We start from the raw sequence: 115,343 nt of genomic DNA, 5'->3' as shown, positions 1-115,343 counted from the left end.
GCACGCAGCCAAATATCACAAAAGATGGCGAAGAATTTTCGCTGATGATGAATGCTGGCCTGATGGTCGACATGCCTCAACTGGAAGAATCAGGTGCCAGCGGCATAGGCCTATTTAGAACCGAACTTCAATTTATGGTTGCCTCGACTTTCCCCAAAGCCGATGCGCAGGAAAAACTGTACCGCGCCGTCATTTCTGAAAGCGGTGGCAGGCCCGTTACATTCCGCACACTCGATATTGGCGGCGACAAGGTTCTTCCATATTTCCGCAATGCACCTGATGAAGAAAACCCTGCCCTTGGCTGGCGCGCCATTCGTTTGGCGCTTGATCGGCCTGGCCTCTTCCGAACTCAATTGCGTGCGCTTTTGCGTGCATCCGCAGGCAGTGAACTGCGCTTAATGGTGCCGATGGTCTCTGAAATTTTGGAGCTCAGACAATCGCGCGAGCTTATTCAAAACGAAGTACGTCATCTTTCAAAATTTGGTCATGGCCTACCCAACAAAGTGCGCCTTGGCGCCATGTTAGAAGTGCCAAGCCTTTTGTTTGACCTCGACAATTTGATGAAAGAAGCCGACTTCATTTCCATTGGCTCAAACGATCTCTTCCAGTTCTTTATGGCAACAGATCGCGGTAACAGCCATGTCGCAGGCCGGTTTGACACTTTAGGCATTCCGTTTCTGCGCGCGCTTAAATCAATCGCTGACAAAGCCAAAGAGCATGGCACATCGCTCACATTATGCGGTGAAATTGCATCAAGGCCTATAACAGCACTCGCGCTCCTAGCCCTTGGCATTAACAAGACATCGATGTCACCTGCGGGCATTGGCCCTGTTAAAGATGCGCTGCTAAAAACCGATATCGGAGCGCTGCGCAATGAATTATTGCCGTGTTTGGAAAATGGCATTCCAGACCGCTGCGCCCGAACACTTATTGAAGATTTCGCTGAAAAGCATGATATACCGCTTTAGAGCGGTTTCCGCAAAAGTAGATGCCTCTTTTACATTTGAAATTGCGGCCCACAAAGACATTGAGCTTAAACGAGATTTATTTCACGCATGATAGAATTGCCTGACGACAAGATGGACCAAATGGTCAAGCGTTTTGAAATGCTTGAATCACAAATGGCTGAAGGGCCTGACGCCGAAACCTATGTAAAATTGGCTGGTGAATATTCCGATCTGGAAGATCTTGTAAAAAACATCCGCCAATACCGCGCCAAGACATCTGAAAAAGCTGAACTTGATACGATGCTTGCTGACCGTACGACAGATGCGGAAATGCGTGAGCTGGCAGAGATTGAGCTTGAAGAAGTAGAAGAAGCGATTGAAGGCCTGCAGCAAGACATCCAAGTCTTGCTGCTGCCCAAAGATGCTGCTGACAGTAAAAGTGCAATTTTAGAGATTAGAGCCGGAACAGGCGGGCTAGAAGCTGCGCTTTTTGCTGGCAATTTGTTTCGTATGTATGAGCGTTTTGCTTCTGAAAATGGCTGGAAAGTTGAAGTCATTTCACAAAGTGAAGGTGACGCAGGCGGCTTTAAAGAAATCATCGCAACGGTTACTGGCCGCGGCGTGTTTGCGAAATTCAAATTCGAATCCGGCGTTCACCGCGTTCAGCGTGTACCTGAAACAGAATCAGGCGGACGTGTTCACACATCAGCCGCAACTGTCGCCGTTTTACCGCAAGCCGAAGAAGTCGACATTGCTATTCGCACCGAAGATATTCGCATCGACACAATGCGCGCATCAGGTGCTGGTGGCCAGCACGTTAACACGACCGACAGTGCCGTTCGCATCACGCATATTCCAACTGGCGTCGTTGTTGTGCAGGCAGAAAAATCTCAGCACCAAAACCGTGCGCGGGCAATGGAAGTATTGCGTGCCAGATTATATGATATGGAGCGCCAAAAGGCCGCTGATGAACGTTCTGAAAACCGCCGTCTGCAAGTTGGCTCCGGCGACCGCTCAGAGCGCATTCGCACATATAATTTCCCGCAAGGGCGCGTGACCGATCACCGTATCAATTTAACGCTTTATAAGCTTGATCGGGTGATGGAAGGTGATCTCAATGATGTCATTAATCCTCTTATCGCCGATTATCAGGCGACTTTGCTGACCGAAAATCTGGAAGGTTGATCGGTTGACAACGCGCATTGAAGGTCTAAGCATCGAACAAGCGTATCGCGATGCGCGCAAAAAGTTTCGCGAAGCGGGTTTAGAAACGCCCGACATGGATGCAGCGCTTCTTCTCGAACATGTTTGCGGCGCCACGACAATTGACCGCATGACCGCGCCTGATAAACGGTTGACGCTAAGCCAAAGCGATACCTTTGCTGCTTTCGTTGAACGCCGCCTGCTGCGGGAGCCCGTTCACCGCATTATGGGCGAACGGGAATTTTACGGCCTAACGCTTGGCCTTAATGAAGCCACCCTCATCCCGCGTCCCGACACAGAAATCCTCGTGGAAATGGCACTGCCATTCGTCCATGAACGCATTGCTCTAAGCGGCACATGCTCCATTTTGGATTTGGGCACTGGCACTGGCGCGATCGCGCTCGCAATTTTAAGCCAAGCACCTTTGGCTACAGCGACGGCAACTGATCTGGAACCAAAAGCACTTGAAATGGCGGTACAAAATGCCGAGCGCCATCAGCTCCAAAACCGTTTCTCAACGATACAATCGGACTGGTTTGAAAATGTGACTGAGCGCTATGATCTCATCATCTCAAATCCGCCTTATATAGTCAGTAAAGTCATAAATGATCTTGCTGTTGATGTGCGCAATTACGATCCGATGCTTGCATTGGACGGCGGCGATGATGGCCTAAACGCCTACCGCATTATTGCATCGCAGGCCGCAGCTTACCTCAAGTCGGGTGGACGAATCGCCGTTGAAATCGGGTTTGATCAAAAAACGAGCGTTTCAGCTCTGTTCAATCAGGCCGATTTTACGACATTGGAGGCAAAAAATGACCTCAGCGGAAATAATAGAGCACTTTTTTTCACATAAATTTCATGAATTTAGTTAAAAAATAAAAAAATCGCTTGGCAAGCAGCAAAAGCAACGTTACCAAAGATAGCAAGTGAAGCCGAGTGACTTTCAGTCCGGCATAACACCGTAATCTAATTCACTAACGGGCGGCGATAGGTTTGCTAAGAAGCAAATGACGTCACGGGAAGCCTCGTTTGAAAGTGACACGAGATCAAAAATGATAATCATCCGTAGCGATCATATGGTCCAAACCGGATTCAAGCTTCTGAAAAGTAAGACGAGATTTAGATGAGACCACAACAGCAGGGTCGCCGCCGTAATAATAATCGTGGTGGCAATAATAACAGAAACCGAAATCAAAATCCGCTCCAGCGCAGCTATGAAAGCAATGGACCGGATGTAAAAATTCGAGGCAATCCGCAAGTCATTGCCGACAAATACAACCAACTTGCACGCGATGCGAGTTCTGCCGGTGATACTGTGATGGCAGAAAACTATTTCCAGCACGCAGAACATTACACACGCATCATCATGGCTGCACAGCCAGTACAGCAACCGCGCGATGAGAATGATCAAAACGAAAATGATCAGAACGAAAACGCGCAGGGCGACAACACGCAAAACGATAATGCGGATAACGAAAACAATGATACGCAAGCAAATGCTGGCGATCAGGACAACCGCAACAATAATCGTGGCCGCCAGCGTAACAACAATCGTGGCCGTGGGCGTGATCGCGACAATGATCAAAATGATAATGATCAAAGTTCGAATGACAGCAAGCCTGAAGTGACGGCTGAAGCCGCACCAGAAAAACAGCCTGAAGTAAAAGCTGAAACTTCTAGTGTATCCGCAGAGCCAGTTGCTATCGCACAAGAAACGGCAGAGCCAGCGCCAGCACCGGTGAAAAAACCGCGTGCACCACGCAAGCCCCGTGCACCTAAAGTGCCTAAGGCAGAAGCTCCAGTCGAAGCTGCGGCTGAACCTGCTCCTGCAGAAACAGTCAGCGAACCAAAGCCGGAAGCTGCTGAATAGTTTTATTCAACTTTAAATCATTTAACCCGTCTTGAGCATCTCAAGGCGGGTTTATTTTTATCTAATGGGAACCTCCTTCTCAATACGGCGTTGTTAGAACATAGCAACCAATCAGAAGGATACAGTCATGAATTGGGATATAGTTGAAGGTAACTGGGAACAATGGAAAGGCAAAGCTCGCGAGCAGTGGGGCAAGCTTACCGATGATGACATCGACATTGTTGAAGGCAAGCGCGAACAGCTTGTTGGAAAAATCCAAGAGAATTACGGAAAAACCCGAGACGAAGCTGAAAAAGAAGTCGACGACTGGCTCAGCAAATAAATAATGCACATTAAAGCCCCTGCATTGTCAGGGGCTTTTTTGTACAATGCGTTAGGAATTTAAGCGCTGCACGGCGTAAAACCTTTTATTCTCAAACGACCGTTCCCATATATTGTTTGACGATAGGGCTTGCCTCATTGATTGTCTGTAATGGGCAATTTGGGAGTCCGTCATCGATAAATCTTTGTCCATTGCCTTTTAAGGGATGGTCATTAATCGGAGACAAAAATGAATATTGAACAATACTCGGAACGCGTGCGCGGTTTCATTCAAAGCGCACAAACTTACGCATTAGGTGAAAGCCACCAACAGTTTACGCCTGAACATCTACTAAAAGTTTTGGTTGATGACACCGATGGCATGGCTTCTTCTCTCATTGACCGCGCTGGCGGCGACAGCAAACAAGTTCGCTTGGGCGTTGAAACTGCGCTTGGCGCATTACCAAAAGTCGAAGGTGGCAATGGTCAACTTTACATGGCTGCCCCGTTGGCAAAGGTTTTCAAAACCGCCGAAGAAGTTGCGAAAAAATCTGGCGATAGCTTTGTTACTGTCGAGCGCCTTTTGCTTGCATTGGCGATGGAAAAATCTGCCAAATCAGCCGACATACTTAAAAAATCGGGCGTAACCCCCAACGGGCTAAATTCAGCAATTAACGACATTCGCAAAGGCCGCACCGCTGATAGCGCAAGTGCTGAAAGTGGTTATGATGCGTTGAAAAAATATGCCCGCGATCTAACCGCTGATGCGCGTGACGGCAAACTAGACCCTGTTATTGGCCGCGACGATGAAATCCGCCGCACTATGCAGGTCTTATCTCGCCGCACAAAAAACAACCCTGTGCTTATCGGTGAACCTGGCGTTGGTAAAACAGCGATTGCGGAAGGCTTAGCGCTGCGTATCGTTGATGGCGACGTGCCTGAAAGCCTACGCAATAAGAAATTGATGGCGCTTGATATGGGTTCATTGATTGCTGGCGCTAAATATCGCGGTGAATTTGAAGAACGCTTAAAAGCAGTCCTCAATGAAGTGCAGTCAGAAGCTGGCGAAATAATTCTATTCATTGATGAAATGCACACCCTTGTGGGTGCTGGTAAGGCAGATGGCGCAATGGATGCGTCGAACCTGCTTAAACCTGCATTGGCGCGCGGAGAGCTTCACTGCGTTGGTGCAACTACACTTGATGAATACCGCAAACATGTCGAAAAAGACGCTGCGCTTGCACGTCGCTTCCAGCCGGTTTTTGTTAATGAGCCTGCTGTGGAAGACACCATTTCCATCCTGCGCGGTTTGAAAGAAAAATACGAGCAGCACCACAAGGTGCGCGTTTCAGACTCAGCACTGGTCGCAGCAGCAACATTGTCAAACCGCTATATTGCAGATCGCTTTTTGCCAGATAAAGCCATCGATCTGGTCGATGAGGCAGCATCGCGCTTGCGTATGCAGGTTGATTCCAAACCTGAAGCGCTCGATGAAATTGATCGCCGCATCATGCAGCTTAAAATCGAGCGTGAAGCGTTGCGCGTTGAAAAAGATGCCGCCTCAAAGGACCGTCTTGAAAAGCTGGAAGAAGAACTTGCTGATCTTGAAGACAGATCAGCTGAGATCACCACAACATGGCAGTCTGAAAAAGCAAAGCTTGGCGCTGCCGCTGATTTAAAGCGACAGCTTGAAGAAGCACGCAATGAGCTTGCGATAGCACAGCGTACAGGTGAATTTCAGCGTGCTGGTGAGCTGACCTATGGCAAAATCCCTGACCTAGAAGCCAAGCTTGCGGAAGCAGAAAAGCAAGGGGAAAATGCAGAAGGCGGTTCCTTGATGGAAGAAACCGTTACGCCAGACCATATCGCGCATATTGTATCGCGGTGGACCGGTGTTCCTGTTGATAAAATGCTTGAGGGCGAGCGCGACAAACTACTGCGCATGGAAGACGAGATAGCCAAACGCGTCGTCGGCCAAGGTGAAGCGGTGCAAGCGGTTTCCAAGGCGGTGCGCCGTGCGCGTGCCGGTCTGCAAGATCCAAACCGCCCGATCGGCTCATTCATCTTTCTTGGACCAACAGGCGTTGGTAAAACAGAGCTAACAAAAGCGCTGGCAAACTTCTTGTTTGATGATGAGCAGGCAATGGTGCGCATCGACATGTCCGAATTTATGGAGAAACATGCCGTATCACGCTTGATCGGCGCGCCTCCTGGCTATGTCGGCTATGATGAAGGCGGACTTTTAACGGAAGCGGTTCGCCGCAGACCTTATCAAGTTGTGCTTTTTGACGAGATTGAAAAAGCCCACCCCGATGTCTTCAACGTGTTGTTGCAAGTTCTGGATGACGGCCGTCTTACCGATGGTCAAGGCCGTACCGTTGACTTCAAGAACACGCTGATTATCATGACATCCAATCTGGGGTCTGAATTCCTTGTCAATCTGACAGAAGATCAGGATGTGGATTTGGTCAGGGACGATGTGATGAATGTGCTACGCGGTGCGTTCAGACCTGAGTTCTTGAACCGTGTGGACGAAACAATCCTATTCCACCGCCTCAAACGGGAAAATATGGGCCAGATCGTCAACATTCAGTTGAAGCGTTTGGAAGCACTTTTGGCAGATCGCAAGATCACCTTGAACTTGGATCAAAAAGCCCGCGATTGGCTTGCCGCCAAAGGATATGATCCGGCCTATGGTGCACGTCCGCTTAAGCGCGTGATTCAAAAATACGTACAAGATCCACTTGCCGAGAAAATTCTAGGTGGGGAGATTTTGGATGGGTCTACCGTCAATGTGCTTGAGGGGTCAGACCGATTAAATTTTAAAGCAATTAAATCGGTAAGCGATCAAGCTGCTTAAAATTAAGATATTGATGGCTGCTGCTTAAACTTGAGCGGCGGCCATTTTATCGTCGTAATCCAGTGCCTTAAAGCGCCCTAGGGGACACAGGTGGAACCGGACCGTAAATCAAACATTATCGGTTAGGGACAAAATAACTAGGGGTTATCAAACGTGTCTGCACGCCATTATAAAGTTTCAACGCGCTCCATTTTGATCGCTTCAGCAGCAGCTTTTGTCGCCAGTGCTGCGTTGGCTCAGCAATCAACGCGCTTTCCAAACGGACAGGCTATTCCGCTTGCAGGCATTGGCATTGCCATTGACGAGGCAGGACGCAAGATAACCTATGATCTCGACACAGAAGAAATCATCAGTATCGAAATTCCGCGCAGCGGCCAAATAATCACAAATATTCCAGAAGATTCTTCCCGAAGGATCGCTGCACCGCAGCGTGTCGAACGTGCACCGCTTGGCCAGCCAGAATCATCTGATTTTGCAACGGCAACACCCGAGTTCGATGAGCAGGTACCTGAAGACCCTAATTTCGGCCGTGAGCAACTGCCTGAAGACGGCACCATGCAAAGCGTCGTGCCACCAATGGAAAATGATCCATTTGCACAGCCGCAAAGAGTTGAGCCCGAACCAACCGACGAAACACAGACGGCGGCCATTGTAAAACCAGACAACCCAAATCTTAATACGAAGCCTGAGTTTACAGCCAAGCTTCAAATTCTGCTTGATCGTCTTGGGCTATCTCCAGGTGTTATTGATGGGCGAAATGGGTCGAACGTGCGAAAGGCGATGACCGCTCTTTCGATAAAATATAACCGCGACCTATCATCATTATCGCCCGAAGAATTAGATGCGGAATTAGAATCCACAGGCGGTCCAGCATTCTTGACCTATACAATCACACCGGAAGACACGAACGGACCTTTCGTCAGTGCAATTCCGGTTGATTATGCAGAAAAAGCCAAACTACCAGAAATGTCATACACATCGGCATTGGAAGCATTGGCTGAAAAATTTCATATGGATGAAAACTATATGAAGAAACTCAATCCGGGCGTGGATTTCTCACGCGCGGGAACAACCATCCAAGTGGCCAATACTGGCGAAAAAATTAAAATAAAAATATTCCGTATCGAAGCTGATAAGGGCGCGGAACAAGTGCGCGCTTATGATGAGCAAGGCAATCTGGTGGTCGCTTACCCTGCAACGATTGGCTCCACAGCAACACCATCTCCCTCAGGAACCGTGACAATTGAACGGATCGCGCTTGATCCAAATTACACCTACAATCCGAAGATCAACTTCACCCAAGGCGAGAATAAAAGCGTGCTGACCATTCCGCCTGGCCCTAACGGCCCCGTGGGCAATGTCTGGCTTGCACTTTCTAAGCCAACCTACGGCATTCACGGAACGCCAGATCCTTCAAAGATTGGTAAATCCAACTCACATGGCTGCGTGCGCCTAACAAATTGGGATGCTCAGGAATTAGCAGGCATGGTTTCCAGAGGCGTGACCGTTGAATTCCTCGATTAATCAGACATTGTTTGCCAATGACACGCGATCAATCTAACCAAAAAACTGCAGCGCGAATTCGGCCTCAATCAAGATTGAATTGACTTAGCCGAGCACACATTCCAAATCACAAACCACACCTTTATTGATATCGGGGCAATCTTGCGTTTCATACTATTTGCATTCATTTTACTGGCTCAAGCAGCACAGGCAGCAGCTCAAAACCTGCCTGCGACAAGTGAAGAATTTGACCAGATTAAAATCGGCGGCGCGCAGCTTTATAAACCGGCAAAGCCCTTCCGCGATCAACGCATCATAACGCTGCAAATCATAATGGACCGCGCAGGCTTTTCGCCCGGTGTGATCGACGGTTTAGACACCAAGCGTTTTCACATGCAATTAAGAGCGTTTAAAACAGCGCATAATTATGATTTCAAATTGAACGACCAGCAAGCCGTAGCGCAACTTTTAGCGCAAAGCGGCGGTGACGCATTTGTTGATTATGAAATTACAGCCAAAGATTTGAGCTATAAATTCACACCCGATATTCCAGAGCGTTATGTCGATCAGGCCTCTATGCACCGTATTGATTTCACATCTGCACAAGAGATGTTTGCTGAACGCTTTCATATGGATGAACAATATCTCATCGAGTTAAATGAAGCCAAAGATTTCTCAAAAGCTGGAGAAACGATCAAGACCGCTGCCTTTGGCAAATATTTGCAAAAGCGCATCGCGCGTATTGAGGCTGACAAGAAGAACCTTCAAGTGCGGGGTTATGATTCAAAAGGCAACATCGTTGCAACCTACCCCGCTTCAATCGGCTCCACAGTAACGCCCTCGCCAACAGGAACCCACACGGTACGTAACAAGGCTCAAAACCCTGCATACACCTATGATCCAAACGGTTCGGCGCAGCCTGGCCAATCAAAAGGTTTAGTATTGTTGCCGCCAGGACCAAACGGTCCGGTGGGTGATGCTTGGATTGGCTTGTCGAAAAAAACATATGGCATTCACGGAACACCTGATCCGTCCAATATTGGCGTAACAGCCAGTGTGGGCTGTGTGCGCCTGACAAATTGGGATGCGCTGGAACTTGCGCGCCTTGTAAACCGCGGCGTGCAAGTAACCTTTATTGAATGAAGGTAAGGTTCGCATTTGCATTGCATCGTCGTCGCGATTACATTGCACTGCACAATTAAAAATAGGCGGGGGAAAAATGACTGTAATTAAGAAAATTGGTGTTATCGGCGCAGGTCAGATGGGCGCAGGCATTGCGCAGGTTTCTGCTGCTGCAGGCTATAGCGTCGTGCTCAGCGATATTTCCTTGGACAATGCAAAAGCTGCAATCGAAAAGATTGATGCAGCAACGGCCAAGCTTGTTGCAAACGACAAAATAAATGCCGCAAGCCGTCAAACAATCCTTGCAAACATGACAGCTGCTGGCGATCTTTCAGCGCTTGGCGATTGCGATCTGGTCATTGAAGCAGCAAGTGAAGTCGAAGCTGTAAAAAAAGCTATTTTTAAAGAGCTTTGCCCGCTGCTAAAGCCTGAGGCATTGCTGGCTTCCAATACATCATCCATCTCTATTACCCGTCTTGCTTCTTCGACAGACAGACCAGAGCAGTTCATGGGCATACATTTCATGAACCCAGTGCCACGCATGAAACTTGTGGAGCTTATTCGCGGTATTGCAACTGCTGAAACAACATTTAAAGCTGCCAATGCATACGCCATCGACCTCGGCAAAACGGTAACAACATCCGAAGATTTTCCCGGCTTCATCGTCAATCGTATTTTGATGCCAATGATCAACGAAGCGATTTATACGCTTTATGAAGGTGTCGGCACAGTCGAATCGATTGATACCGGTCTGAAGCTCGGTGCGAACCATCCGATGGGTCCATTAGAGCTCGCCGATTTCATTGGCCTCGATACATGCCTGTCGATCATGCAGGTGCTGTATGAAGGACTTTCAGATTCTAAATACCGCCCATGCCCGCTTCTCGTGAAATATGTCGAAGCTGGGTGGTTAGGCCGTAAAACAAAACGCGGATTTTACGATTATCGCGGCGAAACACCGGTTCCAACACGCTAGGTCAGAACCGGTATCATCTGATAGATCAATAAAGCGGAGAGATTGAGCGCGGCGATACATCGCCGCGAACAGGCATATTAGGTCCGAGTGTTCTGATTTGCTGGGCTATGCGCTTGCGCAATGGTAGCTGACCAGCTGTCCGTTGTTCAAACGACGAATGTATCATGTCCAGTGAGTCGACTGTAAGTGGGCTTGCCATGGTTTTTCCTTTGCAGTGCAAACACCTCCCAGAATCAAGATACCCAAAGATTGTGTTCTTTCAATGAAAAATTGTGCGCTGCAGCATTATTCTATCGTATAGGCCTGCGGCGATTGATTTGACTGGATGAATTTTGCGGATTAAATAGAATTCGTGGTGATTTGGCCGGTCGGCTTGCAGCCACGTAAAATAATTCGCTAAAGGGCCGTTGCTGAGAAGCCGGTTTCAAGCGTTTTCAAATCGGTTTTAATCAGCGAGAACACCATGCCAATTCGTATTCCAAATGCCCTTCCAGCCAAAGAAGTTCTGGTTAAAGAAGGCGTCATGGTGATGGATGAGACAACGGCATCGCGCCAGGATATTCGTCCGCTTCAAATCGCGCTCCTCAACCTGATGCCAAACAAAATTAAAACAGAGACGCAGATTGCACGTTTGATTGGTTCAAGCCCGTTGCAAGTGGATTTGACATTGGTGCGCATCGGCAATCATGTGGCAAAAAACACCTCTGAAGATCATTTGCTTTCATTTTACAACACTTGGGAAGAGATCAAGGACCGTAAATTTGACGGGTTTATCATCACGGGTGCACCGATTGAAAAGCTCCCCTTCGAGGATGTTAGTTATTGGTCTGAATTACAGCAAATTCTGGATTGGACGACCACCCATGTGCATTCCAGCTTTTTCATTTGCTGGGGCGCAATGGCTGCTATCAACCATTACCATGATATTCCAAAACATACGCTCGATAAAAAGGCGTTCGGTGTATATCGCCACAAAAACCTAAATCCAGCTTCGCCTTATCTGTCTGGTTTTTCCGATGATTTTTCGATTTCAGTGTCACGCTGGACAGAAGTTAGGCGCGGCGATGTGCCAGCAGATAGCGGTCTCGAAATACTCATGGAATCGCCGGATACTGGTCTGTGTCTCCTACATGAGCAATTTGCAAACCGGCTCTATATTTTCAATCATATCGAATATGATTCAACGTCCTTGTCCGATGAGTATTTCCGCGATCAGGAAAATGGAACACCCGTTGATTTGCCCGCAAATTACTTTCCAAACGATGACCCTAAGAACACGCCGCAAAACCGCTGGCGCAGTCATGCCTTCTTATTGTTTGGCAACTGGATAAACCAAGTTTATCAGACAACTCAATTCGACCTCAATGATATTGGGAAAGATCGAACATGAGCAGCGAAATTATAATCCGCAGCATACAAAGCGCAGACTTTGACGCTTGGAAAGCCATGTGGACCAAATATCTTGAGTTCTATAAATCGAGCGTTCAGCCGGAAGTCTATCAATCAACATTCAGCCGCTTTTTTGAGCAAGGTGAATTTGAACCCAATTGTTTTGTCGCCCTACAGGACGGCCAGATGGTTGGCCTCGTTCATTTCATGTATCATCGGCACAATTGGCATGTTGCCAACACCTGTTACTTGCAAGATCTATATGCAGATGAAAATCGGCGCGGCACAGGCATCGGTCGCAAACTCATTGAGGCTGTCTATGAACAAGCCGACAAAGATGGCGCCGTGTCAGTTTATTGGAACACACAGGATTTCAACACTGAAGCACGCAAACTTTACGACCGAATTGCTAAGTTGACGCCATTCGTCAAGTATCAACGCTGATACAGGGCTTTACCCTTGGCGCGCAACGTCATAATCACTATGTGACGTTGAAACGGCGAGGAAAATATGACGAACGCACCGACCAAAGACGATGTGCAAAGCGCATTGGCAAAGATTAAGCTTCCCGATGGTACAGCACTGGGCGGATCAACGAACCTTTCGGACATTTTTATCGCTGATGGAAAAGTGTTTTTTTCCATCTCATGCGATGCAGCAGAGGCGCAAAAGTTTGAAGCTGTCCGCATTGCCGCCGAAGAGGCAGTAAAAGCGCTGCCTGGAGCTACTGGCGCAATGGTTGCGCTGACAGCGGAAAAGAAAGCCGGATCACCAAATCCTGCGCCCAAGCCAGCTCCAACGACCGCACCACAGCCAAAACCGCAAGCAGGCCCACAAAATTCCCCTAAAGCAGGTGTCGAAGGCGTCAAGCAAATCATTGCCGTTGCTTCCGGCAAAGGCGGCGTGGGTAAATCGACCACCGCGATCAATATTGCCCTTGGCCTTCAATCTCTCGGGCTGAAAGTCGGCGTATTGGACGCTGATATTTACGGCCCGTCGCTTCCGCGTTTGCTTGGCATTACGCACAAGCCAGAAACAATTGATGGGCGCATATTAAAGCCGATTGAAAAATTTGGTCTACAAGTCATGTCGATTGGCTTTTTGGTCGAAGAAGATACACCGATGATTTGGCGTGGGCCAATGGTGATGTCAGCGCTCACACAAATGCTGCGTGAAGTTGCATGGACTGACCTTGACGTGCTTGTTGTGGACATGCCGCCCGGCACAGGCGACGCTCAACTCACAATGGCGCAGCAAGTACCGCTTGCTGGCGCCGTGATCGTTTCCACACCGCAAGACTTGTCGCTTATCGATGCGCGCAAGGGCCTAAACATGTTCCGTAAGGTTGATGTTCCTGTGCTCGGTATCGTTGAAAATATGAGCTACTTCATCGCACCGGATACGCAGGCGCGCTACGATATTTTTGGCCATGGCGGCGCAAAGGCAGAAGCGATCAAACTCGGCTTGCCGTTCCTTGGCGAAGTTCCCCTCGTCATGAAAATCCGCGAGCTATCAGATGCCGGAACACCGATTACAGTAGAAGAGCCAGATGGCCCGCACGCTGCGGTTTATAAGGACATCGCTAAAGCGGTCTATGCGCAGATGAGTGATGGTGCAGGAAAACGCGCAGCGCCCAATATAGTGTTCGAATAAATCTACATATAAAAACGGCGACCCATCGGTCGCCGTTTTTAGTTTCAGTGTTATCGTCGCCGTTCAGGTATTAAACCTTGCGGTGCAAAGCGCAGCACCAGCAACATAATAACCCCCATCGCCATAAGACGAATATGAGCGGCACTATCCAGCAGATGCAGGCGCAGTGGATTGCTCTCATCCATTGAAGAGGTGATCAAATCCATAAACCACAGCCCGATTGGCTCGGCTTCAACCCAGAAGAACCAGATAATAAAACCACCCAGCACAGCGCCCCAATTATTACCGGAGCCGCCGACAATAACCATTGCCCAGATTAGAAACGTAAAGCGCAGCGGCTGATAGGCGCCCGGCGTAAACTGCCCGTCAATCGTCGTCAGCATAGCGCCGGCAATCCCGACGACCGCAGAACCAAGAATAAACACTTGAAGGTGGCGTCCCTTCACGTCTTTACCCATTGCCTCTGCCGCTGTTTCATTATCGCGGATAGCACGCATCATGCGGCCCCATGGAGAGCGCAGAGCAGTCTCTGAGAGATAGAGTACAATCAGCAGCACAATGGCGAAAAGACCAGCATAGCTAAGCTTCACAACCATTGATGATAATTCAATAATTGACATGCCCCAGTCGGCCGCCAAATCCTGAAAATAGACAGATTGCTGAATATCAACTTCATAAGGCACAGGACGCGGCAAACCGACAACGTTTTTCACACCGCGTGTGAGCCAGTCTTCGTTCTTCAACATCGCAATGATGATCTCGGAAATACCAAGCGTCGCAATCGCCAAATAGTCAGAGCGAAGACCAAGTGAAATCTTGCCAACAATCCACGCAGCACCAGCAGCAAACACACCGCCAATGAGCCATGCAAAAACAATAGGCATGCCCGCACCACCAAGAAATCCGGTAGCAGCAGGATCAACCGCTTCAATCGCATCGGCAGCAGGGTCTAAAAATGCGCGCGTCGCAAAGTAGCCAGCAACGGCAACTAGCGCGATCAACACACGGCGTTTCGTGCCGCGCATATCATAGTAACACCAAACAATGATGCCGATAGTAAGCGCAGCAATGAGCAAGCCAACAAGCAGATTGCCGCCGCCAGCAGACCAAGCTGCAGCAACAGGCGGCGATGAAACCAGTACAGCTGCCAAACCGCCCAATGCGGCAAAACCCATCACACCCACATTGAGAAGGCCAGCATATCCCCATTGAATATTCACGCCCAGCGACATGATTGCAGAGATAATACATAGGTTAAGAATAGCGAGCGATAGCGACCAGCTTTGCATCTGACCGACAACCACAAACAACATTGCTGTAGCGGCAAACAAACCGATATTACGATAGTTGATGCTCATATTGTTTGCCCCTTAAATATGCCTGTTGGCCGAACAAGCAGAACAACGACAAGAATGGCAAATGACACAGCAAACTTGTAATCGGTCGATAGTAGCTGAATCAAACCATCCGGCACCCAATCACCCGGCGTTAAATAGCCAATGACTTTCTTATAGGCGAATGTCACAGCGATTTCTGAAAACGCGATAATAAAACCACCAACAACAGCACCAATGGGGCTGCCCAAACCGCCAACAATAGCGGAGGCGAAAATTGGCAGTAGCAATTGCAAATAGATGAACGGTTTGAAGGTCTTATCCATGCCATACATCGTACCGGCAATCGTCGCCAAACTAGCCGCAAGAACCCAAGCAATGACAACGACCTTCTCAGGGTTCACACCCGATAGAAGCGCAAGATTTTCATTGTCAGAATAAGCGCGCATCGATTTGCCGGTCTTGGTTTTATTTAAAAACCAGAACAAGGCCGCCACACATAGGATCGCCACCACAATGGAAATGCCCTGCGTTGTGCGAAAAGCAATGCCTTCAGCAAGACCTGACCACTTTTTAAAATCGCCAGCCGTAAAGATGAACCGTGCGCCATCAGCAACATTTTGGTCATCAGGGCCAATCACAAAACGGATCAGACCATTATAGAAAAACATCACAGCCAATGAGCCGATTAGAAAAATAACTGGCGGTGATTTTTGTTTGCGGTAGAACTTATAAACAAGCCTGTCTGTTCCGAGCGCCAACAATACAGCAACGAGAATACCGACCGGCATAGCAATAAGGGCTGTCGGCAAAAATCCGCCCGAAATACCTGCACTTTGTAACAACCACATAACCAAGATTGTTGTCATTGTGCCAAAGGCCATCAATTCACCATGGGCAAAATTTGAAAACCGTAACACGCCATAAATGAGCGTCACACCAAGCGCACCAAGCGCGAGTTGAGAGCCATAAGCCAGAGCTGGAATGACAAGAAAATTTAAGAGAACCGCAAGTGCGTTTAGAATATCCATATTACCCACCCAAAAACGCTTTGCGCACGTCAGGATCTGCAAGCAGCGCTTCACCTGTATCCGTGTAGAGATTTTTACCTTGAGCCAAAACATAACCCTTATCGGCAATGTTGAGCGCCTGTTTTGCATTCTGTTCAACCATCAAAATTGCAATGCCAGTACGGGCAATTTCAATAATGCGGTCAAACAACTCGTCCATAACAATGGGAGAAACACCCGCTGTTGGCTCATCCAACATCAGCACTTTGGGCTGCGTCATCAAAGCACGGCCCACGGCCACCTGTTGACGCTGACCACCGGATAATTCGCCAGCAGGTTGGTTTCGCTTTTCTTTTAAAATTGGAAAGAGATCGAAAACCTGTGCCAGCGTACCGGAAAAATCATCGTTGCGAATAAACGCGCCCATTTCCAAATTTTCTTCAACCGACATGGACGTGAAAACATTATGGGTCTGCGGCACAAAGCCCATACCTTTTTGAACACGGGCTTGCGGCGTAAGCGCTGTAATGTCTTCGCCGTCCATCGTCACTTGGCCTTCGCGAATGTTCAACATACCGAACACTGCTTTCATTGCCGTGGATTTACCTGCGCCATTCGGCCCAACCACAACAGCAATCTCACCCTGTTCAACACCGATTGTGCAATCATGCAAAATATCAGTGCTGCCATAACCACCGGTCATGTTTTTTCCGAGAAGAAAACTCATGCGCTCACCTCTTTGGCTGGCTTGTTTTTAAGACCAGTGCCCAAATAAGCTTCGATGACTTCTTCATTGTTTTTGATTTCTTCTGCTGTTCCTTCAGCAAGAACGCTGCCTTCCGCCATACAGATTACAGGGTCGCAAAGGCGCGAAATAAACTCCATATCGTGCTCAATCATGCAGAACGTATAACCACGCTCTTTATTAAGGCGCAAAATAGCATCGCCTATTGTCGCCAATAATGTGCGGTTCACACCGGCGCCAACCTCATCCAAAAAGACGATTTTTGCATCAACCATCATGGTTCGGCCAAGCTCTAAAAGCTTCTTTTGACCGCCAGAAAGATTGCCCGCCAACTCATCAGCCACATGGCTGATTTCCAAAAACTCGATAACATCATTGGCTTTGTTGCGAATTTCTTCTTCTTCGCGTTTTACAATGCCGGGCTTTGTCCAAGCCTTGATGAGGCTTTCGCCTGATTGGCGCGGTGGCACCATCATCAGGTTTTCGCGCACTGTCAGTGTTGAAAACTCATGCGCTATCTGGAAAGTGCGCAATAAACCTTGAGCAAAAAGTTCATGCGGGCTGAGACCGGTAATGTCCTGCCCATCAAGCAATACGCGACCAGAGGTGGGCTTGAGCGCACCGGCAATCACATTAAAAAGAGTTGTTTTGCCAGCACCATTGGGACCAATGAGCCCCGTAATTGAACCGGTCTTGATGGTCAGTGACGCGCCGTTTACCGCGCGAATACCGCCAAAATGCTTATGAATATTCTCTACAACGATCACGAAAGCGCTCCCCACAACAATGCGCTAGATATAAGAAATGCCCAGGCTTTCACCCGGGCAATCCAATGTATTCAAAATACGCTTAACGGTATTTTTCAGTTGTGATTTTTTCGCCATCAACAAGGATCTGACGGAAGCTACCGCCGCTTTCACCGTTGCCGATAAACTCAACCGCTGTTGCGCCAACATAATCAACTTCGCCGCCTGCAGCTAGAATTTCAAGCGCCTTACCAATTTCACCTGGAAGAATTTTTTCGCCCGGTGCGTTAGCAACATCCATGACCTTGTCTTTGAAATCTGCAGAATTAGCAGATTTTGCAGCCTGCATTGCAAGCAAGATCAAAGCAGCAGCATCATAAGATTCAGCTGCGTAGGTATCAGTTTTAACGCCGGCATCTGTTGCAAGCTTCTGGAACAAATCTGCGCCTTCGCTCTCAGAACCTGCGATTGTACCGTAAGAGCCGTTCAAAGGTGCGCCGATTGCTGCTGGCAAAGAATCGCCAACCATACCGTCTGGCAATACGAATGTTTCAAATGCACCAGCATCCAAAGCACCCTGAATGACGCCTTTACCACCTTGGTCAAGATAACCAGCAACGATCAAAACATCGCCGCCGGCCTGTGCCAAAGCACCAACTTCAGCAGAGTAGTCGCCTTTACCGTCTTCATGGGCAGCTGAGATAGTAATTGTGCCGCCTTTTGCTTCAAAAGCAGCCTGAATGCTATCAGAAAGGCCTTTGCCGTAATCGTTGTTTGTGTATGTCAACGCAGCAGATTTAACGCCTTTTTCGATCAAAACATCCGCCAAAACATCACCCTGACGGGCGTCAGATGGCGATGTACGGAAGAAAAGGCCATCATCTTCAGCATCCGAAAGCGCTGGAGATGTTGCAGATGGTGAAATCATAACGATACCGTTTGCACGTGCAACGTTTTGAAGGATAGCACCAGTAACGCCTGAACAGTCAGCGCCCATAATCGCCGTCACGCCTTCGGCAGTAATCAAGCGCTCTGCAGCCGCAGAAGCAGCAGCTGAATCGATACATGTTGAGTCAGCGCGAACAGACATAACTTCAGCGCCGTCGAGGAACTTGCCGCTGTCTGTTGCTTCTTTCATTGCAAGCTCTGCGCTTGCAGCCATTGTTGGTGTTAGCGATTCAATCGGACCAGTAAAGCCGAGGATAACGCCGATTTTAATCGGTGAATGCGATGCTGAAATCGCAGCAGATGTCATTAGAGTTGTTGCAGCAAGTGCCGCCAAAATCTTTTTCATAAATAGTCTCCCAATATACAAGCGTTTAACAACAAAGAGCGGCTTGCTCGCCCAAATCCTTCCAACCAAGTTGCCACTTTTTTCTCATACGCTCCATTTCAATCGAAACGCATTTCGTGTGGCAGCTAGAATTAGTATACAATATTTTTATTACATTTAATCAACACAGAAAAATGCAATTGCATAAAAATCTAAACCATAGTCCGACATATGCAAAGTGCTACTACGGGATTCGGTAAACGGCAAGAGCGCAATAAGAGCGCCCATTTCAAAACAACAAACCCCGCTTAGGTTAAAAAGCAGGGTTTATTATTGATGCCAAAAATGTATTTTAAAGCTTAAGTAGAAACGGGCTGACCTGCTTGTATAGCAAGGTTTTGCTGGGCTCTCTTACTCAATATAAGAACAGTAACAACAAGCACAGCACCGACAATATTAGCCGCCCAATTAAGCGGCCAATAGCTGCCGATCGCACCTAAAATTATAAGCCCATATAACATTGGATTAAGCGGGCCCTCCGCATAGCGCTGTATAAGTACATTCGTCGCATAAATGCCAAATAGTGCAAAAAAGCCTATTTGCAAAATTTCAGGCAAGGTGCCAGAAATGAGCGGCGTGTATGCAAACATCAACGGAACGATGTAGAGACCTTTTGCTATTTTCCAGCTTTCAAAACCTGTTGCCATCGGTTTCGAGCCCGCAATTCCCGCGGCTGTAAACGCAGCCAGACATACCGGCGGCGTGACATTACTATCCTGACTAAGCCAGAAGATAATCAGGTGTGCAGTCAATAAAAATGATGCTTGAACAGTTGGATCAACCAATAATGGCCGAACAGTAATCGCCAGTTCAAACGGCATCGCTGCCATCAGTGCAACAGCTTCTTCGCGCAGCATACCGCCAGCAACTTTTGCAACATGTGGACTATCGACCAACATGAACATGGCTGACTTTGCAGGATCAGAAATGCCTTGCGTAAGCTGGTCAATGATAATGCTGTCAGCAAGAATACCAGCCAGCGCAGGCGCTGTCAGAATGGCCAAGATGATATAGGCGGCTGTAACTGGCAAACCCATACCTAAAACCAGTGAAGCAAGACCAATGAGCAAAATGGCAATCACCAAGGAGCCGCCAGACCACTGCGCGATCATCAAAGAAAAGCCGTTGCCGATACCGCTCGTTACAATCGCATTATTCATAATGCCGATGGAGACAAGAAGAATACCTGTCATGATCGATGAGCGGATACCGATCAACAGCGCTTCTGAAATTTTAGCAGGCCCCATATGAACCGGCTCAAAATTAGAACGGCCGAATAAGCGTGATGCCAAAGATGTAAACCAAGACACGACTACCAGTGATGCGATTGCCCAGCAGGCAGCATAGCTCGGCGTAACGCCAGTCATCAGCATGAAAATCATAACGCCAAGCGGCAAGATGAATGCTAACCCACCGGACAATAATTTTGCGCGGTTCACAACAAGATCAACACCATCGCCAATCTGATGCTTTACCGCTTCAATACGCACGATAAAGGCAACAGACAGAAAGTATAAAAACGCTGGGATGATCGAGACAGAAACAATCGTCGCATAAGGAATGGACGTATAACTTGCCATAACGAAAGCCCCTGCCCCCATGATAGGCGGCATAAGCTGTCCGCCCGTCGATGCTGCCGCCTCAACTCCGGCTGCAAATTGCGGACGAAACCCATTGGACTTCATAAGCGGAATAGTGATCACGCCCGTTGAAGCTGTATTGGCAATAGCAGAACCAGAGATCGTTCCCGTCAGTGCCGATGAAAGCACCGCAACAAATGCCGCGCCGCCGCGAATGCGTCCGGCAACAACTTTCGATAATTCGATCACAAAATCGCTTGCGCCAGATGCAACCAAGAAACCGCCAAAGATCATAAACAGAGTAATGTTAGTTGATGAAATATCAGCCAAAATGCCGAACATGCCTTCATCATTATACATGGTTCTGAAAAGCACATCGTTCATCGGAAGGCTTGCCGCACGAAATACGCCCGGCAAATAGCCTCCAAGAAATAGAATGTAGCTCAACGAGACAATGATCAAAATGGGAATGACCCAGCCAGATACGCGGCGCGAAAGGTCAAGCGCTGCAAATATCAATAATAATCCAGCGGCCCAATCAACAATGTTGAATTGCCATGACTGCCCCGTCACAGCCAATGTGCGCTCGTAAATACCATTTTCGGCGCCAGCCACCCAAAGCGCGGCACAAGCGACCAGAAGCCCGTATGTGAAATCTAAAAGAACCGCCCATTTTTTTTCGGCATATTTGCCAAATGGACTAAGTGTAACAGATGCCAAAAACGCAAAACCTGCAAAGTGAATGGCGTTTTGCCATTTTCCAGGCTCGTTGAGATAAATATTGGTCGCGATGTGCCAAAGTGCGAACAATACCGCAAAACCAACGACAGCATAACGCAATATGTTTTTATCGTTGTTCTCGACCGTCAGCCAGCTTTCGCGGCCATGAAGAGCGACAATAGGCTCTTGAACATCAGTTGGAATTGTTTGGCTCATCACCGCCACCACTTTCTAGATTGCAAGTGCTTTTAAAAAGGCGGAGTAAGATACCCCGCCTTTAGCTCTTCAATTTGATTTATTGAGCAATCAAGCGCTCTGGAATATCCAGACCGGCTTCTTTGTAATAACGCGCAGCGCCCGGGTGCAGCGGCAATGGCAAGCCAGCCAAAGCTTTTTCCAACGCCATATCCTTCGTCGCTGGATGGATCGCAGTCAGAAAACCAAGGTTCTCATACAATGTCTTCGTAAGCTGATAGACGTGCTCTTCATCAACACTATCATTCACCGCTAAGAAGTTCGGCTGAGCGATTGTATTGATATCTTCTTCCTGACCTGGATAAGCACCTGCAGGAATTGTAAATGGCACCCAAAGCTCGCGCCCACCGTCCATTTTCGCAAGCTCTTCTTCTGTCACATCAAGAACAGTAAACTTACCTTCATTCGACGCCATCAGTTTTGTAATCGCACCCGTCGGCGTTCCTGATGGAATACCGGCAACAACAACCTGACCATTGGACATTGCGTCCGCAGTCGGACCGTACCCTGCATAAACAAGCTCAAAGTCTTTTTCGACATCAATACCAAGGCCAGAAAGAAGCACAGCATTTGATTCAAGCGTGCCGGAGTTCTGACTGCCCATACCAGCGCTCATACCCTTAAGCGCAACAATATCACTCACTGTGCCAGTAGGTGCCTTATCGACGGGAACAACGAATTGTTCAACATTTTGCCAAAGCATTGATACAGAGCGAAGGCCTGTTTGTGGTTCCGTAATCGGACCTGTTCCCTGCGCGGCATAAGAGCCATAAAGACCCTGCAAAATAGCAAAATCAGCCGTACCTGAACCCATCGCCTGAATATTTGCGCCTGAACCAGCTGAATTGACGGCGGTCAAACTAAACTTTTCTGTCGGCAATAGTTTGATTTTAGTCAGTGTTGAAATGGCTGTTCCAACCGGATGGTAGGTACCGCCCGTTGAAGCAGTGTTTAATACATAATCTTTAGTATCTTGGGCCATTGCAACACCAGCAGAAACGGCAATTGCAACACCAGCAAGAATTGCTGTGATCGATTTCATGAATTTTCCTCCAAAAGAAAGCTTATCCCAAAGCTTAACCACTGATAGCGGTCGCATCAGGCTACAGCTATGAAGAAAAATGCGCAAATGCTTGATAAAGCCTGCGGAAATCCGCAGGGCTACATTTTCTCTAAAATATCGTTTTTGTTGAGCCCAAGCTTCACAATCTTCTCATTGAGCGTTCGCCGCCCAATACCAAGAATATGTGCTGCTTCATCCATTTTACCATCACATGACTTAATCGCTCTGGCGATCAATTGAGATTCAAATGCCGCCACAGCTTCGCGCAAAGTATCCGGATAGGTTTCGCCGCCTTCAACAACGCCGGACAAAGCAGATGCAAAAGAACCGCCGCCGCGCCGTGCCATCAAGACACGCCGCTCGCACGCATTGCGCAATTCGCGCACATTGCCCGGCCAATCATGGCTCATCAGTGCTGAAAAATCTTCCGCCGTGCTCACGGGCACGTCGATTTCATAACTATTGGCGAAATGATTGAGGAAGTGCGTATAGAGCAACGAGATATCATCGCCGCGCGTGCGCAGCGGCGGCAAATTGATCATCACCGTGTTTAATCTGAAAAACAAATCTTGGCGAAATTCCCCGTTAGCAACAGCGCTTTCCAGTTTTTCATTTGCAGCAGAAATAATTCTGAAGTCAGATTTTTTAGCTTCGGTTGAGCCAACAGGCGTGAACTCTTTCGTCTCAATAACACGCAGCAATTTGGGTTGAAGCGATAGAGGAATTGCGCCCAGCTCATCAAAAAACAATGTGCCGCCATTGGCACGGTCAAGATAGCCCGGTGTGCCGTCAGCCAACCCAAAAAACGCCTCTTCAAACTGCGCTGGCGCCAAAGCCACACAGTTCAGCGTAATAAAAGGCTCGGATGCCCGCCCGCCCAAATCGTGCAGGCCGTGCGCAACAAGCTCCTTTCCCGTACCTGTTTCACCAGTAATCAGCACGTTGCTGTCTAAATGGCTAAGATCAAAAACATCATTGCGAAGCCGCTGTATCGGTTCAGACTCTCCAATAAGTATTTTATCAAGGCCAGAGAGCTTAGACAGCCGATCCTTAAGGCGGTCATTATTCAGCGTCAGATGGTTCAGTTTAGCAGCATTACTCAACACACCCAGCAAGCGCCGCGGATCAAATGGCTTTTCTAAAAACGTGTAAGCACCATCTTGCACGGCAGACACAGCCATCGAAATATCGCCATGCGCTGACATGAGAACGATGGGAACTTTTGAAATCGGCTGGAGAGCTTTCTGCAATTCCAAGCCGCTCATATTCGGCATGCGCACATCACATAAAATGACATCAAATTGTTGTTGGCGAAGTTTTTCCAAAGCCTGCTGCGCGCTAGAAATTACCTCAACTTGAAATCCGCCAGAGGTAAGTAAATCCTTCAGGGAGTTACGCATCTCACGGTCATCATCAATAACCAGAATATTACTTTTAAGTATCATGGATTATCGCTCGCAATAATTTGAGGCAGATAGATAGAAAAGATAGAGCCGCCATCGGGCAAGTTTTCTGCGGTCATGTGGCCATTATGGTCTTTGACAATCTCTGCGGATATAGAAAGCCCAAGCCCCATTCCTGTGCCAGATGCCCGCGTAGTGTGGAACGGTTCCTGCAACTCATCAATCTTCTTTATACCAATCCCATGACCGGTATCACTCACTGAAACAACCACTTCTTGCTCGCTGATTTGCGCTCGTATTTTCAAAGTCTTTCTATCGGCATCATCCATAGCCGCAATACTGTTCTGAATGAGGTTCACAACAACCTGTTCCAACCGCAACCTATTGCCAAAGACCAAAGCTTGGCGGGCATCTAATGCGCTATCAATATCAATTCCAGCGGCAATAATATCGTGCTCGACCAGCGCCATAGCGCCGTCAATAACATCGCTGATTTCAAATTGTTCAAATTTTTCCATTCCAGGCTTGATGAAAAGCCGCAGCTGCTTGGTCAAATTATCCATCCGGTCAATAACACCGGAAAAATTTTGAAGCGTCGCCTTGGACGTAATGTGACCGCTAATTTCCGCCGCAGCAAGATAGTTTCTAAGCGCTGAAATCGGTTGCCCTAACTCATGTGTAACCGATGCGGATAGTTGGCCAAGCGCTGCCAATTTACTGGATTGCGACAACTCCTTTTGCGCATTACGCAACTCTTTGTTGGCGATAATCAGCTTGTTCCGGTCCGATTGAGAAACAGCAAATGCCTGACGAATACGTTCAGAGCGAAGAAACACCGCGAACACCAAGAGCAACACAACAAAAATACTAAAGACCCCTGCGGCAAGTGCTGCGCGTTCATATATGCGCCGCTCATCTTGGAAGAAATGTACTTCCCACCCAAGCCGATCAGCAGGACTTTTTACATGGATAAAACGCTCGTCGCCAATATAGGCGGCGTAAGGATCCGTCTTTTTCCAATCCAGCAAATCAAGCGGTTGGTTGCCAAATTGGCGCTTGTTCATAATGTTAATGCGCTGCTCTGGCGTAAGCGCCACCAAAGTTTTGTAAAGCCATTCTGAATGCGAGGTCAAAACGATAATACCGGAATCGTTTGCTACAAAAATCTTCTCGCCTGCATCAACCCACGCGCGCTCCAAACCACTCATATCCAGCTTAATCACAATAGCGGCGAACGGCCGACCATTCGCGTCGACAATCGGCTCTGAGATGAAATAACCCGGCCTGCCGGTTGTTGTGCCAACGCCAAAAAACTCACCCGTCTGGCCCCGCATTGCGTTCATATAATAGGGACGAAACGCATAATTTTGCCCAACGAAGGAGCTTGCCGTTCCAAAATTTGATGCCGCAATCGCTGTGCCAAAACTATCGAGCAAATAGACCGCCTCTAACTTTGCCTTTTTTGCAAAGCCGCGCAGTCTTACATTGAGTTGATCAAGCGCGAACCCTTTTGCGCCAGCAATCACTTGCGCATCACGCGCCAACACATATGGCAAATGCTGGAACCGCTCCAAGCCATCACTCAATGACTTTTCATACAGAGACAGTCGGTTGCGCGCCTCCTGTATTTCGATGGAACGAAAATAGGAAACAGCCGCTAAAAAAAGAAGCGTCGTGGCAGCAATGACCGCCACAATTAAAGTGTAATAAACACTCCTCCGCGCTCTTTGCGCAATCTGTATATCTGGCCCAAGAGGCTCGCTCACATCTCACCTATTACTGATCTTCGTGAAAGACAGTAAGTGAGTATTTTGATGGCCATGTAAACACAGGCGCTCTTATCTGCGATAACAATCCCTGCGGTTTTCCGCAGACTAAAGGCGAGATAGCAGACGTCACGGACTGTTTTAACAATCAAAAAAATCATTGAACATGGTTGGACATTTTACCCGCCGTTCCTATCTATTACGGGTAATTGCAACACATAAAACAACAACAATAATAAGCAAAATCCCATCCCCTGCGCTGTATTGCAAAAATCCAGAAATACAGCCAGTAAAAGAAAGATACTTTAAGTGACCCAATCCAACACCATCAACCGCCGTTATGTTTTAGCAAACAGACCCAAAGGTGAGCCTAACGAAGACACATTACGCCTTGAGACGTCTGAGATCCCTACCCCTGCAAAAAATCAGATGTTGCTACGTAACGTATTTTTATCGCTCGACCCTTATATGCGCGGACGCATGAGCGATGCACCATCCTATGCAGCACCGGTAGAGATTGGCGGCGTCATGGTCGGCGGCACAGTCGCACAAGTCGTCAGCTCTAACATTGAAGCTTATTCTGAAGGTGACTGGGTCGTCGCTTTCGGCGGCTGGCAAGACTATGCGCTTTCCGATGGCACTGGCGTGATCAACATGGGAAAAGACCCACAAAACCCATCTTGGGCACTTGGCGTATTGGGCATGCCAGGCATCACCGCTTGGGCTGGATTAACACAGATCGGCACGCCTAAAGCTGGTGAAACACTCGTTGTCGCTGGCGCAAGCGGCCCTGTGGGGGCGACCGTTGGTCAGATCGGAAAAATTCTCGGCTTGCGCGTTGTGGGCATTGCCGGCGGTTCTGAAAAGTGCAGCTATGTAACAGACACGCTCGGCTTTGATGCTTGTATTGATTACAAAGCATCAAGCTTTGCCGATGATCTAAAGCAGGCCGTACCAGACGGCATCGACATCTATTTTGAGAATGTTGGCGGTGACGTTTTCGACGCCGTGCTGCCACTACTCAACACACGTGCACGTATTCCACTTTGCGGTCTAATTTCCCAATATAATGCGACTTCACTGCCTGATGGTCCAGATCGTATGAACTATCTCATGGGCCAAATTTTGCGCAAACGCATTACAATGCGCGGCTTTATTGTCTTTGATGATTTTGGACACCTATATCCAGAATTCTCAAAACAGATGACGGGCTGGGTTAAAGAAGGAAAAATCAAATACCGCGAAGAAATGATCGATGGTTTGGAGCAGGCACCATCCGCATTTATTGGTCTTTTGCGCGGTGAGGCTTTCGGCAAACGCGTCATTAAGATTGCTAATTAAATTTAGCCATTCAAACTCATGCTGGGGCATCCCTCCAGCATGAGAGCAACGTACCAAAGCCCCTCACTCCGCCTCAATAGATTGACTTTGAAGCGAAAAATGAAGTTATTTGTAAAGACTAACACTGCACACTCGGAGATATCATCGCCGAAAGGATGTTAGAAATGGCTGATTGGACATTGCAGGACGTCGCGCGGATCGTGGGCGATTGTGCTTGGATACAGCATGGCGAAAAAGATCTGTTTGTGTCAGGCGCGTCCAAATATCTTCCGACTTACCGCCCAGGAGATATTGTTTTTGTAAGGCCCGAAAACTCTGAATTTGGCATTCCCACAGCCACTTTAACGCGCAACGATATAAAACCGCGCTTGGCGATTATTCAGGGCGACGCACCTTCAAATTTAAATGCAGATGCGATCCTTAAGGTCACGGACCAGACAGAAGCCTTGTTCAGCCTCGCGCACGAAGCACGGCGCATGATTAAATCACCCGTTATCGCGATTACAGGCAGCGTGGGAAAAACCTCGACCACGGCAATGACGCAGCATGCGCTTAGTGCGATTGGCCCCGTTTATGGAACACGCGAAGGGGCGAATATGGCACCCGGCATTGCGTGGAATTTAGCTTGCGTTTCGTCAAAAGACCAATTTGTCATTCTTGAATTGGCTATCGGGAAAATGAGACTAAACACCGCTCTAGCAAAACCGGACATTGCTGTTTTCACCAATATTCACCTTGCGCATTTAATGTACCATTCAAACTTAAGCACGATTGCGCAGCGAAAGGCGAGAATTTTCGAAGGAATGGCAGCGGGCAAATGCGTTGTATTGAACAGTGACATGAATGAGCGGGCTTATTTAGAAAAGTCGGCGCGTGATCGCGGCCTAGAAATCTTATATTACGGTCGCCGAGCAGAAGATCACGTCCGCTTACTTAGCCTTGATACAAGCAAAGCCGTTGCTGAAATTGCAATTGGCGATCATGTTTTACGGCTGGAAAACTGCCTTCAACATGGCCTCCATATGCTTGAGAACTTTCTTGCGATATGTGCCGTTCATCTTTCGCTTGGTGTAACCATGGAAAATCTGGCTGATAAATTTGCGGATTTTGATGTGGCCAGAGGGCGCGGATCAGTACATCAAGTTCCAACGCAAGGGGGACATTTTACGCTTTTAGATCATTCCTATAATGCCAATCCAGCCTCCATGCGCGCCTCATTAGTCCATCTGCAAAGCCTGCCAGCACAGGGACGCCGCATAGCCGTTCTTGGCAATATGGCGGAGCTCGGAGATATGGCCGTATCAGAACATGACAGTTTGATCGAGCACGTTAAAAGCCTTGGCTTGGACCATGTCTATACGCTTGGCGAAGGCTTCGACCAAGTATGTGGATTAGCAAGCCACACACATCTTGATGGTCCTCAGGACTTACTAACGGTCTTGCGCGATGAAACACGGGCGGGCGATGCCGTCTTGGTGAAAGGGTCAAACAGTACAGGACTATACCAAATGGTGAAAAAATTCCTGAGCACTTAGTGAGTGAGCTCACAAACATTCTTTCGGTTAAAAACGGGCTTGGTGATCCCGGCTGGAATTGAACCAGCGACCCTCAGATTAGGAATCTGATGCTCTATCCAACTGAGCTACGGGACCACACGGTGCTAATATGCGAAAATCAGCTGCCGATCAACGTACTGGATTTTGCTCTGCAATCTGCGCCCAATAGCTGATGCCATAAGGTATGACTTCGTCATTAAAGTCATATTTGGGATGATGCAAACCTGCGCTTTCACCATTGCCAATCAAAATCATCGCCCCTGGCCGCGCTTCCAACATATAGGAGAAATCTTCGCCGCCCATCAACGGAGGCGTGTCGGTATCAATGTTACTCGCACCAACAACAGCACTTGCAGCTTGTGTCGCAATCTCAGTTTCAACGTCATGATTAACCGTTACCGGATAGCCGCGGCGGAATTCTAGGTGGACTTCACAGCCATAGGTATCGGCAACAGATTTCGTAATTTCCCGCAAACGCTTTTCACCAAACGCACGTATGTCGCTGTTAAGTGTCCTGATCGTGCCGCCAAGTTTTGTTTCATTCGGAATAACATTATGGGCGTCCCCAGCATGAAACTTGGTGACTGAAACCACGATAGATTCAAGCGGATCTACATTGCGCGATGCAATGCTCTGCAAAGACTGAACCAGCGCTGCACCCGTAACAATCGGGTCAATCGTACCATGCGGCATAGCAGCATGACCGCCCTTGCCTTTTAATGTGATGTTAAATTCATCTGTCGCGGCGAAAAAACCGCCTTTGCGTATAGTGAATTCGCCAACAGGTACATTAGGCATATTATGCATGCCGTATACGCGGTCGATGCCAAACCGCTCCATCATGCCGTCTTTGACCATTTCATTACCGCCGCCACCGCCTTCTTCAGCCGGTTGGAAAATGACGACAATTGTTCCAGAAAAATTACGCGTTTCACTCAAATATTTTGCAGCGCCAAGCAGCATTGCCGTGTGCCCATCATGGCCACATGCATGCATTTTGCCATCTGTTTTAGAAGCATAAGCTTTGCCAGTTGCCTCTTTGATGGGCAGCGCATCCATATCCGAGCGCAGGCCAAGCGTTTCGCCGTCACCCCGATTGCCTTTGATAACAGCACACACACCCGTGCGGCCAAGCCCTGTGACAACTTCATCGCAGCCAAACTCGCGCAGTTTTTCTTCAACGAAAGCTGCGGTCTGGTGCACATCAAACATCAATTCTGGGTTTTGGTGCAAATGCTTGCGCCACCCAGCAACTTCTGCCTGCATTTCCGCTGCCCTATTTAAAACTGCCATGATGTCGCCTCAACTTGAGTGGATTTGGTCCTCCATAGATGGCGCGGCAAAGCTGCCACATCAAGCAATTAATCGACAAAATCGGCCTTAATTGTTTGAAACCGGATGCAGCCTCTACTAAACAAGCACGACAAAGGAGATTTCATGGCCCGCACGATTAAATCAGTATGGCTTACTCTATCGCTCATTGCTGCGATCATTGTTCCCACACACATCGCACTTGCCGGACCATCGATTTTAATCGAGATGAAATCAGGCCGTGTACTGGAAGCCAACCGCGCTTTTGAACGCTGGAACCCAGCATCCCTTACCAAGCTGATGACTGCCTATGTCACTTTCAAAGAGATTGAAGCTGGCCGCCTAACAACATCAGCGCCAGTGCGTATATCGACGAATGCTGCGAACAATCCGCCAAGCCGCATGGGCTATAAAGTTGGCTCTGTGATGACCGTCGAGAACGCTCTTGAAATGCTCATCGTCAAATCAGCCAATGATGTTGCTGTAGCACTTGGCGAAGCGGTTTCTGGCACTGAGCCTGAATTTGTTGCGCGCATGAATGCAGAGGCAAAACGCCTTGGTATGATCGACACCCATTTCGCCAATCCAAACGGCTTGCATGATGACAGCCAATACACAACAGCGCGTGACTTGGGCATTTTAGCAACAGCCATACGCCGTGATTTTCCAGCCTACGATCCCATCTTCGCAGCAGAAGCAATCAGCACGGGCGGAAAAGTGACCTCGACTTACAATTTGCTGATTGGCCGCTATGCGGGTGCAGACGGCATGAAAACAGGCTTTGTTTGTGCATCCGGCTTTAATCTTGTCGCATCAGCAACCCGTAACGGCCAAACTATGATCGCTGTGGTTTTAGGTGCAGTCTCACAAAAAGAGCGCGCAGAAGAAGCTGTAAGACTTATGGAAAAAGGCTTTGCCAACCCTAATCTTGCAGCGCCAACACTGCTTGAATTGCCACGCCCTGCAAATGTTTCAGATCAAGTCGCCAATATGCGCTCTACGGTTTGCACAGATGAAGCACGGGCCTCGCGCTGGGATGGCCGGCAAATTGAAGGATATATCACCTTTAATACGCCAGCAATAAAACCACTGACACGCGCACCAAAAGCGTTAAAAACAGGCCTTGGCGGCGCAGATGGTGTTTCCAAATCGGCTGTCATGCTCAATGGTCAATTTGTTCAAGCCTATCCGGTACCGTCTGAAAAACCAGTACGGCCAACACTTTTAGAAGATGGCGATAAAGAACAATTCGGTCTGCGGCCCGGCTTTACAGTTCCTGTTCCGAACCAGCGTCCTTCTTAAGAAGAAAGCGATGCCCACCACCTTCAACGGCTTCTGATTTAATCAGAGCGTGGCCGCGTTCGCGCACAAAATTGGGAATATCGATAACGGCAAGCGGATCAGAGGTTTCAATCCAAAGCTCTTCACCAGCAAGCATATCGCGCATACGCTTCTGTGTTTTTAAAACCGGTAACGGACAGTTCAAACCACGCAGATCGTATATTTCAGCCATATTAATTGGATACTTCTTGCACTGAGCTTTCGACAAGCGTCGTTTCAGCTGTCGTCGCAGCAGCCCCAGATGATGACGCTGTCGCAATAACATTGGCAGGCGCTACGGCCGCTTCTTCAGGCAGCTTTTCCACGGGCATGGCAACAGGTGCAGGAGGAGTTGGAAGCGGTTTTAAAGAAACGGGACCAGGCTTGCGCCCTTCATGCTTTGCCAACAGCTTTTCAAACTCAACCGCGTAATTGTTTTCAAATTTGGTATAGGCCACTTCTAACTTGTATGGCATTTCCATTTTCGGGCACGCTGCACTAGCGTTAAAACTACCCTCAACTGCTGATTGGTTGAAGACATAGCGACGGTTACACACGTCCACCTTTGGCGGCAATTGTGTTAGTTCAAAATGGTCATAGCCTTTTTTGAGCATCGACCAATATTCAAAATGCTCGCTATCACGGTGCTTCACCATGTTTTCAGCTGTCATACGAAACGGAAAGGCTTGAACCTGAAAAGCCTCTTGCCCGCCAGCCAATGCGTCACGTGCAAAACCATAAATTTCAGCAACATTTTCGTCCGTCATTGCATAGCAACCAGCAGACGAGCAATCGCCGTGCACCATCAAGTTTGAGCCTGTTCGACCAAGCGAACGGTCAAATCGGTTTGGATAGCCTAAATTGAAAGAGAGATAATAATCGGAATTTGGGTTCATTAGGCCGCGATTGACCATGTAAAACCCTTCAGGAGCCTGCCGGTCTCCTTCTTTTATTTTAGGGCCTTTAACACCGGAATATTTGCAAATCTCATAAGATTTAACCAGGCCGTAGCGACCGGTATCTTTCTGTTTCCAAACCTCAAGAACACCTTCTTCTTTGAAGATACGCATCATGACAGGTGATGATTTCGTCATCCCTTGCGCTTTCATCTTGCGCACTACATCCTGAGGCAATGGCTGGTTAGCTTTACGGGCAACATCCAGCACATCGCTGGAATTACATCCAGCAAGGGCAAGAGCGCTCGCCAATCCCAAAGCTATAGAAAAACGTCGTAAGTTCATCAGAGAAATCCAAAAATTCGCACCTAACCATTATAGTTGACGAATTATTACCGCAAGGTTTCCACTATCACTTCACGATGATGTGAAATGATAGTGTTCTTGCTATCTTCGCATTAAGGCCGACAAATGACGTAAGCAATTGCTGTAATTTAAAGATTACGTCCAATGGCTAGAAATTTTTCGCGGCGTTGTTGCTTGATTTCAGCGCCTTCTTTGCCTTCAAACTCTTTTAGAGCATCGGCAATGCATTTTTCTGCATCAACCATGACGGCATCAATATCGCGGTGCGCTCCGCCCAAAGGTTCAGGAATAATACCGTCAATAACTTTGAACTGCAGCAAATCCTGCGCGGTTATTTTCATAGCCGTTGCAACATCTTTTGCCCGCGCAGAATCACGCCAAAGAATTGATGCCCCCGCTTCAGGCGAAATAACCGAATAAATCGCATGTTCCAGCATGAAAACCTTATTGGCAGTTGCAATAGCAATCGCACCACCAGAACCGCCTTCACCGATAATAACGGAGATAATAGGCACGTCGAGGTTCAAACATTTTTCAGTCGAACGGGCAATAGCTTCTGCTTGGCCGCGCTCTTCTGCGCCAATTCCTGGATATGCACCGGATGTATCAACCAGTGTGATAACAGGAATTCCAAATCGGTTCGCCAAATCCATGATCCGGACCGCTTTGCGATAGCCTTCAGGCCGCGCCATACCAAAATTATGTTTGAGGCGCGTTTTCGTATCAGAACCTTTTTCCTGCACGATCACAGCAACTGATTCGCCTTGAAAACGTGCAAAACCAGCCAGAATCGCATGGTCTTCTGCAAAATTCCGGTCACCTGCAAGTGGCGTAAAATCAGTAAACAGCGCATCAATATAGTGAACGCCGTGCGGGCGGGAAGGATGGCGCGCAACTTGTGCTTTTTGCCAAGGCGTCAGCTTACGGTAAATATCGACAAGAGCATCTTGTGAACGCTTTTCTAGTCGTGCGATTTCATCGGCGGTATCAACGGCGCCTTCTTCTTTTGCGGATATCTTTTTGAGCTCGAGGATTTGACCCTCAAGGTCCGCGATAGGTTTCTCAAATTCCAGATAGCTGGTCATAGAACTCTGCCATTTTCACGCTTACTCTTGTAGCGTGAGGTGGCGGTTTCAAACACCAATGTCAAGCTTTGCAAACTTGATGCACCCAAAAACATACTAAATTTGCGCCAAAGGGTGATGCTCGCTCACCAAAGCATGCAAACGTTCATCCAGCACATGCGTATAAATTTGCGTCGTGGAAATATCCGAATGCCCCAGCAATTGCTGCACCACTCGCAAATCTGCACCATTTTGCAAAAGATGCGTTGCAAAAGCATGGCGCAGAACATGGGGCGACAATTGGCTAGGAACCAAGCCGCAGCGCGCGCCTATTGCTTTTAAATCACGTGCAAAAACCTGCCGCGCAAGCGCTTGCTCATAATTATCGGCTGGAAAAAGCCATTTACACTGTTTTGATTTGTCATTCAGGTCTCGAATTTCCAAATGATAATCAACGGCATCCATCGCTTTTTGAGACATCGGAACCATGCGCTCCTTATTGCCTTTACCTTTGACAATAAAAAACGGCTCATGACGGCGCATTAAAGAGACAGGCAAACTGACAAGCTCGCTTACGCGCAAACCTGTTGCGTATAACATTTCCAGCAGCGCGTGATTGCGAACAGCCCGCGCCTTAGCCTTTTTTGATCGTTGCGGCGCTTGAGCCTCTAATTCCGCCTGACCAAGCAAGCGTGAAACATCATCTTCGCTCATCGTTTTTGGCAGTGTACGTGCTTTTTTAGGCGCTGTGATCGTTGCCGTTGGATCGTCTTCGCGCACACCTTCTGAATATAAGAACAGATAATATTGTTTTAGCGCAGAAAGCCGCCTTGCCTGACTGGAGGCGGCAAACCCCGCAGCTTCCATCGAGCCTATATAGTCCGCGATTTGGCTTTGTGATGCTTGAGCAAGTTTAACATTATTGTTGATGCGTAAAAAACCAGACGCATCATCTAAATCACGCCTATAAGATGATAAGGTATTGGCAGCAGCGCCGCGTTCAGCGCTCATCATTTCTAAAAATGCATCGATCATATGGTAATTATAGCTTCAAAGTCTTACTGATCTGCGAAGAATATTATTGTATGCCGTTATCGGCATCAGAACCAGTTGTAATAGTTCCAGTTTCCTGCCGAACAGGATTTATCTTGTCGGTTGGCACACGTTCGCTCATTTCCCGCTTGGTGGGCTCCACATACAAGACGAGCGCAAACATCGCGCCATAAATGGCACCAGCGATCAGCCCGATTGTCATTAAAAACCGAATTAAACTCGGCATATCATATCACCCAAGAATTCATCCTGCTTCATAAGCGGCTTTTCCTACACAAATCAACCGCCAAATGGCCTCAACAGCACTGACATTCTTGACATTGACGACAAGTTTATGCGCTAAGCAGTCCAGAGCGAAAGACAGTTTCATGGATATGGCAACCAAAAAGCGCGCGGCCAATGTGCGTAACCTGATCGGCGATCAAACCATTGCGCTTGTTGGCCTAATGGGGGCAGGAAAGTCTGCTATTGGCAGGAAGCTAGCACTTGCGCTGGACCTACCCTTCATTGATGCCGACACAGAAATCGAAGCGGCGGCAAAAATGCCGGTTGCTGAAATTTTTGAGGCATATGGTGAACCCGAATTCCGCCGCCTGGAAGCAAGCGTGATAAAGCGTGTTTTAGAAAGCGGCCCGCAAGTTCTGGCAACCGGCGGCGGGGCTTTTATCAATGAAGCAACGCGCGACATCATTCATCAAAACGGTGTATCCTTGTGGTTATCAGCCGAGATTGATCTGCTCATGACTCGCGTGAGCAAAAAAGCCACGCGCCCGCTTTTAAAGAACCCGAACCCACGCGCGATCATGCTCGATCTCATAGACAAGCGTTATCCAATATACGCGAAAGCCAACATCGAAGTTCTTTCGGAAGATCTTACAAAAGACGAGATGGCCTGCATCGTCATCAAAGCACTGGATGATCATTTATCCGCGCAAAGCAATCAGAACGGAAAGTCCAGCCGCCATGCCTGATAGTAATCTCATTGAAACAGTACGAGTCGAACTTGCTGACCGTTCTTACGATATTTTAATCGGCGACAATCTGCTTATGCAGGCGGGCGAGAAAATTAAATCCGTTCTTCCAAATGCCAAATGCGCGATCGTGACCGACGAAAATGTTGCCGCAATCCATTTAGAAGCCCTACAAGAAAATCTAAAAGCCGCAGGCGTTGAAGCCAAACCGATCATCCTTCCTGCAGGTGAAGCAACAAAAAGCTACGAGCACCTTCAAACCGTAATCGAGGCCATTATCGAAATGCGCCTTGAGCGCGGTGATGCAGTCGTTGCTTTTGGCGGCGGCGTTATCGGTGATCTGGCAGGCTATGCGGCGGCCTCTGTGCGCCGCGGCATGAATTTCATACAAATACCCACATCGCTTCTTTCGCAGGTTGATAGTTCCGTTGGCGGCAAAACCGGCATCAACTCACCGCAGGGCAAAAATCTTGTCGGTGCATTTTACCAACCAAAACTCGTGCTCGCCGATACCGCTATTCTTGATACGCTTTCTGCACGTGAGTTTCGTGCGGGCTTTGCCGAAGTGATTAAATACGGCCTCATCAATGATGCTGATTTCTACGGTTGGCTTGAGCAAAACTGGGATGGCATTCAAGAAGGCGGCGAAAAACGCATTCACGCAGTCGCAACATCCTGCCGCGCAAAAGCGGCCATCGTTGCCCGTGATGAGTTTGAAGCTGGAGAACGTGCTTTGCTCAATCTTGGCCACACATTTGGTCATGCGCTGGAAGGCATTACAAAATACCAATCGGACGTATTGGTTCATGGTGAAGGCGTGGCAATCGGCATGGTTTTAGCGCATGCTTTTTCAGCCCGTATGAACCAATCATCGCCTGATGATACGGTGAGAGTGACGAATTATCTTAAAAAAGTCGGATTGCCGACAGATATGTCTGGTTTGCGCAATCACGTAAAAACAGCAGACCAGATGATGGATTTCATCGCACAGGACAAAAAAGTCTCACGCGGTAATCTCACCTTTATTCTGACACATGGTATAGGCCAATCCTATATTGCCAATGATGTGCCGGCAGCAGAAGTGCATGCCTTTTTGACAGAGATTTTGGAGAGCTAAATGGAAATTTGGATAACAACACTTGCGATCATCGTTTTGATTGCTTTGTCCGCCTTTTTCTCTGGTTCCGAAACAGCCCTCACAGCCGTCTCGCGCGGCCGCATGAAACAATTGGCCAACCAAGGCGACGTGCGCGGCGAAGGCGTCAATAAATTGACCGAGAACAAGGAGCGTCTTATCGGCGCTCTTCTTATCGGCAACAATATGATCAATGTTCTGTCCTCTGCGATTGCAACGACATTGTTCTTGAATCTTTTTGGCGAAACCGGCGTTGTCTATGCAACAATCGTGATGACAGTATTGCTGGTGATTTTTGCCGAAGTCATGCCGAAATATCTGGCGATTTCTAAAACTGATAAGTTCGCATTGGCTGTTCAGCCCATTATCCGCGTTTTTGTTATGATCGTCTCACCGCTCGCCTATGCGGTAGATCAAATCGTCCGTTCTATTCTGGCTGCCTTTGGCGTGCGTTTTGATGAAAATGAATCAATCCTTTCTGGCCATGATGAACTGCGCGGCGCAGTAGAAGTGCTGCATGAAGAAGGCTCTGTGGACAAGGAAGACCGTGCGCGCCTTGGTGGATTGCTTGATTTAAACGAGCTTGATGTTTCCGATGTGATGATCCACCGCACAAATATCGAGATGGTCAATGCTGACGATTCATCCGAAATAATCGTCAAGCAAATATTGGAAAGCCAATATACTCGTCTACCAGTTTGGCGCGGTGAAACTGATAATATTGTCGGCATCGTTCATGCTAAAGACATGCTGCGCGCTTTGCACACGGTCGACAATGACCCGGCCAAAATCGACATTTTAAAAATCGCAAACAAACCTTGGTTTGTGCCAGACACCACAATGTTGCACGATCAGCTTAACGCCTTTTTGCGCCGGAAAGCCCATGTCGCCATCGTTGTTGATGAATATGGCGAGCTTGAAGGTCTGGTCACGCTAGAGGATATCATCGAAGAGATCGTCGGCGAGATTGCCGATGAGCACGATATCGAAGTTACTGGCGTTAAAAATGAAGCTGACGGTTCTGTGCTGGTTGATGGCTCCGTGCCGATTCGCGACCTAAACCGCGCATTGGGCTGGGACTTGCCTGATGAAGAAGCAACCACCATTGCTGGTCTTGTTATCCATGAGGCGAAACTTATCCCGATGGAAAAACAAGCTTTCACGTTTTATGGCAAACGGTTTCTTGTTCTCAAGCGTGTCAAAAACCGCATCGAAAAACTGCGCATCAAATAAGCTTAAGCCGAACAAATACTACCAGCGCACATTATCGGTTGTTGCCGCTGGCTCTAAAGCCAGCGCATGCAAACCTTCATCAAGAACTGGCTTGAGCAAATCATTGATCAAGCGGTGCCGCTGAACACGTCCTACACCATCAAACTTTGCTGAAATGACGCGCACACGCATATGCGTTTCGCCCGAACCATCGGCCGATCCACCCGCATGACCTGCATGCATATGGCTCTCATTAATGACCTCCATACGCACTGGATTTAGCGCTTGAGACAAGATGTCTCTTATCTGTTTTTCAATTGGACCCATTTCATCGCCTTTCCAGCCTTGCAACACTGCTCATGTCCAGCTAAACCAGAGCGTCGCCAAATGCACGTTAATTTGTGCCTATTGTGACGGTGACAATGCTGTCAATCCTTGTTTAGCGGGTTTCACATCCCACATCGGTAATATGACCAAACGATCAAAATACTTCGATAGCATCCGTATCAATCCGGGTGGTAAAAAAAAGAAAGCCGAAGAAGAGGCTCGCAACAAATGCCAATGGGCAGGTTGCGAGAACGCTGGCGCGCATAAAGCGCCTGCAGGCAGGGACAGAGAGGGAGAGTATCTCTGGTTCTGCACGGATCACGTTCGCGAGTACAACAAGAACTACAATTATTTCTCTGGCTTGTCGGATGACGACATTGCCAAGTTCCAGAAAAATTCACAAGTTGGCGACCGCCCAACGTGGAAAATGGGCACGGCCAACGCCGAATCGAATCGCTCTGCGCCAATTTTTGCTGACATGAAATCTGGCTCTGCCAAAGCGATGCGCATGCGCAATCCAACCGCATGGGACAGCGTAGTCAACGCCAAACCAGTGCGCCGCCGCTTAAAGCCGCTGGAAGCAAAAGCCATTCGCACGCTCGGTCTTGAGCAAACAGCAAGCTCTGATGAAATCAAAGCGAAGTATAAAGAGCTTGTAAAAAAGCACCATCCAGATGCCAATGGCGGTGACCGCACATCGGAAGAAATTTTCCGTGAGGTCATTCAGGCGCATAAAATTTTGAAATCAGCAGGCATGGCTTAAAGCCAGCACATTTAAGGACGATGATGGCGCATAGCGCATCAAGGAGACACTATGAATAAGATCGATCTCGATATCGCGAATATGCCAGACACAATGGTTGATGTACGCAAAACTTTCGGCATTGATGTCGATCTTGAAGTGCCCGCCTACACCACGGCCAATAGCTATGTGCCGGAAGTTGATGAAGGCTATGTTTTCGACAAGCCAACAACGCTCGCTATTTTGGCAGGCTTTGCTCATAACCGCCGCGTCATGGTTTCAGGATATCACGGCACGGGTAAATCAACCCACATTGAGCAGGTTGCAGCGCGCCTTAACTGGCCTTGTGTGCGTATTAACTTGGACAGCCACGTCTCTCGTATCGACCTTGTCGGTAAAGACGCCATCGTTTTGCAAGACGGCAAGCAAGTCACCGAATTCAAAGACGGCATCCTGCCTTGGGCATACCAAAACAATGTCGCGCTTGTTTTTGATGAATATGATGCAGGTCGCCCCGATGTGATGTTTGTTATCCAGCGTGTTCTCGAATCTTCTGGCCGTTTGACATTGCTCGACCAGAGCCGTGTGATCCAGCCGCACCCAGCGTTCCGCCTATTTGCGACAGCCAACACTGTCGGCCTTGGCGATACAACGGGCCTTTACCACGGCACACAGCAGATCAACCAAGCACAGATGGACCGCTGGTCTATCGTGACAACACTCAACTACCTGCCCCATGATCAGGAAGTTGAAATCATCCTGTCCAAAGCGCCGCAATATCGAAACGAAAAAGGCCGCGAGACCGTAAGCTCAATGGTGCGCCTTGCCGATTTAACACGTAACGCTTTCATTGCTGGCGATCTTTCAACCGTCATGTCGCCGCGTACCGTTATTACTTGGTCTGAAAACACCGCAATCTTCAATGATATCGGCATGGCCTTCCGTCTGACATTCTTAAACAAATGTGATGATCTGGAACGCACGCTTGTTGCTGAATTCTATCAGCGTTGTTTTGGCGAAGAGCTTGCTGAATCAGCTGCCAATGTTGTGCTAAGTTAACGGAGACAACGTGGCAGGCCCCGGCGATAATTATAAGAGAAAACCCAACCAGAAGGTTGATACGGAACCGTTCAAAAAAGCGGTGACAGCTTGCATGCGCGCCATTTCAGGTGAGCAAGAGCTGGAAGTTGTTTTCTCAAATGATAAACCTGCTTTCGCTGGTAACCACGCCCGTATTCCAGACCTGCCAAAGCGCGTTACTAAAAACGACGTGATGATTACACGCGGCGTTGGCGACTCTATGGCCCTGCGTGCTGCATGTCATGACGCATCGGTGCATCGCACCATGTTGCCCGAAGGCGATCAGGCACGCGCTGTCTATGAAGCCGTCGAGCAAGCACGCGTTGAATCAATTGGCGCAAAGCGCATGTCCGGCGTTGGCGATAATCTTGCCGCTATGGTCGAAGACAAATTCATTCGCTCCAACCTTGCTGGTGTGACCGAAAAAGAAAACGCACCGATTGAAGAGGCGATTGCCCTTGTTGTACGCGAGCGCCTAACAGGCCGCAAAACACCTGAAAGTGCAGCCTCTGTTGTCAATCTATGGCGTGATTGGATTGACGATAAAGCGGGCGCTGAGATTGAGCGCCTTGCCGATGATATGGAAAATCAGGCAGCCTTTGCCAAAACTGTGCGCGACATACTTTTCCGCATGGAAATGGCCGAAGACTATGAAGGTGATGGCCAAGACCAGAATGAAGACGAGTCCGATGATGAGTCATCGCCGGAACCAGAAGACGATGACGATGATGGCGGCCTAGACGATCAGGAGTCTGGCGACGAGACAACTGAGCAAGACGACACGCCCATTGAAAGCGAAGAATCGCAAGCTGGCGAGATGGATGAATCCGACGCCACTGGCGACGAGATGGATGAGGATTTTGATCAAGAGGCCGAAGAGCCTGGCGAAGCACAACGCCCCGATCCTGGCATTCACGACATTCTCTCCGACATCGATTACAAAGTTTATTCAACCGAGTTTGATGAAACCATCGGTGCAGAAGATTTATGCGACGCTGCTGAACTTGAACGCTTGCGGATATTCCTCGACAAACAGCTTGCTAATCTTCAAGGCGTTGTCGGGCGTCTAGCCAACCGTTTGCAACGCCGCTTAATGGCACAGCAAAACCGCTCATGGGACTTTGACCAAGAAGAAGGTTATCTTGACCCTGCGCGCCTTCCCCGCATTGTTATCGAGGAACAAGCTGGCGGCTTTGGCGCTCTATCGTTCAAGCGCGAACAAGACACCAATTTCCGCGATACTGTTGTCACGCTTTTGATCGATAATTCCGGCTCTATGCGTGGCCGTCCAATCACGGTGGCTGCGACATGTGCCGACATTCTGGCACGTACACTTGAGCGCTGCGGCGTGAAGGTGGAAGTTCTTGGCTTTACCACCCGTGCGTGGAAAGGCGGACAAGCGCGTGAAGCTTGGCTGAAAAACGGCAAGCCTACGGAACCGGGCCGCCTCAATGATCTTCGCCACATAATTTACAAGTCAGCAGATGCGCCTTGGCGCCGTGCCAACAAGAATCTTGGCCTTATGATGCGCGAAGGCTTGCTGAAAGAAAACATCGATGGCGAAGCGCTGACATGGGCATATCGCCGTTTGGCTGCGCGCTCAGAACAACGCAAAATTTTGATGATGATTTCAGACGGTGCGCCTGTTGACGATTCAACATTGTCGGTCAATCCGGGCAATTATCTTGAACGTCACTTGCGTGCTGTCATTGAGGAAATCGAAACCCGCTCAAATGTCGAAATGCTCGCAATTGGTATCGGCCATGATGTAACGCGCTATTATAAGCGCGCCGTCACAATTGTTGATGCCGAGGAGCTTGCTGGTGCGATGACAGAACAACTCGCCTCATTGTTCGAAGAAAAAACTGGTCGCAAGCGCCGTGATTAAATTCAATGGCGCCACCGCTTGTTTTCTAGCTCTGATGATTGCGCCAGCAATGGCCCAGAGCGTTCAAAGCTTTGAGGTTAAAGCAAGATCGATTGAGCAATTTAAAATTGGCTCAGATCAAAAGACTTTCGGCCCCCTAGAATTTGTTGGCGGCCTCGAGATGACTGGCGGATCGCGCGATTTCGGCGCATGGTCTGGCATCAGCGTTTCAGCTAATCAAATAGACTTTATCGGTGTTCTCGACACCGGCTTTTGGATCGACGGAAAAATCCTGCGCGATGATGGAGGTAAGCCGACCGGCCTTTCAGCAAATTTGCAAGAAATTACGAACGCAGCCGGCATACCCATCACACGCAAATGGCAGGCTGATGCAGAAAGCATCACCCGCAAAGGTGATCTTATTGTCATCGGTTTTGAACGTGCACACCGCATAGACACCTATAAAATTGAACCAGATGGTTCTTATTCTTTCCAAAGCACCAGCGCGCCCAATGTCCCGCTTTATGAGCTTCGTGATAATCGCGGTTTTGAAGCCATCGGTTTTGCGCCGCTACAAACCGCGCTCAATGGTGCGCTTGTTGGCATCAGTGAAAAAAGCCTCGACAAAGATAAAAACATTATGGGCTTTGTGCGCAATGTTGATGGCAGGAGCTTCGAATTCTCTGTCGTCAGAAGCGATGAGTTTGATATCACCGACCTTGGTTTTTTACCCGATGGCGATCTGATCATTCTCGAACGGCGGTTTAACATAGAGTCCGGCATTGCGATGCGCCTTCGCCGCCTCAATGCAAGTGAAATTAAACCAAACTCTACCGTTGATGGCGACGTCTTGTTGGAAGCCGACATGCTTTACCAGATCGATAATATGGAAGGCTTGTCGATCACGACGGACCAAGACGGCACGCCGCGCCTAACAATCATCTCCGATGACAATCATTCACTGATTCAAAGAAATCTTCTTTTAGAATTTAAACTCAACGAAACCGTGAATTAAAAATTTCGCCGCACGCCGATAACATGCGCGTTATGCCCACCGCTCATATTAGACAATGCACCATTGGCACCAGAACGGTGATGCGTGCGATAGAAAAATTCCGTTTTTGGTAGCTGTTCAAAGCTAAAGGCAATTTCAGGGCCTAGATAAAACAGCAATGCCGCATCTGTTCCTGCCGCATGAGCACGCTTAGTTTCTATACCGATTGTGTCGGTGACGGCACTTAAACCAAAAGTAAAGCGTGGCGCGACGTTAACAAAGCCAATATCAAGCCCTTGATGACGAATGGTTGCTCCTGCCCAAATTTCAGCGCTTGTTGGCTGATTATCACCAAGGCGAATTGCACCGCCAACTTCACCGCCCCAAAAGAAACCATGACCAAGTTCAACTAAGTCACGATTATAGATCATGCCGAAATTGTAATTACTCTCAAGGTCGCCAGCAAACGGGATGTTAGCATCACCTGGAAAGGATGAAGCCGAAAATTGCCCAACAAAAAAAGACACGCTTTCAGAAAGAGAGTTTTCTCCAGCATGAGCCCCATTTGAAAAAAACAATGCACTCAATATCAAAGTAATTTTCTTGAACATAGCCCCACCCCAGCAATCGAAATACTTATACAGACGCAGAAAGCATTGTAAATATTTCGATTTAAACTTTTGTTAGATGGTCGCAGGCGTTTTAATAACCAGTCTGTAGGGAAATAGCATTGCTAAGCCGACAAGTATTTTCACTGTAAAGTCACCCACGGCAAGTGATAACCACAACGGCGCATCTGCCCCTATGCCTAAAAACGGAACGGCAAAGCCGAGCGATCCATCCTGACCACCAAAGTCCAAGAAACCAAACATCGGTGCAAAAGCGATCCCGAAGAATAAAACAGTATCGAGGATTGAGCCCAAAAGCGTCGATATAAACGGCGCTTTCCACCACGCAGAAGCGCGCAAACGATCAAATATGGAAACATCCAACATTTGAGCGAATAGGAACGCACAACCAGATGCAATCGCTATACGGGGCGTTGCTAACCAGATCGACAATGCAACAGCGATAATAAATCCAGAAAATACAACGATTCTGGCTTGTGACTTACCAAACCGGCGGTTCGTAAGGTCCGTAACCAAAAAGGCGAGCGGATAGGTAAAGGCGCCCCACGTCAAAATATCCGCGAGGTTAATCCCGCCAATTTTCGCTTGAACAGGAAACTGGACAAGAAAATTGGAGGCAAGCACAACGGCGCACATAGCGATAATGAAAAGGGGGGTGTTTTTTAACATAAGCATTTTTTTACCCTGGGTGATGCCACCAGCTGGAGAGAAAAAAGAGCGGACAATTGCCCGCTCACACTAAAATATAAATACGACTTGAAAAGGCTTAAGCCGCTTCAGTTTGCTTCTGTGCAATACGGCGCTTGATCAAACGAGCGCGCTGTGAAAGCTCAGCAGTTTTAGCCTTTGCCAAATAAGCATCAAGGCCACCACGGTGCTCAACAGAGCGAAGTGTGGACGCAGCAACGCGTAGGCGGAATTTTTCGCCCAACACGTCAGACATCAATGTAACTTGGCAAAGGTTTGGCAAGAAACGACGACGTGTTCTGTTGTTTGCATGGCTAACATTGTTGCCAGTCATAACGGCTTTAGTTGTCAGTTCGCATACGCGGGACATAGTTAGTACCTCAAATTTTTATGGCCTCTCGTCCATTAAAGATCAAAGCGAAACCGCATACGGCCCGCCGACGCTGTCAATAGACTTTGCGAGGAGTCGGGTTTCTATAATGTTGAGTTTCGGAAAGGTCAATGCCTTACATGGACAGAATTGATCATATAAAAGGCCAAATTACACACTAGGCGTAGCCACAAGGGACTTATTACATAGGATTAGCAGGCAATGAAGCGCCTTTTAAAATTTATGGCATTTGCAGCTTTAGGTGCAGGGGCAACGACAAATTCAAGTTTTGCAGCTGATTTCGCAAGCGAATATTCAATATCCATTATCGGAATAAACATTGGCAAAAGCGAATTCAAAACATCTATTAATGACAATCAATACAAAATATCAGGATCATTAAATGCTTCTGGCATAGCCACTGTTTTTACCTCAACAAGTGGCAGCCTAACAGCCAGCGGTAAGTTAAATAATAACAAAGTGCTCGCCACTGCATTTGACGTGAAATATAAAGATGGCGATAAAAACAAAAGAACAACGCTTGGATTTTCCGGCGGCAACGTGACGAAAATTTCAAACACGCCAAAGCCAAAGAAAAAAGGCAAATGGGTTGAGGTACAAAAAAGCCATCTAAACGATGTTCTGGACCCGATGGCGGCGATTCTTGTGCCAGCAAAATCATTCAAATCTGTGTGTAACAATACGCTAAAGATTTTCGACGGTGAGATGCGTGCTGATTTTCCAATGCGCTATTTACGTACAATCCCGTTTTCGGCCCAAGGCTATAAGGGCGACGCTGTAACGTGCCGCGCCTCTTTCAAACCAATTTCCGGTTATGACGCAAACAAAAAAGACATAAACTGGATGCGTGACAGTGGCCGCATTGAAATCAGTTTTGCCCCCGTTGGTAACACGGGTTATTTTGCGCCAGTTGCGGCGAAAATTAAAACACGCATCGGCATGGCAAATATTAGAGCGAGCCGTTTTGAAGCATTGACAAATTAAACCGCGCCATCAACACGTCTAGCATGGATAAAGATAGCGGCGACACACACAAAAATAGCGCAACCATCATCGGCTTCACAGCGGTATTGATGTGGGCGCTACTGGCTCTTTTCACGGATGCGACAGGCAACATTCCGCCATTTCAGCTAGCGTTCATGACGTTTTTCATAGGCACGCTGATTGGTATCATTTGGAATATCGGTCGCAAAAAACCAACAAACGAAGAACCAATCCCGCTGCGTGTCGCTTTAGCGGGCGGCATCGCACTCTTTGCCTATCACGCGCTTTATTTTGGCGCTGTGAAAAACGCGCCTGCGGTGGAGGCAAGCCTAATTGCCTATCTTTGGCCACTACTCATTGTTGTGTGCAGCGCTTTATTGCCCGGCGAAAAGCTGGACTGGCATCATGTATTGGGCGCATTTGCAGGTTTTGCTGGTACAATTCTCATTGTGACAGGCGGCAAAGGTTTCACCATAGACCCAGCAGCAGCATTTGGTTATGGGCTCGCCTTCGCAGCTGCCTTCACATGGACCGCCTACTCTTTGGTCTCGCGAAAATTTGCGGATGTCCCGACAAAAAGCGTCATAGCCTATTGTGCTGTGACGACCGTTCTCGCCCTAGCTGCTCATTTGATGTTTGAAGAAACAACTTTGCCTAGCACCACATTACAATGGCTGGCCATTATTGGTCTTGGCCTTTTGCCCGTCGGGGCAGCGTTTTACACGTGGGATTACGGCATGAAGCGCGGCGATGTCCAAGTCATTGGCGCTTCAAGCTATGCAGCGCCCCTGCTTTCAACCATCATTTTAATTGCCTTTGGCCGCGCAATCTTTTCATGGTCAATTGTGTTTGCCTGCTTGCTGATAACATTTGGCGCAATGCTGGCGGCTAAAAATATTATTCGCCGCCGCAAGCCTGACCAGCTTTAAGCCTGCAGAGTACAAATGTTTGGGGACATTTCCCTCACTTCATGACCATTTAGCCCTTGTCGAACGGGCCAGCACATCGCACATTCTCTTTATGGTGCAACCCCATGTAACACAGCAGAGTAAATGCTCATGAACGCCGACATCGTGGAAATGCGCGCGTTTTATCATTCCGCGCTCGGAGAACGCAGCAACAATGCGATTGCAATGGCGTTAACGCGGATATGGGAGCCGGTTGCAAAAGAACGGCTCGTTGGCATTGGCTATACCCGCCCTTGGCTGGAGCGATTTGAAAATGATACTCAGATCACATTAGCATTCATGCTTGCGGCACACGGCGCAGCTAAGTGGCCACGCACCGGCCCTTCACGGTCTGCGCTTGTGTTTGATGAAGAACTGCCCCTTGCCGATAGTTCAGTCGACAGAATACTTGCCGTTCACGCTTTAGAATATGCCGAAAGCCCACGCGAAACATTAATGGAATTTTGGCGCGTTCTCGCACCCAACGGCAAATTGATTTTGGTTGTGCCAAACAGGCGCGGTGTATGGGCGCGAATAGACACAACGCCTTTTGGCAATGGCCGCCCGTTTTCCTCAGGGCAATTAAGAAATCTGCTCCGCGAAACAAATTTCACGCCTGCCCGCGAAACAGAAGCGCTTTTCTTTCCGCCAAGTCGGCGCTTTTTAGCGCTCAAGCTTTCCAACCAATTTGAAGCGGTCGGCCTGCGCATCGGCCGTCTGTTTGGCGGCGTAATTGTGATCGAAGCTCAAAAACAACTTTATCAAGGCTTGCCTGTCGCAGAACGTCAATCGAGACGTGTTTTCGTTCCAGCCCTTTCTCCGCAAGGCGCGACTAGAAACCAAGTGGATTGACGGCTTTGCATTTGCAACAAACTCAACGTACACAAAGTGCTCAAGCACTTGGACACCCAGACATTCAATAAGCCAGAGAATAAAATGACTGCAAATAATCTTCAGCGACTGACAGAACTTCGCGCTAAAATTGATGCTGTGGATGAATCAGTCCATAATCTTTTGATGCAGCGCGCCAGCGTTATTGACGAGCTTATCAAGGTTAAAGGTGCCGCGACGCAAAAAGGCGCAGCATTTCACCCGGGCCGTGAAGCCAGCATGATGGTCCAATTTGCTAAGCGCCACGCAGGTAGCTTGCCGCTTGAAATGATCATCCATATCTGGCGCGATATCATTTCAACATTTACTTTTCTGCAAGCCAATTACACGGTGCACCTATCCAATGTGGGCGACACCAATTTACTGCGCGATATGGCACGCTTTCAATTCGGCTTCACCGTTCCATTTGAAAATCATGCCACAGCAAAAGAAGCACTGAACGTTATGGCCGAGACCGGCAACGCTTTGGCCGTTATCGCGCTGAATGGCGAAAAATGCTGGTGGCAATATCTTGGCGGCGAAAACGGCCTTGGCTTGATGGCCCGCCTGCCGGTTCTGGTTGAATCTAAACTGCCGTCAGTGGATGCATTTGTGGTTGCACCGCCAACGTCTGAGTCAATCCCTTTTGATTGGCGCACTTATGCTGGGCATGTATCAAGTGCCGACGCCTTAAAAGATTGGACAGGCGGCAAAGTGATCGCAATTGATACAGACGAACAAGGCAAGCATCAGGCGCTCATCGCGATTGCCGATGGCGGCACCGCACCAAAGAGCATGCTCGACATTCGCGCTGTAGGCGGCTATTTCGATCAAGTAGAATCGGCCGCGTAAAGCGCGTTTATAATCTGGATATTAAGATGACATCACAATCACCAAAAGCCACTCGCCCAGAGCCTAACAAAGGCGTGCTTGATATTGCGGCCTATGTACCTGGCAGCGACAAGGCCAATCCAAATGTTAAATTGCACAAGCTCTCTTCAAATGAGACGCCGCTAGGCCCAAGCCCCGCTGCAATAGATGCTTATAATAACATTGCAAATAAGCTTGAAATTTATCCAGACGGTTCAGCCACCGAACTGCGCGATGCCATTGCAAAGACACATGGCCTAAACCCTGAGAACATCTTGTGTTCAAACGGTTCGGACGAACTTTTGGGCTTGCTTGCAGGCACTTATATAGGTCCTGGCGATGAAGGCATCTTTACCGAGCACGGCTTCCTTGTTTATAAGATCCAGATCAAAGCTGCTGGCGGTGTACCGATTGTGGTGCGCGAAACTGATTTGCACGCAAATGTCGACGCTATTTTAGAAGCGGTGACAGAGCGCACAAAGATCGTGTTTCTTGCCAATCCAAACAACCCAACCGGCACATATATGAGTGACTCTGAAGTGCGCCGCTTGCAAGAAAACTTGCCGCCGCACGTTATGTTGGTGCTTGATGCTGCCTATGCAGAATATGTACGCCGCAATGATTATGCCTCCGGCATCGAATTGGTTTCAGCAAACCAAAACGTGGTTATGACGCGCACATTCTCAAAAATTTATGGCCTTGCAGCGCTGCGCATCGGCTGGATGTATGCACCCGCTCACATTGTTGATGCGATTAATCGCGTACGCGGCCCTTTTAATGTCAACACAGCGGCAATTGCAGCTGGTGCAGCAGCGATGAAAGATCGCGCTCATATTGATAAGGCAATTGCTTATAATGAGGAATGGCTGCCGAAGCTCACCGAGGCGTTTACCAATATTGGTCTGAAAGTCACTCCAAGTGTTGGCAATTTCGTGCTGATCCATTTTCCTGATGGTGATGCCGTTCATACATCGCAAGGCGCTAATGACTATCTGATTGAACGCGGTTTTGTTCTACGTGCTGTTGCAGCTTACGGTCTGCCAAACGCTTTACGCATGACAATTGGCTCTGAAGAAGCCAATCTCGGTGTCATCAACGCACTAACCGAATTTATGAAAACGGCCTGATATGCCACTGGATAATCCTATGTTTGATCGCATTGCTTTAATTGGCATTGGCTTGATCGGCTCGTCTTTGGCGCGCGTGATTGAGCGGGAGAAGATTGCGGCCAACGTCGCTGTCTCAACCCGCAGTGAAAAAACGCTAAAGCGCGCAGAAGAATTGCGCCTTGGTACGCATTACACAATGGATGCAGCCGAAGCGGTAAAAGATGCAGATCTTGTGATTATATCTGTGCCCGTTGGCGCATCGGGTGCGGTCGCCGCACAAATTGCCTCGTCGCTAAAACCGGGTGCAATAGTCACGGATGTCGGATCAACAAAAGCCTCTGTTATTCGCCAGATGAAACCTGAATTGCCAAGCAATGTGCATTTCATTGCAGGCCATCCCGTCGCAGGTACGGAATATTCAGGTCCCGACGCTGGCTTTGCGAGCTTGTTTGAAGGCCGCTGGTGTATTTTAACGCCTGACGAAGACACGAACCCAGAAGCATTGCAAAAGCTTAGCGCCTTTTGGACGGCATGCGGTTCTGATGTTCAAACAATGGACGCTGTTCATCACGATCAGGTATTGGCGCTTGTCTCGCACCTGCCCCAGCTCATCAGTTACAATATTGTTGGCACAGCATCTGATTTTGAAACGGTCTCACAAGCCGATGTCATCAAATATTCAGCATCTGGCTTTCGTGATTTTACCCGCCTTGCGGCATCCGACCCAACAATGTGGCGCGATGTCTGCCTGCACAATAAAGACGCTATCTTGGAAATGCTTGCCCGTTTTTCAGAGGATCTATCCTCCATGCGCGCAAGTATTCGCCGCGGTGACGGGGATGCTCTGTTTGAGCTATTCACCAAAACGCGCTCCATCCGCCGCTCTATTATTGAAGCAGGTCAGGATGTCGATACACCAAACTTTGGCCGCACACCGCACAAGGATTAACAAAGAGGCGTTAAAGCGGCTTGAGCTTGCCAAGTGGAATAAAGCCAAGCCTGATCTGGCTCTTTGTAATTGAAAGAGTCATCTCAACCTCATCGTTTTTTTCGCCGCTGCGCGGCTGTCCCGCAGCAAAAGCCGAAAGCATAGGCGCGATATTTGGCAGCGCCTTACCAATCAGGCTGGAAACTGCATCCACATCAATAATGCGTAACGTAAGCTCACCATCGATCAGCCCTTGATTATCGACCTTCAAAGGGCCGCTGAGTAATATGCCTTGATCATCGCTGAGCAGAACACCAATCCGCCGCACATCCAAGTCCGTGCCGCGCAACTGCAAAGCATTTGACGCCAAAAGCGTTGCCCCGTCTTTTACCGTTGCATCAAAATCCAGTCCAAGCGGTGGTAGATTTTCTATTTGAGCAATTGTGTTTTTAATCGACAATTCCTGCGCGCGGCCAGCAAGATCCAGATCATTGCCATTAATCCGCATATGGCTTTCAAGACCGATTGCAGCAATGCGCGGTGCATCATCGCTCTGTTCGATGCGCACATCTTTGCCAACAATCGAAACATGCTGCGGCAAAGGGTTTGTCGCCACAAAAGAACTGCGCATCGATGACCAGCTCACCTTAATATCTTGCGCCATGGAAGGTTGCTCAATGACAAGCGGCCCATCCAACTCACCGATTATCTTGCGTGGATCATAGAACTGCGCAGCAGAACGAAAGGCACCAGCCTTAATGATGAGGGCGTTATTCTTCTCATCATTGTACGAAACTGAATCGCAAAAAACGCCAAACCGAAATGGATATCCGCGCACAATCCGGTTGTCGCACTCAACAACATTGCCCTTGGCAGCCTGCACACTGATCAGCTTTCCGGTAGCTTCGTCAATTTTACCCGCAACAAAATACCACCCAGCCGTTGCAGCCACGATCAAAAAGACCGAAAAGGCAGACAAGAACTGAATACGCCGCTTTGCATTATAGGGCTTTTTTGCGTTATCGCTGGACATGACTTCTCCATTTGCAGTTACGCATAAATACGATTGAAAGTTGGATGAATTATGAACGATCTATGGGTGTTCGGCTATGCCTCTTTAATGTGGAAGCCCGGTTTTAAATTTACCGAAAAACGCCGCGCCAGATTATCAGGCTACCACCGCTCGCTATGCATCACGTCTTGGGAACATCGTGGCACGCGTGAACGCCCTGGCCTTGTGATGGGGCTCGACAATGGCGGCGCCTGTGTTGGCTTAGCATTCAAAGTTGCGCCAAATGACAAAGATAACGTCATAGCCTATTTACGCGAACGCGAGCTTGTCACGAATGTTTATCTCGAACGAATGGGCAAACTCACATTAGATGACGGTGAGCGTGTAGACGGCCTCATCTATGTCGCCGACCATCGCCACGAACAATATGCAGGACGGCTATCGGTTGAAGATGCCGTTGAGCGCGTTTGTGGTGCAGCCGGCGGCATGGGGCCAAACGAAGACTATGTGCTAAACACCGCTGACCATGTAAAAAGCTTGGGCATTAAAGACCATTGGTTGCAAGCTGTTGCCGATAATATCAGGAAGCGCTCTTCTTAAGTTCAACAATGCGCGCCTCCGCGATAGGGGGGAATGGCGGTGGATTTGGCCCATCATAAACCTCCAGCAACAAACGGTCACAAGCCTCTTCCGTAGACGATATCAATGCAGCCATAAATTCACGGCGCGATAGGCCAGGCGGTATCGGTTTTAGGATTTCAACTTTGATTGTGCCCGGGAACCGTAAAAACTTACGGCGCGGCCAAAACAGGCCTGCAACATGGGCAATCGGCACCACTGGCACATTTAAATTTTCATAAAGATGGAAAATGCCGGCCTTATAGGCTGGCTCTGCACCTGGCGGGCGACGCGTACCTTCAGGATAAATGACAATCTGGCGACCATCTTTAATCGCCTCTCCAGCCCCCTTGTTGATCGATTTAATCGCAGTCTCGCGGCTTCCACGATCAATACCGATCATTTTCATGCGCATTAGAAACCACCCGAACAGTGGTATCCATTTTAGTTCACGTTTTAGAATATAAACTGGGTCCGGCCACCAAGGCACAAATGCAAATGTATCCCATGCGGACTGGTGTTTAGGCGCAAGAATATAGCCACCTTCCGGCATATTCTCAAATCCTGTCACCTCATGTTTTGTGCCGCAGATAACTTTCAAAAACCACAGATTCGAGCGTGCCCAAAAGCGCGGCACCCACCATGCATTTTTGCGTTCTCCAATAGAGAAAAACGGCAACAGCACAATCATATAGATCAGCGTGGAAAAGTAAAAAACGAAATTATATAATGCGGAACGAAGTGCAGTCACAAATAAGCCCAGACAGTTTTGCGATCAATATAGCTGTAAGTTACAGCTATTTGAATGTTAAGGTTGCGTCACTCTAGTACAAATGCAGTCATTATTTCAAAGCCGGAATTCGGCCATCCTGCAAGGCTGCCCGTAAAAAAGTTGCAACCAGCTTGCCATATTCAAGCAGCAAAACACGGTATTGGCCAATCCGCTCACCCATCGTAAACGGTCCCGAAGATCGGTTGCGTATCGCATAGGGCAATAATTCGACATCGCCTATCTCACGGCGAAGTTCCATTAAACTGCGCGGCATATGATAGTCATTTGTGACAACAAGCAGAGATTTATAATCTTTTGAAGCCGCCCAATGGGCCGTGCCCAATGCATTGCCAATGGTATCCAATGCATCTTGATCAATATCGATACAGCAGTTGAAAAGCTTGTCTTCGATATCAAGAGCATGCTTTAGCAATTGATCGTCGGTTTTGCGGTTAACACCAGAAATCAGCAGACGCTCACCGCGTTTTTCACGGAGCAATTGTATGGCTGGTTCCAACCGAGCAAAACCGCCCGTCAGCACAACAATTCCGTCGGCTGTCTCAACGCTTTGATTACGGGCATGCCGATCAACGCTTGTCAGAAAAACGCCAAAGCCTACGGTCAATAAAAGCACAGACAGCAGCAACAAAAAAGCGAACAGCCGTAGCAGTCGCCCCGTTACGCTGCGTTTCCTCGCCTCTACCATAATGTTTCGACTTGCACGGACATGCAATCATCCCACGCTGTTTCAACTTATTTTAATAAAGCTGAAATCAAGTATAGAACAGGTCAATTTTGGCCTTTATCCGATCAATCCAATGAAAACGGATGTTTTATATCAATAAGATTGACGCGACGGGTCTGCGCGTTGCTCATCGATCTCATAAATCGTGCGCACAACGGTTAATCTTGCCGTTATTGTCGTGAGAGCCGCAACCAACGCAATGACAAAAAACGTGCCTATGAAAATGCCCATCCCGATGGAAAAATCACCGAACAGAACAGCGACCTGCACGCCCTCAGCAGTGGTTAAATTGCGCTGTGCCCAAAATTGAAAAATAAGGAACATTGCGATCGCAGCGCCGCCGCCAATCAACGCACCGCGAAGGCCAATCCAGAAGAACCGGCGTTGAAATTGACCCGCGATAAAATTGGCGCGTGCGCCAACAAAATGCAGCACTTCAATAATAATATGATTGCTCGCTAATGCGCCGCGCGTGGCAAAAACAACGGTCAGAACCAACGCGGTTAAAACGAGCAAAAGAATAGCAACGCCCACATAGGTTGTTGTGTTTGCCATCGACACAAGCCTGTCTACCCATGCCCTATGGTCATCCAATGTAGCATTCGGAATAGCCTCATTAATCGCTGTACCAATTGCTTTAAAGTCTGGCGGGTTACGTTCATCAATCCGAATGACCACCAGCCGCGGGACCGGCAACTCGCTTAAATTTATATCCTTGCCAAGCCATGGCTCTAGTAAAGTGGCCGTTTGTGACAGCCCAATGATACGCGCATCGGTAACACCGTCAAAACTTGCTGCAATCGCCTGCGCTTCCACCAATGCCGTTTCTATATCGAAATCACGTGCTGGGCGTATTTGAACTGTGGCCTCACGGGAAATTTGGCTTTGCCATGACGACGCGCTTTTATCGATCATCAAAACAGCACCAACCGTTAGGCATGCCAAAAATGACATAATCGCAATAACAAGCGACAATGCCTGCCCTGCAATATTGGAGGGCGGTACAATCGGGGTAGGTTTCACAGAATGTTCTGCTTCCGCATTCACAGGAGTATCAGCCATAAATATCCAAATGCGAATTGTTGAGGATCATTCTTCGCGCATCAACCTGTTCCATCAAGCCAAGATCATGCGTGGCAACAACAACCGCTGTGCCAGAACGATTAAGTTCAAGGAAAAGACGCAGCAGACGCCGTGCCATATGCGGATCAACATTGCCCGTTGGTTCATCGGCCAAAAGAACTTCCGGTTGATCAATCAGCGCACGCGCAATGGCAACACGCTGTTTTTCACCGCCGGATAAAACTGGCGGCAATGCATGTAATTTATCGCCCAGCCCAACCCAGTTCAACAAATCGCTAACATCGCTGCGAAAACCACTTTCGTCCTTGCCCCGCACCCGCAAAGGCAGCGCGACATTTTCATATGTTGTCATATGGTCGAGCAGTCTAAAATCTTGGAACACAACACCTATACGGCGACGCATAATTGGCAATTCGTGACGTTCAATCGTCGCAATATCACGGCCAAACATGCTTATCGAACCGCGTGTCGGGCGCAACGACATGAACAAAAGCCGAAGCAAGCTTGTTTTGCCAGCCCCCGAAGGGCCGGTTAAAAACTGGAACGAACGCTCTGGAATTTCAAAAGAAACATCCCTTAGGACTTCCGTTTCCATGCCATAGCGCAATCCAACATTTTCAAACTTGATCACGCTGCCCACTGCCCCGAATCATCGAAAATCTGCATCTTTTCACTAACACAGCTTGCCTTCACCTCAACATGTAAAACCGATAAACTGCCATTCAGCACGTCAAACGGAAACCAACAATTAACCATGTTTGCTCCATAAGATTGGGCTTGGACGTCAGGAAACACTTTAATGACCAATAAAGAAGATGCAATTGATGTCGAATTTGAGACCGTTCAAAAAGATGGCGCTCAGCCGGAAAAAAAGCCAACATCAGCGAACATAAAAGAAGATAATGCTGACAATGACGAGCAGCTTGCGGTGTTTGGCAAAATGCCGAACAAGAAAAAGCAAAGCGGCATGTCGCTGCCGATGTTCACGCTTGTCGCTGCGGTTTGTTCTGTCACCGCCTTTTATCTTGCCGGTGGTCATGTTCTATTTGAAAACGCGCAACCCACTATCGTTCAGCCAGAAATCCAGCCCCTTTTGCAATTTCAAAATATCAGCACAAACCGCCTCGCACGCGATGGCAGTGATGTTTTGACCATCGAAGCAACCATTATAAACAACGATAAAGTCGCTCGTGTTTTACCGCCTGTTATCGTTCATATCGGCGATGATCCCACAAAGCGGCGCATGTTTCGCATTAATCGCGGTGAAACCCTTAACCCTGGCGAGCGGTTGATGTTTACAAACAGCCTCCCCGTTGGCAAAGGTAACTCAGATAAAGCTGAACTTACATTTGCGGAATAGATAATGCCGATTGTGCGCAACAAGAATATCGACGTCCTTTTTCCTGCCTCTGCAATTGCAGTGCGGCACCTTGAGCTTGCGCGCGAAATCGCCGCCCACAATTATAAAGACCTGCTGGTGATTTCGATTCTCAAAGGATCATTCATTTTCGCAGCTGATCTTGTGCGCGCGATGCATGATGTTGGCCTTGAACCCGAAGTAGAGTTCATGATGCTCTCAACCTATGGCAAAGGCACTGAGGCGGGCGAAACCAAATTGGTGCGCGATATCGAAAGCTCCGTTGAGGGCCGCGATGTTCTGCTGGTTGATGATATTCTTGAATCAGGCACAACTCTAACTTTCGCGCGTGATTTAATGATGAGCCGCGGAGCAAATTCCGTGTCCTTTGCGGTACTTCTCGACAAACGCGTTAAACGTAAAGCCGCAACACCGCTCAACGCTGATTTTATCGGCTTTGAGTGTCCCGATCATTTTGTTGTCGGATACGGCATGGATGTTGCCCATGCATTTCGCGAATTACCATTTGTAGGCATTGTCACAGGAGATGCCTGAATGAGCACAGTGCTGGTAGTTGATGATGACGCCTCTGTTCGCACATTCACAGCGCGTGCGCTGATGCTTGACGGACATGATGTTGATCAAGCCGATGACGGCGATGTCGCGCTGGAGATGATCATCGAAAAAAACGGTGCATATGATCTGGTTCTGTCTGACATTCGCATGCCCGCAATGGACGGCATCGAAATGGCCAAAACCGCGGTTAAAGATTTTCCCGATCTGAAAATATTGCTCATGACCGGATTTGCCGAACAGCGTGAACGTGCGTCCGATCTTTCCAAGATCATCATTGATGTCGTGCCAAAGCCGTTTTCACTTGCCGATATTCGCCAAGCGGTCAAAGCGGCGCTGGAAACGGATCGACCTTAATTCAGGTCGAGCAACCGTTCCAGATAATCTTTTTCAAGCTGCTGCAAAGCACCGTTACCAAGGCGCTTCCTAATCGCCTCTAAGATTTCGCGTGCACGGCGCACATCAATTTCATCAGGCACTTTGACATCATCACCAAAATCAGGGCCGGATGAACGTTGCGGGCGGCCAAGCGGATCACGACCTTGCGCCTTGCTCTGACCGCCAGGCTCGCTAGATGAACCTTGGCCTTGTTGCGCTTGCTGTTCCATTTGCTCCATCATGGATTGCGCACCACGGCGCAGCGAATCCATCGCTTCGCCTTGATCGCTAAGCGCTTGATCGCCAGAACCTTCACCAAGCGCATCGCCAGCCTCACCCATAGAACGTTCGGCATCAGAAAATTCTTCGCCCGGATTAATGCCCATGCCTTCCAATCCTTCCATGAATTGGTTGAGCCTGTTCTGCAGCGCCTGCTGTCCGGGCTCCAAGCCCTCTATTCCCGCGCCGCCTTGCGCGCGCTGTTGGCCTTGCTGGCCTTGCTGTCCTTGTTCGCCTTCTTGCCTAGGTTGTTGCCCTTGCCCTGGCTGTTGCTGGCCTTCTTGAGAATTGCCAGGCTGCTGACCATCTGGTTGATCGCCTTGGCGTTGCTCACCTTCTTGTGCGCCATCCTCAGGCCGCTGGCTGCGCTGAAACGTGTCGTTCATCAGCTCTTGCTGTTTGCGCAAAATCTCGCCCAACTCATTCATTTGCTGCTGCGCTTGGTTCTGCTGGCCCTGTTGCCCTTGCTGTGGCTGCGCCATCTGAAGATTATTCATCATGTCGTTCAGCTGCGACAGCATATCCATTGCCTTATCGCGCGCGCCGGATTTGGCCATTTCTTCGAGGCGATCAAGCATTTCATCCAGACTTTGTTGGTCTAGTTGCTGCGCATTTTGTTGGCTTTGCTGATTTTGCGGATTGTTTTGGTTTTGGCGTGCAAACTCCTGCAAATATTCTTGCATCGCCTCACGTAGCTCATTCATTGCCTGTTCGATTTCTTCATCCGAAGCACCGCTTTCAAGCGCATCACGCAAAGCCTGCTGCGCATCTTTCAAACGCTTTTCGGCATCCGACAAACCACCATCTTCAATATTGCGTGCAACTTCCCACAAATAATCAACGACACCGCGCAAATCATCATCATTATTGGCATAGCGCAATCTTGATTTTGCCGTCGTAATTCCGAGAAAATGCACCGTATTATTGATCGTTTCTTCAGGGTAAAGCGTAAACAGATCGAGCATTTCATAAACCGCAACAGCACTATTGGCATTCAGCGCTAAAATGCGCCGTTGCTCGATAAGTGCACGTGCAAGCTTATTGGAAAAAGGCCTGCCCGGAAGGATCGCTTCGACCGTTTCACTATGGCCAGCTTGGCCCAGATCATCTTCGACCCGCAATTGAACATTTACCCGCGCCCCTGCCCAAGGATGCTCGGTTAAATCAACCGATGTTTTGGCTTTACCTTCATCGTTGCGGCGTGGCAGGCGCAGCGCAATATCAGGCGCTTCATAGAGCGGGCGTGCATCTTCGCTTTGCTCATCAAGCAATGTCACCAAAGCTTCGCCGCTCGCGATACGATAATCATCATGGGCAATATATTTTAGCGTCATCGCACCGTTCACAGCGCGTTCAACATCGCCGTCAAAAGCAACCTCTGGCGCCTTATCGTCGCTAATGGTCAGCGTCCATTGCTGCAAAACTTGCTCGCCGAGCGTTGGGCTTGCGTCAGCTTGCGGCAAAATGCTGAGCTGGCCGCTTTCCATTGCAACAACTTCAAACTGCCGTGCTTGCGCAGATTTGAGGCTCGAATCATCATCAAGAACATCGAGAACTGAACCCACACTAGGAAACGTCACTTGCTCGGCGCCCGTGCCGCCAGAAACCCGCACGACAATCTTGCTGCCTTCTGGTGCTGTAAATTCTTTGCGTTCCGCATTGATATCAGACGTCATGAAAATAGGTGCAACACCAGTATAAGATGGCGGCGTTACCCACGCATCAATGCGTGCCGCGATCACTTCTCCATTATTATGAGAGAAAAACACATCGCTAATGCGCCCGCCCTTCGCGCCAAAAGAATAGGCAAAGGCAATAACAAGCAGAAGAGGCACCATTGCACGCAAAGCCCACGGGTCGCGCTCAGGAATATCCGTGCGCGCTTTTACGCCCTGAACATCACTAATTTGGCCAGCGAGTTTCCTCTGATGCAATGCCCAAAGCGTTCTAGCAAAATCATCCGTACCAATCGCCAGAGGATCGCCTTGCACCGTAATCGGCTGGTGCAATAGCCTATTGTCGCGCTCAAGCCGACGATCAATTTCATCCCCTGTCGGCATTTTGAATTTTCGAAGTGCCGAAAGACTTGCCAATGCGGCTAGGGTAAAGACAAGGCCGATAAAAATACGGGTTAAGTCGCCCACCGAACGAAACAGGCCGAACCACGAAACAATCAGAAAAAGACCGACAACCAAAACAAGCGGCAATGCCGCTGGTGCTAATTGTTCAAACGCAAGCGAAAAACGGCTCCACAGCCGCGCACCGCGCAGCTTTTGAGCTGCTTCGCCCCAGTTTTGCTGACTTGGAGATTGCTTCGCCATGCGTCCTCTCGCTCGATTTTTAACAAAGATAGCAGAGAAAGCGGCAAAGACGAGGCTACTCGTTCATTTAGACAATAAAAACCGGTAACTCTTTTGTCACCAGCAGGTAAATGGCCTTAAATCCAGTCTGGCATACTATCCAGCGCAATCAATTCTTCATATGTTTTGCGTGGCCGCACGACATGGAACTGATCATCATTGACCATAACTTCCGGCACCAAAAGCCGTGAATTATACGTTCCTGCTTGCACCGCGCCATAAGCACCAGCCGAGCCAACAGCGATCAGATCGCCTGCTTCAAACATTGGCAAATTACGCTCCTGCGCGATAAAATCGCCAGATTCGCAAACAGGGCCAACAATATCAGCGATGAAATGTTTGGCATCATCGGCAGGCCGTTTGACCGGAATAATCTCATGATAAGCTTCATAAAGCGTCGGGCGAATAAGATCGTTCATCGCCGCATCAACAATCACAAAATTCTTGTCTTCAGCCTGCTTCACATAGATCACTTCGCTTACGAGAATACCCGCATTGCCCGCGATCAGTCGGCCCGGCTCAAAAATCACCTGCACGCCCAAAGGTTTTACATGGCCTTTGACGATATTGGCATAAGCATCGGGCAGCGGCGGCGGTGCATTGTCGTTTTTATACGGAATGCCAAGGCCCCCGCCCAAATCAACATGCTCGATATCATGTCCATCACTGCGCAATTGCTCGACAAGCTCTGTCAAAAGGCCAAAAGCCTCATCAAACGGTTTCAAATCCGTGATTTGGCTACCGATATGCATATCGATACCAGCGACCTTCAAGCCCGGCAGCGCCCCTGCACGTTTGTAAACATCACGTGCCCGCGCAAAGGAAATGCCGAATTTATCGCCTTTTTTGCCCGTTGAAATCTTGTGATGCGTTTTGGCATCCACATCTGGATTAATCCGCAGCGATATCGGTGCAATTTTGCCAAGCGCGACAGCGCGCGCGGAAATCATCTCAAGTTCAGGCTCTGATTCCACATTGAAACAATGAATGCCTGCTTCAAGGGCAAAATCAATCTCGCGCGCCGTTTTGCCAACGCCGGAGAATAATATTTTAGAAGGCGGAATGCCGGCCGCGAGTGCACGGCGTAATTCGCCTTCCGATACAACATCAGCGCCAGAACCAAGCTTGGCCAATGTGGCAAGCACCGCCTGATTGGAGTTGGCTTTCATTGCATAGCAAACAAGCGCATCCACATCTTCAAACGCTTTAGTAAAGACGTTATAATGACGGCTTAGGGTCGCCGTTGAATAGCAATAAAATGGCGTGCCAACCTGCGCAGCAATATCTGTCACGGCTACGTTTTCGGCATATAAAACACCGTCTCTATATTCAAAATGGTTCACGGGTCTGCCTGATAGTTAGTTGAGAAGCGCGTCGAGCACGAAAGGCTTTTCTTCAACGCTCGGTTCTTGTGTTTCTTGGCCCGCAGGCTGCGAAACACTTGATGGCGGCGGCTCTAACGGCCCTGCACGCCCACAAGCCGCCAATACTGCCAGAAGCGACACCATTGTCATTGCATTTATAAGCTTTGACGCTTTCATTTCAGATCACCCAATCCAAACCGCTAAAGTCACTTTTTCCGCTTCTTTCATAAAGCGGAACGTTGTCATTTGCACCCTGCAAATATCACTTATTTAGAGCGCTTTTCCATGCGCTTAATCCAATAGCGAATTTGCTTTTTAACTTGCGCAGGTGCCGTGCCGCCGAAACTTGTGCGGCTGGCAACAGATTTTTTTACTGTCAGCACGGAAAACACATCTTCGGTGATGGATGGGTTGATACTTTGCAACTCTTCCAAGGTGAGCTTTTCAAGCGGCACATTTTTCTTCACCGCAAGCGCTACCGCTGTGCCTGTCACATGGTGCGCATCGCGGAACGGCATATTGATTTCGCGCACGCACCAATCGGCAAGATCGGTTGCAATCGAATAGCCAGAACCTGCAGCTTTGCGCATCGCAGCTTCATTAACAGTTAGATCAGAGATCATGCCCGTCATGGCAGCCAGCGCCAATTCCAATGATTCGGCAGCATCAAAGACCTGCTCTTTATCTTCTTGCATGTCTTTAGAATAAGACAGCGGAAGACCCTTCATCACCGTCAAAAGGCTAACAAGCGCACCATTGATACGGCCAACTTTTGCGCGAACCAGTTCGGCAGCATCAGGGTTTTTCTTTTGCGGCATAATAGATGAGCCGGTCGAAAAGCTGTCAGACAAGGTTACAAAGCCAAATTGCGGCGTTGACCAAATGACGATTTCTTCTGCAAGCCGCGATAGATGCGTTGCGCAGATAGATGAAAGCGACAGCATTTCTAATGCAAAATCACGGTCAGATACGGTGTCGAGCGAGTTACGTGTCGGCTCGCGAAAACCAAGCGCCTTGCTTGTCATATGGCGGTCAATCGGAAAGCCTGTTCCAGCAAGCGCCGCAGCGCCAAGCGGGTTTTCATCAAGACGCTCTAGCGCATCATCAACACGGCTAAGATCGCGGCCAAACATTTCCACATAGGCCATGCAATGATGACCAAATGTTACCGGTTGCGCTGTCTGCAAATGCGTAAAGCCGGGCATCACTGTGCTTGCATGTTCTTCCGCACGAACCAAAAAAGCACCAATAAGGTTTTCTAAAAGCCCTGCGGTCTTTTGCAATTCAGCTTTGACCCATAGTCTAAAATCTAGCGCAACTTGGTCATTGCGTGAGCGCGCAGTGTGCAAGCGACCTGCCGCATCACCGATCAAATCACGCAAGCGCGATTCAACATTCATATGAATATCTTCAAGCGCACGGGAAAATTCGAATTTGCCCGCTTCGATCTCTGACAAGATCGTGTTCAATCCGTGAATAATCTTGTCGCGATCTTCCACCGTGATTATGTCACATTCCGCCAGCATGGTCGCATGTGCGATTGAACCGGCAATATCCTGCGCGTAGAGCTTTTTATCAAAACCAATGGAAGCATTGATCTCTTCCATAATCGCAGCAGGGCCAGACGCAAAACGGCCGCCCCACATCGAGTTTGATTTATCAAGCTTGGTTTTGTCGGATTTGGAATTGGAAGATTGAGACATGAAACGGACTAACCCTGACAGCAAATTGATTACAAGACGCGGTGCTTTGTCGCTTGGCGTTTCCGCGCTGACAATCGGCACGCTTGGCATATACGGGTGTAGTGACACATCTGGCAATGCCTCTAGCGGCTTGTCTGACGCACTAAAGGCCAAAATTGCGCCCCTTTTGGTCGGTGATATCGCCGCAATGGCCATTCGCGACAACGCTGACGACCTGTCTGAGCTCACATTTAATGGACCAGGCGGCAAGCCTATGAAAATGTCAGATGCCAATGGCAAGTACCGATTGGTCAATCTTTGGGCAACATGGTGCGCACCTTGTCGGCACGAAATGCCGGCCCTAGACGCCCTTCAAAAAGCCAAAGGCGGCGATAAATTCGAAGTCATCGCCATTTCAGTTGATGGCGGCGGTGAAGAAAAACCCCGCGCTTTTTTTGATGAAATCGGGCTCACGAATCTCGGCTTCTATCATGACCCTTCAATCAACGTGTTCAATGCGCTCAAGAAGAAGTCGTTGGCACTTGGTTTGCCCGTAACACTTCTTTTGGATGAGAACAGCCGCGTTGTCGCCAATATGAACGGTCCAGCCGAATGGGCGAGCCCCGATGCTTTCAAGCTAATTGATGCGGTATCTGCGCTTTAAAAGCGCGAAAAGTTAACAAAAACGGCCAAATCAGTCTCCACTTCTGGCTTTCAGCACTCTCAATAGTGCCTCGCGCACTGCGCTTGGCACTATATGTCGTGAGAACAAAACAGGAATATCGCTCAAGGGCTGATTCGACCCCGATTCGTTCTACCCACGTTCTGAAAGTTAACAAAAATCGAGGTAAATCAACGATTTATGGTTAACAAAACCTTTATAAAATATTTCAAATTTAAGACCTTAACGCGCCGTAAATAAGCCATTGAGGTTTTGTTTACTTTCCTTAACGGGACAATGTCATTTTTAGCGATAAGACGATTCCAGCGATCAACATATAGAGGCCTGATCTAAAAATCCGCACTATATAGCCATGAACAAAACAAGAATTATGATTCCTTGCCGATTCGTCAGCGATTCGTTCCACAATGGTTCCAAAACTTAACAAAAGTCGATTTTCATTCGCAATTTGAGCATCTTTATCGCGCAACAACCTTTTATCGCGCCAAAACCATGCTAATGAAGCAGTTGCTTTAATCGTGCCTACCCACGGATTTCCCATGTATCGCCCTCAAGAATCGGTCGTTTTTTCTGGACATAGCGTCCAGGCCGTTTTGGGGCCAACCAATACCGGCAAAACCCACCTCGCTATCGAGCGCATGTGCGCACACAGAACAGGCATTATCGGCCTGCCTTTGCGCTTGCTTGCGCGTGAAGTTTACGGCCGCGTTTGCGAAAAGGTCGGCATTGATAATGTAGCTCTGGTAACAGGCGAAGAAAAAATCGTTCCAAAAGGCGCGCGCTATTCCGTTTGTACCGTTGAAGCGATGCCGCGCGATGCAAAAGTCGAATTTGTTGCCATTGATGAAGTGCAACTTGCCGGAGACTTCGAGCGCGGCCATATTTTTACCGACCGCATATTAAATATTCGCGGCATTGAAGAAACATTGCTGCTAGGGGCAGCAACCGCAGCGCCCATCTTGCAAAAATTATTGCCGGGCCTTTCCATCATTACCCGCCCGCGCATGTCACATTTGGCCTATGCAGGCTCTAAAAAGATCACGCGGCTACCGCGCCGATCAGCCATTGTGGCATTTTCAGCCGACGAAGTTTACGCCATTGCAGAGTTGATTCGCAGACAACGCGGCGGTGCCGCCGTTGTGATGGGTTCATTATCACCGCGTACACGCAATGCGCAGGTTGAACTCTACCAAAACGGCGATGTTGATTACCTTGTCGCAACCGATGCGATTGGCATGGGCCTTAATTTAGATGTCGATCATGTTGCCTTTGCCCAAACGCGCAAATTTGACGGCCACCAGTTTCGCGATCTCAATCCAGCGGAAATGGGACAGATCGCCGGACGTGCCGGACGTCATCTGCGCGATGGCACCTTCGGTGTTTCCGGGCAGGTTGCACCTCTTGATGAGGAATTGGTCGAGCGTATTGAAACCCATCAATTTGCAGCGCTGAGCGTATTACAATGGCGCACCCGCAATTTTGACTTTTCTTCAATTGATGCGCTCAAAGCGTCGCTTGATACATTGCCGAAAGTACAAGGCCTCACACGGGCACTACCGGCGGTCGATCAGCGCGCCCTTGAATTTCTATCACGCGACGTATCGGTGGTTGATATTTGCAAATCAGCAAAAGATGTCGAAACGCTGTGGGAAACCTGTTCACTGCCGGATTATCGCAAAATTGCACCCGCACAACATGCCGACATCATTTCCTCAATTTATGAGGATTTAATCAAAACAGGTCATGTGAACGAAGATTATATGGCCCAGCAGGTCAAGCGAGCCGACCGTACAGATGGTGAAATTGACACAATATCCCACCGGATCGCACAGATCCGAACATGGACATATGTGTCAAACAGGCCTAAATGGCTTGCCGATCCGCTACACTGGCAAGAAAAAACACGCGAAATCGAAGACAAACTCTCCGATGCGCTCCACGAAAGGTTGACGAAACGGTTTGTTGATCGCAGGACAAGCGTGCTCATGAAGCGACTAAGAGAGAACAACGAGATGGATGCTGAAATCAGCGCAGCCGGTGACGTCACTGTAGAAGGTCACCACGTAGGTCAATTGGATGGATTTCGGTTTACAGCCGATACCACGGCAGAAGGCGAGGATGCAAAAGCAATCCGCGCAGCTTCTGCAAAAGCATTGGCCAGTGAGTTTGAAACGCGCGCAGAGCGCTTTGGTGCAGCGCCCAATGGCGATCTGGCAATTTCCTCTGATGGAACATTGCGCTGGCTTGGCACGACCGTCGGCACATTAACATCCGGCGATGATTGGCTAAAGCCTCGGCTTATCCTTCTTGCCGACGAACAATTGACAGGTCCAGCACAAGACAAAGTGCGTGCACGCGCAGAGCGTTTTGTCGCCTTTCATATTGAAACACACCTCAAGCCACTCACAGACCTTCAAAAGGCTGACGAGCTATCTGGCATCGCACGTGGCATTGCATTCCGCTTGATCGAAGATCACGGCATTGTTGCGCGCCGCGAAATTGCTGATGAGATGAAAACGCTCGATCAGGATGGCCGTGCTGCACTACGCCGTTATGGCGTGCGTTTTGGCTTCTATCATGTTTTTGTGCCTGCCTTGCTTAAACCAGCACCAGCAGGACTGCTCACGCTTCTTTGGGCCTTAAGCAATGATGGCAAAGACAAAGATGGTTATGGCGAAATCATAACGCTACTGGCAAGCGGACGCACATCACTCGTCACAGACCCATCTTTTGATAAAGAATTCTACAAACTTTCAGGCTACCGTCTGCTCGGCCCCCGCGCCGTGCGCGTGGATATTTTGGAACGTTTGGCTGATCTTATTCGCCCAACGGTCTATTGGAAGCCGGGAACAGAATTGCCGGAAGGTGCTTACGGCGATGGCCGTTTTGTAATCACGCCTGCAATGTTGTCAATTCTTGGTGCGACCGCAGAAGACATGGAAGAAGTGCTAAAAGGACTTGGCTATCGCCATGAGCCAATCGATGCGCTTACAGCCAACCAGACGCTTGAGGCGCTTAAAACCCAGCACGGTCCAAAACAAGCCGAAGAAATGGCAGCTGAAGAGCCTAAGGCGGCTGAGTCTGCATCTCAAAGCGCTGAACCTGAACCAAAAACAGAGCCAAAAGCTGAACCTGAAGAGGCACCTAAGCCAGTTCTCGTTTGGCGTCAGGCACGCTTTGAACGTGCGCCAAATCGCGGCAAACCGGGTGAGCAACGCAAAGGCGGCAAGCCAAGCGGTGATCAAAAACCACGCCGTAAAGGCAAGCCAGGCGGCAAGAACAACCAACCTCAAAATGCAAAAGCATCGCCGCCGCGCAAAGAAAAGCCGATTGATCCAGATAGCCCCTTCGCTAAGCTTCAAGCATTGAAGCAACAGCTCGGCAAATAATGCGCGATAATGACGCCAAGACTGATGCGGGTACAAATAAAACAAGCCCTACCCGCATCCGTCTAGACAAATGGTTATTTTTCGCGCGCGTCATAAAATCACGCACTCTCGCTGCAAAATTTGTGAGTTCTGGCCATGTGCGAATTAATGGCGAAAAAACCACTCAACCAAGCCAGAATGTAAAGCCAGATGATGTGCTGACAATTTCATTGGAGCACAATATCAAAATTTACCGCATTATTGATTGCGGCACGCGGCGCGGCCCTGCGCCTGAGGCACAGCAGCTTTATGAAGATAATTCACCGCCGCCCCTTAAAAAACCTGATACTAAATTTGATGGGCTGGCAGCAAGAAGAGACCCCGGTGCAGGGCGTCCAACGAAAAAAGAACGTCGCGAATTGGACCGGCTGCGCAAAAACTAACTTATAATCTGTAAGCCTGCCACAAATCGCCGCGACGACACCTCTTGCACCGCAACAAGATTCCGCATAATCAGAGCGCGACTACGCTAATCCGGAGTGATAAATTGACCTATATCGTCATCGATAACTGCATCAAATGTAAATATATGGATTGCGTGGAAGTGTGTCCGGTCGATTGCTTTTACGAAGGCGACAATATGCTTGTCATCCATCCGGATGAATGCATTGACTGCGGTGTTTGCGAACCTGAATGTCCTGCAGAAGCAATCAAGCCGGATACAGAGCCGGGCCTTGATAGCTGGCTTAAGATAAATACCGAATATGCGGATAAATGGCCGAACATTACCATCAAGCGTGATGCGCCTGATGATGCAAAAGAGTTTGACGGCAAACCAAACAAGTTCGAGCAATACTTTTCGCCTGAACCTGGCCAAGGCGATTAAGCCTGTTTGATAGCTTACCCTAAGCCAGCTTGTTAACTATAGAATCGCCCTACTTTTCATGCTGCGGTGCACGATGTTGCAAGCCATTGAAAAACGCCAATTTTTGTGTTATACCTGTTGATAATGTCATTCTGCACAAAAATTTGTTGGTCCCAATTTTCACAAATCCAAGAATAAATATTCTTTGATTGGCTTTAGCGCGTTTAGCGTTGCCTGAGCCAACAAATATATTTTGTCGAATGACGTATGACAATAGCTTCGGCTGCAACCAATGGTCCGGTCACAATACCGGACGGGAGTACTGATTACATGGCAACTGCGCCCAAAAAAACATCTCAGCGTCAAGGTTTTAAAACAGGCGAATTTATTGTTTATCCAGCCCATGGTGTTGGACAAATCACAGTTATTGAAGAGCAAGAAGTTGCTGGCCTAACAATGGAACTCTTTGTCATCGAGTTTCATAAAGACAAAATGCGTTTGAAAGTGCCTGTGGCAAAAGCACTCACAATCGGCATGCGTAAACTTTCTGAGTCTGGTTTTGTTGATCGCGCTCTTAAAGTCACACAAGGCCGTGCCCGTGTAAAACGCACAATGTGGTCACGCCGCGCTCAAGAATATGATGCGAAAATCAACTCAGGTGACATTATTTCAATTGCTGAAGTTGTGCGCGATCTTTACCGTGCAGAAAACCAGCCTGAACAATCATATTCCGAGCGCCAGCTTTATGAACAAGCTTTGGACCGCATGGCACGTGAAATCATGGTCGTGAAGAAAATTTCTGACACAGAAGCCGTGCGTTTGATTGAAACAAACCTCAACAAAGGCCCGCGCCGTGGTGCAAAGGCTGAAGGCGAAGATGGGGAAGCTGAGGCTGCAACCCCAGCTGAAGGTTCTGAAAAAGCTGCATAAGCCATCTTTTTTCTGACATTTTTGAACGCCCGAAAACACCCAGTTTTCGGGCGTTTTTATTTTGGGTGGTGCTCAAAACCAGAAAAACAAGGCTTTTCTTCAATTAGAAATGAACCATTTTGCGTCTCACGCGTAATCCCTTTGTAACAAACGTTATTAAAGGAGTGCATCATGGAACCAGCCCGACGCGATATGGTTCGCACCGCAATGAATGCCCCCTATTTGGAACGCGGCGAAGAGCATGATCTGGCCGTTGCTTGGAAAGATAGCCAAGACCAAGAAGCACTCCACAAAATAACAACCGCCCATATGCGCCTTGTTATTTCCATGGCGTCAAAATTCAAAAATTTTGGCCTGCCGATGAGCGACCTCATTCAAGAAGGTTATGTCGGCTTGCTCGAAGCCGCAGCACGGTTTGAGCCAGAGCGCGAAGTGCGCTTTTCAACATACGCCACATGGTGGATCCGCGCTTCGATGCAAGATTACATTTTGCGCAATTGGTCAATCGTGCGCGGCGGCACAAGCTCAGCCCAAAAGTCATTATTCTTCAATTTAAGACGTCTGCGCGCAAAGCTAAGCCAAGGCGGTGATCTTCTCTCACAGCCTAGTCTATACGGCGAAATCAGCCAAGCACTTGGCGTTTCTGAAAAGGATGTCGCGCTGATGGATTCGCGCCTGTCTGGCCCTGATACATCCCTTCATGCGCCTGTAAGCGACGATGAAACAGGTTCAGCAACCCGCATGGATTTTCTGGTCGATGACCGTCCATTACAGGATGAGTTGGCAGAAGAAAGCATTGATACAGAGCGCCGCACATTATGGCTTCATGATGCCATGCATGTCCTCAATAAGCGTGAACGCAGGATCATCAGCAAAAGACGCTTGAGCGAAAAGGGCGCAACCCTTGAGGCATTAGGCGTTGAACTTGGCATTTCCAAAGAGCGTGTGCGTCAAATCGAAAATCGCGCACTAGAAAAAATGCGTTTTGAGCTTGAGAGTGATCGCCGCGCAATTCTAGCCAAATAATTAAAGCACCCTACTGTGTGACGACTTTATATAAAGTGCCAGGCTCTAATGCTTGGCCTTCAGACACGCCATTGAGTACGCGAAACAATGTTTGAGCACTGGTAACATCACGCATTTTGGCAGCCATGGTAGCAACACTATCGCCAGCTTCAGCTTTTAAAATACGAATACGCAGCGGTTTTAAATCCGCCTTTTCTGATGCCGATAGCAATCGGAAGGACGAGCGCACCTTACCGGCCAACACCGATAATTCAGGCGAACCTGCCGGTGCAGCTGTCAAAATGCGGTAGACAGCGCCATTGGCTCGCACCACCGTGACATCAAAATCCCAGCGTCCAACAGATGCTTTTGCCGTTGCAGCTTCCAAACCATTGATTGATGCTGCACGCACCGATGAAACGTCCAAACCTTCAACCCAGCCACTGGCAATATATTCGGTCAGGCTTGTCGTTTTGGCGACCTCATCACCATCAAAGCGGATCGCGGCTCCATCGGCCGAGCGTCCGCCCAAAACAGCTTCAGGGCGGTTTTCAATATCAAAGCCTTCTGGAAACTCGAATGTAATGCCAAGCTTCACATGACTATAACGCTGCGCACGCACATAGCCCTCATCGGCATTATCGCCAAACATCATGCCATTGAGACCGCGCATATAGCTTTCGCGGTCCCGCGCGCCCGTGCCGCGCCCACCAAATTTACGCGCATGGCCAACAGCCAACGCAACACGCTGCGGTGTTGAAGGGTGCGTCGATAAAAAATCAATGCCCTTATCGTTCGCGCCAGATGCGCTGCGATAAGCATTAAATGCCGCCATACGTTGCTGAAAAGCGGCCGCTGCATAAGGATCATATCCAGCTTCGCCAATCGCCGAAATGCCAACAGCATCTGCTTCAAGCTCTTGGTTGCGCGAGAATTGTGCAAGGTCAAGTTTGCCGCGCACAAGGGCACGTCGGCCTGCTTCCTTGTCACGCAGAACATCAGAAACGATCCGTTCGGCCAGAACAGCTTCTTTTTCTCGCTCTTGGCGCAATATGCCGTGATTTGAAGTTACGTGTGCCATTTCATGCGCGATAACAGCAGCTAGCTCAGCGCTATCACTCGCCAATGCCAGCAATCCGCGCGACACATAAAGATAACCGCCCGGCAACGCAAAAGCGTTGACCACCGGAGAATCCAAAATCGAAATTTGATAAACTTGGCTTGGGTTGTCAGAGACAGTCACAAGCTTGCCCACAATACCGGCAACCATGCGCTCCAAAGCAACATTGGAATATTCACCGCCATAGGTTTCCAATATGCGTGGATGCTGCAAAGCGCCTAATCGGGCCAATCGGCCTGAGCGCACATTTTCTGCAATGATGGGCGACTTTGATGGTGAAAGCGACGGGTCCGATGCAAGGTCAGCAAAGCTCTGGCATGCGCTGAGCGCAATTGGCGACACTAAAGCCAAAACCCGCAACCATTTTGATGCGGGCATTGGGAACAATCGCTTTTCTAATTTATGCTGAACTAGGACCATATTGAAAATGCGCCGCTTGGCAAAATCCGATTCTATTAATGTGTCATATCCAATAGCGGGATAGATGCCGCTCGCAAAGCAAAAGATTTATCTATCACATCGCTAAACCTGAAATCAGGCAAAACCACGTCAAATTTATCACGTTCTGCGCCCAATTAAATAATCACGCACCGCTTCATTCTGATTTTGCGTTTTAGCAAGCTCACTTGATGGCCCATGATAGACAACACCTTTGGGGCCTAGAAATACAAGATCTTCACTAATATGAAGCGCATCTTCTGGTGAATGCGTCACCATCAGCGTTGTCATAGCATTTTTATTGGCAAGCGTTCCGACAAGATCGAGCATTTCGCGGCGAAGGCCCGGCCCAAGAGAAGCAAAAGCCTCATCCAGCAACAATATTGGCTTATGCCGCACCATGACACGGGCAAGCGCAACACGTTGCCGCTCACCACCTGAAAGCTGGGCGGGTAGCCGTTCTCCATAATTTTCCAAACCAACGCTTTGAAGAGCAATATTGATCTGCTCTTTATCGTCAGCGGACAGTTTAAGCGAAGGCGAAATACCAAGGCCCACATTCTTAAAAACACTCATATGGGCGAAAAGATTATTCTCTTGAAACACCATCGAAAGTGGGCGGTCTCCCGCGGCGCGCTGGGTATTATCTTCTCCCGCGAGCCAAATTTCACCTTTCTGGGGAATTTCAAAACCTGCCAGCAAGGACAACATTGTTGATTTGCCCGAACCACTGGCCCCCATGATTGCGGTGATAACCCCTTGGCGAAATTGTGCATTAAAATGCATGGCAGGCGTGCCAGCATCATAAGCAAATGTGACATCACGCAACGCAACACTGATTTTATCAGTCATCATCACTTTTTATCCTTTAAGGAGACGCTACTGCGATCTGCAAACATCAAAATTGCCAAAGTAAACACGCACAATATAAGCGCCAAACCCGCTGCGTCATTGGTGCGGTAGCTGCCCATACGCTGCAAGATTAAATACGGCAAAGTTTGCACTTTTTCTGATCCAAAAAGCGCAATGACACCCAGATCACCGAGCGATAATGCAAAGGCAAAAGCAAAACCAACAGATAAAGGTTTGATCATTACTGGCAACAAAACCAGACGCCATTTATCAAAACCTTGAATACCAAGCTGCGCGCATAAACGGTCATGGCGCTGCGCTGCAGTTTGCCGCGCAGGCAGCACGAACCGCATCGCAAATGGAAGCGCCATAGCCGCATTAACGCTGACAACCAGATAGGGCGCAGCTTCGTATATGCTCACGAATGGCCGCAATAAAATGAACCATCCAGCGGCGATCACAATCGGCGGCACAACAAGCACCAGCGATGCTGCATGACTATAGGCGCCTTGCATAAAGCCAGCGCGAACAGCTCCCTCGCATAAGGCTAGCGTAACGGCAATACATAGGCACGCCGCAAGAGCGCCCAGCACAAAGCTCGTCATAATAGCTTTTTGAACCGCTGACTGGCCAAACAATTTAATAAGGTCGGCAGCAATGCCTTTTGCAAAGATCGCAACAAATGGCGAAGCCACAAACAGTGCCGCCACACCAAGCACAACCACCGCCAAGATGATTTGGCTTGCCTTATGTTTAATCAGCAAGGGGCGCGTGCGTTCAAGCGTCATGCCAGCATCAATATTGCCGCCAGCGCGGGCAAACATATAGACAGCAAAGGCGGTCAATGCGAGTTGCATGACGGTTAAAACCACAGCGCGCGGAATATCAAAATCAAATGTCAGCGCCTGATAAATGCCAACTTCCAGCGTTGTGGCACGCGGGCCCCCGCCCAGCGTTAGCACCACGGTGAAAGAGGTAACGCACAGCATGAAGACCAACGCCGACGCGTTAAACAATGCAGGGCGCATATAAGGCCAACAAATATGGCGAAGGCGCTGTAGCGGCCCCATATTAAGTTGATGCGACAAGCGTTCATACTCCGCAGGCATGGCATTAAGAGCGCCAAGAATAACACGCGCGACAAGCGGCATATTGAAATACACATGCGCGATTAAAATGCCGGACAGCCCATAGATCGTGCCGATAGGCAATCCTGCTTGTTTGAGTGCCTGCGTGACAAAACCTTGATTTCCATAAAGCGATACGATTGCTAAAACCGCAACGATTTGCGGCAAAACAAGCGGTATCGCAAACAGGCGCAGCAGCAATTCACGGCCATAAAAATGCTTATACTCAAACAGCAAAAACCCGACAGGAATGGCAAACAGTGCCGACAACAAGGTCGATAGTGCAGCCTGCCAAAGTGTAAAGCGAATGATGCGCCAAACAACAGTGTCTGTTGCAATATCAATAACATCAACCTGTGAGCCGCCAAGAACAGCAAAAACAACCAGCGCAATAATGGCGCCTAGCGCCAAACCTGCCAACAGAAAAAGGGCCAGCGGCGGAAGCGCAAGCCCTAATCCTTGATATGGTTTTGTATGTTTCAAACCTTGTTACCGGCTCATAACTTCAAGCCATTCAGCAACCCAGTCTTTACGGTTCAAGGCAACGTCATCTGATGAATAAAGCAGCGCATTGTCTGGCTGAACGAGCTTATCAAAAACCGGATTAAGCGGCTTTGATGTCGCAGCAGCAGGAAGCATCCAGTTGGTTTCAGGGATAATATCTTGGAATTCTGGGCTAACGACGAAGGATAAAAACTCTTTCGCCTTCGGGTTTTCAGCACCTTTTTTCGTCAAGCCTGCCACTTCGATTTGCATGTAATGGCCTTCGGAAAAGGCCGCCGCCTGATATCGATCATTGTCTTCGGCAATCATATGATAGGCCGGCGATGTCGTATAAGACAGAACCATTGGCACTTCGCCATCTGTGAACAGCCCATAAGCTTCTGACCAACCCGGTGTGATCGTCAAAATGCGATCGTTTAATTTGGCATAGGCCTCCGGCGCATCATCGCCATATAATTTCTTAATCCATAACATCAAACCAAGGCCCGGTGTTGATGTGCGCGGATCTTGAATTGCAATCTTGTTGGAAACATCGCCGTTTAAAAGCTCTTCCATGCTAGAAGGCGGCGTATCAATCTTTTGCGTGTCATAAACAATGGCGAAATAACCATAATCATAAGGCACGAAAACATCATCGCTCCAACCGCCAGGAACCGCCGCCGCCTCAATGTCCATACCGTGCGGTGCAAAAAAGCCTTCGGCTTTGGCTTCCGCAATCAGGTTTTGGTCAATACCCAGCACCAAATCCGCATCAGTGTTTCCACCTTCCAGCCGCAATCGGTTGAGCAATGCAACACCATCGGCAGCAGAAACAAATGTTACGTCACAGTCGCACTTTGCCTCAAACGCTTTTTCAACTTGTGGGCCCGGACCCCATTCAGCTGTAAAACTCTCATAGGTATAGATAGTGACGTCCTGCGCCTGCGCTGCTGCAACACTGCTCAGCAAAGTGCCCAATAGGATGGATTTTCTCAAAGCTTCTCTCCTTGTTTTAAACAAGGGACAAACACAACGTTTAAGGGGAATTCCATAACCGTGCGCCTAATCCCTCCGCCGGTGTTAACCGGATCAGGTTCTACGGGTCGGATTACCTCTCAGCCATTATGGCACCCCGTTAGACAAGTTCCGCAATAGCATTTGTATAAAAACGCGGCAAGAGCGCCAAGCTTCGCTATTGCGCTGTAATTTGCCAATGCTTATGACTGGGCAATGTGTAATTCCAGCTCAATTACGATCCTTTTAGGCGGCACCTTACAGGTCGATAACGACCTAAAAGAGCGCGTCAAAAACAGCTATGTCGTGGCTGCCGATAGCGGCATTGCCCACGCAAAACATCTTGGCTTAATGCCAGATATCTGGATCGGCGATTTTGATTCCAGCACTTCTGAATTTTTCGATGAGTATCAATCCGTTGAAAAAGTGCCTCACTCTTCCAATAAGAACCAATCCGATGGCGAACTTGCTCTTGATCTAGCGATTGCCCGCAAACCGCAAACGATCACCATTTGCGGCGCACTTGGCGGCAAACGAACAGACCATGTGCTTTTTATATTATTGGGCGCATTGAAATACGCTCTGGATAATCCAGATATCGCATTTTATCTAACCAGCGGTGCTGAAACGGCTTTTCCGCTGCTTCCAAACCGTGAACTCGCGCTACATTGTGCGCCGGACACGACATTTTCAGTCATCCCCTTTAGTGCGCTAACCGGCCTCACCGTTTCAGGTGTAAAGTGGCCGCTTCAAGATGAGAATATTGCGCTGGGTTCAACCCATACGCTGTCAAACTTGTCAAACGGCAAGACAAGAATTAAGTTGGATGACGGCTATGCTCTTGCCTTAGTTCAAAATAAGCATAGTTTGGGACAGTAGTGGAAGGGAATATCTACAACCTGTCAGAAAAATGAGACATAGTTCTGCTTTTCTGATCAAATTAACTTGGGAGCATATCCATGAAGAAAATTACAGCAACAATCGCAGCACTCGCAATGGCAGGAGCCGTAGCAACAGGTTGCACAGACTCTGATCTACGCGCAGGCGGTGCAGGTGCTATTGTCGGCACTGGTGCAGCCCTTATTGCTGGTGGTAACACTGAAGCAGTATTGCTTTCTGCAGCAGCAGGCGCAGCAGCTGGCGTCGTTATCGGCCGCGTAGCACAAGGCTCAAGCCAGTGCTATTATTCAAACGGCCGTGGCGGTTACTACAAAGCACGCTGCTGATCTAAAAATAATTGAATTTGAAAGCCCGTCTTTTGGCGGGCTTTTTATTGGCCTTGATTTCATCGCTTGAAACCGCCAAAGCCTGATCGAAGAAACGACAAAGGTTATTATGGCAATCTCTCCGCCCCTACTGCGCTTAGAAAATATATCACTGACTTTCGGTGGCAAACCGCTCATCGAAGAGGCAAGTTTTTCCGTGCATACAGGAGACCGAATAGCGCTTATCGGGCGCAATGGCTCCGGCAAATCAACTCTTTTAAAAATCGCCGCAGGTATTACTGATGCAAGCGATGGTGATGTCACATCAGATCGCAACGCCACTGTGCGTTATTTGGCGCAAGCCCCTGATATGGCGGATTATGCAACGGTTGGTGAGTATATCTCAAAAGGCCTTGGCCCTATGGATGATCCACACCGCGCCAGCTATTTAGCGGCCGAGCTTGGGTTGGACGAGACCAGATCGCCCCAAGGGCTTTCCGGCGGCGAAGCGCGGCGCGCAGCGCTTGCGCGCACTTTAGCCCCTTCGCCTGATATTCTGCTTTTAGATGAGCCGACCAACCACCTTGACCTGCCCGTTATTGAATGGCTTGAATCCGAGCTGCAACGCTCAAAATCTGCCATTGTTCTAATTTCACACGATAGGCGTTTTTTACAAAACATTACCCGCAAAACTCTGTGGCTAGACCGCGGACGCTTACGGGAAAACAGCGCCAGCTTTTCACAATTTGAAGATTGGCGCGACAAACTTTTAGAAGAAGAAGAACAAGAGCTTCACAAGCTTGGCCGCAAAATTGTGCGCGAAGAACATTGGGTAACGCACGGCGTCTCAGGTCGCCGCAAACGCAATATGCGCCGTTTAGGTGAATTATCAGAACTCAAGTCAGCTTTCAGAAATCATCAGCGTGCTGAAGGCAATGCCAAGCTAGAAACAAGCGATGTACGCACCAGCGGCAAGCTGGTTATTGAAGCCGATAACATCGCCAAATCCTATGGCAGCCGCACGCTGGTTAAAGACTTCTCATTGCGGGTCCATCGCGGCGATTGTATCGGCCTTGTTGGCCCCAATGGTGCAGGCAAAACAACACTAATCAAAATGTTGATTGGTGAGCTAGAACCCGATAGCGGCAGCGTTCGCCACGGCACCAATCTTGATATCGCAATGCTCGATCAGCGCCGTGATGCGCTCAAGCCGGATGAAACACTCGAAAACTTTCTAACCGATGGACGCGGACAAACGCTCGTCGTAAATGGCGAAGAAAAACATGTATCGTCGTACATGAAAGATTTTCTTTTCAAGCCTGAGCAAGCCCGCACACCGGTCAGAGAGTTGTCGGGCGGTGAAAAAGCACGGTTAATTTTAGCCAAATTGCTCGCACGCTCAAACAATTTGCTGGTTCTCGACGAACCAACCAACGATCTTGATATGGAAACATTGGACCTGCTGCAGGAAATGATTGCCGACTTCAAAGGCACCGTTCTGCTCGTCAGCCACGACCGTGATTTCCTCGATAAAACCGTTAATGCGATTATTGCACCCGATGCAGAAAATACAGGCCGCTGGATCGCTTATGCTGGCGGTTACACCGACATGCAGGCGCAAATTAAAGAAATAAAAGCAGCAAACGCGCCAGCCAAAAAAGACGCCAAATCTGAAAAGTCGGCGCAATCAAAGCCAACGACGGCCAATGCAAAAGGCAAGCTTTCCTATAAACAGAAATACGCGCTGGAAACACTGCCTGCCAAAATGGACGAGATCACGAAAAAAGTGGCTCAGCTTGAAACCAAGATGGCTGACCCTGCCTTTTTCGCCAAAGACGCAGAAGGGTTCAGCAAGGCAGCCAAGGAACTTGAGGCTTTGCAAAACAGCCACACAGCCATGGAAGAAGAGTGGCTGGAACTGGAAATGTTACGCGAAGAACTCGAAGGTTAAAGCGCAACCGGCAGCGCACCAGCAACCTTGCTTTGACGCAAGATAAAGTTGGTTGTTGTCGTGCGCACCACGCCAAGCCGGTTAATGCGCTTCATGATAAAGCGCTCAAGGTCTTCCGGGTCTGTCGCGGCCACTTTGAGCACGAAATCAAACTCGCCCGTGATCGAGGCGCATTCGATAATTTCTTCTGCACCATCAATGAAATTATTAAATAAATCGATGGATGCCTCACTGTGATCCATGAGCGACACATGCACATAAGCCAGCGCATGCAGGCCTAATTTTTTGCCGTCCACAATGGCAGCATAGCGCGTAATATAGCCCTCATCTTCCAGCTTCTTCATCCGCCGCCAACAGGGCGATGGTGATAGTCCCACCGCATCTGAAAGTTCTTGCGTGCTGGCGCGTCCATTTTGTTGCAAGAACTTCAGGATTAGCCTCTCAAAATTATCAAGCATAATTCACCCGCTTTCGCGCATATCAGAAAAAATTTACCCAGATTATGATCTACAGCATCAAAATAGAACATAATTTATTGCAATGCCATGCAATTCTAACCTCAATCATGGGAGGTGAGACATGCCTAAATCAACAAAATATGTTGCTAAAATCGCTGATGCGGAAGGCCGGATAGATTACACGAGTCAAGACGATGCTGTGTGGCGCGATCTTGTTGCCCAGCAAGAGCAAAACATCAAAAAATACTCCGCGAAAGAATATTTGGCAGGTCAAGAAAAGCTAAACCTGCCTAAAGACCGCGTGCCGCAATGTGTTGATGTTTCCAAGCAGCTTCAAGCGCTAACAGGATGGAGCGTGGAGCCCGTTCCAGCGCTGATTGGCTTTTCTCAATTCTTTTCAATGCTCGCCAATCGAACATTTCCCGCAGCGTCATTTATCCGCAGCCGAGAAGACTTTAACTACATCGAAGAGCCCGACATTTTTCATGAAATATATGGCCATACGCCGCTACTTACCGATGAGCGCTTTGCAAAGTTTTCCGAAGCCATTGGTAAAACAGGGCTGCAATGTGACAAGTCCGATTATTCTTGGCTGATACGCCTTTATTGGTTCACCATCGAATTTGGCTTAATCCGCCAAGACGATCAGATCAAAGCATTGGGCTCTGGCCTTGCATCGTCGCCAACAGAATTGATTTATTCTGTCAGCGATGAGACCGCTATTCGCAAGCCCTTCGATGTTATCGACATTTTGCGAACACCGTACCGAATTGATATCCACCAGCCGATCTATTTTGTGCTCGATAATCCCGATCAGCTTTTCCAAGCTGCAGACCGCGATCTCTTAAGTGACATTCGTGAAGCACGCCAACTGGGCCTGCATGAACCCGCATATCCGCTCAAAGAAGCAGTCGCTTAATCGGTAACAAAAAACGGCCCGTATATTAAAGGGCCGTTTTCATAAATAAGCATACGGGCTTTATTAAACGAAAAACTGCGCACCGTTCGCCGAGATGGTCGAACCATTGATAAAGCCTGAATCATCAGAAGCTAGAAACGCAACGCAGCGTGCAATTTCCTCTGGCTCACCCAAGCGGCCAGCTGGAATTTGCGGAATAATCTTGGAATTCAGCACTTCTTCAGGGATGGCACGAACCATCTCTGTGCCGATATAGCCTGGGCAAACCGCATTGGCTGTAATGCCAGCGCGAGCACCTTCTTGCGCCAATGACTTCACGATACCCAGATCACCTGCTTTTGTTGCAGCATAATTGACCTGACCAAATTGTCCTTTTTGACCATTGATCGAAGAAATAACGATAACGCGGCCAAATTTGCGCTCGCGCATACCCGGCCAAACCGGATGAACAGTGTTGAAAACACCGGTCAGATTGGTGTCGATCACTTCTTTCCACTGGTCAGGAGACATTTTATGGAAAGGTGCATCGCGTGTGATGCCAGCATTGGCAACAACGATGTCAATCGGGCCGATTTCGGCCTCAACCTTTTCTATGCCTGCTTTGGATTCCGCATAATCAGCGACATTCCATTTATAGGTTTTAATCCCAGTTTCTTTGGTAAATGCCGCCGCCTTCTCATCATTACCAGCATAAGTTGCCGCAACATTATAACCTTCAGCCTTCAGTGCTTTCGAAATTGCCTCTCCAATTCCGCGGGTGCCACCCGTTACCAGTGCTACTCGTGCCATAGTCTGCTCCTCCAGCGTTATTATCCTCAAAAAAGGCGGCCCGTAAGCCGCCTTACAAATATGAGGTTAGTCACGCTCTACGCAGAGAGCAACACCCATTCCGCCGCCAATGCATAAAGTTGCAAGGCCTTTTTTGGCATCGCGTCGCTGCATTTCAAAAAGCAAAGTGTTGAGAACACGTGCACCAGAAGCACCCACCGGATGTCCAATAGCAATCGCACCGCCATTGACGTTTACGATATCTTCGCTCCAGCCCATGTCCTTATTAACGGCACAAGCCTGCGCCGCAAAAGCTTCATTGGCTTCAACAAGATCAAGATCAGCAACAGTCCAACCCGCTTTTTCAAGCGCTTTGCGTGATGCAGGAATTGGACCCGTACCCATGATTGCAGGATCAACACCAGCTGTTGCCCATGAAACAATACGCGCAAGCGGTTTGATGCCGCGCTTTTCTGCTTCTGCTTGGCTCATCAATACGGTCACCGCAGCGCCGTCATTAATGCCTGATGCGTTCGCAGCTGTTACCGTGCCATCCTTATCAAAGGCAGGGCGTAGCTTGGAAATACCTTCAACCGTCACACCTTCTTTGATGTACTCGTCTTCCTCAACAATTGTTTCGCCCTTGCGGGTTTTCACGGTGAACGGCACGATCTCATCTTTGAACTTGCCAGCATTGCGTGCAGCTTCCGCTTTATTTTGTGACGCAGCAGCAAAAGTATCTTGATCAAGGCGCGAGAGTTGCCATTTCTTAGCAACATTTTCAGCTGTATTACCCATATGGTAGCCGTTGAAAGCATCGGTCAAACCGTCTTTCAACATCGTATCAACCATTTTGAAATCGCCCATTTTCACGCCGCCGCGCAAATGCTGACAATGCGGCGCCATAGACATGCTTTCCTGACCACCGGCCACGATAATGTTTGCGTCGCCTGTTGCGATCTGCTGCATACCAATTGCAACGGCACGAAGACCAGAACCACACAATTGGTTCAAACCCCATGCTGTAGCTTCTTGCGGAATGCCCGCAGCCATAGCCGCGATTCGCGCTGGGTTTTGGCCAGCGCCTGCTGTCAAAATCTGACCCATAATGACTTCGTCAACATCTTTAGGGTCAACGCCGGCACGCTCAAGCGCACCTTTAATGGCCGCTGCGCCCAGTTCATGGGCAGGAACATTGGCAAAAGCACCAAGAAATGATCCGACAGGTGTGCGCGCTGCGCTTGCGATAACGATAGGTTGCATATTTTTCCCTTTCACACTCCATAACAGGCCTGCCGCTTGGCAGTTCTACCGGAGCTATTTTAAGTCCAATCGGCGATGGAACATTATTCTTTCAAGCAAGCTTGATTATCTAAGTCAAACCCCTTTCAGATCAAGTTACACCCTTGCGCCAATGTTTGCGCGTTCTTTTTGAAAATTTGACAATAAGAAAAGACTTGGAAAACTGCCAAATACCGCGTTAGTTTGTCAGTGTTACATTCATGCGCAGCTGATTGTCTTATGTACTGCGTAAAAGGAGGTCTAATGGCCAAGAAAAGCGACGCAACGATCATTAAAAAATATGCCAATAGACGGCTCTATAATACAGGCACAAGTTCCTATGTAACGCTTGAAGACCTAGCAACAATGGTCAAGAACGACGAACAATTTACCGTTCAAGATGCAAAATCAGGCGAAGACATTACCCATTCGGTTTTAACGCAAATCATTTTCGAGCAAGAAGCCAAAACAGGCCAAACCATGTTGCCTGTCTCCGTTTTACGCCAGCTCATCTCGTTTTATGGCGATCAAATGCAAATGGTGGTCCCAAGCTATTTGGAACATTCCATGGCAGCCTTTGCAAACGAACAAGCGCAGATGCGCGAGCAAATTACATCCATGGTCGGCAAGTCACCTATCGATGTGATTGCCTCAAGCCAAGAGATGATGAAAGAACAAACACAGCGCAATATGGAAATTTACCAAAAAGCCATGCGCATGTTTAACCCGTTTATCCCAGGCGGCGATCAGCCGGAAAGCGCGCCCGAAGCAAAAGCTGAAAACAGCGACGACTTAAAGAGCATGAAAGACCAGATTGCAGAAATGCAGCGCAAGCTCGACCAAATGGGCAATTAACAATACCGCTCACTTTGGATAAACAGTTTCGCCAATAAAGCCCGTGACGTAGCTTTCATATTAGCCTTTACCAAGGGCTGATCATTTGCACATAACATATAGATGGGGCCACAATGGCAAAACTGACACTTTCAAACGCAAACAAAATCATCACTGATGCGCTTGCAAAAGGCAAAGAGCTTGGCCTGAAGCCACTCACCGTGGTGGTTCTGGATGCTGGCGGCGCAACCATTGCCATGCAGCGTGAAGACGGCTCATCGCATCTGCGTCCTGAAATCGCAGCAGGCAAAGCCTTTGGCTGTATTGCAACTGGAGTTGGCTCACGCTGGCTGAACGCACAGGCCGAAACCCGCCCGCATTTTCTTGAAGGACTTTCCAATGTTTCTGGCGGCCGCATCGTTGCCGTTCCAGGCGGCGTGTTGGTCAAAACAGAATCAGGTGAAATCATCGGTGCTGTTGGCATTACCGGCGACACATCAGACAATGATGAAGCTGCCGCAGTAGCAGGCATTGAAGGCGCAGGGTTTACACCAGATACAGGCGCTTAAAGCTAGCTATCATTGTGATATAAAAAAGGCATCTACGCGGATGCCTTTTGTTTTTGCGGCTGTAAAAGCGCTTAATTGTAAGACACGTCTCTTCCAGCAGACCTAATCGAAACAGAAAACCCAGCCATAACGTCAATAAGAGCCATCATCATCAACAAGAAGAAAACTGACGTCGATGCACCTGCGACGATTAAAAACTCTACCAAAAACGCAATAAAGACGACAGTTGAAAACAAATGGTCAAGCACCGAGGTGTTTGATGTGCGGGTCGATTTCAAAATTTCAAAGAATAAAAACAGCAAGCCAATGGCCAGCAACATGGCGCCCAAACTCATAGTCCATTGCCCACCAGAAATCAGATTGACCGAGAACACTGTTCCGTTCCAAGGATCAACAGATGCGCCTGTCGCCAGAATAACATTATAGGCGATGAATGGGATGATCATCAGCGGGATTACACTAAACATATATATCGTCTCCTAATGAAATCGATCAAAAATCGTCACAGCGTTCTGCGATCGTTTCCTGAACAGATTTCGTGATACGCATATCAGCAATATCAAAAATTTCTCGCGTCATCAGCGCATTACCACCAAAGTCATAGCAGGCAACAGCTGTAACGCTTTCCATCGTGGAATCGGCGTCTATTTTGTGCGCGATATAGCCATCTTTAATGGCAGAGGACCAGCCCTCAAGACTTTCCACAAACTCCGCCTTCGTCTGCATCGTATCGAGGTCTTTGAGTTCAATGATTGCTTTGTCAGAAAGCAAAGCTGTAATTTCGGTCTGCATCTTAGGCAAATCATTGGCGGGTGATAAAGCTGCATACCACGCATTGACTAGTCCAACGGACATCGCTTTGTTTTCAGCATGTGCAGCAGATGCTACAAAGACAGCCAAACCTACCAAGATTAGTCTATTCATTTTCAACATTTCTCCACCCCATCTTACATGCAACAAAATATCTTCCGCTCATTCTCAGAGCAAGCCATCATCAGGAACGCTTAGGCACAACCGAAGGCCCAATTGCCCGCATTTGCACCATGGATCGCGGCTGCCGCAAACTATGCATATCCTGCTCAAGGGTGAGTTCATCTGCACCCCGCTTAGCCGTGTTGCTCAAAACTTCGAACACCGACTGCGTGGAAATATGCAAAGCATCGCTCGCACTCATGCCAGAAAGATAACGCGCTAAAAGGAGTGCGGCGGTTAGATCGCCTGTGCCGCTTGGCACATTTGTCAGTTTCCGGTGCTCGGCAAGCCAAGCACTATTATCATCGATGAAAAGATTACCAATGCCGCCTTTCAGCAAACCAAATGCAGATGTGATGATAGCACGCGGAATATCTGATTTGCGAACCTGCTCGACAATCGCGTTATTGTCCTCAAATTTAGAATCAGTCAGCCATTCAAATTCAAATCGGTTTGGCGTTATGAGATCGGCCTGCGGAATTAGCGCATCACGGATAGTGCTTGCCGTATCCTCAGGAATATACAGCCCGCCTTCATCGCCAATAACCGGATCGCAAACATAAACCAGATCAGGAACCTTCTTGCGCAAGCTTGCAATGAACTTCCCAATTGATTCGGCCTGTCCAGCAGACCCCAGATAGCCGGTTAAGACAGCGCCAACCTCATCGATAAATTTTGAGTTCAACAAATCATCAAGCAAGGCAGTAAAGTCGGCATCATCAGGCACAATACGCGTTGCCTTGCCATGCCCTGGGTGCCAAGGCAAAGTCACGGTCGACACCGCCCATACAGGAAAGCCAAGAGTTTCTAGCGCGAACACCGCCGCCCGATTGCCAACGGACCCACGAACAACATGGCTGGAAATAACAATAACAGATGGCTTGCGCATAAAATTACTCATGCGGCACCGCGTGAAAGAAAGTTAAGCAGCCAAATCGCTAATGCAATAAAGACAACAATTGATAGCCCTCGCCCAATGCGTTTGCCCCAAACTTCGATCTTATCTTCCTGATCGGCATCAGCGCCCAACAAGTGATCTCGCGTTTTATTGGCCGTGCGCACTAAAGATGAAGTGCCCACAACCTCAGAATTCGTATTGACCGAATTGAGGATACGATCCGATTCACGGCGGCGCTCTTTATCTGAATTCTTGTTAGCCATAGCGATCAACCTCTCAGTCACTTATGCAGTTACTTGTGTGACATATTTTTGAAAACAGACAATGGCAATTTTATACTGCAAGTAAAATATGCTCTGCTATGGTAACGCCAGATTGCCGCTAAGTGCAACGAACGGGAGACTAAAATGGGAAAAACGCTTACCGCATCCGCAAAACGCATTCTGCAAGAAGTCAGCGCTAAATTGAGCGCAATGGAAACGGCTCTTGCTGAACCACTTTTGGGTGCAGCTTATGCTGAAGATCTAGCGATCATCGAAATCGATACGCTAGCAGCAGCAATTAAACTTTCTTCTGAAACTTTAAGCACTCACAAAAAAGGCGAATCAATCGTCGAAGTGCAAAGCATCACGGATGAGTTAGGTAAGTCAGCGACAATTGTTTCGATCATCAATGAGAACATGCCGTTTCTTTTTGATAGCGTCTTGGGCGAAATCAACGAAAGAGCCTCTGATGTTCATATGGTGGTCCATCCCGTTCTGGATGTAAAACACAACGCCAAGGGCTTCGAAATTATCGACAAGTCCCGCCCTGGCCTTGCCCGTGAGAAAACCCTGCGCACCAGTGTCATTGTCGCAATTCTTCCTCAGATGAGCGACGAAGCGCGCGAAACTTTGAAGAACAGCGTTGTCTCAACACTTGTGCAAGTGAAGGCCGCTGTTCGTGACTGGCAACCTATGCAGAGTAAGATGAGCGAAATCGTTCAAGCGCTGACAGAAGGCGTAACCCCTGCACGCAAGAAAGACATTCAACAGGCTGTCGAGTTTTTGTCTTGGCTGCGTGATGATAACTTCACATTCCTTGGCATACGCGAATATAATTATGTCGGCGGCGAAAAAACTGGCAAATTGGTACGCGCCGACCAACCTTCGCTTGGCATTTTGAATAACCCAGATATTCATGTCTTGCGCCGCGGCGATGAAGCCGTAACGACAACACCCGAAATTCGCGCCTTTTTGACCGGTCGCGATGTGTTGATTGTCACAAAAGCCAACTTCAAATCGGTCGTCCACCGCCGTACCTATATGGATTACATCGGCATCAAGAAATACAATGAAAAAGGAAAATTGTCGGGCGAGATTCGCATCGTCGGCTTGTTCACATCCGCAGCCTATACGCGGTCTGTAAAACGTGTTCCTTACATCAAATCTAAAATTGAAACGGTTATCGCGCGTTCTGATTATGAAGCCGATAGTCATTCCGGCAAGGCACTCCTCAATATCCTTGAAGATTATCCCCGTGATGAACTATTTCAGGTCGATGCACCTACGCTATTACGAAATGCTGAGGCAATACTTGCGCTGACCGACCGCCCAAGAGTGCGGGTTTTAAGCCGCATCGACCCATTTGATCGCTTTGTCTCTTCCATCGTCTATGTGCCCCGCGACCGTTACTCTTCTGAAAATCGCGAGAAAATATGTGCGGCCTTGGCCGATGCCTATGACGGCCATGTCTCGGCTTATTATCCAGCCATTCCAGAAGGCATGCTGGCACGCGTCCATGTTATTATTGGTCGCCGCTCCGGCGAAACACCAAAGCCAACACAGGCTTCATTAGAGCGCACCGTCAACAACATCATCCGCACATGGGAAGATGCACTGCGCGAAGAACCGGACCTTGATGCAGCAGCCTTTAATCGCTTCTCATTCAGTGATGTTTACCGCGACACGGTAAGCGCCGCCCAAGCGGTTCGCGACGTTGATTATCTTGAAAAATTGTCAATCGAAAATCCCATTGCAGCAGACTTCCACGCCGTGTCTGATGACACCGAAAACAAGTCTTCAGCAGCCTTGCGCATCTATCATCTTGGAGCACCGGTGCCGCTTTCAGAGCGTGTGCCTATCCTTGAAAATATGGGCTTCCGTGTCATTGATGAACTCAGCTACGAGGTCACGCTCAAACCAACAGAAGCCAATGGCCCCATCTCGGTTTTCTTGCATGAAATGCGCCTTGAAAACGCATCCGGTGAAATCGTGCCAATGGAAGATTGCGGCGCTCTTTACGAAGAGAGCTTTGTCTCTGTTTGGTCAGGTGCCAATGAGAACGACCGTTACAACGGTCTTGTTCTTTCAACAGGCTTCAATGCGCGGCAGGTAACTGCTCTACGCGCTTATGGTCGTTACCTCAAACAAGCAGGCATCGCATTTAGCCAAGATTATTTGGCATCGACGCTCATAAAACACAGCCATATCGCACGCCAACTCTTCGATTTGTTTGACGCTAGATTCAATCCTGATCGTGCGGCCGATCCTGAAGAAGACACAAACGTTACGCAAAAACATATCAAAGCTGCGATCAGCGATAGCCTTTCCGAAGTGCCAAACATTGATGAGGACCGGGTTATTCGGCGCTTCCTCAACCTTATTGAAGCAACATTGCGAACGAGTTATTTTCAACACGATGAAAATGGCCAGCCAAAGCGAAACATTGCTTATAAATTTGATCCACACCAGATCGATGGCATTCCAGCACCAAAGCCTTACCGCGAAATATATGTGTTTGCGCCAGATGTTGAAGGTCTGCATTTACGCTTTGGACCAATCGCACGCGGTGGCCTTCGTTGGTCTGATCGCTCGGAAGATTATCGAACAGAAGTGCTCGGCTTGGTCAAAGCACAGCAAGTTAAAAACGCTGTGATTGTTCCGGTCGGCTCAAAAGGCGCGTTTTATCCAATGCGCTTGCCAAAGAACGGATCACGCGATGAGATTTATGAGGCAGGTCGTTCTGCCTATATGACATTTATTTCGTCGCTATTGTCACTTACAGACAATCTCGACGGCGACACTGTAATTCCACCATTGCGCACCGTGCGCCATGATGGCGATGACCCTTATCTTGTTGTTGCGGCCGATAAGGGAACTGCTTCATTCTCCGATACAGCAAACGGCATTTCTCAAGGCCATGATTTCTGGCTGGATGATGCTTTTGCATCTGGCGGTTCTGCTGGCTATGACCATAAAAAAATGGGCATTACAGCACGCGGTGCATGGGAGGCGGTTAAACGTCACTTCCGCGAAATGGATAAAGACATCCAAGAAGAGCCGTTCACTGTTGCCGGTGTTGGCGACATGTCAGGCGATGTTTTTGGCAATGGCATGCTCTTGTCAAAACAGATCAAACTGATCGCTGCGTTCGATCACCGCGATATCTTTATTGATCCAGATCCAGACCCTGCATCATCGTTCAAGGAACGTGAGCGTATCTTTAATTTGGGCCGCAGCAGCTGGCAGGATTATGATACAAAAAAACTATCCAAAGGCGGCGGCATATTCCCGCGCAGCCAAAAAATCATCACACTGTCTAAGGCGGCAGCTGATGCCATTGGCCTTGATAAAACCAAAGCATCACCAACAGAGATTTTGACAGCCATATTGAAGGCAGAAGTTGAACTCTTCTGGTTCGGCGGCATCGGCACCTATATTCGCGCAAGCCATGAAAGCAATTCAGAAGTTGGCGATAAAGCAAACGATCCTATCCGCGTAGCAGCAAAAGATGTACGTGCAAAAGTCCTTGGCGAAGGCGCAAACCTTGGCGTCACACAGCCAGCGCGTATCGAATACGGCTTGCTGGGTGGGCGCTGTAACTCAGACGCCATCGACAACTCGGCCGGCGTGAACTCTTCTGACGTCGAAGTGAACATCAAAATTGCATTTGCGCCTTCCATGCGTGATGGCAGCTTGCCGCGTGAAAAGCGCAACAAGCTACTGGAATCAATGACCGAGAATGTTGCTGATTTGGTGCTGGAGAATAACTACGAACAAACGCTAACGATTAGCCGAACACATGAACGCGGCGCATCGATGCTTTCCGTTCAAAAACGCCTCATGGAATCGCTGGAAGATCGCGACCTTCTTGACCGCGAAGTTGAAGACCTGCCCAATGATGAAGAACTGGCACAACGCCTGATCGATGGAACGGGCCTTACACGCTCAGAAATCGGCGTTCTTCTGTCTTATGCAAAGATTGTGCTTCTTGATGATCTTGTTGCTTCAGATGTTCCAGATGATCCATATCTTGAAAAATATCTGATGAGTTATTTCCCAAAGAAAATGCAAAAGGATTTTGCAGATAACATCAGAACACACCGCCTGCGGCGTGAGATCATCGGCACAGTTTTGGCCAATGAAGTTGTCAACAAAGGAGGCCCGTCAGTTATTAGCCGCTTTGAAGATGCAACCGGCGTTCTGCCATCGACGATTGTGCGGGCACATGTCATCACCCGCGATGCCTATAATTTACCGCAGTTAAACGCGGCAATTGATGCACTTGATGGCAAGGTGAGCGGCAGTGAACAGCTCTCGCTTTATAAAGACCTGTCAGACTCGCAGCGCACAGCGATTAGCGGTTTCATTAAAACCGTCAATGATGATCTTGCGATTGCAGATCATGTGGCACGGCTTTCCGCCATTCGCGATGTGCTTGAAGGTAAGCTCATGTCTATCATACCGCAATATTTGAACGATTGGGCAAAAGAGCGTCATCAAACATTCAAAGGCTGCGGCCTCAGCGACACACATGCCAAACGCCTTGCTCTTCTGCCGATTTTGACAATGGCACCAGACATGGCTGCAATCATGGATGCAACGAACCGCGATGTACTGGATGTTGCACAGGCTCTCTTTGCTGTCTCCAACACCTTTAAAATTGGCAGGTTGGAGCATCTTGCAAATCTTTTGGAAACGGGAGACTACTTTGATGGGCTAGCCCAGCAACGTGCGCTCGACACAATTCATACAGCACGCAACGCTATTACAATCTCTGCTCTTTCGAACAATACGCTCGAAGCGACAGCAGCTGTTGAAGCTTGGCATGCTGCCAATGAAGTGCGTATATTGCGCGTGCAAGAGCGAATTTCTGACCTAACAGACAAATCAGATTTGACAGTCTCGCGGCTAACAGTAGCAGCGGGCTTATTGACTGATCTTGTCAGCTAACGGATAAAAAATGACCGATACCAATCTGGATGCCTCAGAAAAACCCGCAACGCAAAAAAGAGGCATCTGGGGATGGATGTTTTTTGATTGGGCAGCACAGCCGTTTTTCACAGTTGTCACAACCTTCATTTTTGGGCCTTACTTCGTCTCAAAAATGGCTGCAGACCCAGCGGCAGGACAAGCCGCATGGGGATATGGCATAGCAGCAGGCGGTTTTATCATTGCGATATTATCGCCCATTCTTGGATCTATCGCGGATCAAACCGGCCCACGAAAACCTTGGATTGCTGCCTTTGCTGCGGTAAAAATAGCCATGCTCTTCACCCTGTGGTGGGCAGCACCCGGCTCCAGCCTTGTATGGGTGGTTGCGGCCTTCACATTGGCATCGGTGGCAGCCGAATTTTCAACGGTGTTCAACGATTCAATGATGCCGCGCCTTATCCCGTCCAAAGATGTGGGCAAAGTCTCCAACATTGCGTGGGGGCTGGGATATGCTGGCGGCATGATCGTTTTGATCTTCATCATTCTAGGTCTTGCAGGCGATGATATAACGGGCAAAACGCTTATCGGTATGACGCCGCTATTTGGCATTGATCCAGCACTTGGCGAAGACGCCCGTGCAGCAGGGCCAATCTCCGCGATCTGGTATTTTATCTTCATTTTGCCAATGTTTTTCTTCACGCCCGATTCAGCAAAAACTGCCGGAAAACCGATGGCCCAAGCCGTGCGGCTTGGCCTTAAAGATTTAAAAGCAACGCTTAAAGAAGTGCGTCAAAAGGCTGGCCTCTTGCGCTTTTTGATCGCACGTATGATTTATCAAGACGGTGTAAACGCTTTACTTGCACTGGGCGGCGCTTTTGCTGCTGCAATGTTTCAATGGTCGATTACCGAGATTGGTATCTTCGGCATTATCTTAAACATCGTTGCAATTGCCGGCTGCCTTGTTGCTGGCCGTATGGACAGCCGCTTTGGCTCGAAAGCGATCGTGCAACTGTCAATCATCTGCCTCATCATTGCGACCATCGGCATTGTATCCACCGGGCCAGGCTTCACCCTGTTTGGTTTGCTACAATTTTCTACCGATGATCCAGGCGGCCTATTCGCGACAGCAGCGGAAAAAGCCTATCTTGTATTCGGCCTTTTGATCGGCGTTGCCTTTGGGCCAGTACAAGCATCATCGCGTTCCTATATGGCACGCAGTGTGGAGCCAGAAGATGCAGGGCGTTATTTCGGAATTTATGCGCTTGCAGGACGAGCCACCAGCTTTGCTGCACCGCTTGCTGTTGCCATTGTAACCGACATCACAAATTCGCCGCGCATTGGCATGGCAATGATTATCATCTTTTTGGTGGCCGGAAGTGCAGTCCTTTATAGCACGCCATATCCTGCCAATAAACCGAACTATGTCGCGCGCCGTATGCGCTAAAAAAAAGAAGCGCCCTGAACCTGCAACGCGCAGACAAAGGGCGCTTCAAAAATAAAAGCTTAGTGCCTGAAGTGACGGTTGCCTGTCATGATCATTGCAATATTGTGCTCATCGGCAGCTGCAATAACGTCATCATCACGCATTGAACCGCCCGGCTGAATGACGCAAGTTGCCCCCGCAGAAGCAGCAGCAAGAAGACCATCAGCAAACGGGAAGAACGCATCAGAAGCAACCGCAGAGCCCTTCGTCATTGGCTCATCAATGCCCATTGCTTCGGCCGCATCAACAGCTTTGCGTGCAGCGATACGGCTGGAGTCAACACGGCTCATCTGCCCTGCCCCAATACCAACCGTTGCCCCATCACGCGCATAAACAATGGCGTTGGATTTCACATGTTTGGCAACGCGGAATGCGAAAATAAGGTCTGCCATTTCCTGCGGTGTTGGTTCGCGCTTGGTCACACAGCGCAAATCCATATCATCAACCACAGCTGCATCGCGGTTCTGCTTAAGGTAGCCGCCAGCAATTGTTTTAAGCGTAAACCCAGCCGCTCTTGGGTCGGCCAACATACCTGTTTCGAGCAAGCGGATATTCGGCTTCTTCTCAAAGAGTTTGCGTGCTTCATCTGAAATAGAAGGCGCAATAACAACTTCTGTAAACACACCCAAAATCGCTTCGGCTGATTCAGCATCAAGCGTCTGGTTCAAGGCAACAATACCGCCAAAGGCCGACGTGCGGTCACAGTCAAACGCGCGCGCATAGGCTTGGCTAATGGTATCGCCCGTTGCCACACCGCACGGATTAGCGTGTTTGATAATCGCAACGGCAGGTTTGTCCGTTGCAAACTCGCTAACAAGTTCAAATGCAGCATCCGTATCATTGATATTATTGTAAGAGAGCGCCTTGCCCTGAATAAGTTTGGCTGTCGCAGCACCGGGGCGCTTATCGCCTGTTAGATAAAGCGATGCATTTTGATGCGGGTTCTCGCCATAGCGCATGGATAGCGCCAATGTGCCACCGATCGCATCATGACGGCCAAAACCTTCATCATCGATCGCGCCAACCATCCAGTTTGCAATCATCGCATCATAGCTGGCAGTACGGCGGAACGCACGTAAAGCCAATTGCTTGCGCAAGGCAAGGTTCGTTGCGCCGCCATTTTCGTTCAACGCTGCCAGAACTTCATCATAATCACCAGCGTCCGTTACGATAGCAACATGACCATGGTTTTTCGCAGAGGCGCGCACCATTGCTGGCCCACCAATGTCGATATTTTCAATTGTCGTTGCTTCATCTTCACCGCGTGCGACAACTTCTTCAAATGGGTAAAGATTGACCACAACCAGATCAATGCCAACAATATTGTGCTCTTGCATCGCCGCAACATGCTCAGGGTCGTTGCGTACAGCGAGCAATCCACCATGCACCGATGGATGCAATGTTTTAACGCGCCCGTCCATGATTTCAGGAAAGCCCGTTACTTCACTAATATCAAGAACAGGAAGACCCGCATCAGCAATCGCTTTGCGCGTGCCGCCCGTTGAAACCAATTCAATCCCATGACCGACGAGTGCTTTTGCGAAGTCGACCAACCCAGTTTTGTCGGAGACGGATAGAAGCGCGCGTTTAACCTCAACGCGGTCCGGCGGAGTAATTTTTTTGGAAGCTATTGCCATGATAAATTGCCTGCTTGAAGCGAGAATGGAGAGGATTTACCGCCCCATAGCATTAGCTTGGCATATTGACCATGCCGCCACGTGAATCAGGCAAAAAGCCACAGATTTTTATCAAATACGTTCAAAGCGCCACTTCACGCTATCAACGTCGGGATATTCAAACGAGATAACAATCTGCCAATTATAAATCGGCCCGCTAATACCGGCGAGAAAAATGCTCTGCTCAATCATCGGCTTTTGATTAATAGCGCTAAATTGCCAAACCTCACCGCGATCCGTTTTAATTTGCAAATAGTCACCAACTTCAGCAACCTGTATCGAAGGATGAAGATGAAACCGGATATCAGCCTTATGGCTTGTCTTGTGAATAGCGCTTTCAGGCGTCAGTCTGTCATAACCATCAAGGCGCCTTCCTGAATGAGCAAGCAAAACACCGCGCTCATGCCACAGGCCTGATGTGGGCAGATAACCATTATGACGTGCACTGAAGCCTTCGCCATTATCGGTTTTCCAAGGCTGCGTTTCCACAACCGTCGGGCCGCGTAAAAGCCGCGTATGTCGCCGCCTACCGGAACTAAAGACAGCAAATTGAGCAGAAGACTTATCATCAAGAACAAGCGCTGAATGAGCAGCTGTTGCGCGTGCCGGAGCATCATAAACATCACGGCACAAACGATCTACACCGGCGTTGACAATCAACCGGTTGCGGCCACTTGAAAATTCAAATGCCAGCGTGCTGGCATGCGTTTTAACACCATTATAACCCGCGACCGGACGGCCAATATCTGCAATAACAACAGCATCATTTTCCACCAGCTTTTGATAACCACTTTGATTGGCAATGCCGTTGGGCTGGCCATTGGTTACATCATGGCGAAGCACCGCAGCCGAAATATCTGCATCACCAATTCCAGCCCCATGAAATTGCGCGATACTGCCATCAGCATGGCGAAAGAAGCGGAGCATCGGGAACAGCCGATCAATCGCACGTAGAAGCTCTGATGGTACAGGCTTTGAAGCCGCAATATAAAGCTGCGAAAGCGGCAATAGCTCACAAAGAATATCGGCAATGGCATCAGGATTGCGTGAGACATGCCCACCATCGGTGTAGATCTGCCGCTTGAGTTGATATTCTAAATTACGCGCCGCCCGTGTGCGCGTTTTATCATGGCTTGTCAGTACGAGTGAGCACATCGCCAGTGCGATCCGCACTTTCAACAATTTAAGATCGTCTTGGCATCCGCGCGCAAAAGCCCGCAAATAGCGCATTTGCTTATTGATCGAGGCTAAAAACCTACGGTAAAATGAGTGCTCACTATTACGCAAAATAAACGGCGCATGTTGCAGCCATGCAATCAGCCGAGCCGCACAAATATCAGCTTCCCACGAAACACCGATAATGCGTTTGCCCGGCCCGCTAAGCCATCCATCAATTAAAGCCCGTGCATTTTCTGAAGCAAGCTCGGTATCAGCCGCACTCAAGTGCCTGAGCCAACGGAAGCTATGCAGACCGTTTTCCCAAGCAGGTGACGGCGCCTCAACATCAAAAACAGAGGTTGCGCCCGTTTCAACCGTGCGTCCAGAAAACGTAAAACGCCCCTGATAAATATCCCGCGCAACAAGCGGGTCAGAAGGGCGAATGCAAGATGGTGTGAAAAGCAGGCGCTCTGATGTGCGGCCAATAAAACGAAACCACCATAGGGGACCGATCTGCAAACGGCTATTAATCCGTTCCAGCACAAGTTCTGCGCCGACACGCAGATAATCTGGTTTCATAATATTCGATAGGCTACTCAAAAACTTCGCCCCCATCACTCTTCCCACAGTGAGGCTAGACGATGATGAGTTTAATATAAAGCCAAATTGTTACGCGTGCGAAATTCATCCACGGCGTTTAAATACAGCGGCAAAAAATCCATCGAGACCTGAACCATCGATATCCCCTTCGCGGTTAAAGTCAGCAGGTGTCGTGCGCACGAAACCTTCCGGCGTTAAACAGGCCTCTAAACCTTTAATGGCGGCGGCCTCAACGGACACAACATCAAAGCCATTATCAGCATCTGCGAACACGCGCGCCACATCTTCGCCTTCCAGTGGATCAAGCGAACAATTCGAAAAGATCAGCACACCATCGGGCGCAACAAACTGCGCAGCCTTGGTGAGCATCCGCGCCTGAAGTTCAGCAAGCTTTGTAATATCTTCAGGTGTTTTCGTCCAGGGCACATCGGGATGACGGCGCACCGTACCGGTTGACGAACAAGGTGCATCAAGCAGAACAGCGTCGAATAATTCTTCCGGCGCAAAATCAAACAGGCTAGACACAACCGTTTTACAATTCTCATTTAGCCCAAGCCGCGCCAAATTCTCGTCCAAGCGTTTCAAGCGATTGGCAGACATATCAAGCGCGGTAACTTTAGCGCCAGTCGCTGCAAGCTGCGCGGTTTTCCCGCCCGGTGCCGCGCATAAATCAAGCGCCCGCTTTCCGTTCAGATCGCCAAACAATTTTGCAGGCAGTGCGGCGGCGGCATCTTGCACCCACCAAGCACCTTCATCAAAACCGGCAAGTTGCGTAATATCAGCATCGCCGTGCGGGCGGCGCAATGTACCAAACGGCAATAGTTCCGCCTCAAGCGCTTCTGCCCATTTTTCTGCTTCTTCCGCATTCTTTAACGTAAAATCGAGCGGCGCTTCAACGCGATGCATTGCTTCAATTTCAGCTGCTTTTTCCGCGCCATAAATCTCGATCAGCCGCTCAGAAAACCACGGCGATGAACGCGGTGTTGCCTGCGCTATTTTATCGAGTACTTTTTGCTTAGAGCGCACAGCGCGGCGCGTGACCGCATTCACGAGCGAAGCAAAACGCTTCAAACGCGGATCACGGTTTGCCGATTCAACCGCCAGATCAACAGCGCTATGATCGGGTACATCGAGAAACAAAATCTGCGCCAATGCGACATGAAGCACAGTCTGCAAAGCGGTTGCACCTGCCGGTAATGGCTTGTCGATAAAACTGTCCAGCACATCACTAAGCTCGGCACGAAAACGCAATGCCACCATCAATATGGCGCGTAAAAGCGCACGGTCGCGCCGATCTAAGGCCAGATAATGCGGATGACCATGAGCATCATCGGTCAGCGCATCAAAAGATGTATTGGTCTCTATGATCGCGCCAAGCAAACGGTGCGCGGTGCGCCGCGTTGCAAGTCCGGGCTTATTAGCCCCATCATCGCTGTACTTTGTTTCAGCTTGATGGGGAGCACGCGCCTTTTTGTTGCGGGCGCGTACTTCGTCACGTTTCGATTTTTGGTCGTTCACCGGTCATTTTCCTCGCCGCGCCCCCAAGGCAGCGGCTTTGAGGTTGAAGACTTTTCATGATTGCCACCAGTATTTGGAATACCGGACGAGCCGCGTTTGCGCTCAATTTTGGCCGAAGGCAACTCTGTAACCGAACTCTCACGGCGTGCCAATGGTGGCTGTGATGTTTCATGTGCTTGGCTGCTAAATTCCTCAGCCATCGCCATCAAGGCATTCACGCGGTTTTGTGTGTCCGGATGGGTCGAAAACAGGCTATCAGCGCCAGAACCATTCAGCGGATTGATAATGAACATATGTGCCGTTGCCGGATTGCGCTCAGCAGTAATATTAACGCTGCGGCCCGATGCGCCAGCAATTTTGACCAACGCGCTTGCTAGCCATTCAGGACGGCCACAAATTTCTGCGCCGCGCTTGTCTGCGGAATATTCACGTGTTCGACTGATCGCCATTTGAACAATCATCGCAGCAAATGGCGCAACAGTCATCGCGGCCACCACGCCAATAAACCCGAATGGACTATTATTATTGCGGCCACCAAAAAACAGCGCAAAATTACCAAGCATTGAAATGGCACCAGCCAAAGTCGCTGTAATCGTCATGATGAGCGTATCGCGGTTTTGAACATGGGCTAATTCATGCGCCATAACACCTGCAACTTCTTCTGGCGTTAGCATATTTAACAGCCCTGTTGTCGCCGCAACAGCCGCATTTTCAGGGTTACGCCCCGTTGCAAAGGCGTTCGGTTGATCTTCATTGATCACATAAACACGCGGCATCGGTAGGCCCGCATTAGCAGAAAGGTCTTCAATCATACCATAATATTCAGGTGCCGATTTCGCGTTGACTTGCTTTGCATTATGCATTCGCAAAACCATCTTATCAGAATTCCAATAGGAAAAGGCATTCATGGCGAGCGCAATCATAAAGGCAATCATCATGCCCCCAGTTCCCCCAACCATATAGCCGACACCCATAAAGAGCGCCGTCATAAAAGAGATGAGCATTGCTGTTTTGACTAAATTCATCGGCTTATCCGCATCCAATCTGTTATAGACCTGACTATATTTCTTCCCATATATGGTATCATAAAGACTAAATTTCCAATGGTAGATAAAATGAGCGACAACGAGCAAACCCAAAGCCAGCCATCACGCAGCTTCGATGAGCTACCTGCGCCAGCGCAGCGCGCATTAAAAGAAGCCGAAGAGCGCCGCATCCAAATGGAAGAAGACAAAGCAAAACGCGCCGCAGAAATTGGCGGGCGCGGCGGTGAAGATCCTGCACGGTTTGGTGATTGGGAAGTCAAAGGCATCGCAGTCGACTTTTAAAACCGCATCTGTCCTTTCATTAAAATGATAATGAATTCCTTAGGGCGCTCTTGATGATATTTTAAATCTCTTGAGCAAGACACGCTTCAAAACGCGCAAATTTATGATTCCATAACGTGCTTTTGCTACGCCTAGCGCAACAAAAAGCATGGTGTTTATTGAGCTAATATATCCGCGGATACAGCTAAAAATATCCAAGGACAGGCCACGCAATGCCATGCAAAAATCAGTTGTGTAGGGAAATTGCCGTGTCGATTATATCAAGATTGAACAAAAAGCTTTTTAAAACAGCGTCCTGCTTTCACAAAGATACGCAGGGCCAGTTTGCCATTATCTTCGCAATTACCTCCGTCGCTCTGGTTTTAGCCGGCGGTATAGCCGTGGATGGCGCACGGCTTTATTCAGCCAAGTCCAAATTGGACAATGCAATGGACGCCGCCGTGCTTGCGACAACCCGCGATATAACGACGGGAAAAATTGCAAAAGAAGACGCTGAAGAAGCCATCGGCAACTTCCTATACTCAAACATAAATCCGGCGAGCTTTAGCAATGCCGAAGTTAAAATCGATAATATCAGCATTGATGACGTCACAAAGACAGTTAAGGTTGATGCGCATATCAAGCTACCGATGACGTTAACAGCGGTAGCGGGTTATCAAACAGTGGAAGTGAGCTCAGCTTCTGCAGCAAGATATAATGATGATAAAATTGAAATCGCGATGGCGTTGGATGTTACCGGCTCAATGGCTTCCGTTATCAATAAGACCACAGGTGAAACGCGCATGGAAGCCCTCATAGAGGCCGCCAGTGCCGCAGTTAACACCCTGATTCCTGATGTGGAGGCAGGCAAACGTGTCCGCATTGGCCTTGTGCCCTATTCAGCCTCAGTGAACATCTTCTCTATCAAGTCTAAAATTGGGATATATGGCAAGACAAAGGGATGCGTTATCGAACGCACCAATTCTCAACGTTATACAGATGCGTTTTCCAGTGGGGCAAACCGCGTCACAGGGTTCAACAAAAAACTGGGAAGTTATTATTGCCCAAGTAGCGAAATTGTACCTTTGACGAACGATACAGCTAAGCTGACTTCAACAATCAAAAACCTTGGGACTGAAGGAAGCACCGCAGGCCATTTAGGCATCGCTTGGACACAATATATGCTGTCGTCTAAATGGAATACAGCTTGGCCAACAGAATCAAAAGCTGCCCTGCCATCAGATAAAGAAACTAAAAAGTTTGCGGTCATTATGACCGACGGCAAATTTAATACGTTTCTTTCCGATGGTTACGGAGACGGCAAAACGAAGTCGAATACATATGCAGAAAACCTATGCACCAACATTAAAGATAACGATATTAAAGTCTTCACAATCAACTTTGCGGGTGGAGACGATGCCAGCAAGCTAATGGCAAAATGTGCCTCACCAGACACAGAGACGAACCAGTTCTTCTTTGATGCCTCAAGCGGTGAAGAGCTCAAAAAAGCGTTCCAAGCAATTGCTGAAAGCATTAAAGGTCTGCGCCTTGTAGGCTAAATAGAAAAAGGGCCGCTCAAAGAGCGGCCCCGCAATTCCTTCTACCGGTCGGTTTCAACCAAAGCTAAGCGCTTCCGGCGTCAGACATTCAAACTCTTAGAGGCTGCTCCAAGAGGCAAAAATCCGCATAAACCGAGCCGTCTTATTGGAACTACTGATCATCGGATCACCCCCTTTCATTTGTTAAACACAAGTAAAAGATGGGGCAGCAAATTCATTTTGCCAAGGGGTAATCTTCAATAGGCAGGTTAAGACGCCATCCCACTTGATCCAAAATGAAAAAAGCGCCGCATTAAACATGCAGCGCTTAATCAATTTCAGAACTAAAGCCTTAAGCTTTTTTGTTTTGGCGGTTTGCAATCAAATCATCAACAACCGCTGGATCAGCCAGCGTTGACGTATCGCCAAGCGAGCCGAAATCATCTTCCGCGATTTTGCGCAAAATACGGCGCATGATTTTGCCAGAACGTGTTTTTGGCAATCCCGGTGCAAACTGTATTTTATCAGGTGACGCGATAGGGCCAATATCTGATCGCACATGCGCAACAAGCTCTTTGCGCAAAGCATCATCGCCTTCCTCGCCCTCCATCAAAGTCACATAGCAATAAATGCCTTGTCCTTTGACATCATGCGGGTAGCCAACAACCGCCGCTTCTGAAACTTTCTTATGCGCGACAAGCGCTGACTCAACTTCGGCCGTGCCCATCCGGTGTCCAGAAACATTGATTACGTCATCAACGCGCCCTGTAATCCAGTAATAGCCGTCTTCGTCACGTCGGCAGCCATCTCCCGTAAAATACTTACCCTTATAGGTGGAGAAATAAGTCTGGATAAAGCGCTCATGATCCCCATAAACACTGCGCATTTGGCCAGGCCATGAGTCCGTAATACAAAGATTACCCTCAATAGCACCGTCCAAGACCCCGCCTTCATTATCAACCAATTGCGGCTGAACCCCAAAGAATGGGCGTGTTGCAGAGCCCGGTTTTAAGGCCGTTGCACCCGGTAATGGCGAGATCATAATACCGCCAGTTTCTGTCTGCCACCATGTATCGACAATCGGTGATTTACCTTTGCCAACGGTCTTATAATACCATTCCCACGCTTCAGGATTTATCGGCTCGCCAACAGAACCAAGTGTGCGTAGCGATTTAAGTGAAGCCTTATTTACATGCTCATCACCAGCACCCATCAAGGCGCGGATCGCCGTTGGTGCGGTATAGAAAATATTGACATTATGCTTGTCGCAAACATCCCAGAAGCGCGATGGCGACGGATAATTCGGCACACCTTCAAACATCAAGGTTGTCGCACCATTAGCCAGCGGTCCGTAGACAATATAAGAGTGGCCCGTTACCCAGCCAACATCTGCTGTACACCAATAGATATCGCCATCATGATAATCGAACACATATTCATGTGTCATCGATGCGTAAACAAGATAGCCGCCTGTGGTGTGAAGAACACCTTTAGGCTGGCCTGTTGAACCGGATGTATAAAGAATGAAAAGCGGATCTTCAGCCTTCATTTTAGCTGGTTCACATTCAGGGCGTGCCGCAGCAACAGCCTCGTGATACCAAACATCACGATCTTCATTCCAATCGATTTTAGCTGCGGTGCGGCGAACAACCAATGTGGTCTTCACGTCCACGCCGCCCTTGGATGCAATCGCAACCGCTTTGTCAGCATTGGCTTTAAGCGGGATTGTCTTGCCGCCGCGCAGCCCTTCATCCGCAGTGATAACAAATGTGGATTCACAGCCGACAATTCGCCCTGCCAGCGCTTCTGGAGAAAAGCCGCCAAAGACAATTGAATGAACCGCGCCAATACGCGCGCAAGCAAGCATCGCATAAGCTGCTTCAGGAATCATCGGCATATAGATTGTGACGCGGTCGCCTTTTTTGACGCCGTTTTTCTTCATCACATTAGAAAGGCGGCACACCTGCTCATAAAGCTCATTATAGGTGATCTTCTTATCATCATAAGGATTATCACCTTCCCAGATGATCGCCACTTGATTGCCGCGTTTTTTCAAATGGCGGTCAATGCAATTATAAGCAACGTTCGTGACGCCGTCCTCAAACCACTTGATTGAGACATTGCCTTCAAAACTCGTATTCTTCACCTTGGTGTAAGGCTTGAACCAATCAATACGCTTGCCGTGCTTAGCCCAGAATTTCTCAGGGTCTTTCACACTTTGCTTGTACCATTTTAGGTATTTTTCATCATCGATTTTCGCGCGTTTTTCGGCCGCAGGCAAAACACGGTAAACTTCACCAGACATAGAATTCTCCTCCAAGGGCATTGGCCCGTATTCTAACGCAAAACTGCGCCTCCACTGAGTACAAATAAAACAACATCAATGCTTCGTAAATTAGACGAACGGCTCCCACTGCACTTGCCACACTATTAAAATGCCAGACATCTAATGTGACAGGACGTAACTAAGCTTGAATTGACCCTTGGTAACGAGACATTTACCCCCGCGCAATGGCTTGGGAGGGTTGTGCATTAAATTGCACGGCCCTCCTTTTCTTTAAAAAGCCTCTCATTTGAATAAATTATAGGTCTTATGTATGCGCTTTACGCAATCGCTTAATTTTACACGTCACAAACTGGCTATTCTCTTTTTAACGTTCATCGCTGTCACCACAGCAACGAGCGCGCAATCTGGCGCTTTGAATACCAATGGCAACCCTTGGCACGCTTTAACAAACGGCTTGATGGATCATGATCACGGCCATTTACTGCGCGAGCCTTCACCTTTCGACGACATGAGCGCAGTTCAACTTGCCGCTCTGCCCAAAGGTCGCCGCATCCATTTTAACGCACCATCAAAATGCGTGCCAGCACGGCTTAAAAGCGTTTTGCAAAATGTTGCTGCGAAATACGGACCAATCACGGTCAATTCGACTGTTCGCAGCAGTAAAAAGAACCGCAAAATTGGCGGCAAGAAACGTTCATGGCATCTAAGGTGCGCGGCAGTTGATTTTCGCGTTCATGCGGGCACCAAAGGCCTTTTGTCATATTTGCGTAAGAACAAAAATGTCGGCGGCTATAAGCGCTATAAATCAGGCTTCTACCATATTGATATTGGCCCAAAGCGTACTTGGTAAAAATGATAAGCCCGGCTCTCAATGTCGGGCTTTCTTGTTTGTGCGCGGTTTATTTGGTTTTTTTGCCGTCTATATGTGGCAGCACAAACCCAAGCGCCGCAACGCCAAGAACGATAATCGCCCAGCCAACATAAACAATGCCAATAGAATAATATTCGGCAACAACACCCACTAATGCTGGAATAAACAAAAGCCCCGCATAGCCAAGCGCCGTCACCACGGCAATGCCGACAGATGGTCGAATACCGGGATATTTGCCAGCGGCAGAAAACAATACCGGCACCACATTCGCCATACCTATACCAGCAACAAAAAAACCAAAACATGCCAGATAGAAATTATCGGCATAGCCGCCAAAAAATAGCCCGACCGATGAAATCGCTGCGCTCACAATAAAAGTGCGCCGATCACCAAACCGCGCACGCACGCCATCGCCCAAAAAGCGCATCAACGCCATTGTGAATGAAAATGCCGCAACCGCATAGCCGCTGACGATCAAAGGTGCATCCAACTCTTTTCGAAAATACAGCGCACTCCAATCGATGATTGTGCCTTCTGATGCAAAAGAAAGCAGTGCGGCAAATCCCAAAAGATAAATACCAAAAGAACGCGGAATTCCTGTTTTGCGTTTTTTGGCCTGAGCGCCCGCCTCTTGTTGCGCGTCAAAATCAGAATCCATATTCGCATCAGACATAAGGCGCGGCCACGCATAAAACATAAGCGCAAGAACGATACCGGTGACAATCAAGGCATGTCCCATTTCACCAAACCAAACAATCATAGCCCCGCCGCTGAGGCCGCCAACCAAACCTCCAAGGCTCCAAAACCCGTGATAAGAAGACATAACTGGACGATCAAGCGCAACCTCAACAGCCACACCATTGGCATTCATGGCATTGTCCATTGCCCCCAAAAACATGCCGAACCATAACAGCGCCAAAGCCGTTCCGAACAATGACGGCACAAGAGTTAGCAAGATGAGAGAAATCGACAGAAAAAGCCATGTCCAGCGAACAACAAAAACCGAACCGTATTTTGTAACCAGCCAAGCACCAACAATAAGCGCAAACAATGCGCCAAGGCCAAAGACGACAATTAATTGTCCAAGCATGCCCTCAGAAATGCCCAGCCGCTCAACCATAACTGGAATTTTGGGCGCCCAATGACCAATCATCAAACCATTGGCAAAAAACGCTGCATTAATGGCCCATCGTGCATGAAATAACGAGCCCGCCGTTGATGGCGAGAAAGCCGTGGCCTGATGTTCGCTCATAATTGAGACCTTCTGTAAAAGCTCCAACAGAGCCCATGGCAGGAGAGAAAGGGAACCGAATAGCAGTTTCGACGTTATGGTATCAAATAATTTGAAAAGGAATATATCATGGGTCTTTCGACAATCCTCCTCATCATACTCGTACTTTTGCTCATCGGCGCCATACCTGCGCGCGGACGCTTCGGTAACGGCCCTATCGGTATTGTTGGCGTCTTGTTGATCATTGTTGTTATTCTAGCGCTCACTGGAAATATTTAACCAGTCAGCATAAAGCGCGGCTCACCAAAGCCGCGCTTTATATTTTATTCAAACCCGTTAGCTTTCCAAAACAACCAACAAGTCTTTTGCATCAATCTGATCGCCCGCTTTAATAAGTACTTCGGCAATCTTGCCATCGCGTTCGATATGAATTGCAGTTTCCATTTTCATCGCTTCGATAGAGCAGATCACATCGCCAGCAGTAACATCTTGTCCAACGCTGACAGCAAGCGTTGAAATAACGCCCGGCATTGGGGCGCTAACATGCGCTTCATTGCCTTCTTCAGCTTTGCGGCGTGATAATGAACCTTCTGCACCATGGGCCCGATCTGGCACTTTAATGCGGCGCGGTTGACCGTTCAGTTCAAAGAACACTGTCCGCATGCCTTTTTCATCGGTCTCGCCAATAGCTAAACACCGCGCAACAAGCGTTTTACCTTTTTCAATCTCGATAAACACTTCATCGGATTGCTCCAGCCCGTAGAAATAAACCGGCGTTGGCAAGCGTGAAACAGGACCATATTTTTCTTGCGCAAGCGCAAAATCCGTAAAGACCTTCGGATACATCAAGTAAGATGCAAATTCGAAATCATTGATTTTGCGGTCAAGCTTGGTTTCAATCTCGCTGCGCATAGCATCAAGGTCAGCAGCTTCAAGCAACGAGCCTGGAACATCTGTATAGGCCTTTTCGCCTTTCAGCACTTTCTTTTGAATGTCCTCTGGCCACCCGCCCGGCGACTGGCCAAGATCACCGCGCATCATGGAGACAACAGAATCTGGGAACGCAATATCTTTCGCCGGATCTTTGACGTCTTCAACCGTCAAATCTTGGCTCACCATCATCAACGCCATATCACCAACAACTTTGGAAGACGGCGTCACTTTAACAATATCGCCAAACATATTGTTGGCATCATGATAGGCGCGTGCAACTTCGTGCCAGCGTGTCTCCAACCCGAGCGAACGTGCTTGCTCTTTCAAATTGGTGAACTGACCACCCGGCATTTCATGCAAGTAGACTTCAGAAGCAGGGCTTTGGCTGATCGTTTCAAACGCTGAATACTGATTGCGCACCGCTTCCCAATAGAACGAGATTTTGCGAATCCATTCTGCATCAAGACCGCTATCGCGCTCAGTGCCCCGCAAAGCCTCAACAATGGAGCCAAGGCATGGCTGCGAAGTGTTGCCTGAAAAGGAGTCCATCGCTGCATCAACGGCATCAACACCCGATTCAACAGCCGCCAACACTGTCGCAGCAGCAATGCCGGATGTGTCATGCGTGTGGAAGTGAATTGGCAATTCTGTTTCACTGCGCAATGTTGTGAAAAGCTGACGTGCAGCAGCAGGTTTAAGCAAACCTGCCATGTCTTTCACACACAACACATGTGCGCCCGCCGCTTCCAGCTCCTTGGCAAGACCAACATAATATTTCAGATCATATTTTGGACGGGCAGAATTAAGAAGATCGCCTGTGTAACAAAGCGTTGCTTCACAAATCTTGTTCTCTTCAATCACCGCATCCATAGACACGCGCATATTGTCGACCCAGTTAAGACAGTCGAACACACGGAACAGATCAACACCGCCAGCGGCCGCTTGGCGAACAAACTGTTTGACCACATTGTCAGGGTAGTTCGTGTAACCAACACCATTGGCACCGCGCAGCAACATTTGTAGCAAAATGTTCGGCGCTTGCTCACGCACCATCGCAAGGCGTTCCCACGGATCTTCCGTCAAAAAGCGCATCGACACGTCAAACGTCGCGCCGCCCCAACATTCCAATGACAAAAGATTTGGCAAAGCGCGCGCATAGGTGCCCGCAATCGAAGCGATGTCATGGGTACGCACACGTGTCGCAAGCAGGCTTTGATGGCCATCGCGCATCGTCGTATCGGTAATCATGATCTGCTTTTGATCACGCAGCCATTTAGCAAACCCAACAGGACCAAGTTCATCAAGCTTATATTTCGTGCCTGTTTCTGGCAGTTTACCTTCAAACCAAGGTACAACCGGTGCTGCGCTATCTTCTTTTGGTAGCGGACGCCCTTTGGTTTCAGGATGACCATTGACGCTAACATCGGCAATATAAGTCAAAAGTTTTGTCGCGCGGTCCTGTCGTTTAACCTGCTCGAACAGCGCTGGCGTATTGTCGATAAACTTCGTTGTATATTCATTCGACTTGAAAAGCGGGTGCGAAATAATCGCTTCAAGGAAGGTCAAATTGGTCGCAACACCGCGAATACGGAACTCACGCAATGCGCGGTCCATACGGGCAATAACTTCGTCAGATGTCGGTGCCCATGCGGTTACTTTTTCCAAAAGCGGATCATAGAAGCGCGTGATAACGGCGCCCGAATAGGCTGTGCCACCATCAAGGCGAATACCAAAACCCGTTGCACCGCGATAAGCTGTAATACGGCCATAATCAGGAATGAAATTCTGCTCAGGATCTTCCGTTGTAATACGGCACTGGAGCGCATGACCGTTAAGGCGAATATCTTCCTGTTTAGGCACACCTGATTCAGGCGTACCGATCGCGTGTCCTTCAAGAATATGGATTTGCGCTTTAATAATGTCGATGCCCGTGACTTCTTCTGTCACAGTATGCTCAACCTGAACGCGCGGGTTCACTTCGATAAAGTAAAACTCGCCGCTGTCTTTATCCATAAGGAACTCGACAGTACCAGCACCGATATACTGGGTCGCATTGGCAATTTTCAAACCGTAGTCAGAAATTTCCTTGCGCTGTTCCATCGACAAATAAGGTGCAGGTGCACGCTCAACCACTTTTTGGTTTCGGCGTTGAATAGAACAATCACGTTCCCAAAGGTGGACTGCATTGCCATGGGTGTCGCCTAAAATCTGAACTTCCACATGGCGGGCATTTTGAATTAGTTTTTCAAAATAGACTTCGTCCTTACCAAAAGCAGCACGTGCTTCGCGCTTTGCTTCGGTAACATCGTTTATCACTTCATCTTCAGAGAAGATCGCACGCATGCCGCGGCCGCCGCCGCCCCATGATGCTTTAAGCATGACCGGATAGCCGATCTCAGCGGCCATCTTTTTAACTTCCTCCATGTCATCGGGAAGCGGTGTTGTTGCTGGCACCACTGGAACACCAGCAGAAATCGCAAGATTTCGCGCAGCAACCTTATTGCCAAGGGAGCGCATGGTTTCTGGTTTAGGGCCGATAAATGTAATGCCGGCTTCTTGGCAAGCATCCACAAATTCAGGGCTTTCAGATAAAAGACCATAGCCCGGGTGGATTGCATCAGCACCGGAAATGCGCGCAACGCGCAAAATTTCCTCAATCGAAAGATAACTTTCAATAGGCCCCAAATCTTTTTCTAAATGAGGGCCACGGCCAACCTGATAGGATTCATCGGCTTTAAACCGATGCAGCGCCAGCTTGTCTTCTTCTGCCCAGATTGCGACCGTTTTTATACCAAGTTCATTGGCTGCGCGAAAAACGCGGATAGCGATTTCAGAGCGGTTAGCAACAAGAATTTTTTTGATGGCCACTATGTAGTCCTCAGTATGTTGATTATCGTTACGGCATCTATAAAGTCATAAATGGTGCAGTGCAAACTTCTTGTCCTAACTGCGTAAGATTTATGTCTCAGGTAGATAAGTAAAACGCTGAAACCGCGCCTCTTTTGCGCTTCCCGTTATGTCCATTGCAAACATGCCAACAAACGCACCTGTGAATGACGCATGTTCGCCGCGTCCACCCTCATCAGAAATGATACTTGCATCCAAACAAGGACCAATCGCTTGCCAATTATCGTCGCCCTTATAGCGCCAATAAAATTGCTGGTTTGCGCGATCAACCTCGACACGCATTTCAATATTGGTATTGTCGACACCGTGCGGCGCGTCCAACCAAAACGTTAATGCACCGTCCGGATAATCACCCGCACAGGACATCAATGTGAGTGCGCGGCCTTTATTGGGCTCATGCGTCAGCAACAACATATGAAACTTGCCGCGATTATAATATGTCGTCAGGCCTGCAGCCTGCTGATAATTTTCAGGTTCAAACTGCAGTGTAGTCTCAACCGCATATTTCAGATGTTCTTGCCTGCGCGCGACCAGCGATTGTTCAAACCAGCTTCCGGCGCTTTCGCGCCCGATCAACACAAGCGCATTATCCTCCAACTTGAATAAGCGCTCTGGATGCGGATGGCGTAGCCACTGAAATTCACTTGGCAAAACACCGTTTGAAAAGTCGGCTTCGCTAGGCTTGAGCGCATGTTTCGCAACATTTGAAGGAGCAGGCACTTCTACACGTGGCAAAAGTCCGCCCGCTTCAAGATAAAGCCAATCATCATCGTGCCAAACGCATTTTTCAATGCCGGTTTCTCGGCCCAATGGACAAAAACGCCCTTCCCCATTTGGCCCTTTAATAGGCCTACCCATAAGAAAAGTGTGATAGACGTCACCATCGGGTGTTTCGACATATTGGCCATGACCTGTGCGCTGAATCGGATGCTCTGGCGCGCCAGCCGTTGTCATAACAAACTTTTGCGGATGGTCCTCGTAAGGGCCCCATATGTTTTTAGAACGAGCAAGCGTTACCGCATGGTCATAGCCCGTGCCGCCTTCAGCCGTTGTTAAATAATAATAACCATTACGTTTAAAAATATGCGGCGCTTCGGTCAGGCCCCGCTCAGTTCCGTCATAGATATTTTTAACGGGACCAAACAAGCCTTTTTCAGGCGACCATTCTTGCAGCAAAATACCATCAAACGATGCATGTTTAGGGTTACCGCCCGTACCTTTACCGCGGTGGTTCCACTGCATGTTCATAAAATATTTGCGGCCATCATCATCGTGGAACAACGATGGGTCAAAGCCCGACGAATTCACATACCACGGATCACACCATTCTCCGTCAATCTCGTCGCAGCACGTAATGTAATTAGGAGCATCTTTAAAAGCACCATCCAGCCGTTTAACATCAGTATATACCAGCCAGAATTTGCCATCAGCATGCGAAAGACAAGGTGCCCAAATTCCGCAGCTATCCGGATTGCCGCGCATATCAAGCAACGACTTGCGGTTTAACGGACGTGACACCAGTTCCCAATTCACCAAATCTGACGATTTGTGGATTTGAACACCTGGATACCATTCGAAAGTGGATGTCGCGATATAATAAATATCACCCACCCTGCAGATGGATGGATCAGCATTAAAACCAGGAAGAATCGGGTTCTGGATCATTATTCGCTCTCAGATGATTTAGCCCAAAGGTTGATGTCTTCATCGCTTGCAATTTCATCAATGCGCTTCAGCTCATCGTTTGTGAATTCAAGATTTGAGACAACACCCGCACAATCCAAAACTTGACTTGGCTTTGATGCACCAATGAGCGCCGTTGTTACGCGTTCGCCGCGCAGCACCCAAGCCAGCGCCATTTGCGCCAATGTTTGGCCACGTGCTTCTGCCATTTCGTTCAGCGCTCGAACGCTATTAAGTGCACTGTCAGTGAGCATTGATTCAAACAAGGATTTACCTTGGGTAGCGCGGCTACCTTCAGGAATTCCGTTCAAATATTTCTTCGTCAATATGCCTTGCGCAAGCGGCGTAAAAGCAATGGAGCCAACGCCTTCATCTTCCAATGTATCAAGCAGACCATCGCTTTCCACCCAGCGGTTCAGCATATTATAGCTTGGCTGATGGATCAGGCACGGCGTTCCAAGATCTTTAAGTATTTTGACTGCTTGGCGTGTACGTTCTGAATTATAAGATGAGATACCCGCATAAAGCGCTTTGCCGGACCGAACGATCTGGTCCAGCGCGCCCATTGTCTCTTCCAGCGGTGTATTTGGGTCAAAGCGGTGCGAATAGAAAATATCAACATAGTCTAGGCCCATACGCTTCAAGCTCTGATCGCAAGACGATATAAGGTACTTTCGGCTACCCCATTCGCCATAAGGCCCCGGCCACATTAAATAACCGGCCTTTGAAGAAATAATAAGTTCATCGCGGTAACCCGCAAAATCGGTTTTCAAGATTTCGCCAAACGCACTTTCTGCGCTGCCCGCAGGCGGACCATAATTATTGGCCAAGTCAAAATGAGTGATTCCATTGTCAAACGCTGCCTGACAGATTTCCCGCTTTAAGGTATGCGGCGTATCATCGCCAAAATTGTGCCAAAGCCCCAAGGACACAACAGGCAACTTCAAGCCCGAACGCCCACAATGGCGATAGGTCATTTTTTCGTAGCGATCTTCGGCTGGTACGTAACGCATGAAATCCTCCAATGATATTTGGCCGCGAAGATGATCAGCGCAAGCCAATTTGTAAAGCTAACATCTGCACAAATCGGTACTGTTGGGTACACCTAATATGCAATATAGCTCCCAAGAGGACTATTAATGGCGAACCACACACACCACTTGACTTTACGGGTTTATACCATCATAGAAGCCCCGTTGGTGCGACATGGTTCGCGCCGCGTTTGTTTTACGCGGCAATTTTGTCAATCAACATCATAACCGGAACGACTATAAAAAGACGGCCTGCGTCCTTGGCGTAAGAGCTGGAATTGAACACGAAAGGTAAAAACGATGTTCGCAGTCATTAAAACCGGCGGTAAGCAGTATCGCGTATCCGCTGATGACGTATTTAAAATTGAACGCCTTGACGCTGAAGAAGGCGCACAAGTCGAATTCACGAACGTATTGATGGTCGGCAACGGTGCAGAAGTAACAATCGGCGCGCCTGAAGTTGATGGCGCAACCGTCGTTGCTGAAGTTGTCGAGCAAGGCCGTGGCCGTAAAGTTATCGCTTTCAAAAAGCGTCGCCGCCAGAATTCACGCCGCAAGCGCGGTCATCGCCAATACGAAACAACTGTTCGTATTACAGAAATTCTGACAGGTGGTGCAAAGCCTTCTAAAAAAGCAGCTGCTAAGCCTGCTGCGAAAAAAGAAGCTGCTCCTAAAGCGGAAACAAAAGCAGCACCTGCTAAAAAAGAAGCTGACGCTTCTGCATCAGCAGCGCCATTGTTTACAGCGCCAACAGGCGATGCAGACAAGCTAACAGACATTAAAGGCATCGGCCCAGTTGCTGAAAAGCAGCTTAACGAGCAGGGCATCACAACTTTCGCTCAGATCGCAGCTCTTTCAAAAGCTGACATCGAAAAAGTTGATGAATATATGCCTTTCTCTGCTGATCAAATCACTGACTGGCAGGCGCAAGCTAAAGAACTTATCAAAGGCTAAGCGCGTTTATCGCGCTCTGACTTGATATCTCGGGCAAATGCCCATAATAACAATTCGGTTCCAACATTGGGCACACAGCCAGACACTGGAACAACCAAACCGCAAAATGCGGCAGGAGATTTAAGATGGCACATAAAAAAGCCGGTGGTTCGTCACGAAACGGTCGCGATTCTGAGTCAAAACGCTTAGGCGTTAAAAAATTCGGTGGCGAGAATGTTATTCCTGGCAACATCATCCTACGTCAGCGTGGCACAAAGTGGCACCCTGGCACTAATGTCGGCATGGGTAAAGATCATACGATTTTTGCTACATCTGAAGGTGCTGTGGAATTCCGCAAGAAAGCCAACGGACGTACATATGTTTCTGTAGCGACAATGCAGGAAGCCGCTGAATAAGCCGGAACTTCTTGAGACCGGTGTTCAAATCCCGGGTCTACTTTTTAAATGACTTAAGGGAGTTGAGCATCAGTTCAGCTCCCTTTTTAATACAAGCCTAGTGAAAACAGATGATCGCAACTGCAAACATGAGTGCTCCGAACGCCTCTGTATTTGACCTTGATACACCTGTTCTTGAGACGCCGCGCCTCATTATGCGCCCGCCGCACCGTGAGGACATTGAGGATCTGGCTTTTATCGGCAACAACAGAGAAATCGCGGAAATGACATCCCGCATGCCGCATCCCTATTCAAAGGATGATGCGCTGGCCTTTATCGAAAGCTTCGAAAGCGGCCGATATGAGGGATGTATCTATGCGATCACACAAACCGATTCCGGCCGCTTAATCGGCATGGGTGCTGTTGAAAATCGCAAACGTTTCGGCGGCTTGGAAATCGGTTACTGGCTTGGTAAGCCCTATTGGGGCAGAGGTTTTGCAACAGAAGCTGCCAGTGCGCTCGTAGATCTTGCTTTCCGTGTGACTGAAACTGACTGTGTTTATGCGGCATGCCGCACGAACAACCCTGCCTCACGGGCAGTGTTGAGAAAACAAGGCTTTAAATTTGTTGGTCTCGACGAAATGAACTCATTAGCCGCTGGCGTTGTGCCAATTGAGCGCCATTGTCTTGAGCGCGATATCTGGCTTGATAAGAAATCTGAAGAAAGCAAAGCCGTCGCACGCAAATAATACGTTAAAGACGCGAGTAGATTCTCTACTCGCACTTTGACAACATTTGCGTTAGACACTGCGCTCATCACTCTAAATAGCGTATTGTCGTATCCATGAAATTCCTTGATCAAGCCAAAGTATTTATTCGTTCCGGTGATGGCGGCGCAGGTTCCGTCTCTTTCCGCCGTGAAAAATATATCGAATTCGGCGGCCCTGATGGCGGCGACGGCGGACGCGGCGGCGATGTATGGGCCGAATGTGTTGACGGCCTTAACACGCTGATTGATTATCGTTACGCCCAGCATTTCAAAGCACCAACCGGCGTACACGGCATGGGCCGCAACATGACCGGCAAAAAGAGCGATGATAAAATCCTCCAAGTGCCCGTTGGAACGCAAATTTTTGAAGAAGACAATGAAACGCTCATCTGCGACCTCACAGAAGTCGGGCAGCGCTTTCAGCTAGCGCGCGGCGGCAATGGTGGCTTTGGCAACGCCCATTTTAAATCGTCGACCAACCAAGCACCGCGCCGTGCCAACCCTGGCCAAGACGGTATTGAAAAGTGGATATGGTTGCGCCTGAAGCTGATTGCAGATGCTGGCCTTGTCGGCCTGCCAAATGCAGGAAAATCGACCTTCCTTGCCAGCGTAACATCGGCCAAACCAAAAATTGCTGACTACCCATTCACCACACTTCACCCTAATTTGGGCGTTGTGCGCATTGACCAAAAAGAATTTGTGCTGGCTGATATTCCCGGCCTCATTGAAGGTGCACACGAAGGTGTTGGCATTGGCGACCGCTTTCTTGGCCATGTCGAGCGCACACGCGTATTGCTTCATCTTGTTTCTGCGCGTGAAGAAGATGTGGCACATGCCTATAAAATTGTTCGCCGCGAACTCGATGCCTATGGCAACGGTTTGGAACTGGATCAAAAAGCAGAAGTCATCGCGCTTTCACAAACTGACACACTGCTTGACGACGAACTTGCGGAAAAAGCCGCGGCTTTGGAAGCGGTTTGCGGCCAAAAGCCAATCATGCTGTCATCGGCCACACGTTCCGGCATTGATGATGTGCTGCGTGCTTTGATGCGCCATATTCAGGCACAGCGTAAGCAAGAAGATGGTCCGGAAGACCCAACGCGCTGGGAACTGTAAACCTGTGGTCGCGCTATCAAATTATAAGCGTATCGCGATAAAAGTTGGCTCTGCCCTTCTTGTCGACCGAAAATCTGGCGTGCGCGATATCTGGCTAAAAAGCCTATGCGCCGACATTGCCAAATTACAGGAAGCCGGCTGTGAGATAATGATTATCTCCTCTGGCGCAATTGCGCTTGGACGTACCGTTCTTGATTTACCTTCTGGTATTTTGAAGCTGGAAGAAAGTCAGGCAGCCGCTGCCGTGGGGCAAATCGCCTTAGCGCCAGCTTGGAACAGCGCCCTTAAACATCATGGCATCAACACCGGCCAAATCTTGCTGACGCTCGAAGATACAGAGACACGCCGTCGATACCTCAATGCGCGCGCAACATTGAGCGAGCTTTTACGCCTCAAAGCTATTCCCGTCATCAATGAGAATGACACGGTCGCAACGAGCGAAATTCGCTACGGCGATAATGATCGCCTTGCCGCGCGCGTTGCCACAATGATGAATGCCGATTTGCTCATCTTGCTTTCAGATATTGATGGTCTTTACACGGCACCGCCAGCCTTAAACCCAGAAGCTGTGCATTTGCCAATCATTGATACGATTACGCCTGAAATCGAAGCCATGGCAGGTAGCGCCGCTTCTGAATTATCACGCGGCGGTATGCGCACGAAGATTGATGCCGGTAAAATCGCCACCCATGCAGGAACCGCGATGATTATCGCAAAGGGTGAAGCACAAAATCCTCTTCAGTCCCTGCAAGATGGCGCGCGCTTCACGCTCTTCAAACCATCGACAACGCCTGTTTCGGCTTGGAAGAACTGGATTGCTGGTCAATTAGAGCCACAAGGCAAGCTTATCATCGATGAAGGCGCACGCGGCGCACTGCTAAGCGGCAAGTCACTTCTCGCCGCAGGCGTCAAATCGGCTGAAGGTGATTTTCAACGCGGCGATACTGTCGCAATTTTGCTTGAAGGGTCTAATATCGAAGTGGCGCGCGGCCTTTCTTCATATAGCTCACATGAAGCGCAGCTTATTACGGGCCGCCGAAGCAGCGATATTGAAACCATATTGGGCTATGCGCCACGCGCAGCGATGGTTCACCGCGATGATATGGTCATCACCTAAACGCACGCACCCGAAAATTTGCAAGAAAAAGGCCGAAACGCTGCAACGTTTCGGCCTAAAGTCCTAATAAGTTATCCCAACCCAAATAGGAACACACAAATAAGGTACATGGAATGGTACTTTACCGCAAGTAAGTTTTGGTAAGCTATAAATTTCCAACATTTTTGAAGTAAATTTCAATTTTTGGCCCAATCAGCCACATGCGATTTGAACAAAGTCGATCACGAAAAGCGTGATAACCCGCGAGAATTTCGCAATCCTAACCCTTCAAAAGTCATTTCAAGAAAAAAGCCAAAAAAAAGTTCATTTTTCTCTTTTTCAAGAATGCCTAAAACAAAGGCATTTCGGCACTTCCATTTTGCAACGCTGTGTTCACAAAAACTACACATTACGAGCAACAGAAAGAAAAATGGACATTTCAAAAAGACACAAGCATTTGAATTAGCTAAACAATTTAAATCGCCTGCTTCTTTTCCGCGCACCTCAATCACGGTTGCTCTCACAGAAATCTAACGTTTTCGTAATTTGAAACCCTGCGCTGAGGAGCCTATCTTCAACTCATCGGAAGCGGAACGAAAGAATGTTTCAAACGTCTTTTAAACCGCAACCCAAAACAAGACCGGAATTAAAAACGACCCGGCCAAAATTTAGACGAAACTTTTGAGCGACACTTTGCGTTGTTCAAATGACAACAATAAAAAGGAACACATTATGAAAACTCTTGCACTTACACTCGCCGCAACTTTGATTGCTTCTACTTCTGCTTTCGCAGCAAACAGCTCATTTTCAAATGGCGACGGTTCTTACCTGCAACATGGCAGCAACCTTGACATGGAATCAACAGCTTCAATCGGTACAAATGCAATCGACACAAGCGCAGTATTTACATCAAGTGAATTTGTGAACGGACGCGACGCTACAGTGAAATACACACTTGGTGCGGACGGCGAACGTAACATCATTTCCAAATCATTCCGCTCAAGCGGTCATTAATATCTAACTTAAAGAGCCCGAGGCGCTGCAACGCCTCGGACCCTCCCAGACGATCCCAACCCAATTTTAAAAATGGCGTTCACACGCTGATAAAGGAATATATTATGAAAACTCTTGCCCTTACACTCGCAGCAACTTTGATTGCTTCTACTTCTGCTTTCGCAGCTAACAGCTCATTTTCAAATGGCGACGGTTCTTACCTTAACAAT

107 protein-coding genes, 1 tRNA gene and 2 riboswitches (1 of these 110 running past the window's edge) are annotated in these 115,343 nt (G+C 48.7%); of the genes, 56 read left to right on the top strand and 52 right to left on the bottom strand.

Annotation, left to right across the window (positions count from 1 at the left end):
- The 9 genes from ptsP to C504_RS0115365 all read left to right on the top strand — a co-directional run.
- Positions 1–968, top strand: the final stretch of a protein-coding gene (ptsP, locus tag C504_RS0115405; RefSeq protein ID WP_026317564.1) for a phosphoenolpyruvate--protein phosphotransferase. Its footprint begins 1,300 nt before the window's first position; 968 of the gene's 2,268 nt are visible here — the last part of the coding sequence; its start codon lies beyond the left edge, outside the window; it ends in the stop codon at positions 966–968.
- A gap of 87 nt (positions 969–1,055) precedes the next feature.
- Complete coding sequence (gene prfA, locus C504_RS0115400; protein WP_018690264.1) at positions 1,056–2,132, top strand: peptide chain release factor 1; 1,077 nt, start codon at positions 1,056–1,058, stop codon at positions 2,130–2,132.
- A gap of 4 nt (positions 2,133–2,136) precedes the next feature.
- Positions 2,137–3,006, top strand: a complete 870-nt coding sequence (prmC, locus tag C504_RS0115395) for a peptide chain release factor N(5)-glutamine methyltransferase (protein WP_018690263.1) — start codon at positions 2,137–2,139, stop codon at positions 3,004–3,006.
- 270 nt (positions 3,007–3,276) lie between these two features.
- Positions 3,277–4,023: a DUF4167 domain-containing protein gene (locus tag C504_RS0115390; RefSeq protein ID WP_018690262.1), complete on the top strand. Its 747-nt coding sequence runs from the start codon at positions 3,277–3,279 to the stop codon at positions 4,021–4,023.
- Between the two features lie 127 nt (positions 4,024–4,150).
- Positions 4,151–4,345: a CsbD family protein gene (locus C504_RS0115385; protein WP_018690261.1), complete on the top strand. Its 195-nt coding sequence runs from the start codon at positions 4,151–4,153 to the stop codon at positions 4,343–4,345.
- A gap of 228 nt (positions 4,346–4,573) precedes the next feature.
- The gene (gene clpB / locus C504_RS0115380; protein ID WP_018690260.1) at positions 4,574–7,183 is read left to right on the top strand and encodes an ATP-dependent chaperone ClpB; all 2,610 of its coding nucleotides are present in this window, start codon (positions 4,574–4,576) and stop codon (positions 7,181–7,183) included.
- 153 nt (positions 7,184–7,336) lie between these two features.
- Positions 7,337–8,707 (top strand): L,D-transpeptidase, encoded by a 1,371-nt coding sequence (locus C504_RS0115375; protein ID WP_018690259.1) that lies wholly within the window; start codon positions 7,337–7,339, stop codon positions 8,705–8,707.
- 141 nt (positions 8,708–8,848) lie between these two features.
- Positions 8,849–9,829 (top strand): L,D-transpeptidase, encoded by a 981-nt coding sequence (locus C504_RS18070; RefSeq protein ID WP_018690258.1) that lies wholly within the window; start codon positions 8,849–8,851, stop codon positions 9,827–9,829.
- 76 nt (positions 9,830–9,905) lie between these two features.
- Positions 9,906–10,784, top strand: a complete 879-nt coding sequence (locus C504_RS0115365; protein WP_018690257.1) for a 3-hydroxybutyryl-CoA dehydrogenase — start codon at positions 9,906–9,908, stop codon at positions 10,782–10,784.
- 25 nt (positions 10,785–10,809) lie between these two features.
- Here C504_RS0115365 and C504_RS18810 read toward each other — a convergent pair whose 3' ends face one another.
- The gene (locus C504_RS18810; protein ID WP_018690256.1) at positions 10,810–10,983 is read right to left on the bottom strand and encodes a hypothetical protein; all 174 of its coding nucleotides are present in this window, start codon (positions 10,981–10,983) and stop codon (positions 10,810–10,812) included.
- A 143-nt stretch (positions 10,984–11,126) separates the two neighbouring features.
- A riboswitch (SAM riboswitch) is annotated at positions 11,127–11,204 on the top strand.
- Between the two features lie 43 nt (positions 11,205–11,247).
- On the opposite strand from C504_RS18810, the gene metA reads away from it, so the two are divergent.
- The 3 genes from metA (at position 11,248) to C504_RS0115345 (ending at position 13,826) form a co-directional block, all read left to right on the top strand.
- Positions 11,248–12,174: a homoserine O-acetyltransferase MetA gene (gene metA, locus C504_RS0115355; protein WP_018690255.1), complete on the top strand. Its 927-nt coding sequence runs from the start codon at positions 11,248–11,250 to the stop codon at positions 12,172–12,174.
- Positions 12,171–12,617 (top strand): GNAT family N-acetyltransferase, encoded by a 447-nt coding sequence (locus C504_RS0115350; RefSeq protein WP_018690254.1) that lies wholly within the window; start codon positions 12,171–12,173, stop codon positions 12,615–12,617. The genes metA and C504_RS0115350 overlap by 4 nt, the downstream gene beginning before the upstream one ends.
- 66 nt (positions 12,618–12,683) lie before the next feature.
- Positions 12,684–13,826, top strand: a complete 1,143-nt coding sequence (locus C504_RS0115345; RefSeq protein ID WP_018690253.1) for an Mrp/NBP35 family ATP-binding protein — start codon at positions 12,684–12,686, stop codon at positions 13,824–13,826.
- 50 nt (positions 13,827–13,876) lie between these two features.
- On the opposite strand, the gene C504_RS0115340 is transcribed toward C504_RS0115345, so the two are convergent.
- The 9 genes from C504_RS0115340 to C504_RS18065 form a co-directional block, all read right to left on the bottom strand.
- Complete coding sequence (locus C504_RS0115340; protein ID WP_018690252.1) at positions 13,877–15,184, bottom strand: branched-chain amino acid ABC transporter permease; 1,308 nt, start codon at positions 15,182–15,184, stop codon at positions 13,877–13,879.
- Positions 15,181–16,191 (bottom strand): branched-chain amino acid ABC transporter permease, encoded by a 1,011-nt coding sequence (locus C504_RS0115335; protein WP_018690251.1) that lies wholly within the window; start codon positions 16,189–16,191, stop codon positions 15,181–15,183. The genes C504_RS0115340 and C504_RS0115335 overlap by 4 nt, the downstream gene beginning before the upstream one ends.
- Position 16,192: 1 nt before the next feature.
- Positions 16,193–16,897, bottom strand: coding sequence for an ABC transporter ATP-binding protein (locus tag C504_RS0115330; RefSeq protein ID WP_018690250.1), 705 nt, complete (start codon positions 16,895–16,897; stop codon positions 16,193–16,195).
- On the bottom strand, positions 16,894–17,682 hold the full coding sequence (locus tag C504_RS0115325; protein WP_018690249.1) for an ABC transporter ATP-binding protein: 789 nt from the start codon (positions 17,680–17,682) through the stop codon (positions 16,894–16,896). Before C504_RS0115325 ends, C504_RS0115330 begins: the two co-directional genes overlap by 4 nt.
- 82 nt (positions 17,683–17,764) lie before the next feature.
- On the bottom strand, positions 17,765–18,955 hold the full coding sequence (locus tag C504_RS0115320; RefSeq protein ID WP_018690248.1) for an ABC transporter substrate-binding protein: 1,191 nt from the start codon (positions 18,953–18,955) through the stop codon (positions 17,765–17,767).
- Between the two features lie 338 nt (positions 18,956–19,293).
- Positions 19,294–21,510 (bottom strand): TRAP transporter permease, encoded by a 2,217-nt coding sequence (locus tag C504_RS0115315; RefSeq protein ID WP_018690247.1) that lies wholly within the window; start codon positions 21,508–21,510, stop codon positions 19,294–19,296.
- A gap of 79 nt (positions 21,511–21,589) precedes the next feature.
- Positions 21,590–22,591: a TAXI family TRAP transporter solute-binding subunit gene (locus C504_RS0115310; RefSeq protein WP_018690246.1), complete on the bottom strand. Its 1,002-nt coding sequence runs from the start codon at positions 22,589–22,591 to the stop codon at positions 21,590–21,592.
- A 119-nt stretch (positions 22,592–22,710) separates the two neighbouring features.
- Positions 22,711–24,057 carry a sigma-54-dependent transcriptional regulator gene (locus C504_RS0115305; RefSeq protein WP_018690245.1) on the bottom strand — a complete coding sequence of 449 codons (1,347 nt, stop codon included), beginning with the start codon at positions 24,055–24,057 and terminating at the stop codon, positions 22,711–22,713.
- Entirely contained in the window at positions 24,054–25,781 is a 1,728-nt protein-coding gene (locus C504_RS18065) for a sensor histidine kinase (protein ID WP_083923207.1), read from the bottom strand. The genes C504_RS0115305 and C504_RS18065 overlap by 4 nt, the downstream gene beginning before the upstream one ends.
- A 309-nt stretch (positions 25,782–26,090) precedes the next feature.
- On the opposite strand from C504_RS18065, the gene C504_RS0115295 reads away from it, so the two are divergent.
- Both C504_RS0115295 and C504_RS0115290 read left to right on the top strand, forming a co-directional pair.
- Positions 26,091–27,122, top strand: coding sequence for an NADP-dependent oxidoreductase (locus tag C504_RS0115295; protein ID WP_026317562.1), 1,032 nt, complete (start codon positions 26,091–26,093; stop codon positions 27,120–27,122).
- Between the two features lie 164 nt (positions 27,123–27,286).
- On the top strand, positions 27,287–28,657 hold the full coding sequence (locus C504_RS0115290; protein ID WP_169385147.1) for a UDP-N-acetylmuramoyl-tripeptide--D-alanyl-D-alanine ligase: 1,371 nt from the start codon (positions 27,287–27,289) through the stop codon (positions 28,655–28,657).
- A gap of 40 nt (positions 28,658–28,697) precedes the next feature.
- Here C504_RS0115290 and C504_RS0115285 read toward each other — a convergent pair.
- A tRNA-Arg gene (locus C504_RS0115285) sits at positions 28,698–28,774 on the bottom strand.
- Positions 28,775–28,807: 33 nt separating this feature from the next.
- A complete protein-coding gene (locus tag C504_RS0115280) occupies positions 28,808–29,971 on the bottom strand; it encodes a M20 aminoacylase family protein (protein WP_018690241.1) in 1,164 nt (387 codons plus the stop codon).
- Positions 29,972–30,115: 144 nt separating this feature from the next.
- On the opposite strand from C504_RS0115280, the gene C504_RS0115275 reads away from it, so the two are divergent.
- Complete coding sequence (locus tag C504_RS0115275; RefSeq protein WP_018690240.1) at positions 30,116–31,291, top strand: D-alanyl-D-alanine carboxypeptidase family protein; 1,176 nt, start codon at positions 30,116–30,118, stop codon at positions 31,289–31,291.
- Here C504_RS0115275 and C504_RS0115270 read toward each other — a convergent pair.
- The 5 genes from C504_RS0115270 to C504_RS0115245 all read right to left on the bottom strand — a co-directional run bounded on the left by C504_RS0115270 (position 31,257) and on the right by C504_RS0115245 (position 34,914).
- Complete coding sequence (locus C504_RS0115270; protein ID WP_018690239.1) at positions 31,257–31,502, bottom strand: sulfurtransferase TusA family protein; 246 nt, start codon at positions 31,500–31,502, stop codon at positions 31,257–31,259. The two genes, C504_RS0115275 and C504_RS0115270, sit on opposite strands and share 35 nt — an antisense overlap.
- A 1-nt stretch (position 31,503) precedes the next feature.
- A complete protein-coding gene (locus tag C504_RS0115265) occupies positions 31,504–32,550 on the bottom strand; it encodes a L,D-transpeptidase family protein (RefSeq protein ID WP_018690238.1) in 1,047 nt (348 codons plus the stop codon).
- A gap of 149 nt (positions 32,551–32,699) precedes the next feature.
- The gene (locus C504_RS0115260) at positions 32,700–33,656 is read right to left on the bottom strand and encodes an acetyl-CoA carboxylase carboxyltransferase subunit alpha (protein ID WP_018690237.1); all 957 of its coding nucleotides are present in this window, start codon (positions 33,654–33,656) and stop codon (positions 32,700–32,702) included.
- Positions 33,657–33,752: 96 nt separating this feature from the next.
- Positions 33,753–34,670: a site-specific tyrosine recombinase XerD gene (xerD, locus tag C504_RS0115250; protein WP_018690235.1), complete on the bottom strand. Its 918-nt coding sequence runs from the start codon at positions 34,668–34,670 to the stop codon at positions 33,753–33,755.
- 43 nt (positions 34,671–34,713) lie between these two features.
- Positions 34,714–34,914: a hypothetical protein gene (locus C504_RS0115245; RefSeq protein WP_026317561.1), complete on the bottom strand. Its 201-nt coding sequence runs from the start codon at positions 34,912–34,914 to the stop codon at positions 34,714–34,716.
- A gap of 142 nt (positions 34,915–35,056) precedes the next feature.
- Here C504_RS0115245 and C504_RS0115235 point away from each other — a divergent pair, with 142 nt between their 5' ends.
- Genes C504_RS0115235 through C504_RS0115225 form a run of 3 tightly spaced genes read left to right on the top strand, consistent with a single transcriptional unit; the run spans position 35,057 to position 38,027 of the window.
- Positions 35,057–35,659, top strand: coding sequence for a shikimate kinase (locus C504_RS0115235; RefSeq protein ID WP_018690232.1), 603 nt, complete (start codon positions 35,057–35,059; stop codon positions 35,657–35,659).
- On the top strand, positions 35,652–36,776 hold the full coding sequence (aroB, locus tag C504_RS0115230) for a 3-dehydroquinate synthase (protein WP_018690231.1): 1,125 nt from the start codon (positions 35,652–35,654) through the stop codon (positions 36,774–36,776). The genes C504_RS0115235 and aroB overlap by 8 nt, the downstream gene beginning before the upstream one ends.
- Positions 36,777–38,027, top strand: a complete 1,251-nt coding sequence (locus C504_RS0115225) for an HlyC/CorC family transporter (RefSeq protein WP_018690230.1) — start codon at positions 36,777–36,779, stop codon at positions 38,025–38,027.
- An 18-nt stretch (positions 38,028–38,045) separates the two neighbouring features.
- On the opposite strand, the gene C504_RS0115220 is transcribed toward C504_RS0115225, so the two are convergent.
- Positions 38,046–38,333 (bottom strand): BolA family protein, encoded by a 288-nt coding sequence (locus tag C504_RS0115220; protein ID WP_026317560.1) that lies wholly within the window; start codon positions 38,331–38,333, stop codon positions 38,046–38,048.
- A gap of 142 nt (positions 38,334–38,475) precedes the next feature.
- On the opposite strand from C504_RS0115220, the gene C504_RS0115215 reads away from it, so the two are divergent.
- From C504_RS0115215 to C504_RS0115200, 4 genes are read left to right on the top strand one after another with little or no spacing between them, the layout of a single operon-like run.
- Positions 38,476–39,096: a J domain-containing protein gene (locus tag C504_RS0115215; RefSeq protein ID WP_018690228.1), complete on the top strand. Its 621-nt coding sequence runs from the start codon at positions 38,476–38,478 to the stop codon at positions 39,094–39,096.
- Positions 39,097–39,147: 51 nt separating this feature from the next.
- Positions 39,148–40,134, top strand: coding sequence for a cobaltochelatase subunit CobS (cobS, locus tag C504_RS0115210; protein ID WP_018690227.1), 987 nt, complete (start codon positions 39,148–39,150; stop codon positions 40,132–40,134).
- 10 nt (positions 40,135–40,144) lie between these two features.
- Positions 40,145–42,043 (top strand): cobaltochelatase subunit CobT, encoded by a 1,899-nt coding sequence (cobT, locus tag C504_RS0115205; protein ID WP_018690226.1) that lies wholly within the window; start codon positions 40,145–40,147, stop codon positions 42,041–42,043.
- A 49-nt stretch (positions 42,044–42,092) separates the two neighbouring features.
- Complete coding sequence (locus tag C504_RS0115200; RefSeq protein WP_169385145.1) at positions 42,093–43,037, top strand: esterase-like activity of phytase family protein; 945 nt, start codon at positions 42,093–42,095, stop codon at positions 43,035–43,037.
- On the opposite strand, the gene C504_RS18060 is transcribed toward C504_RS0115200, so the two are convergent.
- From C504_RS18060 to rpmB, 3 genes are all read right to left on the bottom strand, one after another.
- A complete protein-coding gene (locus C504_RS18060) occupies positions 43,034–43,627 on the bottom strand; it encodes a hypothetical protein (RefSeq protein WP_018690224.1) in 594 nt (197 codons plus the stop codon). The two genes, C504_RS0115200 and C504_RS18060, sit on opposite strands and share 4 nt — an antisense overlap.
- Before the next feature lie 72 nt (positions 43,628–43,699).
- On the bottom strand, positions 43,700–44,320 hold the full coding sequence (locus C504_RS0115190; protein WP_018690223.1) for a VUT family protein: 621 nt from the start codon (positions 44,318–44,320) through the stop codon (positions 43,700–43,702).
- A 91-nt stretch (positions 44,321–44,411) separates the two neighbouring features.
- A complete protein-coding gene (gene rpmB, locus C504_RS0115185) occupies positions 44,412–44,702 on the bottom strand; it encodes a 50S ribosomal protein L28 (RefSeq protein ID WP_018690222.1) in 291 nt (96 codons plus the stop codon).
- 222 nt (positions 44,703–44,924) lie between these two features.
- Here rpmB and C504_RS0115180 point away from each other — a divergent pair, with 222 nt between their 5' ends.
- From C504_RS0115180 to C504_RS0115155, 6 genes are all read left to right on the top strand, one after another.
- A complete protein-coding gene (locus C504_RS0115180; protein ID WP_018690221.1) occupies positions 44,925–45,707 on the top strand; it encodes a DUF3108 domain-containing protein in 783 nt (260 codons plus the stop codon).
- Between the two features lie 23 nt (positions 45,708–45,730).
- Positions 45,731–46,636, top strand: coding sequence for an aromatic amino acid exporter YddG (gene yddG / locus C504_RS0115175; RefSeq protein WP_018690220.1), 906 nt, complete (start codon positions 45,731–45,733; stop codon positions 46,634–46,636).
- A gap of 129 nt (positions 46,637–46,765) precedes the next feature.
- Entirely contained in the window at positions 46,766–47,506 is a 741-nt protein-coding gene (locus C504_RS0115170; protein WP_018690219.1) for a class I SAM-dependent methyltransferase, read from the top strand.
- 84 nt (positions 47,507–47,590) lie between these two features.
- Complete coding sequence (locus C504_RS0115165) at positions 47,591–48,376, top strand: chorismate mutase (RefSeq protein ID WP_018690218.1); 786 nt, start codon at positions 47,591–47,593, stop codon at positions 48,374–48,376.
- A 26-nt stretch (positions 48,377–48,402) separates the two neighbouring features.
- Positions 48,403–49,521: a histidinol-phosphate transaminase gene (gene hisC / locus C504_RS0115160; protein WP_018690217.1), complete on the top strand. Its 1,119-nt coding sequence runs from the start codon at positions 48,403–48,405 to the stop codon at positions 49,519–49,521.
- 19 nt (positions 49,522–49,540) lie between these two features.
- Positions 49,541–50,452, top strand: coding sequence for a prephenate/arogenate dehydrogenase family protein (locus C504_RS0115155; protein WP_026317557.1), 912 nt, complete (start codon positions 49,541–49,543; stop codon positions 50,450–50,452).
- Positions 50,453–50,462: 10 nt separating this feature from the next.
- Here the strand turns inward: C504_RS0115155 and C504_RS0115150 are convergent, their stop codons facing one another.
- Positions 50,463–51,464, bottom strand: a complete 1,002-nt coding sequence (locus C504_RS0115150; RefSeq protein ID WP_018690215.1) for a DUF2125 domain-containing protein — start codon at positions 51,462–51,464, stop codon at positions 50,463–50,465.
- A gap of 51 nt (positions 51,465–51,515) precedes the next feature.
- Here C504_RS0115150 and C504_RS0115145 point away from each other — a divergent pair, with 51 nt between their 5' ends.
- A complete protein-coding gene (locus C504_RS0115145; protein WP_018690214.1) occupies positions 51,516–52,043 on the top strand; it encodes a gamma-glutamylcyclotransferase in 528 nt (175 codons plus the stop codon).
- Here C504_RS0115145 and C504_RS0115140 read toward each other — a convergent pair.
- From C504_RS0115140 to ftsE, 4 genes are all read right to left on the bottom strand, one after another.
- On the bottom strand, positions 52,024–52,752 hold the full coding sequence (locus C504_RS0115140) for a lysophospholipid acyltransferase family protein (RefSeq protein WP_083923208.1): 729 nt from the start codon (positions 52,750–52,752) through the stop codon (positions 52,024–52,026). The two genes, C504_RS0115145 and C504_RS0115140, sit on opposite strands and share 20 nt — an antisense overlap.
- 151 nt (positions 52,753–52,903) lie before the next feature.
- Entirely contained in the window at positions 52,904–53,539 is a 636-nt protein-coding gene (locus tag C504_RS18055) for a YdcF family protein (protein ID WP_041951782.1), read from the bottom strand.
- Positions 53,540–53,671: 132 nt separating this feature from the next.
- Positions 53,672–54,640 carry a cell division protein FtsX gene (locus C504_RS0115130; RefSeq protein ID WP_018690211.1) on the bottom strand — a complete coding sequence of 323 codons (969 nt, stop codon included), beginning with the start codon at positions 54,638–54,640 and terminating at the stop codon, positions 53,672–53,674.
- Positions 54,633–55,292 carry a cell division ATP-binding protein FtsE gene (gene ftsE / locus C504_RS0115125; protein ID WP_026317555.1) on the bottom strand — a complete coding sequence of 220 codons (660 nt, stop codon included), beginning with the start codon at positions 55,290–55,292 and terminating at the stop codon, positions 54,633–54,635. The genes C504_RS0115130 and ftsE overlap by 8 nt, the downstream gene beginning before the upstream one ends.
- A 168-nt stretch (positions 55,293–55,460) precedes the next feature.
- Between ftsE and C504_RS0115115 the strand changes: the two genes are divergently transcribed.
- From C504_RS0115115 to C504_RS0115105, 3 genes are read left to right on the top strand one after another with little or no spacing between them, the layout of a single operon-like run.
- Positions 55,461–56,021, top strand: coding sequence for a hypothetical protein (locus tag C504_RS0115115; protein WP_018690208.1), 561 nt, complete (start codon positions 55,461–55,463; stop codon positions 56,019–56,021).
- 3 nt (positions 56,022–56,024) lie between these two features.
- Positions 56,025–56,573 (top strand): hypoxanthine phosphoribosyltransferase, encoded by a 549-nt coding sequence (gene hpt, locus C504_RS0115110; RefSeq protein ID WP_018690207.1) that lies wholly within the window; start codon positions 56,025–56,027, stop codon positions 56,571–56,573.
- On the top strand, positions 56,574–56,948 hold the full coding sequence (locus C504_RS0115105) for a response regulator (protein WP_018690206.1): 375 nt from the start codon (positions 56,574–56,576) through the stop codon (positions 56,946–56,948).
- On the opposite strand, the gene C504_RS0115100 is transcribed toward C504_RS0115105, so the two are convergent.
- The 4 genes from C504_RS0115100 to argH form a co-directional block, all read right to left on the bottom strand.
- Entirely contained in the window at positions 56,945–59,569 is a 2,625-nt protein-coding gene (locus C504_RS0115100) for a TIGR02302 family protein (RefSeq protein ID WP_018690205.1), read from the bottom strand. The two genes, C504_RS0115105 and C504_RS0115100, sit on opposite strands and share 4 nt — an antisense overlap.
- A gap of 116 nt (positions 59,570–59,685) precedes the next feature.
- Positions 59,686–60,951 (bottom strand): diaminopimelate decarboxylase, encoded by a 1,266-nt coding sequence (gene lysA, locus C504_RS0115095; protein ID WP_018690204.1) that lies wholly within the window; start codon positions 60,949–60,951, stop codon positions 59,686–59,688.
- A gap of 15 nt (positions 60,952–60,966) precedes the next feature.
- Positions 60,967–61,149 carry an LPS translocon maturation chaperone LptM gene (lptM, locus tag C504_RS0115090; protein WP_018690203.1) on the bottom strand — a complete coding sequence of 61 codons (183 nt, stop codon included), beginning with the start codon at positions 61,147–61,149 and terminating at the stop codon, positions 60,967–60,969.
- Positions 61,150–61,238: 89 nt separating this feature from the next.
- Positions 61,239–62,675, bottom strand: coding sequence for an argininosuccinate lyase (gene argH, locus C504_RS0115085; protein WP_018690202.1), 1,437 nt, complete (start codon positions 62,673–62,675; stop codon positions 61,239–61,241).
- Here argH and tlpA point away from each other — a divergent pair.
- On the top strand, positions 62,674–63,318 hold the full coding sequence (gene tlpA, locus C504_RS0115080; protein ID WP_018690201.1) for a thiol:disulfide interchange protein TlpA: 645 nt from the start codon (positions 62,674–62,676) through the stop codon (positions 63,316–63,318). The genes argH and tlpA overlap by 2 nt on opposite strands.
- Before the next feature lie 283 nt (positions 63,319–63,601).
- Here the strand turns inward: tlpA and C504_RS0115075 are convergent, their stop codons facing one another.
- Positions 63,602–63,877 carry a hypothetical protein gene (locus C504_RS0115075; RefSeq protein WP_018690200.1) on the bottom strand — a complete coding sequence of 92 codons (276 nt, stop codon included), beginning with the start codon at positions 63,875–63,877 and terminating at the stop codon, positions 63,602–63,604.
- Between C504_RS0115075 and C504_RS0115070 the strand changes: the two genes are divergently transcribed.
- The 5 genes from C504_RS0115070 (at position 63,876) to C504_RS0115040 (ending at position 69,525) form a co-directional block, all read left to right on the top strand.
- Positions 63,876–66,725: a helicase-related protein gene (locus tag C504_RS0115070; RefSeq protein ID WP_018690199.1), complete on the top strand. Its 2,850-nt coding sequence runs from the start codon at positions 63,876–63,878 to the stop codon at positions 66,723–66,725. The genes C504_RS0115075 and C504_RS0115070 overlap by 2 nt on opposite strands.
- Positions 66,725–67,147 (top strand): RNA-binding S4 domain-containing protein, encoded by a 423-nt coding sequence (locus C504_RS0115065; protein ID WP_018690198.1) that lies wholly within the window; start codon positions 66,725–66,727, stop codon positions 67,145–67,147. The genes C504_RS0115070 and C504_RS0115065 overlap by 1 nt, the downstream gene beginning before the upstream one ends.
- A gap of 104 nt (positions 67,148–67,251) precedes the next feature.
- Positions 67,252–67,590: a ferredoxin FdxA gene (gene fdxA, locus C504_RS0115060; RefSeq protein ID WP_026317553.1), complete on the top strand. Its 339-nt coding sequence runs from the start codon at positions 67,252–67,254 to the stop codon at positions 67,588–67,590.
- Between the two features lie 309 nt (positions 67,591–67,899).
- Positions 67,900–68,499, top strand: coding sequence for a CarD family transcriptional regulator (locus tag C504_RS0115050; RefSeq protein ID WP_018690195.1), 600 nt, complete (start codon positions 67,900–67,902; stop codon positions 68,497–68,499).
- A gap of 171 nt (positions 68,500–68,670) precedes the next feature.
- A complete protein-coding gene (locus tag C504_RS0115040) occupies positions 68,671–69,525 on the top strand; it encodes an RNA polymerase factor sigma-32 (RefSeq protein WP_018690194.1) in 855 nt (284 codons plus the stop codon).
- Positions 69,526–69,535: 10 nt separating this feature from the next.
- Here the strand turns inward: C504_RS0115040 and C504_RS0115035 are convergent, their stop codons facing one another.
- The 4 genes from C504_RS0115035 to thiB all read right to left on the bottom strand — a co-directional run bounded on the left by C504_RS0115035 (position 69,536) and on the right by thiB (position 74,520).
- Positions 69,536–71,002, bottom strand: coding sequence for a M48 family metalloprotease (locus C504_RS0115035; protein ID WP_026317552.1), 1,467 nt, complete (start codon positions 71,000–71,002; stop codon positions 69,536–69,538).
- A 180-nt stretch (positions 71,003–71,182) separates the two neighbouring features.
- Complete coding sequence (thiQ, locus tag C504_RS0115030) at positions 71,183–71,914, bottom strand: thiamine ABC transporter ATP-binding protein (RefSeq protein ID WP_026317551.1); 732 nt, start codon at positions 71,912–71,914, stop codon at positions 71,183–71,185.
- Between the two features lie 2 nt (positions 71,915–71,916).
- The gene (locus C504_RS0115025; RefSeq protein WP_018690191.1) at positions 71,917–73,524 is read right to left on the bottom strand and encodes a thiamine/thiamine pyrophosphate ABC transporter permease ThiP; all 1,608 of its coding nucleotides are present in this window, start codon (positions 73,522–73,524) and stop codon (positions 71,917–71,919) included.
- Between the two features lie 6 nt (positions 73,525–73,530).
- Positions 73,531–74,520, bottom strand: a complete 990-nt coding sequence (thiB, locus tag C504_RS0115020; protein WP_026317549.1) for a thiamine ABC transporter substrate binding subunit — start codon at positions 74,518–74,520, stop codon at positions 73,531–73,533.
- A 53-nt stretch (positions 74,521–74,573) separates the two neighbouring features.
- Positions 74,574–74,669, bottom strand: a riboswitch (TPP riboswitch).
- Positions 74,670–74,754: 85 nt separating this feature from the next.
- Between thiB and C504_RS0115015 the strand changes: the two genes are divergently transcribed.
- From C504_RS0115015 to C504_RS0115005, 3 genes are all read left to right on the top strand, one after another.
- Complete coding sequence (locus tag C504_RS0115015) at positions 74,755–75,417, top strand: thiamine diphosphokinase (RefSeq protein ID WP_018690189.1); 663 nt, start codon at positions 74,755–74,757, stop codon at positions 75,415–75,417.
- A gap of 80 nt (positions 75,418–75,497) precedes the next feature.
- Positions 75,498–75,764 carry a hypothetical protein gene (locus C504_RS18050; protein WP_018690188.1) on the top strand — a complete coding sequence of 89 codons (267 nt, stop codon included), beginning with the start codon at positions 75,498–75,500 and terminating at the stop codon, positions 75,762–75,764.
- A gap of 115 nt (positions 75,765–75,879) precedes the next feature.
- Positions 75,880–77,694 carry an ABC-F family ATP-binding cassette domain-containing protein gene (locus C504_RS0115005; protein WP_026317548.1) on the top strand — a complete coding sequence of 605 codons (1,815 nt, stop codon included), beginning with the start codon at positions 75,880–75,882 and terminating at the stop codon, positions 77,692–77,694.
- On the opposite strand, the gene C504_RS0115000 is transcribed toward C504_RS0115005, so the two are convergent.
- A complete protein-coding gene (locus C504_RS0115000) occupies positions 77,691–78,152 on the bottom strand; it encodes an Lrp/AsnC family transcriptional regulator (protein ID WP_018690186.1) in 462 nt (153 codons plus the stop codon). The two genes, C504_RS0115005 and C504_RS0115000, sit on opposite strands and share 4 nt — an antisense overlap.
- Before the next feature lie 121 nt (positions 78,153–78,273).
- Between C504_RS0115000 and phhA the strand changes: the two genes are divergently transcribed.
- The gene (gene phhA, locus C504_RS0114995; protein ID WP_018690185.1) at positions 78,274–79,071 is read left to right on the top strand and encodes a phenylalanine 4-monooxygenase; all 798 of its coding nucleotides are present in this window, start codon (positions 78,274–78,276) and stop codon (positions 79,069–79,071) included.
- A 63-nt stretch (positions 79,072–79,134) separates the two neighbouring features.
- On the opposite strand, the gene phbB is transcribed toward phhA, so the two are convergent.
- Together phbB and C504_RS0114985 are read right to left on the bottom strand one after the other, a co-directional pair.
- Positions 79,135–79,860, bottom strand: coding sequence for an acetoacetyl-CoA reductase (phbB, locus tag C504_RS0114990; protein WP_018690184.1), 726 nt, complete (start codon positions 79,858–79,860; stop codon positions 79,135–79,137).
- A gap of 66 nt (positions 79,861–79,926) precedes the next feature.
- A complete protein-coding gene (locus C504_RS0114985; protein ID WP_018690183.1) occupies positions 79,927–81,102 on the bottom strand; it encodes an acetyl-CoA C-acetyltransferase in 1,176 nt (391 codons plus the stop codon).
- 282 nt (positions 81,103–81,384) lie between these two features.
- On the opposite strand from C504_RS0114985, the gene phaR reads away from it, so the two are divergent.
- Together phaR and C504_RS0114975 are read left to right on the top strand one after the other, a co-directional pair.
- Positions 81,385–81,975: a polyhydroxyalkanoate synthesis repressor PhaR gene (gene phaR / locus C504_RS0114980; RefSeq protein WP_018690182.1), complete on the top strand. Its 591-nt coding sequence runs from the start codon at positions 81,385–81,387 to the stop codon at positions 81,973–81,975.
- Positions 81,976–82,088: 113 nt separating this feature from the next.
- The gene (locus C504_RS0114975) at positions 82,089–82,523 is read left to right on the top strand and encodes a GlcG/HbpS family heme-binding protein (protein WP_018690181.1); all 435 of its coding nucleotides are present in this window, start codon (positions 82,089–82,091) and stop codon (positions 82,521–82,523) included.
- Between the two features lie 71 nt (positions 82,524–82,594).
- Here the strand turns inward: C504_RS0114975 and C504_RS0114970 are convergent, their stop codons facing one another.
- From C504_RS0114970 to C504_RS0114955, 4 genes are all read right to left on the bottom strand, one after another.
- Positions 82,595–82,990 carry a hypothetical protein gene (locus C504_RS0114970; RefSeq protein ID WP_018690180.1) on the bottom strand — a complete coding sequence of 132 codons (396 nt, stop codon included), beginning with the start codon at positions 82,988–82,990 and terminating at the stop codon, positions 82,595–82,597.
- Positions 82,991–83,015: 25 nt separating this feature from the next.
- The gene (locus C504_RS0114965; RefSeq protein ID WP_156815973.1) at positions 83,016–83,447 is read right to left on the bottom strand and encodes a hypothetical protein; all 432 of its coding nucleotides are present in this window, start codon (positions 83,445–83,447) and stop codon (positions 83,016–83,018) included.
- Between the two features lie 70 nt (positions 83,448–83,517).
- A complete protein-coding gene (gene pdxY / locus C504_RS0114960) occupies positions 83,518–84,384 on the bottom strand; it encodes a pyridoxal kinase PdxY (RefSeq protein WP_018690178.1) in 867 nt (288 codons plus the stop codon).
- 8 nt (positions 84,385–84,392) lie between these two features.
- Entirely contained in the window at positions 84,393–84,656 is a 264-nt protein-coding gene (locus C504_RS0114955) for a hypothetical protein (protein ID WP_018690177.1), read from the bottom strand.
- Between the two features lie 144 nt (positions 84,657–84,800).
- Here C504_RS0114955 and C504_RS0114950 point away from each other — a divergent pair, with 144 nt between their 5' ends.
- Positions 84,801–89,606 (top strand): NAD-glutamate dehydrogenase, encoded by a 4,806-nt coding sequence (locus C504_RS0114950; protein WP_018690176.1) that lies wholly within the window; start codon positions 84,801–84,803, stop codon positions 89,604–89,606.
- A 10-nt stretch (positions 89,607–89,616) separates the two neighbouring features.
- Positions 89,617–91,032 (top strand): MFS transporter, encoded by a 1,416-nt coding sequence (locus tag C504_RS0114945; RefSeq protein WP_018690175.1) that lies wholly within the window; start codon positions 89,617–89,619, stop codon positions 91,030–91,032.
- Between the two features lie 59 nt (positions 91,033–91,091).
- On the opposite strand, the gene purH is transcribed toward C504_RS0114945, so the two are convergent.
- The 4 genes from purH to htpX all read right to left on the bottom strand — a co-directional run bounded on the left by purH (position 91,092) and on the right by htpX (position 97,048).
- Complete coding sequence (gene purH / locus C504_RS0114940; protein ID WP_018690174.1) at positions 91,092–92,708, bottom strand: bifunctional phosphoribosylaminoimidazolecarboxamide formyltransferase/IMP cyclohydrolase; 1,617 nt, start codon at positions 92,706–92,708, stop codon at positions 91,092–91,094.
- A 111-nt stretch (positions 92,709–92,819) separates the two neighbouring features.
- The gene (locus C504_RS0114935) at positions 92,820–94,505 is read right to left on the bottom strand and encodes a heparinase II/III family protein (RefSeq protein ID WP_169385143.1); all 1,686 of its coding nucleotides are present in this window, start codon (positions 94,503–94,505) and stop codon (positions 92,820–92,822) included.
- An 84-nt stretch (positions 94,506–94,589) separates the two neighbouring features.
- The gene (locus C504_RS0114930) at positions 94,590–96,023 is read right to left on the bottom strand and encodes an RsmB/NOP family class I SAM-dependent RNA methyltransferase (RefSeq protein WP_018690172.1); all 1,434 of its coding nucleotides are present in this window, start codon (positions 96,021–96,023) and stop codon (positions 94,590–94,592) included.
- Entirely contained in the window at positions 96,020–97,048 is a 1,029-nt protein-coding gene (gene htpX / locus C504_RS0114925; RefSeq protein ID WP_018690171.1) for a zinc metalloprotease HtpX, read from the bottom strand. The genes C504_RS0114930 and htpX overlap by 4 nt, the downstream gene beginning before the upstream one ends.
- Positions 97,049–97,138: 90 nt before the next feature.
- Here htpX and C504_RS0114920 point away from each other — a divergent pair, with 90 nt between their 5' ends.
- Complete coding sequence (locus tag C504_RS0114920) at positions 97,139–97,351, top strand: DUF1674 domain-containing protein (RefSeq protein WP_018690170.1); 213 nt, start codon at positions 97,139–97,141, stop codon at positions 97,349–97,351.
- A 248-nt stretch (positions 97,352–97,599) separates the two neighbouring features.
- Positions 97,600–98,889 (top strand): vWA domain-containing protein, encoded by a 1,290-nt coding sequence (locus C504_RS0114910; protein ID WP_018690168.1) that lies wholly within the window; start codon positions 97,600–97,602, stop codon positions 98,887–98,889.
- A gap of 331 nt (positions 98,890–99,220) precedes the next feature.
- Here C504_RS0114910 and acs read toward each other — a convergent pair whose 3' ends face one another.
- A complete protein-coding gene (gene acs / locus C504_RS0114905) occupies positions 99,221–101,173 on the bottom strand; it encodes an acetate--CoA ligase (protein ID WP_018690167.1) in 1,953 nt (650 codons plus the stop codon).
- Positions 101,174–101,465: 292 nt separating this feature from the next.
- Here acs and C504_RS18430 point away from each other — a divergent pair, with 292 nt between their 5' ends.
- The gene (locus tag C504_RS18430) at positions 101,466–102,005 is read left to right on the top strand and encodes a YcbK family protein (RefSeq protein ID WP_018690166.1); all 540 of its coding nucleotides are present in this window, start codon (positions 101,466–101,468) and stop codon (positions 102,003–102,005) included.
- Positions 102,006–102,054: 49 nt separating this feature from the next.
- Here the strand turns inward: C504_RS18430 and C504_RS18040 are convergent, their stop codons facing one another.
- On the bottom strand, positions 102,055–103,278 hold the full coding sequence (locus tag C504_RS18040; RefSeq protein ID WP_018690165.1) for an MFS transporter: 1,224 nt from the start codon (positions 103,276–103,278) through the stop codon (positions 102,055–102,057).
- Positions 103,279–103,386: 108 nt separating this feature from the next.
- Here C504_RS18040 and C504_RS18605 point away from each other — a divergent pair, with 108 nt between their 5' ends.
- Entirely contained in the window at positions 103,387–103,536 is a 150-nt protein-coding gene (locus tag C504_RS18605) for a DUF3309 family protein (RefSeq protein ID WP_018690164.1), read from the top strand.
- Between the two features lie 57 nt (positions 103,537–103,593).
- On the opposite strand, the gene pyc is transcribed toward C504_RS18605, so the two are convergent.
- The 3 genes from pyc to mgrA form a co-directional block, all read right to left on the bottom strand.
- A complete protein-coding gene (gene pyc / locus C504_RS0114885; protein WP_018690163.1) occupies positions 103,594–107,058 on the bottom strand; it encodes a pyruvate carboxylase in 3,465 nt (1,154 codons plus the stop codon).
- 90 nt (positions 107,059–107,148) lie between these two features.
- The gene (locus C504_RS0114880; protein ID WP_018690162.1) at positions 107,149–108,762 is read right to left on the bottom strand and encodes a glycoside hydrolase family 43 protein; all 1,614 of its coding nucleotides are present in this window, start codon (positions 108,760–108,762) and stop codon (positions 107,149–107,151) included.
- Positions 108,762–109,793, bottom strand: coding sequence for an L-glyceraldehyde 3-phosphate reductase (gene mgrA / locus C504_RS0114875; RefSeq protein ID WP_018690161.1), 1,032 nt, complete (start codon positions 109,791–109,793; stop codon positions 108,762–108,764). Before mgrA ends, C504_RS0114880 begins: the two co-directional genes overlap by 1 nt.
- A gap of 318 nt (positions 109,794–110,111) precedes the next feature.
- On the opposite strand from mgrA, the gene C504_RS0114870 reads away from it, so the two are divergent.
- The 5 genes from C504_RS0114870 (at position 110,112) to proB (ending at position 114,141) form a co-directional block, all read left to right on the top strand.
- Positions 110,112–110,765, top strand: coding sequence for a 50S ribosomal protein L21 (locus tag C504_RS0114870; protein ID WP_018690160.1), 654 nt, complete (start codon positions 110,112–110,114; stop codon positions 110,763–110,765).
- Between the two features lie 125 nt (positions 110,766–110,890).
- Positions 110,891–111,160, top strand: coding sequence for a 50S ribosomal protein L27 (gene rpmA, locus C504_RS0114860; RefSeq protein WP_018690158.1), 270 nt, complete (start codon positions 110,891–110,893; stop codon positions 111,158–111,160).
- A gap of 110 nt (positions 111,161–111,270) precedes the next feature.
- Positions 111,271–111,888 carry a GNAT family N-acetyltransferase gene (locus tag C504_RS0114855; protein ID WP_018690157.1) on the top strand — a complete coding sequence of 206 codons (618 nt, stop codon included), beginning with the start codon at positions 111,271–111,273 and terminating at the stop codon, positions 111,886–111,888.
- Positions 111,889–111,983: 95 nt separating this feature from the next.
- Entirely contained in the window at positions 111,984–113,024 is a 1,041-nt protein-coding gene (obgE, locus tag C504_RS0114850) for a GTPase ObgE (protein WP_018690156.1), read from the top strand.
- The gene (gene proB, locus C504_RS0114845) at positions 112,990–114,141 is read left to right on the top strand and encodes a glutamate 5-kinase (protein ID WP_041951781.1); all 1,152 of its coding nucleotides are present in this window, start codon (positions 112,990–112,992) and stop codon (positions 114,139–114,141) included. Before obgE ends, proB begins: the two co-directional genes overlap by 35 nt.
- 221 nt (positions 114,142–114,362) lie before the next feature.
- Here the strand turns inward: proB and C504_RS0114840 are convergent, their stop codons facing one another.
- Complete coding sequence (locus C504_RS0114840; RefSeq protein WP_018690154.1) at positions 114,363–114,632, bottom strand: hypothetical protein; 270 nt, start codon at positions 114,630–114,632, stop codon at positions 114,363–114,365.
- 220 nt (positions 114,633–114,852) lie between these two features.
- On the opposite strand from C504_RS0114840, the gene C504_RS0114835 reads away from it, so the two are divergent.
- A complete protein-coding gene (locus tag C504_RS0114835; RefSeq protein ID WP_018690153.1) occupies positions 114,853–115,134 on the top strand; it encodes a hypothetical protein in 282 nt (93 codons plus the stop codon).
- The last annotated feature ends 209 nt before the right edge of the window (positions 115,135–115,343 follow it).

The sequence above is a fragment of the Ahrensia kielensis DSM 5890 genome, assembly GCF_000374465.1.
GTDB classification, from domain to species: domain Bacteria; phylum Pseudomonadota; class Alphaproteobacteria; order Rhizobiales; family Rhizobiaceae; genus Ahrensia; species Ahrensia kielensis.
Note: the sequence above shows the minus strand (reverse complement) of the source record. Positions and strands in the feature narration are given on the sequence as shown.

What these genes read in the sequence shown, in the direction of transcription:
- C504_RS0115220 (WP_026317560.1), bottom strand. Translation starts at nt 38,333, where the DNA reads ATGGGTCCAATTGAAAAACAGATAAGAGACATCTTGTCTCAAGCGCTA.
- C504_RS0115170 (WP_018690219.1), top strand. Translation starts at nt 46,766, where the DNA reads ATGAACGCCGACATCGTGGAAATGCGCGCGTTTTATCATTCCGCGCTC.
- clpB (WP_018690260.1), top strand. Translation starts at nt 4,574, where the DNA reads ATGAATATTGAACAATACTCGGAACGCGTGCGCGGTTTCATTCAAAGC.
- C504_RS0115305 (WP_018690245.1), bottom strand. Translation starts at nt 24,057, where the DNA reads ATGATACTTAAAAGTAATATTCTGGTTATTGATGATGACCGTGAGATG.
- mgrA (WP_018690161.1), bottom strand. Translation starts at nt 109,793, where the DNA reads ATGCGTTACGTACCAGCCGAAGATCGCTACGAAAAAATGACCTATCGC.
- C504_RS0114920 (WP_018690170.1), top strand. Translation starts at nt 97,139, where the DNA reads ATGAGCGACAACGAGCAAACCCAAAGCCAGCCATCACGCAGCTTCGAT.
- purH (WP_018690174.1), bottom strand. Translation starts at nt 92,708, where the DNA reads ATGGCAATAGCTTCCAAAAAAATTACTCCGCCGGACCGCGTTGAGGTT.
- phhA (WP_018690185.1), top strand. Translation starts at nt 78,274, where the DNA reads ATGCCTAAATCAACAAAATATGTTGCTAAAATCGCTGATGCGGAAGGC.
- C504_RS0115350 (WP_018690254.1), top strand. Translation starts at nt 12,171, where the DNA reads ATGAGCAGCGAAATTATAATCCGCAGCATACAAAGCGCAGACTTTGAC.
- C504_RS0115180 (WP_018690221.1), top strand. Translation starts at nt 44,925, where the DNA reads ATGAAGCGCCTTTTAAAATTTATGGCATTTGCAGCTTTAGGTGCAGGG.
- C504_RS0115065 (WP_018690198.1), top strand. Translation starts at nt 66,725, where the DNA reads ATGCGCGATAATGACGCCAAGACTGATGCGGGTACAAATAAAACAAGC.
- C504_RS0115225 (WP_018690230.1), top strand. Translation starts at nt 36,777, where the DNA reads ATGGAAATTTGGATAACAACACTTGCGATCATCGTTTTGATTGCTTTG.
- C504_RS0115260 (WP_018690237.1), bottom strand. Translation starts at nt 33,656, where the DNA reads ATGACCAGCTATCTGGAATTTGAGAAACCTATCGCGGACCTTGAGGGT.
- lptM (WP_018690203.1), bottom strand. Translation starts at nt 61,149, where the DNA reads ATGAAAGCGTCAAAGCTTATAAATGCAATGACAATGGTGTCGCTTCTG.
- pdxY (WP_018690178.1), bottom strand. Translation starts at nt 84,384, where the DNA reads ATGCGCAAGCCATCTGTTATTGTTATTTCCAGCCATGTTGTTCGTGGG.
- C504_RS0114955 (WP_018690177.1), bottom strand. Translation starts at nt 84,656, where the DNA reads ATGGCTAACAAGAATTCAGATAAAGAGCGCCGCCGTGAATCGGATCGT.
- C504_RS0115320 (WP_018690248.1), bottom strand. Translation starts at nt 18,955, where the DNA reads ATGAAAAAGATTTTGGCGGCACTTGCTGCAACAACTCTAATGACATCT.
- C504_RS0115100 (WP_018690205.1), bottom strand. Translation starts at nt 59,569, where the DNA reads ATGGCGAAGCAATCTCCAAGTCAGCAAAACTGGGGCGAAGCAGCTCAA.
- C504_RS0115345 (WP_018690253.1), top strand. Translation starts at nt 12,684, where the DNA reads ATGACGAACGCACCGACCAAAGACGATGTGCAAAGCGCATTGGCAAAG.
- C504_RS0115265 (WP_018690238.1), bottom strand. Translation starts at nt 32,550, where the DNA reads ATGAACTTACGACGTTTTTCTATAGCTTTGGGATTGGCGAGCGCTCTT.
- C504_RS0115050 (WP_018690195.1), top strand. Translation starts at nt 67,900, where the DNA reads ATGGCAACTGCGCCCAAAAAAACATCTCAGCGTCAAGGTTTTAAAACA.
- C504_RS0115115 (WP_018690208.1), top strand. Translation starts at nt 55,461, where the DNA reads ATGACCAATAAAGAAGATGCAATTGATGTCGAATTTGAGACCGTTCAA.
- C504_RS0114880 (WP_018690162.1), bottom strand. Translation starts at nt 108,762, where the DNA reads ATGATCCAGAACCCGATTCTTCCTGGTTTTAATGCTGATCCATCCATC.
- obgE (WP_018690156.1), top strand. Translation starts at nt 111,984, where the DNA reads ATGAAATTCCTTGATCAAGCCAAAGTATTTATTCGTTCCGGTGATGGC.
- htpX (WP_018690171.1), bottom strand. Translation starts at nt 97,048, where the DNA reads ATGAATTTAGTCAAAACAGCAATGCTCATCTCTTTTATGACGGCGCTC.
- C504_RS0115140 (WP_083923208.1), bottom strand. Translation starts at nt 52,752, where the DNA reads ATGATTGTGCTGTTGCCGTTTTTCTCTATTGGAGAACGCAAAAATGCA.
- C504_RS0115310 (WP_018690246.1), bottom strand. Translation starts at nt 22,591, where the DNA reads ATGAAATCGATCACAGCAATTCTTGCTGGTGTTGCAATTGCCGTTTCT.
- rpmA (WP_018690158.1), top strand. Translation starts at nt 110,891, where the DNA reads ATGGCACATAAAAAAGCCGGTGGTTCGTCACGAAACGGTCGCGATTCT.
- C504_RS0115155 (WP_026317557.1), top strand. Translation starts at nt 49,541, where the DNA reads ATGTTTGATCGCATTGCTTTAATTGGCATTGGCTTGATCGGCTCGTCT.
- C504_RS0115335 (WP_018690251.1), bottom strand. Translation starts at nt 16,191, where the DNA reads ATGGATATTCTAAACGCACTTGCGGTTCTCTTAAATTTTCTTGTCATT.
- C504_RS0115035 (WP_026317552.1), bottom strand. Translation starts at nt 71,002, where the DNA reads ATGCCCGCATCAAAATGGTTGCGGGTTTTGGCTTTAGTGTCGCCAATT.
- C504_RS0115015 (WP_018690189.1), top strand. Translation starts at nt 74,755, where the DNA reads ATGTGTAATTCCAGCTCAATTACGATCCTTTTAGGCGGCACCTTACAG.
- phbB (WP_018690184.1), bottom strand. Translation starts at nt 79,860, where the DNA reads ATGGCACGAGTAGCACTGGTAACGGGTGGCACCCGCGGAATTGGAGAG.
- xerD (WP_018690235.1), bottom strand. Translation starts at nt 34,670, where the DNA reads ATGATCGATGCATTTTTAGAAATGATGAGCGCTGAACGCGGCGCTGCT.
- C504_RS0114970 (WP_018690180.1), bottom strand. Translation starts at nt 82,990, where the DNA reads ATGTTTAGTGTAATCCCGCTGATGATCATCCCATTCATCGCCTATAAT.
- C504_RS0115235 (WP_018690232.1), top strand. Translation starts at nt 35,057, where the DNA reads ATGGATATGGCAACCAAAAAGCGCGCGGCCAATGTGCGTAACCTGATC.
- C504_RS0115070 (WP_018690199.1), top strand. Translation starts at nt 63,876, where the DNA reads ATGTATCGCCCTCAAGAATCGGTCGTTTTTTCTGGACATAGCGTCCAG.
- phaR (WP_018690182.1), top strand. Translation starts at nt 81,385, where the DNA reads ATGGCCAAGAAAAGCGACGCAACGATCATTAAAAAATATGCCAATAGA.
- C504_RS0115385 (WP_018690261.1), top strand. Translation starts at nt 4,151, where the DNA reads ATGAATTGGGATATAGTTGAAGGTAACTGGGAACAATGGAAAGGCAAA.
- C504_RS0114855 (WP_018690157.1), top strand. Translation starts at nt 111,271, where the DNA reads ATGATCGCAACTGCAAACATGAGTGCTCCGAACGCCTCTGTATTTGAC.
- cobS (WP_018690227.1), top strand. Translation starts at nt 39,148, where the DNA reads ATGAATAAGATCGATCTCGATATCGCGAATATGCCAGACACAATGGTT.
- C504_RS0115315 (WP_018690247.1), bottom strand. Translation starts at nt 21,510, where the DNA reads ATGAGCCAAACAATTCCAACTGATGTTCAAGAGCCTATTGTCGCTCTT.
- C504_RS0115105 (WP_018690206.1), top strand. Translation starts at nt 56,574, where the DNA reads ATGAGCACAGTGCTGGTAGTTGATGATGACGCCTCTGTTCGCACATTC.
- C504_RS18055 (WP_041951782.1), bottom strand. Translation starts at nt 53,539, where the DNA reads ATGGTAGAGGCGAGGAAACGCAGCGTAACGGGGCGACTGCTACGGCTG.
- hpt (WP_018690207.1), top strand. Translation starts at nt 56,025, where the DNA reads ATGCCGATTGTGCGCAACAAGAATATCGACGTCCTTTTTCCTGCCTCT.
- C504_RS18050 (WP_018690188.1), top strand. Translation starts at nt 75,498, where the DNA reads ATGAAGAAAATTACAGCAACAATCGCAGCACTCGCAATGGCAGGAGCC.
- C504_RS0114985 (WP_018690183.1), bottom strand. Translation starts at nt 81,102, where the DNA reads ATGCAACCTATCGTTATCGCAAGCGCAGCGCGCACACCTGTCGGATCA.
- prfA (WP_018690264.1), top strand. Translation starts at nt 1,056, where the DNA reads ATGATAGAATTGCCTGACGACAAGATGGACCAAATGGTCAAGCGTTTT.
- C504_RS18040 (WP_018690165.1), bottom strand. Translation starts at nt 103,278, where the DNA reads ATGAGCGAACATCAGGCCACGGCTTTCTCGCCATCAACGGCGGGCTCG.
- tlpA (WP_018690201.1), top strand. Translation starts at nt 62,674, where the DNA reads ATGAAACGGACTAACCCTGACAGCAAATTGATTACAAGACGCGGTGCT.
- C504_RS0115290 (WP_169385147.1), top strand. Translation starts at nt 27,287, where the DNA reads ATGGCTGATTGGACATTGCAGGACGTCGCGCGGATCGTGGGCGATTGT.
- C504_RS0115200 (WP_169385145.1), top strand. Translation starts at nt 42,093, where the DNA reads ATGGCCCAGAGCGTTCAAAGCTTTGAGGTTAAAGCAAGATCGATTGAG.
- C504_RS0115000 (WP_018690186.1), bottom strand. Translation starts at nt 78,152, where the DNA reads ATGCTTGATAATTTTGAGAGGCTAATCCTGAAGTTCTTGCAACAAAAT.
- C504_RS0114945 (WP_018690175.1), top strand. Translation starts at nt 89,617, where the DNA reads ATGACCGATACCAATCTGGATGCCTCAGAAAAACCCGCAACGCAAAAA.
- C504_RS0115275 (WP_018690240.1), top strand. Translation starts at nt 30,116, where the DNA reads ATGGCCCGCACGATTAAATCAGTATGGCTTACTCTATCGCTCATTGCT.
- C504_RS0115390 (WP_018690262.1), top strand. Translation starts at nt 3,277, where the DNA reads ATGAGACCACAACAGCAGGGTCGCCGCCGTAATAATAATCGTGGTGGC.
- C504_RS0115040 (WP_018690194.1), top strand. Translation starts at nt 68,671, where the DNA reads ATGGAACCAGCCCGACGCGATATGGTTCGCACCGCAATGAATGCCCCC.
- C504_RS18605 (WP_018690164.1), top strand. Translation starts at nt 103,387, where the DNA reads ATGGGTCTTTCGACAATCCTCCTCATCATACTCGTACTTTTGCTCATC.
- C504_RS0115215 (WP_018690228.1), top strand. Translation starts at nt 38,476, where the DNA reads ATGACCAAACGATCAAAATACTTCGATAGCATCCGTATCAATCCGGGT.
- C504_RS0115280 (WP_018690241.1), bottom strand. Translation starts at nt 29,971, where the DNA reads ATGGCAGTTTTAAATAGGGCAGCGGAAATGCAGGCAGAAGTTGCTGGG.
- C504_RS0115075 (WP_018690200.1), bottom strand. Translation starts at nt 63,877, where the DNA reads ATGGGAAATCCGTGGGTAGGCACGATTAAAGCAACTGCTTCATTAGCA.
- C504_RS0115145 (WP_018690214.1), top strand. Translation starts at nt 51,516, where the DNA reads ATGAACGATCTATGGGTGTTCGGCTATGCCTCTTTAATGTGGAAGCCC.
- C504_RS0115270 (WP_018690239.1), bottom strand. Translation starts at nt 31,502, where the DNA reads ATGGCTGAAATATACGATCTGCGTGGTTTGAACTGTCCGTTACCGGTT.
- acs (WP_018690167.1), bottom strand. Translation starts at nt 101,173, where the DNA reads ATGTCTGGTGAAGTTTACCGTGTTTTGCCTGCGGCCGAAAAACGCGCG.
- C504_RS18060 (WP_018690224.1), bottom strand. Translation starts at nt 43,627, where the DNA reads ATGTTCAAGAAAATTACTTTGATATTGAGTGCATTGTTTTTTTCAAAT.
- thiQ (WP_026317551.1), bottom strand. Translation starts at nt 71,914, where the DNA reads ATGACTGATAAAATCAGTGTTGCGTTGCGTGATGTCACATTTGCTTAT.
- C504_RS0115190 (WP_018690223.1), bottom strand. Translation starts at nt 44,320, where the DNA reads ATGCTTATGTTAAAAAACACCCCCCTTTTCATTATCGCTATGTGCGCC.
- metA (WP_018690255.1), top strand. Translation starts at nt 11,248, where the DNA reads ATGCCAATTCGTATTCCAAATGCCCTTCCAGCCAAAGAAGTTCTGGTT.
- C504_RS0115330 (WP_018690250.1), bottom strand. Translation starts at nt 16,897, where the DNA reads ATGAGTTTTCTTCTCGGAAAAAACATGACCGGTGGTTATGGCAGCACT.
- C504_RS18430 (WP_018690166.1), top strand. Translation starts at nt 101,466, where the DNA reads ATGCGCTTTACGCAATCGCTTAATTTTACACGTCACAAACTGGCTATT.
- rpmB (WP_018690222.1), bottom strand. Translation starts at nt 44,702, where the DNA reads ATGTCCCGCGTATGCGAACTGACAACTAAAGCCGTTATGACTGGCAAC.
- C504_RS0115150 (WP_018690215.1), bottom strand. Translation starts at nt 51,464, where the DNA reads ATGTCCAGCGATAACGCAAAAAAGCCCTATAATGCAAAGCGGCGTATT.
- hisC (WP_018690217.1), top strand. Translation starts at nt 48,403, where the DNA reads ATGACATCACAATCACCAAAAGCCACTCGCCCAGAGCCTAACAAAGGC.
- proB (WP_041951781.1), top strand. Translation starts at nt 112,990, where the DNA reads ATGGTCCGGAAGACCCAACGCGCTGGGAACTGTAAACCTGTGGTCGCG.
- C504_RS0115340 (WP_018690252.1), bottom strand. Translation starts at nt 15,184, where the DNA reads ATGAGCATCAACTATCGTAATATCGGTTTGTTTGCCGCTACAGCAATG.
- argH (WP_018690202.1), bottom strand. Translation starts at nt 62,675, where the DNA reads ATGTCTCAATCTTCCAATTCCAAATCCGACAAAACCAAGCTTGATAAA.
- yddG (WP_018690220.1), top strand. Translation starts at nt 45,731, where the DNA reads ATGGATAAAGATAGCGGCGACACACACAAAAATAGCGCAACCATCATC.
- C504_RS0115130 (WP_018690211.1), bottom strand. Translation starts at nt 54,640, where the DNA reads ATGGCTGATACTCCTGTGAATGCGGAAGCAGAACATTCTGTGAAACCT.
- C504_RS0114950 (WP_018690176.1), top strand. Translation starts at nt 84,801, where the DNA reads ATGGGAAAAACGCTTACCGCATCCGCAAAACGCATTCTGCAAGAAGTC.
- C504_RS0114835 (WP_018690153.1), top strand. Translation starts at nt 114,853, where the DNA reads ATGAAAACTCTTGCACTTACACTCGCCGCAACTTTGATTGCTTCTACT.
- C504_RS0115365 (WP_018690257.1), top strand. Translation starts at nt 9,906, where the DNA reads ATGACTGTAATTAAGAAAATTGGTGTTATCGGCGCAGGTCAGATGGGC.
- C504_RS0115165 (WP_018690218.1), top strand. Translation starts at nt 47,591, where the DNA reads ATGACTGCAAATAATCTTCAGCGACTGACAGAACTTCGCGCTAAAATT.
- C504_RS18810 (WP_018690256.1), bottom strand. Translation starts at nt 10,983, where the DNA reads ATGGCAAGCCCACTTACAGTCGACTCACTGGACATGATACATTCGTCG.
- C504_RS0114870 (WP_018690160.1), top strand. Translation starts at nt 110,112, where the DNA reads ATGTTCGCAGTCATTAAAACCGGCGGTAAGCAGTATCGCGTATCCGCT.
- C504_RS0115245 (WP_026317561.1), bottom strand. Translation starts at nt 34,914, where the DNA reads ATGCCGAGTTTAATTCGGTTTTTAATGACAATCGGGCTGATCGCTGGT.
- aroB (WP_018690231.1), top strand. Translation starts at nt 35,652, where the DNA reads ATGCCTGATAGTAATCTCATTGAAACAGTACGAGTCGAACTTGCTGAC.
- C504_RS0114975 (WP_018690181.1), top strand. Translation starts at nt 82,089, where the DNA reads ATGGCAAAACTGACACTTTCAAACGCAAACAAAATCATCACTGATGCG.
- C504_RS0114965 (WP_156815973.1), bottom strand. Translation starts at nt 83,447, where the DNA reads ATGAATAGACTAATCTTGGTAGGTTTGGCTGTCTTTGTAGCATCTGCT.